Annotated in this window: 99 protein-coding genes and 2 pseudogenes (1 of these 101 running past the window's edge); 43 read left to right on the top strand and 58 right to left on the bottom strand. The window is 64.6% G+C overall.

From position 1 onward, the window contains the following. A protein-coding gene (locus tag QQL28_RS19665) for an MFS transporter (RefSeq protein WP_284267898.1) crosses the window boundary here: on the top strand, window positions 1–1062 show its 3' portion. It extends 270 nt beyond the left edge of the window; the window shows 1062 of its 1332 coding nt (coding positions 271–1332); its start codon lies off the left edge, out of view; it ends in the stop codon at window positions 1060–1062. A 106-nt stretch (window positions 1063–1168) separates the two neighbouring features. Here the strand turns inward: QQL28_RS19665 and QQL28_RS19660 are convergent, their stop codons facing one another. Genes QQL28_RS19660 through QQL28_RS19650 form a run of 3 tightly spaced genes read right to left on the bottom strand, consistent with a single transcriptional unit; the run spans window position 1169 to window position 3773 of the window. Continuing rightward, complete coding sequence (locus tag QQL28_RS19660; protein ID WP_284267897.1) at window positions 1169–1582, bottom strand: Rieske (2Fe-2S) protein; 414 nt, start codon at window positions 1580–1582, stop codon at window positions 1169–1171. Further along, complete coding sequence (locus QQL28_RS19655; RefSeq protein WP_284267896.1) at window positions 1582–2691, bottom strand: amidohydrolase family protein; 1110 nt, start codon at window positions 2689–2691, stop codon at window positions 1582–1584. The genes QQL28_RS19660 and QQL28_RS19655 overlap by 1 nt, the downstream gene beginning before the upstream one ends. Window positions 2692–2714: 23 nt before the next feature. Further along, a complete protein-coding gene (locus QQL28_RS19650) occupies window positions 2715–3773 on the bottom strand; it encodes an amidohydrolase family protein (RefSeq protein ID WP_284267895.1) in 1059 nt (352 codons plus the stop codon). A gap of 141 nt (window positions 3774–3914) precedes the next feature. Between QQL28_RS19650 and QQL28_RS19645 the strand changes: the two genes are divergently transcribed. Then, a complete protein-coding gene (locus tag QQL28_RS19645) occupies window positions 3915–4397 on the top strand; it encodes a CinA family protein (RefSeq protein ID WP_284267894.1) in 483 nt (160 codons plus the stop codon). 166 nt (window positions 4398–4563) lie between these two features. On the opposite strand, the gene QQL28_RS19640 is transcribed toward QQL28_RS19645, so the two are convergent. The 13 genes from QQL28_RS19640 to QQL28_RS19580 form a co-directional block, all read right to left on the bottom strand. Then, entirely contained in the window at window positions 4564–4839 is a 276-nt protein-coding gene (locus tag QQL28_RS19640) for a DUF1488 family protein (RefSeq protein ID WP_284267893.1), read from the bottom strand. 180 nt (window positions 4840–5019) lie between these two features. Next, window positions 5020–5655 carry a tetratricopeptide repeat protein gene (locus QQL28_RS19635; protein ID WP_284267892.1) on the bottom strand — a complete coding sequence of 212 codons (636 nt, stop codon included), beginning with the start codon at window positions 5653–5655 and terminating at the stop codon, window positions 5020–5022. A 155-nt stretch (window positions 5656–5810) separates the two neighbouring features. Further along, on the bottom strand, window positions 5811–7301 hold the full coding sequence (locus tag QQL28_RS19630) for an AMP nucleosidase (protein WP_284267891.1): 1491 nt from the start codon (window positions 7299–7301) through the stop codon (window positions 5811–5813). A gap of 265 nt (window positions 7302–7566) precedes the next feature. Beyond that, entirely contained in the window at window positions 7567–8901 is a 1335-nt protein-coding gene (locus QQL28_RS19625; RefSeq protein WP_284267890.1) for an HlyD family type I secretion periplasmic adaptor subunit, read from the bottom strand. After that, entirely contained in the window at window positions 8898–10649 is a 1752-nt protein-coding gene (locus tag QQL28_RS19620; protein WP_284267888.1) for a type I secretion system permease/ATPase, read from the bottom strand. Before QQL28_RS19620 ends, QQL28_RS19625 begins: the two co-directional genes overlap by 4 nt. A gap of 236 nt (window positions 10650–10885) precedes the next feature. Beyond that, window positions 10886–11155, bottom strand: coding sequence for a GlsB/YeaQ/YmgE family stress response membrane protein (locus QQL28_RS19615; protein WP_254102821.1), 270 nt, complete (start codon window positions 11153–11155; stop codon window positions 10886–10888). A gap of 365 nt (window positions 11156–11520) precedes the next feature. Then, window positions 11521–12498 (bottom strand): ABC transporter ATP-binding protein, encoded by a 978-nt coding sequence (locus QQL28_RS19610; RefSeq protein WP_284267883.1) that lies wholly within the window; start codon window positions 12496–12498, stop codon window positions 11521–11523. Further along, a complete protein-coding gene (locus QQL28_RS19605) occupies window positions 12495–13910 on the bottom strand; it encodes an amidase (RefSeq protein WP_284267881.1) in 1416 nt (471 codons plus the stop codon). The genes QQL28_RS19610 and QQL28_RS19605 overlap by 4 nt, the downstream gene beginning before the upstream one ends. After that, complete coding sequence (locus tag QQL28_RS19600) at window positions 13907–14104, bottom strand: hypothetical protein (RefSeq protein WP_284267879.1); 198 nt, start codon at window positions 14102–14104, stop codon at window positions 13907–13909. Before QQL28_RS19600 ends, QQL28_RS19605 begins: the two co-directional genes overlap by 4 nt. Next, entirely contained in the window at window positions 14101–15162 is a 1062-nt protein-coding gene (locus QQL28_RS19595) for an ABC transporter ATP-binding protein (protein ID WP_284267877.1), read from the bottom strand. The genes QQL28_RS19600 and QQL28_RS19595 overlap by 4 nt, the downstream gene beginning before the upstream one ends. Window positions 15163–15165: 3 nt before the next feature. Beyond that, complete coding sequence (locus QQL28_RS19590) at window positions 15166–16068, bottom strand: ABC transporter permease (RefSeq protein ID WP_284267870.1); 903 nt, start codon at window positions 16066–16068, stop codon at window positions 15166–15168. Window positions 16069–16284: 216 nt separating this feature from the next. Next, window positions 16285–17238, bottom strand: a complete 954-nt coding sequence (locus QQL28_RS19585; protein ID WP_027521379.1) for an ABC transporter permease — start codon at window positions 17236–17238, stop codon at window positions 16285–16287. Between the two features lie 251 nt (window positions 17239–17489). Continuing rightward, the gene (locus QQL28_RS19580) at window positions 17490–19148 is read right to left on the bottom strand and encodes an ABC transporter substrate-binding protein (protein WP_284267867.1); all 1659 of its coding nucleotides are present in this window, start codon (window positions 19146–19148) and stop codon (window positions 17490–17492) included. A gap of 201 nt (window positions 19149–19349) precedes the next feature. Between QQL28_RS19580 and QQL28_RS19575 the strand changes: the two genes are divergently transcribed. After that, window positions 19350–20945: an ABC transporter substrate-binding protein gene (locus tag QQL28_RS19575; RefSeq protein ID WP_284267865.1), complete on the top strand. Its 1596-nt coding sequence runs from the start codon at window positions 19350–19352 to the stop codon at window positions 20943–20945. 95 nt (window positions 20946–21040) lie between these two features. On the opposite strand, the gene QQL28_RS19570 is transcribed toward QQL28_RS19575, so the two are convergent. Further along, complete coding sequence (locus QQL28_RS19570) at window positions 21041–23269, bottom strand: CHASE2 domain-containing protein (protein ID WP_284267862.1); 2229 nt, start codon at window positions 23267–23269, stop codon at window positions 21041–21043. Between the two features lie 125 nt (window positions 23270–23394). Then, window positions 23395–32388: a FecR domain-containing protein gene (locus QQL28_RS19565; RefSeq protein WP_284267860.1), complete on the bottom strand. Its 8994-nt coding sequence runs from the start codon at window positions 32386–32388 to the stop codon at window positions 23395–23397. Between the two features lie 659 nt (window positions 32389–33047). On the opposite strand from QQL28_RS19565, the gene QQL28_RS19560 reads away from it, so the two are divergent. Together QQL28_RS19560 and QQL28_RS19555 are read left to right on the top strand one after the other, a co-directional pair. Continuing rightward, complete coding sequence (locus QQL28_RS19560) at window positions 33048–33797, top strand: transglutaminase-like cysteine peptidase (protein WP_284267859.1); 750 nt, start codon at window positions 33048–33050, stop codon at window positions 33795–33797. Between the two features lie 675 nt (window positions 33798–34472). Further along, window positions 34473–35099 carry a hypothetical protein gene (locus QQL28_RS19555; protein WP_284267857.1) on the top strand — a complete coding sequence of 209 codons (627 nt, stop codon included), beginning with the start codon at window positions 34473–34475 and terminating at the stop codon, window positions 35097–35099. Window positions 35100–35338: 239 nt separating this feature from the next. Here QQL28_RS19555 and QQL28_RS19550 read toward each other — a convergent pair whose 3' ends face one another. The 6 genes from QQL28_RS19550 to QQL28_RS19525 all read right to left on the bottom strand — a co-directional run bounded on the left by QQL28_RS19550 (window position 35339) and on the right by QQL28_RS19525 (window position 42144). Then, a complete protein-coding gene (locus QQL28_RS19550) occupies window positions 35339–36538 on the bottom strand; it encodes an ABC transporter substrate-binding protein (protein WP_284267855.1) in 1200 nt (399 codons plus the stop codon). A 108-nt stretch (window positions 36539–36646) separates the two neighbouring features. Further along, complete coding sequence (locus QQL28_RS19545; RefSeq protein ID WP_284267853.1) at window positions 36647–38485, bottom strand: AMP-dependent synthetase/ligase; 1839 nt, start codon at window positions 38483–38485, stop codon at window positions 36647–36649. A gap of 78 nt (window positions 38486–38563) precedes the next feature. Further along, on the bottom strand, window positions 38564–39352 hold the full coding sequence (locus tag QQL28_RS19540; RefSeq protein WP_284267851.1) for an ABC transporter ATP-binding protein: 789 nt from the start codon (window positions 39350–39352) through the stop codon (window positions 38564–38566). A 4-nt stretch (window positions 39353–39356) separates the two neighbouring features. Further along, window positions 39357–40115 (bottom strand): ABC transporter ATP-binding protein, encoded by a 759-nt coding sequence (locus QQL28_RS19535; protein ID WP_284267848.1) that lies wholly within the window; start codon window positions 40113–40115, stop codon window positions 39357–39359. Then, the gene (locus tag QQL28_RS19530; protein ID WP_284267847.1) at window positions 40112–41263 is read right to left on the bottom strand and encodes a branched-chain amino acid ABC transporter permease; all 1152 of its coding nucleotides are present in this window, start codon (window positions 41261–41263) and stop codon (window positions 40112–40114) included. The genes QQL28_RS19535 and QQL28_RS19530 overlap by 4 nt, the downstream gene beginning before the upstream one ends. Window positions 41264–41268: 5 nt before the next feature. Next, window positions 41269–42144, bottom strand: coding sequence for a branched-chain amino acid ABC transporter permease (locus tag QQL28_RS19525; protein WP_284267845.1), 876 nt, complete (start codon window positions 42142–42144; stop codon window positions 41269–41271). Between the two features lie 263 nt (window positions 42145–42407). Between QQL28_RS19525 and QQL28_RS19520 the strand changes: the two genes are divergently transcribed. From QQL28_RS19520 to QQL28_RS19490, 7 genes are all read left to right on the top strand, one after another. Continuing rightward, a complete protein-coding gene (locus tag QQL28_RS19520; protein WP_284268092.1) occupies window positions 42408–43160 on the top strand; it encodes an ABC transporter ATP-binding protein in 753 nt (250 codons plus the stop codon). Beyond that, window positions 43157–44680: a permease gene (locus tag QQL28_RS19515; protein WP_284267843.1), complete on the top strand. Its 1524-nt coding sequence runs from the start codon at window positions 43157–43159 to the stop codon at window positions 44678–44680. Before QQL28_RS19520 ends, QQL28_RS19515 begins: the two co-directional genes overlap by 4 nt. 80 nt (window positions 44681–44760) lie before the next feature. Continuing rightward, on the top strand, window positions 44761–45015 hold the full coding sequence (locus QQL28_RS19510; RefSeq protein WP_284267841.1) for an AbrB/MazE/SpoVT family DNA-binding domain-containing protein: 255 nt from the start codon (window positions 44761–44763) through the stop codon (window positions 45013–45015). Continuing rightward, complete coding sequence (locus QQL28_RS19505) at window positions 45012–45416, top strand: type II toxin-antitoxin system VapC family toxin (protein ID WP_284267839.1); 405 nt, start codon at window positions 45012–45014, stop codon at window positions 45414–45416. Before QQL28_RS19510 ends, QQL28_RS19505 begins: the two co-directional genes overlap by 4 nt. Window positions 45417–45475: 59 nt before the next feature. Beyond that, window positions 45476–46291 carry an MBL fold metallo-hydrolase gene (locus QQL28_RS19500; RefSeq protein WP_284267838.1) on the top strand — a complete coding sequence of 272 codons (816 nt, stop codon included), beginning with the start codon at window positions 45476–45478 and terminating at the stop codon, window positions 46289–46291. A gap of 75 nt (window positions 46292–46366) precedes the next feature. Beyond that, window positions 46367–46888, top strand: coding sequence for a hypothetical protein (locus QQL28_RS19495; RefSeq protein ID WP_284267836.1), 522 nt, complete (start codon window positions 46367–46369; stop codon window positions 46886–46888). Window positions 46889–47001: 113 nt separating this feature from the next. Next, entirely contained in the window at window positions 47002–48057 is a 1056-nt protein-coding gene (locus tag QQL28_RS19490) for an amidohydrolase family protein (RefSeq protein WP_284267834.1), read from the top strand. Window positions 48058–48136: 79 nt separating this feature from the next. On the opposite strand, the gene QQL28_RS19485 is transcribed toward QQL28_RS19490, so the two are convergent. Then, window positions 48137–48592: a cupin domain-containing protein gene (locus QQL28_RS19485; RefSeq protein ID WP_284267832.1), complete on the bottom strand. Its 456-nt coding sequence runs from the start codon at window positions 48590–48592 to the stop codon at window positions 48137–48139. Window positions 48593–48831: 239 nt separating this feature from the next. Here QQL28_RS19485 and QQL28_RS19480 point away from each other — a divergent pair, with 239 nt between their 5' ends. Beyond that, window positions 48832–49392, top strand: coding sequence for a hypothetical protein (locus tag QQL28_RS19480; RefSeq protein WP_284267831.1), 561 nt, complete (start codon window positions 48832–48834; stop codon window positions 49390–49392). Window positions 49393–49402: 10 nt separating this feature from the next. Here the strand turns inward: QQL28_RS19480 and QQL28_RS19475 are convergent, their stop codons facing one another. Further along, a complete protein-coding gene (locus QQL28_RS19475; RefSeq protein WP_284267829.1) occupies window positions 49403–50659 on the bottom strand; it encodes an aminopeptidase in 1257 nt (418 codons plus the stop codon). 518 nt (window positions 50660–51177) lie between these two features. On the opposite strand from QQL28_RS19475, the pseudogene QQL28_RS45915 reads away from it, so the two are divergent. Together QQL28_RS45915 and QQL28_RS19470 are read left to right on the top strand one after the other, a co-directional pair. After that, window positions 51178–51222: pseudogene (locus tag QQL28_RS45915) on the top strand (BA14K family protein); the annotation flags it as partial. Window positions 51223–51447: 225 nt separating this feature from the next. Next, window positions 51448–53010 carry a winged helix-turn-helix domain-containing tetratricopeptide repeat protein gene (locus tag QQL28_RS19470; RefSeq protein ID WP_284267827.1) on the top strand — a complete coding sequence of 521 codons (1563 nt, stop codon included), beginning with the start codon at window positions 51448–51450 and terminating at the stop codon, window positions 53008–53010. Between the two features lie 45 nt (window positions 53011–53055). On the opposite strand, the gene QQL28_RS19465 is transcribed toward QQL28_RS19470, so the two are convergent. Beyond that, window positions 53056–53478 (bottom strand): GFA family protein, encoded by a 423-nt coding sequence (locus tag QQL28_RS19465; RefSeq protein WP_284267825.1) that lies wholly within the window; start codon window positions 53476–53478, stop codon window positions 53056–53058. Between the two features lie 44 nt (window positions 53479–53522). Next, window positions 53523–54311, bottom strand: a complete 789-nt coding sequence (mddA, locus tag QQL28_RS19460; protein ID WP_284267823.1) for a methanethiol S-methyltransferase — start codon at window positions 54309–54311, stop codon at window positions 53523–53525. Window positions 54312–54444: 133 nt separating this feature from the next. Between mddA and QQL28_RS19455 the strand changes: the two genes are divergently transcribed. Continuing rightward, on the top strand, window positions 54445–55986 hold the full coding sequence (locus QQL28_RS19455) for a winged helix-turn-helix domain-containing tetratricopeptide repeat protein (RefSeq protein ID WP_284267821.1): 1542 nt from the start codon (window positions 54445–54447) through the stop codon (window positions 55984–55986). A 51-nt stretch (window positions 55987–56037) separates the two neighbouring features. On the opposite strand, the gene QQL28_RS19450 is transcribed toward QQL28_RS19455, so the two are convergent. From QQL28_RS19450 to QQL28_RS19435, 4 genes are all read right to left on the bottom strand, one after another. Further along, complete coding sequence (locus tag QQL28_RS19450) at window positions 56038–56877, bottom strand: alpha/beta fold hydrolase (protein ID WP_284267819.1); 840 nt, start codon at window positions 56875–56877, stop codon at window positions 56038–56040. 103 nt (window positions 56878–56980) lie between these two features. Next, window positions 56981–57550, bottom strand: a complete 570-nt coding sequence (locus tag QQL28_RS19445) for a DUF2147 domain-containing protein (protein ID WP_284267817.1) — start codon at window positions 57548–57550, stop codon at window positions 56981–56983. Window positions 57551–57568: 18 nt separating this feature from the next. Continuing rightward, a complete protein-coding gene (locus tag QQL28_RS19440; protein WP_284267815.1) occupies window positions 57569–58231 on the bottom strand; it encodes a DUF3313 domain-containing protein in 663 nt (220 codons plus the stop codon). A 263-nt stretch (window positions 58232–58494) separates the two neighbouring features. After that, window positions 58495–59133 carry a TetR/AcrR family transcriptional regulator gene (locus QQL28_RS19435; protein WP_284267813.1) on the bottom strand — a complete coding sequence of 213 codons (639 nt, stop codon included), beginning with the start codon at window positions 59131–59133 and terminating at the stop codon, window positions 58495–58497. Window positions 59134–59347: 214 nt separating this feature from the next. Here QQL28_RS19435 and QQL28_RS19430 point away from each other — a divergent pair, with 214 nt between their 5' ends. The 4 genes from QQL28_RS19430 (at window position 59348) to QQL28_RS19415 (ending at window position 64522) form a co-directional block, all read left to right on the top strand. After that, window positions 59348–60898 (top strand): ABC transporter substrate-binding protein, encoded by a 1551-nt coding sequence (locus tag QQL28_RS19430; RefSeq protein ID WP_284267812.1) that lies wholly within the window; start codon window positions 59348–59350, stop codon window positions 60896–60898. Window positions 60899–61092: 194 nt separating this feature from the next. Beyond that, window positions 61093–62064, top strand: a complete 972-nt coding sequence (locus tag QQL28_RS19425; protein ID WP_284267811.1) for an ABC transporter permease — start codon at window positions 61093–61095, stop codon at window positions 62062–62064. After that, window positions 62061–62900, top strand: coding sequence for an ABC transporter permease (locus QQL28_RS19420; RefSeq protein WP_284267810.1), 840 nt, complete (start codon window positions 62061–62063; stop codon window positions 62898–62900). Before QQL28_RS19425 ends, QQL28_RS19420 begins: the two co-directional genes overlap by 4 nt. Before the next feature lie 2 nt (window positions 62901–62902). Next, window positions 62903–64522, top strand: a complete 1620-nt coding sequence (locus tag QQL28_RS19415) for an ABC transporter ATP-binding protein (RefSeq protein WP_284268090.1) — start codon at window positions 62903–62905, stop codon at window positions 64520–64522. Here the strand turns inward: QQL28_RS19415 and QQL28_RS19410 are convergent, their stop codons facing one another. Continuing rightward, window positions 64523–64861 (bottom strand): hypothetical protein, encoded by a 339-nt coding sequence (locus QQL28_RS19410; RefSeq protein ID WP_284267809.1) that lies wholly within the window; start codon window positions 64859–64861, stop codon window positions 64523–64525. 121 nt (window positions 64862–64982) lie between these two features. Between QQL28_RS19410 and QQL28_RS19405 the strand changes: the two genes are divergently transcribed. The 7 genes from QQL28_RS19405 to QQL28_RS19375 all read left to right on the top strand — a co-directional run bounded on the left by QQL28_RS19405 (window position 64983) and on the right by QQL28_RS19375 (window position 75192). Further along, on the top strand, window positions 64983–65303 hold the full coding sequence (locus QQL28_RS19405) for a hypothetical protein (RefSeq protein WP_284267808.1): 321 nt from the start codon (window positions 64983–64985) through the stop codon (window positions 65301–65303). 225 nt (window positions 65304–65528) lie between these two features. Beyond that, on the top strand, window positions 65529–66260 hold the full coding sequence (locus tag QQL28_RS19400; RefSeq protein ID WP_284267806.1) for an outer membrane protein: 732 nt from the start codon (window positions 65529–65531) through the stop codon (window positions 66258–66260). A gap of 155 nt (window positions 66261–66415) precedes the next feature. Next, on the top strand, window positions 66416–68554 hold the full coding sequence (locus tag QQL28_RS19395) for a methyl-accepting chemotaxis protein (protein WP_284267804.1): 2139 nt from the start codon (window positions 66416–66418) through the stop codon (window positions 68552–68554). Window positions 68555–68758: 204 nt separating this feature from the next. After that, window positions 68759–69820, top strand: coding sequence for an MBL fold metallo-hydrolase (locus tag QQL28_RS19390; RefSeq protein ID WP_284267802.1), 1062 nt, complete (start codon window positions 68759–68761; stop codon window positions 69818–69820). Window positions 69821–69894: 74 nt separating this feature from the next. Continuing rightward, window positions 69895–70041 carry a hypothetical protein gene (locus tag QQL28_RS19385; protein ID WP_284267800.1) on the top strand — a complete coding sequence of 49 codons (147 nt, stop codon included), beginning with the start codon at window positions 69895–69897 and terminating at the stop codon, window positions 70039–70041. 45 nt (window positions 70042–70086) lie between these two features. Further along, entirely contained in the window at window positions 70087–71316 is a 1230-nt protein-coding gene (gene hemA, locus QQL28_RS19380) for a 5-aminolevulinate synthase (protein ID WP_284267798.1), read from the top strand. 363 nt (window positions 71317–71679) lie between these two features. Further along, window positions 71680–75192 (top strand): PAS domain-containing hybrid sensor histidine kinase/response regulator, encoded by a 3513-nt coding sequence (locus QQL28_RS19375; protein WP_284267796.1) that lies wholly within the window; start codon window positions 71680–71682, stop codon window positions 75190–75192. 169 nt (window positions 75193–75361) lie between these two features. Here QQL28_RS19375 and QQL28_RS19370 read toward each other — a convergent pair whose 3' ends face one another. After that, entirely contained in the window at window positions 75362–76033 is a 672-nt protein-coding gene (locus QQL28_RS19370) for a response regulator (protein ID WP_284267794.1), read from the bottom strand. Window positions 76034–76378: 345 nt separating this feature from the next. On the opposite strand from QQL28_RS19370, the gene QQL28_RS19365 reads away from it, so the two are divergent. Next, window positions 76379–78004 (top strand): MFS transporter, encoded by a 1626-nt coding sequence (locus tag QQL28_RS19365; protein WP_284268088.1) that lies wholly within the window; start codon window positions 76379–76381, stop codon window positions 78002–78004. Window positions 78005–78300: 296 nt separating this feature from the next. On the opposite strand, the gene QQL28_RS19360 is transcribed toward QQL28_RS19365, so the two are convergent. Together QQL28_RS19360 and QQL28_RS19355 are read right to left on the bottom strand one after the other, a co-directional pair. Continuing rightward, window positions 78301–78765 (bottom strand): secondary thiamine-phosphate synthase enzyme YjbQ, encoded by a 465-nt coding sequence (locus QQL28_RS19360; protein ID WP_284267793.1) that lies wholly within the window; start codon window positions 78763–78765, stop codon window positions 78301–78303. A 64-nt stretch (window positions 78766–78829) separates the two neighbouring features. After that, entirely contained in the window at window positions 78830–79345 is a 516-nt protein-coding gene (locus tag QQL28_RS19355; protein WP_284267791.1) for a hypothetical protein, read from the bottom strand. Between the two features lie 347 nt (window positions 79346–79692). On the opposite strand from QQL28_RS19355, the gene QQL28_RS19350 reads away from it, so the two are divergent. The 5 genes from QQL28_RS19350 to QQL28_RS19330 all read left to right on the top strand — a co-directional run bounded on the left by QQL28_RS19350 (window position 79693) and on the right by QQL28_RS19330 (window position 82322). Continuing rightward, the gene (locus tag QQL28_RS19350; RefSeq protein ID WP_284267789.1) at window positions 79693–80067 is read left to right on the top strand and encodes an AtpZ/AtpI family protein; all 375 of its coding nucleotides are present in this window, start codon (window positions 79693–79695) and stop codon (window positions 80065–80067) included. Window positions 80068–80172: 105 nt separating this feature from the next. Beyond that, window positions 80173–80922: a F0F1 ATP synthase subunit A gene (locus QQL28_RS19345; protein ID WP_284267787.1), complete on the top strand. Its 750-nt coding sequence runs from the start codon at window positions 80173–80175 to the stop codon at window positions 80920–80922. Between the two features lie 53 nt (window positions 80923–80975). Further along, on the top strand, window positions 80976–81203 hold the full coding sequence (locus QQL28_RS19340; protein ID WP_018643436.1) for a F0F1 ATP synthase subunit C: 228 nt from the start codon (window positions 80976–80978) through the stop codon (window positions 81201–81203). 60 nt (window positions 81204–81263) lie between these two features. After that, the gene (locus tag QQL28_RS19335) at window positions 81264–81830 is read left to right on the top strand and encodes a F0F1 ATP synthase subunit B (RefSeq protein ID WP_284267766.1); all 567 of its coding nucleotides are present in this window, start codon (window positions 81264–81266) and stop codon (window positions 81828–81830) included. Window positions 81831–81836: 6 nt separating this feature from the next. After that, complete coding sequence (locus QQL28_RS19330; RefSeq protein ID WP_284267764.1) at window positions 81837–82322, top strand: F0F1 ATP synthase subunit B family protein; 486 nt, start codon at window positions 81837–81839, stop codon at window positions 82320–82322. 222 nt (window positions 82323–82544) lie between these two features. On the opposite strand, the gene QQL28_RS19325 is transcribed toward QQL28_RS19330, so the two are convergent. The 14 genes from QQL28_RS19325 to coxB form a co-directional block, all read right to left on the bottom strand. Beyond that, window positions 82545–83225 carry a hypothetical protein gene (locus QQL28_RS19325; RefSeq protein WP_284267762.1) on the bottom strand — a complete coding sequence of 227 codons (681 nt, stop codon included), beginning with the start codon at window positions 83223–83225 and terminating at the stop codon, window positions 82545–82547. A 104-nt stretch (window positions 83226–83329) separates the two neighbouring features. After that, the gene (locus QQL28_RS19320) at window positions 83330–83917 is read right to left on the bottom strand and encodes a GNAT family N-acetyltransferase (protein WP_027521429.1); all 588 of its coding nucleotides are present in this window, start codon (window positions 83915–83917) and stop codon (window positions 83330–83332) included. Between the two features lie 44 nt (window positions 83918–83961). Beyond that, window positions 83962–85251: a M16 family metallopeptidase gene (locus tag QQL28_RS19315; protein WP_284267758.1), complete on the bottom strand. Its 1290-nt coding sequence runs from the start codon at window positions 85249–85251 to the stop codon at window positions 83962–83964. Further along, window positions 85248–86666: a threonine synthase gene (thrC, locus tag QQL28_RS19310; RefSeq protein WP_284267756.1), complete on the bottom strand. Its 1419-nt coding sequence runs from the start codon at window positions 86664–86666 to the stop codon at window positions 85248–85250. The genes QQL28_RS19315 and thrC overlap by 4 nt, the downstream gene beginning before the upstream one ends. A gap of 458 nt (window positions 86667–87124) precedes the next feature. Beyond that, window positions 87125–87769, bottom strand: coding sequence for a response regulator transcription factor (locus QQL28_RS19305; protein WP_284267753.1), 645 nt, complete (start codon window positions 87767–87769; stop codon window positions 87125–87127). Between the two features lie 273 nt (window positions 87770–88042). Then, window positions 88043–88408, bottom strand: a complete 366-nt coding sequence (locus tag QQL28_RS19300; RefSeq protein WP_284267751.1) for a nuclear transport factor 2 family protein — start codon at window positions 88406–88408, stop codon at window positions 88043–88045. Window positions 88409–88527: 119 nt separating this feature from the next. Continuing rightward, complete coding sequence (locus QQL28_RS19295) at window positions 88528–89283, bottom strand: SURF1 family protein (RefSeq protein ID WP_284267749.1); 756 nt, start codon at window positions 89281–89283, stop codon at window positions 88528–88530. Beyond that, window positions 89280–89666 carry a DUF983 domain-containing protein gene (locus QQL28_RS19290; protein ID WP_284267747.1) on the bottom strand — a complete coding sequence of 129 codons (387 nt, stop codon included), beginning with the start codon at window positions 89664–89666 and terminating at the stop codon, window positions 89280–89282. Before QQL28_RS19290 ends, QQL28_RS19295 begins: the two co-directional genes overlap by 4 nt. 81 nt (window positions 89667–89747) lie before the next feature. Beyond that, complete coding sequence (locus tag QQL28_RS19285) at window positions 89748–90644, bottom strand: cytochrome c oxidase subunit 3 (RefSeq protein ID WP_284267745.1); 897 nt, start codon at window positions 90642–90644, stop codon at window positions 89748–89750. Between the two features lie 77 nt (window positions 90645–90721). Further along, window positions 90722–91372, bottom strand: a complete 651-nt coding sequence (locus QQL28_RS19280; protein ID WP_284267744.1) for a cytochrome c oxidase assembly protein — start codon at window positions 91370–91372, stop codon at window positions 90722–90724. Window positions 91373–91377: 5 nt separating this feature from the next. Then, the gene (locus tag QQL28_RS19275; RefSeq protein ID WP_284267743.1) at window positions 91378–91542 is read right to left on the bottom strand and encodes a CoxF protein; all 165 of its coding nucleotides are present in this window, start codon (window positions 91540–91542) and stop codon (window positions 91378–91380) included. A 7-nt stretch (window positions 91543–91549) separates the two neighbouring features. Then, the gene (locus tag QQL28_RS19270; RefSeq protein ID WP_284267742.1) at window positions 91550–92488 is read right to left on the bottom strand and encodes a heme o synthase; all 939 of its coding nucleotides are present in this window, start codon (window positions 92486–92488) and stop codon (window positions 91550–91552) included. A gap of 63 nt (window positions 92489–92551) precedes the next feature. Next, window positions 92552–94177 (bottom strand): cytochrome c oxidase subunit I, encoded by a 1626-nt coding sequence (gene ctaD / locus QQL28_RS19265; RefSeq protein WP_284267741.1) that lies wholly within the window; start codon window positions 94175–94177, stop codon window positions 92552–92554. 69 nt (window positions 94178–94246) lie between these two features. Then, window positions 94247–95086 (bottom strand): cytochrome c oxidase subunit II, encoded by an 840-nt coding sequence (gene coxB, locus QQL28_RS19260; RefSeq protein WP_284267738.1) that lies wholly within the window; start codon window positions 95084–95086, stop codon window positions 94247–94249. Window positions 95087–95539: 453 nt separating this feature from the next. Between coxB and QQL28_RS19255 the strand changes: the two genes are divergently transcribed. After that, complete coding sequence (locus QQL28_RS19255) at window positions 95540–96076, top strand: invasion associated locus B family protein (RefSeq protein ID WP_284267737.1); 537 nt, start codon at window positions 95540–95542, stop codon at window positions 96074–96076. 252 nt (window positions 96077–96328) lie between these two features. Here QQL28_RS19255 and QQL28_RS19250 read toward each other — a convergent pair whose 3' ends face one another. Next, a complete protein-coding gene (locus tag QQL28_RS19250) occupies window positions 96329–96616 on the bottom strand; it encodes a hypothetical protein (protein WP_284267735.1) in 288 nt (95 codons plus the stop codon). Between the two features lie 195 nt (window positions 96617–96811). Here QQL28_RS19250 and tldD point away from each other — a divergent pair, with 195 nt between their 5' ends. The 4 genes from tldD to QQL28_RS19230 are packed head-to-tail and all read left to right on the top strand — an operon-like array spanning window position 96812 to window position 99953. Further along, window positions 96812–98239: a metalloprotease TldD gene (gene tldD / locus QQL28_RS19245; protein WP_284267733.1), complete on the top strand. Its 1428-nt coding sequence runs from the start codon at window positions 96812–96814 to the stop codon at window positions 98237–98239. Next, complete coding sequence (gene lepB, locus QQL28_RS19240) at window positions 98236–99030, top strand: signal peptidase I (RefSeq protein ID WP_284267731.1); 795 nt, start codon at window positions 98236–98238, stop codon at window positions 99028–99030. Before tldD ends, lepB begins: the two co-directional genes overlap by 4 nt. A 9-nt stretch (window positions 99031–99039) precedes the next feature. Next, window positions 99040–99381 carry an MmcQ/YjbR family DNA-binding protein gene (locus QQL28_RS19235; protein ID WP_284267728.1) on the top strand — a complete coding sequence of 114 codons (342 nt, stop codon included), beginning with the start codon at window positions 99040–99042 and terminating at the stop codon, window positions 99379–99381. A gap of 5 nt (window positions 99382–99386) precedes the next feature. Then, window positions 99387–99953 (top strand): nucleotidyltransferase family protein, encoded by a 567-nt coding sequence (locus QQL28_RS19230; protein ID WP_284268086.1) that lies wholly within the window; start codon window positions 99387–99389, stop codon window positions 99951–99953. 109 nt (window positions 99954–100062) lie between these two features. Here the strand turns inward: QQL28_RS19230 and QQL28_RS19225 are convergent, their stop codons facing one another. The 3 genes from QQL28_RS19225 to QQL28_RS19215 form a co-directional block, all read right to left on the bottom strand. After that, a complete protein-coding gene (locus QQL28_RS19225) occupies window positions 100063–100611 on the bottom strand; it encodes a PAN domain-containing protein (RefSeq protein WP_431309621.1) in 549 nt (182 codons plus the stop codon). A 259-nt stretch (window positions 100612–100870) separates the two neighbouring features. Beyond that, window positions 100871–102241 carry a glutamate--cysteine ligase gene (locus QQL28_RS19220; protein WP_284267723.1) on the bottom strand — a complete coding sequence of 457 codons (1371 nt, stop codon included), beginning with the start codon at window positions 102239–102241 and terminating at the stop codon, window positions 100871–100873. A gap of 99 nt (window positions 102242–102340) precedes the next feature. Further along, window positions 102341–102829: a MarR family winged helix-turn-helix transcriptional regulator gene (locus tag QQL28_RS19215; protein WP_284267721.1), complete on the bottom strand. Its 489-nt coding sequence runs from the start codon at window positions 102827–102829 to the stop codon at window positions 102341–102343. A 125-nt stretch (window positions 102830–102954) separates the two neighbouring features. Between QQL28_RS19215 and gstA the strand changes: the two genes are divergently transcribed. From gstA to QQL28_RS19200, 3 genes are all read left to right on the top strand, one after another. Beyond that, window positions 102955–103569, top strand: coding sequence for a glutathione transferase GstA (gene gstA, locus QQL28_RS19210; protein ID WP_284267719.1), 615 nt, complete (start codon window positions 102955–102957; stop codon window positions 103567–103569). Between the two features lie 268 nt (window positions 103570–103837). Next, a complete protein-coding gene (locus QQL28_RS19205; protein ID WP_284267717.1) occupies window positions 103838–104164 on the top strand; it encodes a hypothetical protein in 327 nt (108 codons plus the stop codon). 429 nt (window positions 104165–104593) lie between these two features. Further along, a complete protein-coding gene (locus QQL28_RS19200) occupies window positions 104594–104938 on the top strand; it encodes a hypothetical protein (RefSeq protein WP_284267715.1) in 345 nt (114 codons plus the stop codon). Between the two features lie 159 nt (window positions 104939–105097). Here QQL28_RS19200 and QQL28_RS19195 read toward each other — a convergent pair whose 3' ends face one another. From QQL28_RS19195 to QQL28_RS19180, 4 genes are all read right to left on the bottom strand, one after another. Next, window positions 105098–107311 (bottom strand): FAD-dependent oxidoreductase, encoded by a 2214-nt coding sequence (locus QQL28_RS19195; RefSeq protein WP_284267713.1) that lies wholly within the window; start codon window positions 107309–107311, stop codon window positions 105098–105100. A gap of 155 nt (window positions 107312–107466) precedes the next feature. Then, window positions 107467–108675 (bottom strand): acetyl-CoA C-acetyltransferase, encoded by a 1209-nt coding sequence (locus QQL28_RS19190; RefSeq protein ID WP_284267711.1) that lies wholly within the window; start codon window positions 108673–108675, stop codon window positions 107467–107469. A gap of 56 nt (window positions 108676–108731) precedes the next feature. Then, complete coding sequence (locus QQL28_RS19185; RefSeq protein WP_284267709.1) at window positions 108732–110522, bottom strand: acyl-CoA dehydrogenase C-terminal domain-containing protein; 1791 nt, start codon at window positions 110520–110522, stop codon at window positions 108732–108734. Window positions 110523–110625: 103 nt separating this feature from the next. Then, on the bottom strand, window positions 110626–111021 hold the full coding sequence (locus tag QQL28_RS19180) for a nuclear transport factor 2 family protein (RefSeq protein ID WP_284267706.1): 396 nt from the start codon (window positions 111019–111021) through the stop codon (window positions 110626–110628). Between the two features lie 181 nt (window positions 111022–111202). Here QQL28_RS19180 and QQL28_RS19175 point away from each other — a divergent pair, with 181 nt between their 5' ends. Together QQL28_RS19175 and QQL28_RS19170 are read left to right on the top strand one after the other, a co-directional pair. Next, complete coding sequence (locus QQL28_RS19175) at window positions 111203–111793, top strand: PadR family transcriptional regulator (protein ID WP_284267704.1); 591 nt, start codon at window positions 111203–111205, stop codon at window positions 111791–111793. A 327-nt stretch (window positions 111794–112120) separates the two neighbouring features. After that, a pseudogene (locus tag QQL28_RS19170) lies at window positions 112121–114113 on the top strand (hypothetical protein); the annotation flags it as partial.

Here is a 114113-nt window from a genome sequence, read left to right as displayed (position 1 = left end):
GGCCTGATCGTTACGCTCGCGATCATGGCGGCCGGCACCGTGGTGATCGCGTTCTGCCCGAGCTACGCGACGATCGGCATCGCGGCGCCGATCATCGTGCTGCTCGGCCGCCTGCTCCAGGGCTTCTCCGCCGGCGTCGAGCTCGGCGGCGTCTCGGTTTATCTCGCGGAGATCTCGACACCGGGTAATCGCGGCTTTTACACCTCGTTCCAGTCGTCAAGCCAGCAGGTCGCGATCTTCGTGGCGTCGATCCTCGGCTTTATTCTCTCCGAGCTGATGCCGGCCGATACCGTCGCCGACTGGGGCTGGCGCATTCCCTTCTTCGTCGGCTGCCTGATCATCCCCTTGATCTTCTTCCTTAGACGGACGCTCCAGGAGACGCCGGAGTTTCTGGCGATGAAGAAACACCCGACCGCCGCGCAGGTATTCTCGTCGGCGCTTGCCAACTGGCGCATCGTCATCCTCGGCATGATGATCGCGATCCTCACCACCACGACGTTCTATTTCGTCACGGTCTACACGCCGACCTTCGGCAAGAACGTGCTGAAGCTGTCGACGCAGGATGCGCTGCTGGTCACGCTGCTCGTCGCGGTGACCAACTTCATCTGGAATCCGGTCGGCGGCGCGCTGTCGGACCGCATCGGTCGCAAGCCGGTGCTGCTGACCATCGCCTGCCTGTCGCTGGTCACCGCCTATCCGGCGCTGCATTGGCTGGTGGCCGCGCCGACCTTCGGCAAGCTGCTCGCCGTCGAGATGATGTTCTCGTTCTATTTCGGCGTCTATAGCGGCACCATGCTCGGCGCGCTCGTCGAGATCGTGCCGGCGCATGTGCGCACCACCTGCTTCTCGCTCGCCTTTGCGCTCGCGGCCGCTTTGTTCGGCACCTTCACGCCGTTCGCCTCGACCTGGCTGATTGAGCGAACCGGCGACAAGGCCTCGCCCGGCTTCTGGCTGATGTTCGCCGCCGTGCTCGGCATCATCGCGGCCTCGACCGTCTATCGCGGTGGCGGCAAGGCGGTCGCGACGTATGATCCGGTGGCGGAGCCGGTCGCTGGCCATTAGCCCCATCGTCATTCCGGGGCGCGCGAAGCGCGAACCCGGAATCTCGCGCTACAACCTCTGGATTCCGGGCTCGGTTCTGCGGACCGCCCCGGAATGACGGCGGGAGTTACAGCTCCACCACCACGTAGTCGCTCTCGACCCGCACCGGAATCGTCTCCGCGACATACGGGCCCTTCACAACGCTTGTGCCCGGCTCGACATGAGCCGGATACGCTTTCACCCGAAAGCGGCGCGGGTCGCAATAGGATTGGCCGGTGCGCACGTCGAATTCCCAGCCGTGCCAGGGGCAGCGGATGATCTCCCCCTGCCTAGTGTATTCGATCTCGCCGGGATCTTTTGACTGCGCGAGCCCGATCAAGGGACCCTCGCACAACGCCGCGCCCTGATGCGGACAGCGATTGAGCAGGCCGAAATACTCGCCCTTGATGTTGAAGACCGCGATCGGCCGTCCGTCGATCTCCAGAAATTTTCGCGTGCCCGGCGGAAGCTCATCCACTGGCGCAATGACGTGTCGCGCCATCAATTGATCCCGTACAGCTTCCGCGCATTGCCGAGATAAAACGCCTCGCGGTCGGTGTCGTTGACGCCGGGCGGCAGCACGCGCGACGGCTCGTCATAATCCCAATGCGGATAGTCGGTCGCGAACAACAACCGGTCCCAGCCGATCCATTTGATCACGTCGAACAGGTCCTCGCGCCGCTCAGGATCCTCCATCGGCTGCGTCGTCCACCACACCTGCTCGCGGATATATTCCGACGGCGGCCGCCGCACATGCGGCACCTCGCTGCGCAGCCGCTGCCAGACCTTGTCAAGCCGCCAGGCGAGCGACGGCGCCCAGCCGAAGCCGGCCTCGATCATCACCATCTTCAATTTCGGGAAGCGCTCGAGCACACCTTCGAGCACCAGGCTTGCGAGCGCCGATTGCTGGCACTGCGAATGCCCCACCATCTCTTCGATGTAATAGCTCGGCCAGCCCGACGGCGTGATCGGATTGCCGCCGAAGCCGAAGGCGTGCACGCCGACCGGAAGGCCGGCCTCTTCCGCGGCCTGGTAGATCGGCCAGTAACGGCGCTGGCCGAGCGGCTCGACGTTGCGGCTCAGCAGCAGCACCTGAACGAAGTTCTTGTCGCCGGCACGCTCGCGGATTTCGGCGGCCGCCGTCATAGCATCCTCATTGCCGACGACGATCGAGGCCTTCAGCCGCTTGTCCTTGCTGGTCCATTTGTCGATCTGCCAATCGTTGATCGCCGAGCACAGCGCCGCCGAGAGCTCGTGATTGCGGATACCCTGCCCGGTGCCGAGCGGATTGAGTACACCCAGCTGCACGTTGTTGGGATCGAGATGCTGCTGCTGCATGAAGGAGAGCGAAGCGCCCTGCGGGCCGCCTTCCGGCGGATAGGCATCGCGGCGCGAGGCGTTGGGCTGGGCCTTCGGATAGGGAGGGCCTTCCATCATGCCCTGATAGGCATGCACGCCGTAGACGTCGAGATGATGCTGCCAGCGTTTGGCGAGATAGGGATAGAGCTCGGTTCGTGTCGCCCGCGCCGGATGGATATCGCAGTCCGCGATTGCGGTCTTGTTTGTGAGAGGGGAAGCGGACTCGGTCGTTTCGCGGAACTGGATATTCATCGCCTTGCCTCCTTTGGCAGCGGCTAAATCAGGCGGGGATAGGCTGCGTGCGGATTGTCGATCATGATCTTGCGCACGAGATCGGGGGTGAGACCTTCGGGCAGCGCATCCTGGCCGTCGAACTGCCAGTGCGGATAGTCGGTGGAGAATAGGACTAATTCGTCGGACTGCATATGCTCAAACAGGCGAATTAATGTCGTCGGTTCCGGTGGCGCGTCAAACGGCTGTAACGAGAAGCGAATGTTGCTGCGCACAATCTCCAGTGGTGCGCGATCGACCCAGGGCGTCTCCATCCGCACCCCGCGCCAGAACTTGTGCAGGCGCCAGAGATAGGGCGCGATCCACGAGATGCCGGATTCGAGCATCACCATCTTCAGTCGCGGATGGCGGACGAACACGCCCTCGACGATCAGGCTGGTGAGCTGGGTCTGGAACGCCTGCGCCTGCCCGACATAATCCTCGATGTGATACGAGCCCCATCCGACCGAGGTCGGAGGATTGTGATAGGCGGAACCAGCGTGGATTCCGATGGCGAGATCCAGCCGTTCCGCCGCCGCGTAGATTGGCCACAGCGCGCGCTTGCCGAGCGGGATGTCGCCCATGACAAGCATCAGCACCTGCACGAAGCGCTTGTCCGCGGCGCAGCGCTCGATCTCGGCCACCGACTTCTCGATATTTTGAAGGGGAATGACGATCGAGCCGCGCAGCCGCGGTTCCCGGTCGAGCCATTCCTTCGCCAGCCAGTCGTTCAGCGCGCGGCAGAAGGCGTTCTGCATGTCTTCGGAAAATACCATCTGCACGCCATAGAGCGGGTTGCAGATCGCGTAGCTGAGCGCGAAGGGATCGAGCACATGGCGCTGCATGTCAGCGAGATGAGATCCCGGCTTGCCGGTTTCGGGACGCCAATCGGGACGGGCCGTGATCGGCGAATTCTGCGGATAGGACTGCGAGACCAGATCGACCATGCCGCGCGTCGTCACCTGGTCGCGCCAGTAATCGTTCAGATACGGCAAAAGGCTCGTCAGATGCGGCACCGCCGGGTGCACGTCACAATCCACGCCGCCGGCGATCAGGGACGTCATGACGCTTCCTCTGCACGCGCGCTTTCGCCGCGCCGCTTGTTGACGCCATTCAAGCAGGCCTGCAAGCCGCCTGCAACTCGGCCAGCGCCACTGTCATATGCTAGAAGAGCGCAGCTAGGTTGCTCAGGAGTGAGACGCAAGATGAAAGAGCTCGTGGGGATTGCAGAACAGGTCGCGGCCAAATTGATCGCGCGCAAGGAGACCATTGCAGTGGCGGAATCCTCCGCCGGCGGCCTGATCGCCGCAAGCCTGCTCGCGGTACCCGGCGCGTCGGCCTACTTCCTTGGCGGCGCCGTCGTCTACACGCGCGATGCGCGGCGCGTGCTGATGGATATTTCGGATGACGGCATGAAGGGCTTTCGCTCCTCGTCCGAGCCTTACGCAAGACTGCTCGCCGAACGGATGCGCACGCGCTTCGGCTGCGACTGGGGCCTGTCCGAGACCGGCGCGGCGGGCCCCACCGGCAATCGCTACGGCGACGCCGCCGGCCATAGCTGCATGGCGGTCGCGGGACCCGCGGCGGAGGTGATGACGCTGGAGACCGGCAGCAACGATCGCTTCGCCAACATGCAGACGTTTGCAGAGACGGCGTTGCGATTGCTGCTGAAGAATTTGGAAGCGTGATTGTTGGGCGCGCACCACACCCTCAATGTCGTTCTGGCGAAGGCCAGGACCATAACCCCGACCGGAAGCTGTCGCGGTGACTCGTGGCCAAAATCTCTTCCAACAAAGCACGACGGTGGTAATGGCTCCTGGCTTTCGCCAGGACGACAGCGGAGTTGCGGCGGCACTACCTCCCCAGATGTTTCGTGAATATCCGCACCACATATCCCTTGAACCGCGGAGCTTCGTCGTAGAGCTCCGAGGCGATCCCTTCGATGGTCTCGCGCAGCGAGATGAATTGCGCCTGGCGTGCGCTGCTTTCTGTGCCCTGCATGCCCGCGAGCTCATCCATCGCTGCATCGCTGATCTGGCACGTCACGACGTCGCCATCATTGAGCATGGTGAAACGGAAGGCCAGCCGTTCGATGTCATGGCCAATGATCTTGTCGCGCGTCAGCGGCATCCACTCGTCCCGGTCGCGCCCCGGGCAGGACAATGCGGAAATTTTTGCGGCTTGTCACCGCTTTTGCTGGGTCGTGATTGATGCGGACGGCATCTTCAATGCCGCTAGAAAAAAGGTGGGTTGGCATCCGCCTTTGCTCTTGAAGTTTCGGCGGACAAGTCGTCAACCCACCATGCAACATCAATATACCAGCGCCGTGCCAGTCGGCTTGTCCAGCGCCGCCGCGAGCGACTTGTATTCCTCGCAACTCGTACCGCAGATCGCGGCGATCCGGTCCAGGTGATACATCGCCTGCTCGCGATTGCCCTGTTCGAGCTGCCACAGGCCGTAATACTGCCAGGTCAGCACGTGGTTCGGATCGATCGCCAGGGCGTGCTCGTACCAGACCTGCGACTGCTTGTAGTCGCCGAGCTTGCGATAGGAATAGCCGATGAGATTGGCGACGTTCGGATTGTCGTCGCGGCCGAGCGCCTTGAGCTGCGCGATCGCGGAGGCATAGTCGTTGCGGTCGTAGATGGTGTCGTAGGCGGCGCGATAGGCGGCCGCGAACGCGGGGTCACCGATGCTCGACTGGTTGTTGGGCTTCTTTCCCTTCTGGGTGGCCTTCGTGCCGGAACGATTCGGATAGGACGGCGCCGGCATCGTCTGGCCCGTGGACCTGCTTGCAAAGGGATCCATGCCGCCGGCACCTCCGCCGCCGCCTCCTCCGCCTCCCCCACCACCACCTCCGCCGCCTGCTGCAAAGACCGCCGGCGCCGCGAACAGCGCCACCGCAACGGTTCCCAGCACGACGTACCTGATCAGAGCATTGCACATGTCTGCCTCCTGTGGCCTTGGTCAAGGGGGCCCCGGACGACGTGTAAACCCTGCTCCAGCGGTGAATATTCCGGACGGCTTGTGTGTTCACGCAGACGTCAGTGCAGCGTATGGCAGTTTCGCTACCCTAATCGCGCGAGCATGAGACGCTGAAACTACTGAAACGCGACTTCGGCAAAGCTGCGCAGCTTGCGCGAATGCAGGCGTTCCGACTCCTGGTGCTTGAGCCGTTCGAGCGCCTTCAGGCCGATCTCGAGATGCTGGCTGACGCGCTGCCGGTAGAATGCACTCGCCATCCCTGCGAGCTTGATCTCGCCGTGCAGCGGCTTGTCCGAAACGCATAGCAAGGTGCCGTAGGGAACGCGGAAGCGATAGCCGTTGGCGGCGATCGCCGCCGATTCCATGTCGAGCGCGACGGCGCGGGATTGCGACAGGCGGCGAATGACCGCAGCGCCGCTGATCTCCCAGTTGCGGTTGTCGACGCTCGCGACCGTTCCGGTTCGCATCAGGCGCTTGAGCTCGAAGCCCGACAATCCCGTGACCTCCTCGACCGCCTCCTCGAGCGCGACCTGCACTTCCGCGAGCGCCGGAATCGGCACCCAGGGCGGCAGCTCCTGATCGAGCACGTGGTCCTCGCGGACGTAACCATGCGCCAGCACGTAATCGCCGAGCCGCTGCGTGTTGCGCAAGCCCGCGCAATGTCCGACCATCAGCCAGGCATGAGGCCGCAGCACCGCAACATGGTCGGTGACGTTCCGCGCATTGGAAGGGCCCGTGCCGATGTTGATCAGGGTGATGCCCTGATAGCCGGGCTCGACGAGATGGAAGGCCGGCATCTGCGGCGCGCGCTCGGGCGCAACGCCGCTCGTGCCGCCGCCAAGCCGCGCGTTGCGCGTGATTACGTTGCCGGGTGCGACGAAGGCATCGATGCCGTCCTCGCCTGAGGCGAGCCGCTGCTGGCAGAGCTGCACGAAGGCATCGACATAGAACTGGTAGTTGGTGAAGATCACGAAATTCTGGAAGTGCTCGGGATCGGTGCCGGTGTAGTGATAGAGCCGTCGCAGCGAATAGTCGACGCGCGCCGCGCGGAACAGGGCCAGCGGCTCCGGCGCTCCGGGCGCCAGCGCGAGCGTGCCGTCGGCGATCGCATCATCCATGGTGGCGAGATCCGGCGTGTCGAACACGTCGCGCATCAGCCGCGTGCCGCTGGTATCGCCCGTGGTGATCGCCGCCTCGATGTTGATGTCCCGCCGATAGGCAAAATGAATCGGGATCGGCTCGCCGGACTCGCCGATCTCGACCGACACGCCGTGATTCTTGATCAGCAGTCCGATCTGCTCGGTGAGATAGGTCCGGAACACGTCCGGCCGCGTCACGCTGGTCTCGTGCACGCCGGGGCCGGCAACGAAGCCATAGGCCAGGCGCGAATCAAGCCGCGCATGCGTCGCGGTGGTGATGCGGACGAACGGATAGAACGCGCGCACGCGCGTCGTCGGCGACGTCCCGCCCAGATAGGCCTCGAAGTGATCGCGCAGGAATTTCGTGTTGCGTTCGTAGATCTCTTCGAGGCGTGCGACCGCAAGGCCCGCATCGGTGAAGGCTTCGGTGGCGATGGCCGGCGGGGTCTGGATCGGGGCGTGATGCATGGTGCGGGATGCCGTTTCGTGCTGACTGCGCTGTTCGGAGTGAGAGTATAGCCACAACGGCGCCGCCTATTCCAACTCGTCATTCCGGGGCGCGACGAAGTCGCGAGCCCGGAATCCATATCCACCAGCCGGGGTTATGGATTCCGGGCCTGCGTGCTGCGCACGCATCCCCGTTGCGCAACTGCGCAACGTGGAATGACGGCGGAGAATGCGGAGCGCCGCTACATCGATAGCGTCATTGCGCGCCCCGGGATGACCCTGCGGGTCACTTCTCCCGGAACGCCCGCATCAGCTGGTCGTGCAGCGGCTTCATCAGGTAGGACAGCATGGTACGGTCGCCGGTCTGCACGAAGGCCTCGACCGGCATGCCGGGGATCAGCTTGACCTCGCCGAGGCGGGCGACCTCTTCCGGCGGCATCGAGACGCGGATGGTGTAATAGCTCTGGCCGGTGCGCTGGTCGGTGGTGACATCGGGCGAAACGCGACTTACGACGCCGTTGAGCTCCGGCGTGGTGCGCTGGTTGAAGGCGGACAGGCGCAGCAGTGTCTTCTGGCCGACCTGGAGCTTGTCGATGTCGGTCGGATTGACCTTGGCCTCGACCTGGAGGTCGTCCTGCTGCGGCACGATCAGCATGAGGGTGTCGCCGGCGGTGACGACACCACCGACGGTGTGCACGGTCGATTGCAGCACCATGCCGTCCTGCGGCGCGCGGATGTCGACGCGGCGGAGCTGATCCTCGGCGGTGACCTTGCGCTCGATCAGCTCGCCGATCTTGTCGTTTGTCTCGCGCAAATCCTTGGAGACCTCGCTCACCATGTCCTTGTCGACCTGGATGATCTGGAGCTCGGTCTCGGTGATCTTGCCCTTGGCCTGGGCACGCGAGGCGATGTACTGCGCGCGCTCGCCGTTGAGGCGGGCCGAGTCGCGCTCCAGCGTGGTCAGGCGCGAGAGCTGCACCAAGTGCTTCTCGTAGAGGTCGCGGACGCCGGTGAGCTCCTGCTGCACCAGCACGATCTCCCTGTCCTTGGCGGTCTCCTGCGCCTTCAGGCCCTCGATTTCCTCGTTCAGCTGCTGAATGCGCTCGCGAAGCTGCGCCTTCTGTCCGGCGCGGCCATTGACGCGGACGTCGAACAATTTGCCTTCACTGGCGAGCAGCGTCGCCACGTCGGGATCGCTTGCGCGATCGAGCAGCGCCTGCGGGAATTCGATCTTTGCAAGCCCGCGCTGCTCGGCCTGAAGCCGCGCCGCGCGCGCCTGACCGGCGTCGAGGTTCTTGGTGACGATGGCGAGGTTCGCCTTGGTGACGGTGTCGTCGAGCCGCACCACGATATCCCCGGCCTTGACCAGGTCGCCGTCGCGGGCACGCAATTCGCCGACCACGCCGCCGGTCGGATGCTGCACCTTCTTGACGTTGGATTCGACGACGATCTGGCCCGGCGCGATCAGCGCGCCGGAGATCAGCACGGTCGAGGCCCAGCCGCCGAGCCCGCCGGCGAGCAGCAGCACGATCCCGAGGCCGAGCAGCAGGTGAAACCTGATCGACTGCCGCACGCTCCTCTTTGCCGCGGGCTTGGCGCCCGCCATCGTCATCGAGCTCATGGTTTGGCCACTCCGCCTTCGCTGACGATCTTGATCGGCGGCGCCGGCGGGGCGACGCGCGGCTGGAGCACCTGCGCGAGCACCTGCTCCTTCGGGCCGAAGGCCTGCATGCGGCCGTCGCGCAGCACCAGGATCTGGTCGACCGCCTCGACGCCGATCGGCCGATGCGCCACGACGACGACGATGGCCCCGCGCTCGCGCGCGGCGCGGATCGCGCGGGTCAAGGCCTCGTCGCCCTCGGTGTCGAGGTTGGAGTTGGGCTCGTCGAGCACGATCAGGAACGGATTGCCGTAGAGCGCGCGCGCCAGCGCCACGCGCTGCGCCTGGCCGGCGGACAACGCCGTGCCCTGCTCCCCGACCTGGGTGTTGTAACCCTCGCGCATCTTGATGATCATCTCATGCACGCCGGCCTCTTTCGCCGCGGCGATGATGGCATCGGAGGCCGCATCGGGATCAAACCGGCTGATATTCTGCGCGATGCTGCCGCCGAACAGCTCGACGTCCTGCGGCAAATAGCCAATGTGGCGGCCGAGCACGTCGGAGGACCATTGATCGAGCGCCGCACCGTCGAGCCGCACCTTGCCGCGCACCGGCTGCCAGACGCCGACCAGCGCGCGAATCAGCGACGATTTGCCCGAACCGCTCGGACCGATCACGCCGAGGCCCATGCCGGCAGTGAGCGCGAATGTCACGTCCTGCACGATGACGCGCTGATCGCCCGGCGGCACGATGCTGACGCCTTCGACCGCGAGGCGGCTCGAGGGCGCCTGCAACTGGGTCGGCATCACCTGGGCCGGAATCTGCTCCATCAGGCGGCTGAGCCGCTGCCAGCTCTGCCGCGCGGCGACGAAGGACTTCCAATGCGCGATGGCGAGATCGACCGGCGCGAGCGCGCGCGCCGAGAGGATCGAGCCCGCGATGATGATGCCGGCGGTCGCCTCCTGATGAATGACGAGATAGGCGCCGACCGCGAGCACGGCCGATTGCAGCATCATGCGCAGAACTTTTGCGATGGCACCGAGACCGCCGGCGACGTCGCTGGCGTGCTGATTGCCGGCGAGATATTTTTCGTTGGCCTCGCTCCAGCGCTGGTTGAACCGGCCGGCCATGCCCATCGCGACCAGCACCTCGGCATTGCGGCGGCTGGAGGCGGCGAGATCGTTACGCTGTGCGGCGAGGCTCGTCGCCTCGCGCGCGGGCCGGCGGGACATCAACTCCGTCACCAGCGTGAGGCCGACCAGGATGATCGCACCGACCAAAGCGGTGATGCCGATCATGACGTGGAAGGCGAAGCAGATGCCGAGATAGAGCGGCAGCCAGGGCAGGTCGAAGAACGCGCTCGGCCCCATGCCGCCGAGGAAGGAACGGACGTTGTCGAGGTCGCGCAGGGGCTGGAGGCCTTCGTTGCGGTTGCCGACCAGAAGCGGCAGGCGCACGATGGTGTCGAACACGCGCTTGTTCAGGGCCTCGTCGAGCGCAGTGCCGATACGGCCGAGGATGCGGCTGCGAATCAGGTCCAGAACGCCTTGCGTGATGTAGAGACCGCCGGCGAGGATGATCAGGCCGACCAGCGTCGGGATGCTGCGGCTGGGCAGCACCCGGTCGTAGACCTCCAGCATGAAGATCGACCCGGTCAGATAGAGCAGGTTGATCATGCAGCTCATCAGGCCGACACCGAGGAACACAGCGCGGCAGGCGCGCAAGGCGTCACCGAGCTCGGAACGGCGTAAGCCGGGAACCGCTGCCATCAGTCGCTTCTCATCGGGTGAGGGGTAAAACCCCTGATTTCACGAGCTAAATTTCGGGTACTCGACCCGGATTAATATCGCGTTTGTGGCGATCGTCCAATGCACGACAGTCGATCAACAATCTGGTTCAAAAGCTCTAGCGCAGCCGCACTGCGGCGCAAATCCGGAATTCCACAGTTTTCGCGGCTGCCGCGATGAATTTGACATCGCGGCAGCCGGTTTCTCGCAACGAACCGCTAGAGCCGCCCGCCGCCACGCACCAGGCGAACCACCAGAAGCAGAATGATGGCGCCGATCGCGGAGTAGATGATCTCCGAGATCAGCCCGACGCCGAGATGGATGCCGAGCCGCGGGAACAGGAAGCTCGCGACAAATGCGCCGGCGATGCCGATCACGATGTCGCCGATGATGCCGAATCCGCTTCCGCGTACCACCTTGCCCGCGAGCCAGCCGGCAACCAGGCCGACGAACAGGATGACGATGAGGCTTTGGCCAGAAATATACATACGTTGAAGTCCCTCTCCGTGAACGGGGGGCATGGAACGGGAACCGGGATGAACGGGAACTGAATACTCTTGGCGCCCCCAGCGGCCTCGCGCCGACAAAAATATCGAAAACAACCCCATGCAAAGGAGAACGGGCCCGACCAGGATGCGCCCGGCGGATCGCGGCAACTCGGTCCTGATGCTTGAGATTTCCGAGGCCAGGAGCGCACCGCCCTCTCATTCCCTCCCCCCTTGCGGGGGAGGGGCAGGGAGGGGGGTGCCACGAACTCTGACCTCACCCGGGGCTACCCCCTCCCCGGCCCTCCCCCGCAAGGGGGAGGGAGCGCAGCCGACTCGTGGCTTGCACTGACTTCACAACCAACAGGCTACGAAGCGGCCGTCGTCGCCTCCGCCAGCACGCACCGCGCCGCCCTGCCGGGTCCGACCGCCACATTCGCAGGCAGTTGCGCCAGGCACTGCGGCTGGGCAACGGCGCAGCGGGGGGCGAAGGAGCAGTTGTGGGGCATTTCGGCCAGCGAGGGCGGCGTGCCGGGGATGGTCTCGAGCCGCTGTCCCCGCTTGGCGCCGTGAATGGTCGAGGCAAGCAAGCCCTTGGCGTAGGGATGCACCGGCGCGCGCACGATGTCGCGCAAGCTCCCCTGCTCCACGATCTGGCCGGCATACATCACCGCGACGCGGTCGCAGATCTCGATCGCGACCCCGATGTCATGGGTGACGAAGATGACCGACATGCCGAACTCGCGCTGCAGTTCGCGCAGCAGCAACAGGATCTGGATCTGCACGGTGGCATCGAGCGCGGTGGTCGGCTCGTCCGCGAGCAGAATTTTTGGCCGGCAGGCGAGCGCAAGCGCGATCATCGCGCGCTGGCGCATGCCGCCGGACATTTCGTGCGGATAGGCATCCAACCGGCGCTTTGCCGAGGGGATACGGACGACCTCGAGCATCTCCAGCGCGCGCGCCCGCGCCTCCGCATAGCTCTTGCCTTCGTGACGCACCACGCTCTCGGCGATCTGCGCGCCGATGGTGTAGACCGGATCGAGCGCCAGCGCCGGCTCCTGGAAGATCATCGACACCGTCTGGCCACGGAACGCGGAGAGCTCCTCCTCGCCCATGGCGAGCACGTCGCGGCCCATGGCGTTGACGGTGCCCGAGATCTGCGTGCGCTTCTTCGGCAGGAGCCGCATCAGGGCACGCAGCGTCACGCTCTTGCCCGAGCCGGACTCGCCGAGCAGGCCCAGCACCTCACCGTCACCAAGCGAGAGATCGAGATCGTTCACGGCAAAAACCGTGCGCTCGCCGGTGAAGCGGATGTTGAGGCCTGAGATCTCGACGAGCTTGGTCATGACGGCAGCTTCGGCACCTTGGCGTGATAGTCGGTCGCGCGCTGGAACGCGGCGCCGATGGTGAGCAGGGTCGCTTCGTCGAACGCGCGCCCGATGAGCTGCATGCCGACCGGCAGGCCGCTTCCAGTGAAGCCCGACGGCACGACCAGCGACGGCAGGCCGAGATAGTTCACCGGACGCGTGAACAGCGTCAGCCGCTGCAACACCGCCGGCGCATTCGCATTCCCGCCGACATCGCTCTCGGCAATCGTCGGCGGCGGCACCGGCGAGACCGGCGCGATCACCGCATCGACGCCGGCGGTGGCGGCATGATGGGCCGCCAGCGCAGGCCCCCGCCAGCGCATCGCTTCGAGATAGGTGATGGCGGGGACCGCGAGCCCGTTCTGGAGCCGCATCAACACCTGCGCGCCATAATCCTGCGGACGCTCGATCAGCCAGCGCTTGTGGAAGGCGGCCGCCTCGACCGCCAGCACGAGCTGGCTCGCGGCCTGCAATTGCCGCTGGTCCGGCAGCTCGACCTTGACGATGTCGGCACCCTCGCGCTTGAGCACGGCAATGGTCTCGTCGAGCACGCGCGCGACTTCGCTGTCGAGATCATCGACATAGAAGGTTGCGGGCACGCCGATCTTGAGACCCTTCAGCGAGCCTTTTGTCGCGGCAACATAATCCGCCACAGGCTCGGCGCTCGCGGTCGGATCCTCGGGGTCGGGGCCTGCCATCAGCGCGAGCAGCAGCGCGCAGTCCTCCGCGGTCTGCGCCAACGGGCCAACGGTATCGAGCGATTGCGACAGCGGCATCGCGCCGGCGCGGCTGATGCGGCCCCAGGTCACCTTCAGGCCGGTGACGCCGCAGAAATTCGCGGGCATGCGGATCGAGCCGCCGGTATCGGAGCCGAGCGCGGCGAAGGTCAGCCGCGCGGCGACCGCCGAGCCCGAGCCCGACGACGAGCCGCCGGTGATATGCGCAACGTTCCAGGGATTGCGCACCGGACCATAATGGCTGTTGTGACCGGTCGGACCATAGGCGAACTCGGCCATGTGCAACGCGCCGAGCCGCACCTGGCCGGCATCCTTCAGGCGCTGGAGCGCCGTCGACGTCGTGGTGGCGACGTAGTCGCGGCGGATCAGCGAGCCGCAAGTGACGACCTTGCCCGCGTCGTAGTACATGTCCTTGTGCGCGAGCGGAACGCCGTGCAGCGGCCCGCGCACCTCGCCCGCCGCAAGCGCAGCGTCGGCTTGCTCCGCGGCCTTCAGCGCAGCCTCGGCCTCGATCGCCATGAAGCCGTTGAGATGCGGCTGCCACTGCGCGATGCGATGCAACAGCGCGCGCGTCACCTCGTGCGAGGACACCTGCTTCATCGCGATCGCGCGTGCGACCTCGGTCAGCGTCATCAAGGCGGGCTCGGTGCTCATGCGGGAACCTTGGTGGTTTGCGCGAGCACATAAAGAGACGGCTCCAGATCCATCGGCAGCGTGCCGGCGATGGTCGCAAAGCCGTCGAACACTGGGCCCATGGAATTGGCGATGCGGGTCGCAGTCTCCTCGTCCACGGGGACACCCGCCGTATCGGCCATGGCCTTGATGTCTTTGGCAGTCGGGCTTGTCATGCTGCTCCCTCTTGCGGCGCGCGGCTGTGGCCCGATCCCGGTACGGCCATATAGCAGGCGGCCTCATGGCCCATTGTACCGAGCGCAGTGAGCTTCGGTGTAGCATTTGCGCAGAGCGGCTCCGCGAACGGACAGCGGGTGTGGAAACGGCAGCCGGAGGGCGGATCGATCGGGTTGGGCGGGTCGCCCGAGATCGGCGGCGTCTCGGTGCGCTTGTCGGGGTCGGAGGACGGCATCGCTGCCAGCAGCGCGCGCGTATAGGGATGAGCGGGCGCGTCCCAGACCGCATCGACCGGGCCGAGCTCGACGACCTCGCCGAGATACATCACCAGCACGCGATCGCTGATGTAACGGACCACGTTGAGGTCGTGGCTGATGAAGAGATAGGTCAGGCCGAATTCGCGCTTGAGATCGGCGAGCAGATTGAGCACCTGCGCCTCGACCGACTTGTCGAGCGCCGAGACGGCTTCATCGAGGATCACGAGCCGCGGCGACAGCGCCAGTGCCCGCGCGATGTTGACGCGCTGGCGCTGGCCGCCGGAGATCTCGTGCGGGTAGCGGTTGGCAAAATTTTCCGGACGCAAGCCGACCTTGCCGAGCAGCTCGCGCGCGAGCGCGCGGGCTGCGCTATCCGCCATACCGTGAACTCTGGGACCGAAGGCGATCGATTCCTCGATCGTCAGGCGCGGATTGAGCGAAGCATAGGAATCCTGGAACACCATCTGCATGCCGCGGCGCAGTTCGCGCAGGCTGAGCGCCTGGCCGACGGTCATGCCGTCATAGATGATGTCGCCGGCATCGCGCGGCATCAGATGCATGAGGAGCCGCGCAGTGGTCGACTTGCCACAGCCGGATTCGCCGACGATGCCGACGGTCTCGCCCTTGGCGACCGAGAAGGTCACGTTGTCGACGGCGCGCACGGTGCGCTTCGCACTGAACAGCTCGCCGCGCACGGGGAAATGCTTGGTCAGGCCGTTGACCCTTAGCAGCGGCTGCGCGACGCCACCGCGGTCCTCGACCGGGGCAAGCGTCTCGACGGAAAGGTTCGCCTCGCTCATGTCCTAGTTCCTGATGTCCATGGCGCTGCGCAGGCCATCCGAGAGCAGGTTGAAGCAGATCGAGACTGCGAAGATCATCGCACCCGGAAGGGCTGCGACCCAGGGGTTGACGTAGATCGCGGTGCGCAGCGTGTTCAGCATCAACCCCCATTCCGGCTCCGGCGGTTTCGTGCCGAGCCCGAGGAAGGAGAGGCCGGCGGCCAGGATCATCGAGACCGAGATCAGGCTGGTCGCATAGACGAAGATCGCGCCGAGCACGTTGCCGAGGATGTGCACGCGCATGATGGTGAAGGGCCCCGCACCGGACGCCCGCGCAGCCTCCACGAAATCCATGTTGCGCACGCCGGTGGTGACGCTTTCGGCGACGCGGGTGATCTGCGGCACGAACACGATGGTGAGCGCCACGATGGAGTTGAGGATGCCGGCCCCGAGCGCGCCGGAGATCGCAATGGCGAGCAGCACGGAGGGGAAGGCGTAGAACACGTCGACCGTGCGCATGATCGCGGTGTTGAGCTTGCCGCCGACATAGCCTGCGACGAGGCCGAGCGAGGTGCCGATGCCAAAGGCAAGGATCACGGGCAGAATGCCGACGACGAGTGACAGCCGCCCGCCATAGATCAGCCGGGCCAGCATGTCGCGGCCGAGCTCGTCGGTGCCGAGCGGATAACCCGTCGTGCCGATGTGGCGCAGGCGGCGGATCATCGAGCCCTTGTAGGGGTCCTCGAGGCCAAGCCACGGCGCAAGAATAGCGGATACGAAGATCAGGATCAGCACCAGCGCGCAGGCCATGCTGACCTTGTCGCGCAGGATACGGCGGCCGACCGTCGCCCAATAGCCGCGCGCTTTCGTCACGGGTGCGGCCTGAAGCGCGGCGTCGCTGGTGGCAGATAGCGGAAGCTCGCTCATCGGCCGACTCCCGGCAGGCATTTTTGCAATCGGTGCACGCCCCGGGCTCGCTCGACCTCTCCCGCTTGCGGGAGAGGTCGCGCCCAAGGCGCGGGTGAGGGCTCTCTCCTCTTGGGGGTTCTCGATTGTGGACACACCCTCTCCCCAACCCTCCCCCGCAAGCGGGGGAGGGAGCGCACTGCCTTCGCGGCCATAGCTGGGCTCAAACTCATCCCGCTAGCCCCGCTTGATGCGTGGATCGATTGCGGCCTGCGCGATGTCGACCAGCAGATTGAGGAAGACGAAGAACAGCGCCAGCACCAGGATCGTGCCTTGCAACAGCGGCAGGTCGCGCTGGAAGATCGCTGAATTCAGCAGGAAGCCCGAGCCCGGCCAGGAGAACACGGTTTCGATCAGGATCGAGCCGCCGAGCATGTAGCCGAGCTGGAGGCCCATCACGGCAAGCGCGGTCGGCGCGGCATTCTTGATGACGTGGCGGAACACGCCGGTTTCGCGCAGGCCCTTTGCGCGCAAGGCCTCGACGAAATCCTGGCTGAGGATGTCGCCGGTGAGCGCGCGCACGGTGCGGGTGACGATGCCCATGGGAATCACCGACGTCGTGATCGCCGGCAGCACGAGGTATTGCAGATGCGCCCAGTCCCACGCCCATGCGCCGGAGCCGCCGGGGCCGGCACCGACCGCGGGCAGCCAGTTCAGCTCGACCGAGAAGATGATGACGAGCAGCATGCCGAGCCAGTAATGCGGCACCGAGACGCCGGCGATGGCAAAGGATGTCGCGAGCTTGTCGATCCAGGTCTCGCGGAAATAGCCGGCAATCAGGCCAAGCAGGATCCCCATCGTGAAGCCGATGATGGCGGCGGCAATCGCCAGCGTCACGGTGTTGCCGACCGCGCGCATGACCTCCGCAAGCACGGGGCGTCCCGTCGCGATGGAGTTGCCGAGATCGCCGTGCAGCGCGCGGAGCAGCCAGAGGCCGAACTGCACCGGCAGCGGCCGGTCAAAGCCGTAGGCCGCGCGGAGCTGCGCCGCGAGCTCCTGCGACGCATCGGCCGGCAACACGGCGACGAGCGGATCGCCCGGCGTGATGTGCACCAGCAGGAAGCACACCAGCGCCACGCTGATGACGATCGGGATGACGTAGACGATGCGTCTGGCGATATAGGCGAGCACTGAACTACCTAACGTGACGTCGCACGATTGGGCGCGCGGGCTACAGTGAGGGACGCACGATGCGAGGGTTCCCTCCCCAACGCAACCGGAGTTTACCCCGGTTGCGCATCATCAATGCGCAAGTCGGGCAGGCCCGACTTGCGACGGGGAGGGCTAGGGAGAGGGGTGGCCACACAGGGACCGCCCGTGTGAACCCCCTTTCCCCAGCCCCTCCCCGCAAGGGGGAGGGGAGCCCTATCAGCCTGCTCGCCTCACTGGACCATCGACACCGGCGAGAAATCGACGAACCAGCTCTTGGGCTGCACGAAGCCTTTCACCTTCGGGCTCATGGCGCGTGGGGCGACGTCGTGGGCGACGTAGAGGAAGGCTGCGTCGTCGACGGATGCGGCGTGCAGCTCGGCAAGCGCCGTGTCGCGCGCGGCGGGATCGAACGTCTGCCGCGCCTTCTTCACGAGCTCATCGAATTTGGGATTGTTGATGAAACCCCAATTGTTCGAGACCGGCGGCGCCATGCCCGATTGCAGGAAGCGCACCAGCGCGAAGAACGGATCCATCGCCGCATAGGTGACGTTGGTCGCATTCGAGCCGTTGGCGCTGGGATCCTTGACGCCGCGCCGCCAGTTCGTGAACAGCGTATTCCACTCGATCACGTCGAGCTGCACGTCGAAATAGCATTCGGCGAGCGCCTGCTGGAGATATTCGTTCATCGGCAGCGGCAGCATCTGGCCCGAGCCGGACGCCGAGGTCTGCACCTTCACGGTGAGCTTCTTGTTCGGACCGTAACCGGCTTCCTGCATCAGCTTCTGCGCAGCCGGCTTGTCGTACTTGATCTGGAAGCTCGGATTGCCGCGCCAGGGATGGCCGGGCTCGAAGGTGCCGCTCGCCGGCACCATCAGACCCGCGAGCAATCCATCCTTCAGGCCTTCGCGATCGACGCAGAGATTTGCGGCCTTGCGCACGCGGATGTCGTTCCACGGCGAGCCCTCGACGCGCGAGAACTGCCAGGGCCAGACATGCGGCTCTTCATTGGTGTAGAGCACGAAGCCGCGCTGCTTGATCTCGGGCAGCGCATCCGGCGCCGGCGCCTCGACCCAGTCGACCTGGCCGGACAAGAGCGCCGCGGTGCGCGCATTGGCTTCCGGCATCGGCAGCAGCACCATCTTGTCGACCTTGGGCACGCGGGCCTTGTCCCAATAGCTCGCGTTCCGGGCGAGCTCGAGCCGCTCGCGCGGCGTGAAGCTCGACATCTTCCACGGGCCGGTGCCCGAAGCGTCCTTGGCGAACGCCGCCCAGGCTGCTTGCGATTTCGCCTTGGCATCGGCGCCTTCGGCCTTGTCATACAAGGCCTGCCACTTCGCCGAGCTCGCCATGAAGAGATTGGTGAGGTTGATCGGCAGGAAGCTGTCGGGCTCCTTGGTCGTCAGCTCCACCGTCATGTCGTCGATCTTCTTCGCGGAGGCCAGCGTCGGCATGCGCGAGGCGGTGACGCCGACCTGGCTGGCATCGAACTGCGGCGCGTCCTGCTTCAAGACTTTCTCGACGTTCCAAATCACGGCATCGGCGTTGAACGGCGAGCCGTCATGGAAGGTGACGCCGGGGCGCAGCTTGAAGGTCCATTTGGTCTTGTCGGCGTCGTCGACCTTCCACTCGGTCGCAAGCCCCGGGATCACCACGCTCGGCTTGTCGGCCGAGGATAGGTCCCACATGGTCAGCGCGTCGTACATGGTGAGGCCGGTGAAGCGGTTGCCTTCGAACCCCTGATCGGGCTGGCCCAGCGTGCGCGGAATATCGGCCGCGGTCATGCCGATGCGCAGCACGGTTTCCGCACTGGCCGCACGCGGCCAGGCCGCCGCGGTCGCGAGCGCCAGCGCCGCAATCAATGCAGCGCGGGTGGTTTTTTCGATAAGCATCGCCTCAATCCTTTTCCGGCTTTCGATGATTATTTTTGATGCAAACGTATGCAATGGCTATGCCAGCGGGGAAACTTATTCTGCAAATTGCACCTGCGACGACAAGTCCTTGTGATGCTGCGCCGGCGAACGTGTTGCGCTGCCTATTCTGGCATCAAGATTGCACGTTCGGCTCCAGATTTTTCGTTGGGAGTCTTGGTCATGCGCAATCGAATCTTGAGCTGTCTCGCCGTCCTTGCGCTGGCGTTCTCAGCAATCCCGGCGGACGCCGAAACCGTGGTGCGTTACGGAATCTCCATGGCGGACATTCCGCTGACCACCGGCCAGCCCGATCGCGGCGCCGGCGCCTATCAGTTCACGGCCTACACGATCTACGATCCACTGGTTGCGTGGGAGATGGACGTCGCGGACCGACCGGGCAAGCTGGTGCCGGGGCTCGCCACCGAATGGAAGGTCAATGAGTCAGACAAGACCAAATGGCGCTTCACCTTGCGCAAGGGCGTGAAGTTTCACGACGGCAGCGACTTCAACGCCGATGCGGTGATCTGGAATCTCGACAAGGTGCTCAACGACAAGGCGCCGCAGTTCGACAAGCGGCAGAGCGCACAGGTAAAGACCCGCCTGCCTTCGGTCGCGAGCTACGCCAAGATCGACGACGATACGATCGAGATCACCACCAAGACGGTGGATTCCTTCTTCCCTTATCAGATGCTCTGGTTCCTGGTGTCGAGCCCGGCGCAATATGAGAAGCTCGGCAAAGACTGGGACAAGTTCGCAAGCCAGCCCTCCGGCACCGGCCCGTTCAAGTTGACGAAGCTGGTGCCGCGCGAACTCGCCGAGCTAGCCAAGAATCCGGACTATTGGAACAAGAAGCGGATTCCGAAGGTCGACAAGCTCGTGCTGGTGCCGATGCCGGAAGCGCTGACGCGCACCAACGCGCTGCTGGCCGGACAAGTCGATTTGATCGAGACGCCCGCCCCCGATGCCGTGCCGCAGCTGAAAGCGGCCGGCATGAAGATCGTCGACAACGTCACGCCGCATGTGTGGAATTATCATTTGAGCGTGCTGCCGGGCTCGCCCTGGACCGACATCCGCCTGCGCAAGGCGCTCAATCTCGCGATCGACCGCGACGCCGTCGTCGGGTTGATGAACGGGCTTGCAAAGCCTGCGAAGGGCCAGGTCGACCCGTCGAGCCCGTGGTTCGGCAAGCCGACCTTTGAATTGAAGTACGACCTCGCCGCCGCGAAGAAGCTGGTCGAGGAGGCCGGCTACAGCAAGGACAAGCCGCTCAAGACCACCTTCATCATCGCGCAGGGCGGCACCGGCCAGATGCTGTCACTGCCGATGAACGAATTCCTGCAGCAGAGTTTCAAGGAAATCGGCATCGACGTTGACTTCAAGGTCGTCGAGCTCGAGACGCTCTACACCCACTGGCGCAAGGGCGCGGCCGACGAGATGAACACCGGCATCACCGCCAACAACATCGCCTACGTCACCTCCGACCCGCTCTATGCCATCGTGCGCTTCTTCCACTCGGGCCAGATCGCGCCGGTCGGCGTCAACTGGGGCGGCTACAAGAATCCGAAGGTCGATGCGCTGATCGACGAAGCCAAGCAGACATTCGACACCGCCAGACAGGACGAGCTGCTGGCGCAGGCGCATGCAGAGATCGTCGACGATGCCGTGCTGGTCTGGGTCGTCCACGACACCAACCCGCATGCGCTGTCGCCCAAGATCAAGCAGTTCGTGCAGGCGCAGCACTGGTTCCAGGATCTGACGACGATCGGGGTGGAGTGAGGGGACCGACCTCGCCAATCACTGCGCCGTCGTCCTGGCGAAAGCCAGGACAACACCAAGTTTGAGGCGCCAGCAAACCACTTCTACATGCACCACTACTTCGTCAGCAGCGCGTAGGCGCCGTTCCAGTCGTCCGGCGGCGGGTTGGCCTGGTAGTTCCTGATGCGCGCCTCGTAGAGACGGAACAGCTTCTCCAGCGTGTCGGCGTCCTCGCTCCTGCGGCCGCGCTCGATCGCGTCCAGCGCGCCCTGCCAGTCGCGGCTGCGGTAGCAGGCGAGCATCTCGATGGTGATATTGCGCAGGCGCTGGAAGGCTCCCGAATGCATCACGTCCTCGCGGCCGGCGACCGCATAGATCACCTCCGGCTCGGTCTTCCCTTTCACCATGATGAAGTCGAGCTCGAGGATGGCGAACTTGTCCTTGGCAGCGAGCGCGGTCTTCGAGCCGACAATGATCGGAAAACCGTACTCCTTGGTCTGCCCTTCCAGGCGCGAGGCCAGGTTGACGCTGTCGCCGAGCACCGAATAGTTGAACTTGAGGTCCGAGCCCATATTGCCGACCACGCCAACACCGGTGTTGAGGCCGATGCCGACATTGAGCGGAATGTAGACGTGGCCGCCCTCGGCGGCCTCTTCCTCGCGCTCCTTGTTCACCTCGTCGATCTTCTCCAGCATGTCGATCGCCGCCTCGCAGGCGTTGATCTCGTGCTGCTTGTCGTCGAGCGGCGCGTTCCAGAACGCCATGATGGCGTCGCCCATGTACTTGTCGACATAGCCCTTGCGCGCGAGGATGGCATTGGTGAGTGGCGTCAGGAAGCGGTTCATCAGCGCGGTCAGCCCTTGCGGATCGTGCTTGTAGCTCTCCGAGATCGTGGTGAAGCCGCGCACGTCGGAGAACATGATCGTCATCTGGCGCTCCTCGCCACCGAGCACCACCTTTTCCGGAGACTGCGCCATCTGCTCGACCAGAACGGGCGACAAGTATTGCGCGAAATGGCCGCGGATCTGTTTGCGCTGCTGCTGCTCGCGGACGAAGCTTGCGAAGATCAGCGTCAAATAGATCGCGGTGGTCGAGAGCAGCGGATAGGTGGGATCGATCAAGAGGCGATAGCGCACATAATAGTACCAGGAGAAGCCGATCAGCACTGAAGCGAACAGCGCGCCGACGCCGACCAGCGTGACGGGCCCGAACTTCGGCGCAAAGATGATCACGAGGACGCCCATGATCATTGCGGCGAAGAACTCGAGCGCGATGCCGTAGTTCGGCTGCGAGATGATCGAGCCGGTCAGCGCGCTTTCCAGCACCTGGGCGTGGATCTCGACGCCGGGCATGGCGGGATCAACCGGCGTCGTCTTGATGTCATTCAGCCCTGCTGCCGAGGTGCCAATCAGCACCAGCCGCTGCGCGACCCTGTCCGAAGCAACCCGCCCTTCCAGCACGTCAACCGCCGGCACGTAGATCGAGGGATCCTGCGGGGCGAAATGCACCCAGAGCTGACCGTTCTTGTCGGTCGGGATCGAAAAACCCTTCACGCCGACGCTGCGAATGCCTTCGCGATCGGTCTTGACCAGCATGGTGTCGGAGCCGGACACCACGCGCAGCATTTCGAGACTCAGCGATGGCAGGATCACATCCTGGGCCTGCGTGATCATCGGCGCCCGCCGGACGATGCCGTCGCGCTCGGGCTTGATGGTCAGCAGACCGCGGCCGGCGGAGGCCGCCTCAAGAACGGGGATGTTTCGCAGCAGGCCGGGAAATTCGAACAGGAAACGATGCGGCTCCTCACCCAAGGTCGCGAGGCCAGTCTGCGGAAGCTTCTTGTCGAGCTCCGAGTTGCTGACCGGAAGGCCGGTCTCGCCGAGCACGACGCGGGAACGCTTCATCGCCTCGGCGAACATCTGGTCGTTGCTCGGCAGCGCCTTCAGCTTGTCGCGCGTCGCCTCGTCCAGGTTACGGAAGGTTTCGACCGCGATGTCGGGATTGAGCCGATCGGGCTCCGGGAACATCACGTCGAAGGCGATGGCGGCGGCACCGAGCCGCGTCAGGTTCGTGACGAGGTCGGCAAGCTTGGTTCGCGGCCACGGCCACTGGCCGACCGCCTTCAGCGTCCGATCGTCGATATCGACGATGACGACGGGCCTTGCGGTCTTCTTGCGGGAGTCCCAGACCTGGTAATGGTCGAAGGTGCGGACGCGAAGCTCCTCGACCAGGCTCGGATCGGCGATGCGCAGGGCGGCGAAGCCGACGAGCAGCGCAAGGCAGACCAGCCGCGCATAGCCGAACCTGCGCGCGAACCACCGCCGCCATATCTTGAGCCGCTTCATGCCCGTTGGACTTCCCGGTACCCGATCGGGCTCGATCTTGGATCGTCAGGAGGCAAATGGCCATGGCCGCAAGCGACGACTTCAGGTTTTTTTGCCGCACCTACAGCGGGAGAATGAGGCCCGTGCTACGTCGTGCCGTGGTTCGTGACGATGAAATCGCCGGCGTGCAGGTTACCTGCGGCCACGTTCTTGAGCAGGATCGTCTCGTGATCGTCCAGCGTGATCAGCGTATCGGCGTTCTGCTGGGTGATGGTGAGGTCGGCGACCGAATTGATGGTATCGAACTGCCGCAGGTCGATCTTGTCCTGGGTCGTATCGAAGCCATAGACGGTGTGCTGGACGGCGTCCGTCGTTGATGCCGGGCCGAACACGAACTGGTCCTGCCCGCCGCCGCTGATCAACGTGTCGCTGTGGTCGGTGGCGAAGATGACGTCCTTGCCGCTGGTGCCGGTCAGCGTGACCGGGTCCGAACCGCCTTCGTCGAAGATGAAGTTGACGGTGTCGCTGGCGCCGAGGCTGTCGGTCACCTTGAAGGTGATCATGTCGGTATCGGGCGGGGTGGCGCCCGGATCGTAGGTCACGCTGTGGAGAGCCGTGTTGACCTGGTCGAGCGAAACGCCGTCGAGGGAGGACGGCGTCACGCCGGAGCCTTCCTTCGCGCCCTCGGTCTCCGCGGTCACCGTGTAGGTTTCGGTCGACGACCCCGAGACCGACAGGCCCATGACCGTGTCGGTATTCGTCGCCTCGTCGTGCACATGGGTGAAATGCGTGGTGTCGATCACCGGCGACTGGTGGCTCCAGACGAGCTCCGTGCCGCCGCTGCCGTCGCTGGTCTGGCTGAAGCCCGCTTCATCGTATTCGCCGGTGATGGTGAAGTAGTCGCCGTCACCGCTGCCGTAATGGACCTGGAGCCCGCTGTCGGTCGAGACCAGCGAGACGTTCTTGGGGTCGATGCCGGCAAGATCGATATTGTCGCCATAGCTGAAGCCGGTCACCGTGCCCGTGAAGTGCGACGTCGAGTCCAGATGCAGCGTGCCGACACTGGTGCCGACGAACTCGATCGCTGAATCGGAGGAGCCGCCGAGCTCGAGGCTCGCGCTCATGATCTGAACGATGCCGGAGCCGGTGAGATCGCCGAGGATCGTCGTCGCGCCGGTGTCGGCGACGAGAACGCCGTGGTTGGCGACCGAGCCGGTGTCGTTGATGGTGCCCTCGAGGACGAGCTTGCCGCTGACGTCGATATGGATGTCGCCGTCGACCGACATGGCGCTGGCGGAGCCGTTGAAAGTCGTGGTGCCCAGCACCTCGAAATAGGAGCTTGCGTCGGCGGTCAGCGTCGTGCCGTTGACGATCGAGGCGCGCAGCAGGGCAACCGAATCCTCTCCGACGAGGTCGATCGCGCCGCCGTTGATCGTGTTGTAGAAGAAGCTGATATGCCCGCCATCGTCGGCCTCCAGCGTGCCGCCGGCGTTGTCGATGACGCTGCCGGGCAGGTTGCCGAAGTTCACGGTCGCATAGTGCCCGTCGGCGTCGATGGTGCCGGTGTTGACGACGTGCTGTGAGGCGGTGAGATAGGCGTCGGCGACGTCGATATAGCCGTGATTGACGAGGGCGCCGTTCACCAACAGATAGCTGTCGACGCTTTCGTATTCGGGGTTGTAGCCGGCGCCGGTGATGTCGAGCTCGGTCACGGCGGAGAGCGACAGCCCGCCGATCGCGGTGCCATTGTGGTCGAGCGTCAGATAGACGGTGCTGTCGGTATCGACCGATGCGGTCTCGGCCGCGGTGGGCACGTGACCCAGCGACCAGTTGCCGTCATTGTTCCAGCTCTGGTCGACGTTGCCCGTCCAGACATCGACGTTCGAGCTCGACGGCACCGTCACCTCGGTGCCGATGGAGGCGGCGAGGTCCGACGCCGGCGAGGAGCCACCGTGACCGATGCCGGCAGCGGTGATGTCGATCGAGACCGGGCTCGCGCCGGTGATGTCGCCGACATAGGTGTCGTCGAGGGCGTGGACGTCGAGCGTGCCCGGCGTGCCGCTATAGCCGTCGGCCGGCACGAAGCGGATCAGCGTGTCCGGGCTCAGCACCAGCGCGTTGCTGTCGCTGACGCCGGCGATGTCCACCCACTGGTCGGTGCCCGCAACCTCGTACTGCCAGGTCCCCTGGCTTTCCGTGGCGTTGTCCGCCGTGATCGCGATGGCCTTGAGGCTCGCACCATGGTCGACGTCGTGGAATTTTCCGGCGAAGAGATCGCTCACGGTCGCCCCGCCCGGATCCGTGTCGCCGCCGCCGACCGATGCCAGCGTCGCCGCATCCAGCGTCGGCGCGTCGTTCTTGCCTGATATCGTGACGGTCACCTGGGCCGTGTCGGTGCCGCCATGCTGGTCGTTCAGCGTGACGGTCGACACCACGGTCACGGTCTGGCCCTGGCCGAGGAAATCCAGCGTGCCGTCGGGGATGGAATAGGTCCAGCCGATCGCGCCGTTGTTGTGGTTGCCGGCCTGCTGCAGCGTCAGCGCCTGTTCGAGCGCGGTCGTCTCGTCCGCCGTCAGCGTCAGGTGCGTGGTCTGATCGGTGTCGAGCCATGTCACGGTCTGATCCGTGATCGTGGCCTGCGGACGGTCAGTCAAGTCGACGTCGGTGAAATGGATCGTGCCGATCGCCGCCGGCGCGGGATCGGTGGTCGTGCTCGGCGCGCCGGTCGTGTCGGCAAGCTCGCTGAAGCTTGTGCTCTGCGAGGTCTCGGCGGCCTTGAAGCTCGGCGCGTCATTAGCAGCGTTCAGCGTGATCAGCGTGTGGCCGGTCCCGTCGTCGCTGCCGGCGAAATGCGCGTTGCTGTAGTCGCCGACCAGCTTCACCGTGATGCTGTGACCATAGGCATCGCTGACGACGAGGTTGCCGGTCTCCGCGTCGTAGGTCGCGGTGGTGCCGCCGTCGAAGGTGATCGTCGACAGGTCCAGTTTGTCGGTCGCCGCGAAGCCCGCGACTGAACCGCCGAAACTCCCGGTATCGATCTGAAGCTCGGCGCCGCCGCCCGAGAAGGTGATGGTCTGCGCGACCGTGCCCTTGACGTCGAGCGTCGCATTGGCGTCGATGGTGACGGAGCCGGCGCCGGACAGCGAGCCGAACAGCGTCATGGTGCCGCTGTCGATTTCGATGCTGCCGGTGTTGGTGATGGCACCGCTGATGGAGGTCGTGCCCCAGCTCTCGATCGCGCTGGAGTTGGTGATTGCGAAGGCCGCACCATCAGCGCCGGAGATCGACGCGCCGTCGTGCAGATCGATCTCGCCGGCATTGCTGAACGTGGACAGGGTGCCGAAGAAGCTCGATCCGGACACCGTCCAGGTGCCACCGGCCTCGTTGTTGAAGGTCGCGCTGGCGACCGAGATATTGCCGTCGATGTCGCCGGTGTTGTCGATCGTGACGTGGCCGCCGGTCTCCACGATGGCATAGGTCGTGGAGGTCACGGCACCCGCATCATCGGGCCCGATGGTGCCGGAATTGTCGATCAGCGCGGTGCCGGTGGCGTTCTGCTGGACGAAGATCGCGGCATGACCGGTTGCGCCCACGACCGAGCCGGTGTTGGTGATGTGCGTCGAGCCCGTCCCGCCCACGCTGTTTGTGACGATGCCGACCGTGCTCGTGCCCGTGAGGTCGCCGTCATTGACGATGGTGATGTCACCGGCGCCCGCGGCCAGCGCGGACAGGCCGACCGCACCGGTGGCGGAGCCCTCATTGGTGACGCTGACGTCGCCGCCGCCATGGTCGAACGCGCCGATCGCGGTGCCGGCAGCCGTGATCGACGACGTCTCGCCGGTCGTCACCGTGACGTCGCCGATACCCCAGGTGAAAGCCTCGATGCCGAAGCCCGCATCCGCCGTGATCGTGGCGTCACTCTCGACCGTGACGTCGCCGTTGACCAGGCTAGAGAAGGTGGAATCGCCGTCGGGCTTGTAGCCGGCAATGATCGCGCCCGGCGTGGTGTCGTCGTTGTTCAGCGTCTTGCCAGAGTGGATCGTGCCGTGCGCCTCGACAGTAATCGTGCTGCCCACGGCGCTCGCAACGGCGTGCGCATAGTTGACTGCCACGATACCGGAGCTGCCCGACGTCAGGACGTCGCCGGAGGACAGCGACACGTCGATGTCGCCGGCGTCGATGCTGTAGGCGAGGATGGCGTAGCCCGACGTTCCCGTGACATGCGCATTGGCGCCGACGGTGACCTCGACATCGCCGGTGCCGCCGCTCAAGGCCTGCGCCCGGATGCCCTGCACAGCGCCCGTGACCGTGGTGCCGGCGCCATCGCTCACCGTGACGTCACCATTGCCGTAGTTGTAGGCGTGGATGGCATGGCCGCCGGAGGTGATGTTGGCGTAGTTGTTGATCGTGACCGAGCCGTTGACGTCCGTGTTGGCCACGCTGCTCGTGGTGTCTCCGGTGTAGCCGGCCTGGATACCGGCCGGCGTATTGCCGCTCTGGTTCAGGCTGCTGCCGGAGTTGATGGTGCCGTAGGCATTGACGGTGATCGTGCTGTCCGCGGACGCATCCAGCGAGGTCGCCCGGTTGACCGCGACGATGCCGGAGCTGCCCGAAGTGATGACGCTGTCCGCATCGGTGGTGACGGTCTCACTGCCTGCACCATAGCTGCGCGCGCGAATGCCGTAGACCGAGCTTCCGGTGACGGCACTGCCGGCCTCGATGCCGATGTCGCCATCGCCATGGGTCGTGGCGTCGATGCCGTAGGCGCCGCCCTCGGCGCCGCCGAGCTGCTTGATCGTGATATCGCCGTCGTTTGCGGCGTTGAGGTTCTCGACCAGCACGCCCTCGGAGCCCGCGCCTGTGCCCTTCGCCTTGCCGGTGAGATTGGTCACGGTGATGTCGCCGGACCCGGTCGCGCTATCGCGCAGCCAGATGCCGTTGCCGTTCAAGCCCGTGATGTCCTTGGTCGCCGTCAGCGAGATGTCGCCGACGCCGTTCTCGGTGACGAAGATGCCGTTGGCCGCGCCCGTCAGGCTACCTGTCGGCGTGAGCAGGATGTCGGCCGGCGCGGCGATCGTGCCGCCGCTCGCTGTGAAGTCGAGCGCATCGCCGCTTGCCGTCGTGATGTTGCCCGCGCCCGTGACGGTGAAGGTGCCGCCGGCCGAGGACTGGCCGGCGATGGTGCCGGTAAAGCTCTGGCCCGCGACATTGTCGAGCTGCAGCGTATCGGTGCCGCCGGCAAAGGTGACGGTTTGCGCGGTGGCACCAGCAAGCTCGAGCGTCGCGCCATTGTCGATGATCAGCGCGCCGGCGCCGCTGAGGCCGCCGGCGAGGTCGAGCGCGCCGTCCTGCACCTCGATGGTGCCGGTGTTGGTGACCCCTGCGGTGACGGTGTTGCTGCCCTTAACGCTGTAGAGATGACCGGCATTGCCGAGATGGCCGCCGTCGATCTCGACGCCGGACAGATAGAGCTTCGAGGTGCCGTCGACCGTCACCGTGCCGCCTGTATTGGTGACCTTGACGGTGTCGAGCTTCAGGACGCCGCCGTTGATCGCCTCGAGCGTGCCGGTATTGATGATCAGATCGCCGGTGATGTCGAGCTCGCCACCATTCGCCTCGATGAGGCCTTGATTGGTGATGGTGTGCTGCACCACAGGATCGATCGTCAGCGTCCCGCCGGTGACGTCGATCGTGCCGGTGTTGGTGATGTCGGCGCTGTCGATGGCGCTGATGCCGGTCGAGACCAGCGTGCCGGACAGCGTCAGCGTGCCGCCGTCGATGGTCGCACCGACGAGATCGAGCGTCGAGCCCGCGTCCACCGAGACCGTGGCGCCGGTGTTGGTGACCGTCGTCGAGATCAGCTTCAGCGTGCCGTCGTTGATCGCCGCCAGCGTTCCGGTGTTGGTGACCGCCTCGCCATTGACGTCGAGCTCGCCGCCGTTGGCCTGCAACGTGCCGGCATTGGTGATGGTGGCCGAAGTCGTCGCGACGAGAACGAGCACGCCGCCGATCGCCTCGATCACATTGTTGTTGGTGATGAAGCTGTTGGTGATCGTGCTGGCGCCGCTGGACGAGAGCGTACCTGATACGTTGAGCTTGCCGCCGGCAATGCTCGCACCGTTCAGCGTCAGCGTCTTGCCGCTACCGACCTTCAGGATGCCGTTGTCGGTAATCGCCGTACCCGACACCGTCACATCGTCGAGCGTCAGCGTGACATCGCTCTCGACCGTGACAGTACCCTTGTTGAGCGTAGCGCCGCCGTCGATGCTGCTGTCGCCGGTGACGTCGATGGTGCCGCCGACCGTGCTGCTGAAATTGTTGATGGTTCCGCCGGTGATCTCGGCCTGATCGAGGACCAGCACGCCATGGTCGTCGACGGTGATGGTGCCGGACGAATTGTCGACCGTGGTCCCCTGGTCCAGCGTCAGCGTCGCATCGGCCTGGATTTCGATGGTCTGGTGGTTGTCGACGGTCTCCTTGTCGAAAGCGACGGCCCCCGTGACGGTGACGGCACCGGAATTGTCCAGCTCGCCATGGGTCAGGAGGCTCGTGCCCTCCAGCACCAACGTGCCGCCGATGGTCAGCTTGCCGCTGTCGATGGTCCCACCGTCGACGTCCAGCGTCGCACCGGCATCGACCGTGAGCGTGCCGCCGGCATTGTGGAGCTCGGCCAGCATATTGAGCGTGCCGCCGGTGAGCTCGATCGTGCCGGCATTGGTGATCGAGGCACCGACGGCGAAGTCGCCGCCGCCCGCGAGCGTCAGTGTGCCGGAATTGGTCAGCACGCTGATGTCCAGGATTTCCGCCTTGCCGCCGACGGAAATCGTGGCGCCCACGGAATTGGTCAGGATCGAGTCGGCGCTGAGATTGAGCGCTCCGGCGATCGTCAGCGTGCTCTGGTTGATGACCTCGGGCGGCGGACCGCCGAAATCGTTCATGGTCAGCGATTTGGCGAACGCCGCCTCGTCGATCGTGACCGGATAAGACGGCATCAGCCCGTGCAGCTGATCGGTGATGACGATGACGTCGTCAGAGATCGTCGGCACGGTGCCGGTTTCCCAGTTCGCGGCGTCCTTCCAGAAGCCGCCGGGCGGAGAGCCGGCCTCGGCCGTCGCGACCCACACCACCGCGGGGCTGTCAGTCCCCTTGATGGTGACGGTGATGGTTTGGGTCGTGGTCGCACCTTGCGAATCCGTGATCGTCACGGTGTAGGTCAGCGTCAGGACCTCGCCCTTCGGAATGAAGTCGGCGAGGTAGACGGGCAGATCGGCGAGCGACCAGTCGATGATGCCGTCGCCCGTCCCGGTGCTGTCGGTATCGATCGCAACCGACATCGCCTTTTCGAAGGCCGCCAGCGGTCCCGGGGGCACGGTGCTGCCGTCCGGCAGGGTCGCGCCGGTCAGCTTCACCGACACCTTGTGGGTGTCGGTCAGGTCGACGTCGGTGAAGGTCAGCGTTCCCGAGGTCGGCACCTCTGAGGTGAGCGGACCGCCGGGCACGCTGGTGCCGCCCTCGAAGGTGATGGTCGGAACGCTCGAGGTGATCACCGGCGTGTCGTTGGTGCCGGTGACCGTGATGGTGATGTCGATGAAGGCGGTTTCGTTGAGGTCGGCAAAATTGTTGTCGACGCGGACCCGATAGGTCAGCGTCAGCGTTTCGCCGGCGGCCAGGAAATCGAAGGCGTTGTCCGGAACGCTGTAGGTCCAGGTCGCCGAGCCCGCATTGTTGTTGTCGGAGGCGGCAACGACGGCGATCTTGGCCTCGGTCGCCAAGATGTCGGCCTTTTGCAGGTCCGACAATCCCGCGGTGACGTCGTCGTGCTGGGCGTTGTGGTAGGCGAAGGACGCGAAGTTCACCTTCACCGTCGGCCTGTCACCGAGATTGAAGTCGAAGAACGTGATCTTGGCGCTGATCACATCGAGATCGGCGGTATCACCCGTCTTGTTGTCCAGCTCGGTCAGCGTGAACGCCGTCTTCACGTTGCCGTTGAGGTCGAGGCTGCGTGCGTCGGGCGCGCCGGGAATGCGGCTGTAGGTCGTCGGCTTGTCGGGAGTGTTCGTTGGCTGCCCGTTGCCGGTATTGACCGTGTTGACGAAAGTCGCCTGCGCGGTCGCGCCGCTCGCCGTCTTGATCAGCAGCAGGTTGCCGTCCTGCGTGATCGAATCGGTCGAGTTGTTCGTCAGCTTGGTGTTGGTGTTGTTGTCCGTGAACTTCAGCGAGAACACGTCCGTGATCAGCTTCTGCACGTCCGGCGACAGCAGCGCGTTGGTGACCGAGACGTTGCCACCGCTGATCTGGATCATCTGCCCCGCCTGGTTGACGGTGGCGATCGGCAGCAGCGTGACCTTGTCGAACAGGATGTAGGAGCCGGTGGTGCCATCCGGCTCGACCAGCACCTGGAAATTCGCCTGCGGCTGCGGATCGCCGCCGCCCGACGGAATCGAGAAGCTGATTTCCGTCAGCACGGCGGTGCCGCGGATGCCCATGGTGGCGACCGGCGTGTCGATCTTCATGTCGCCGTGCTTGGCCGTCTCGCCAGCGACGAAGGTGATGGTGCCCGCGACCAGGCTCAGCAGCGAGGAGTTGCTCGACCCGTTGGGGTCGTAGACCATCTCGTTCAGCACCATCCGCGCGTTGGAGGAGAGGCCGAAGACGGTGCCGTCGATGAAGGTGACGCCGAGGGTCGAGTCCGCCCCGGTCGAGAGCACGTCGCCCTTCTCGACGTTGTCGCCGTTGTTCAGGATGATCGAGACGCCGTTGCGGACCGCGGTCGCGCTGCCGGTCAGCTTGGTGATATGGCCGATGACCTGCGCGGCGGCGGCGCCGGACGCCGCCTGCGCATACTGGACGTTGCCGGCCAGCGCGTTGACGATGTCGCCGGTGAGATGGGCTCCGTCGGGCGAGGCGATCGCGGCGCGCTTCTCGCCCTTGAAGTAATCGTGAATGACGAAGTCGTGTCCGTCATTCGACAGCACGAGATCGACGCCTGCGCGCTTGAAGTCGCCATGGAACAGGAGATTGGGATCGGGAACCACGAACGCGCCCTGCGGCAGGTTCCCATGACCCGAGACGGAAAACGAATCGACATGGCCATTGGCGGGCGAGTGAAAGGCGGGCGAGTGAAGGCCCTGGCCGTCCAAGGAAAGCGCGGCGTCAAATTTGCCAGCGTAATTCAACGGGGGAAACACCGGGAAAAGAGTTAATATTTAAAGAAGTATCGGCTGCCTATGCTTGCATATCATTACCAAGTCCTTAGCGAAACCGTCTATTTCTTGCGCGAATCGAGACGACGCCTCACTATAGCCGGCAGCAGGCGACGGAGGAGCAAAGCAGCAAAGGTAATTTCTGGAATATTTGCAGGTATATTTCCACCGAATTGACGATCTATCCCATCGTCACAAGTATTTCGACGTATAAATTCATGCACAAATACTTATGTCATCTATCCTTTGCAGTGCCCCGCAGCATACTGCGGCAAATACGGAGTTTTAACCGTGAGCCGGCCAACAGAACTTGCGCGATAAGCCCGTCATTAGTCATACACAGCGGATTCGGCCATTGACTCAAGCTGAGCCCGCAATTGGTTCCATTTCGCGGCAGACCCGCCTTCCCGGGCTCGACGCGTAAAATTTTACCCAAACCGGCGAGACCGGTTTCAGCCTGTTCGGCGGTTTTGGACCCTCCTGCCCGGCGCGTTAAGCAGAACAAAACGGCCCTCCCCTCACCATCCCCGCACCAGAAACAAAGCCGGCACGCGTGGGTCAGGGGTGTCCCGCCGATGCTGGACAGGGGAAGTCAGATGGAGACCGTTGCTCACTCGCGCGCCTGGCGCGCAGTCCTGCTCTTGTGCGGATTGATCCTGCTCGGATCGGCCGCCGACCTTCGCGCCGGCACGCTGCTGTCGCCTGGGCCCGCCGTTCTCGTGCGGAAATCTGCCGAGCCGTTCGGCGTGTTCGCCTTCGCGATCTCCGCAGGTCGCGTCCGCGACAAGTGGTTTCATCTGAAGGACAAGCTCGACGACGAGATGGTGCAGCTCGCGCTGTGCGACGGCGACCGCGACAACTGCGTCTCGCCCGCCGCATTGAAGCTGCTTGCCATCGTCGACCAGGCGCGTAGCCGCGAAGGCCGCGCCCGCCTCGGCGAAGCCAACCGCGCCATCAATCTCGCGATCAAGGCGGCCAACGACGGCGCCGACGACGTCTGGAGCTCGCCGCTCGCCACTTTCCAGCGCGGCGCCGGCGATTGCGAGGACTATGCGATCGCAAAGCTCGCCGCGCTTCGCCTCGCGGGCATTCCCCCGGAGGATCTGCGCATCGTCTTCGTGCGCGACACGCAAGTCGGCGAGGAGCATGCGGTCGCGGCCGCCAGGCTCGACGGCCACTGGCTGATGCTCGACAACCGCCGCATGGCCATGGTCGAGGATGAGGCGGCGCGGATCTATCAGCCGCTGTTCGTGCTCTATCAGTCCGCGGTGCTGAAATATGTCGACGAGCCGGCGTTCGTCGCGGCGCCTGACAGCAGCCGCCCGGCGGTGATCGCGGCGCGCTAAAGCGCGATGAGATTGGGATGAATCGCGCTTTAGATTATTGTTTAAGCATGATCTTTTCGGAAAACCGCTTCACACTTTTCCGGATCATGCTCTAATCCCCCGAACAGCTCCACATTCACGGTTCCGTCGCGCCGCGCGGGAAGCTAGCATGGCGTGTCATGCGGGCTTCGGGGACAAGCGGAATGCGGGCGTTTGTGCTGGCGATCATTGCGGTGTCACTGATGTCGCCTGCCCGCGCGCAGGCGGCCAATCCGGATCCAGCGATCGCCGACAAGCTGCCGCTGTTCGTCAAGAACCGTTGCGAGCTGCAGAGCGATCCCGCGGGCCAGCTGTTTTGCGGCGACGGCGAGCTTGCCACAGCGACCGACAAACTCAGCGCGGCCATCGAGGCGCGGCTCTCCCGTCTGCCGGATCGTCTGCCGGCGATCGAGGAGAACGCGCTATGGGTGCGGCAGCGCAATCTGAGCTGCGGCATCTTCGGCCAGACCGCCGTCCCTACCCGCGACATCGACCGCGTCAGGACCTGCCTGCTCAGAGAGACCGAGGAGCGCGCCGCGATCCTGCGCGACCCCGATTTCGATTGCCTCGCGGCCAACACGGCGGCCGGCGCACTGATCTGTAGCGACCCGGAATCTGGCGCTGGCGGAGGAGGAGCTCAACGGCCGGGTCCTCGGCTTGATCGGCAAGCTGAACCCGACCGAAGCGCGCTTTGCCTTCGCCGAATACGGCCGCTGGACAAGGGAGCGCGATCGCAAATGCGACCTCGTCGGCAAGGAGAACGTGCCGCTGGCCGAGCTGTCATCCGCGCAAGGCTGTCTCGCCGAATATCTGAGCCGGAAGACGGCCGATATCCTTGGTGCCAAGGGCGATCCGAAGCGGGTGTTCGGCCGCCAGATCGCTGCAAGGCTGCCTGATACCGATGCCGCCGACTTCTGCGTCGCCAAGATCCATGCGGCCAATTCCTGCGGCGACTTCGTCCGCATCAGCCGCGTGTCCGCCACCGGCAGCGACGTCGGGGAGCAGGAGGCGAAGGTCACCGCCGATATCGACATGGTCGTGCTGTCGCCCTTCACCACTTGCAGCCCGGTCGCATCGACCTGCACCGGCACCTGCTGGGACCCCAGGTCAGGCAAGGCGCAACCGGCCACGGCTCCCAAGCAAAACGCCCGGGAAAGCTTCAATGTGACGCGCCGGCTCAGGATCCAGCGAACCTTCGCCTTCCAGAAAGCCGCCGATGGCTGGCGCTGCCGGGAAGACGAGCTGGCGCCGGTGGAGTCCGGCGTCGCGGGTGGCGGATCGTAGGTGTGATTCCTTCTCTCCGTGTGGGAGAAGGTGGCAAAGGCGGCCTTTGGCCGCCGTTCCTAAGAGAACGCCGATGCTTCGCATCGGCTATGGCGCCGGATGAGGGGTCGCTTCCGCGAACTCGACTACAATAGACTCACGTGCGGAGAGAATGGCTCACCCGGCTTCGATGCTTCACATCGAAGCCCCCTCTCCCACAACAATGGGAGAGGGTGCGCCACCCGCGCGGGAAGCAAAGATCAGAACATCAGATTGTCCTTCACGAGCACCCAGCGGCCGCCCTTGACCTGCTGCACCTGGGTGATGGTGTTGGCGAGGTGATTGGTCTTGGAGAACGTGGTCGGCGGCGAGTTGAAGATGTCGAGGAATTTGTCGCCGGACTCCAGCGCGTCGAGCATCTTCTGACCGGTCAAATCTTTGCCGGCCTTATCGGCATAGAAGGCGAACGTCATCATCGCGTTGTAGCCGATGATCGCCTGCGTGTTGGCATCGATGCCGAATATCTTCTTGTAGTTGGCGAGCCATTCCTTGACCTTGCCCTTCGCCGAGTCTTCGTAAGGGATTTCGAAGATCGAGGCGGCGTAGAGTCCTTCGACGGCTTCCTTGCCCAGCGCCGGCACTTCGAGCACGTTGGTCGGGGTGGCACCGAGGAAGGTGACGTCCCAGCCGAGCTTCCTGGCCTCGCTCATCGCGCCGATGGTCTCGCGGATCACGGTGCCGAGCACGACGAGATCGCAGCCGTCGGATTTCATCTTGGCGACCTGCGCGCTGAAATCGGAGACGCCGCGCTTGTAGCTCGTGATCGAGGCCGGCTGCACTTTCATCGCTTCGAGCTGCTGGTTGAAGCCGTCCAGCACGTTTTTGCCGTACTCATCGTCCTGATACATGATGCAGGGCTTCGTAAAATTCTTGGTCTCCTTCATGTACTTGAGCGCGGCGCGCGTGCTCTCGACATAGGGCAGGAGATTGCTGAATTTCAGCCGCTCCTGCGGCTTGCTCGGGTCGAACTTGAAGGTGAATTCGGCCGAACTCAGGGGAAACAGCTGCAGCACGCCGGCGTCGAACAGGATGTCCTGCGCGGCAAGCACTGTCGGCGAGCCCATCGGGCCGACCATGGCAAATATCTTGTCGCGCTCGACCAGCTTCTGCGACGCCAACACGGCCTTCTTCGGATCGTATCCACTATCCTCGACCACCAGTCGAATCTTGCGGCCGTTGATGCCGCCCGCCGTGTTGATCTCCTCCAACGCCATCTTCATGCCGTTGGAGACGGGAACCCCCCACCCCTTGATCGGGCCCGACAGATCCTGGTGGGTGCCGATGACGATCTCGTTTGCCGAGATGCCTTCATTGGTGACCTTGGTCTGCGCCGCGGCCGGCAGACAGGTGAGCACCATCGCACCTGCCGCCAGGCCGAACGCCAAAAACGATTTCGACATCGACGTCTCCTCTCTCTTCAAGGCTCCTGTTTGCGCGAAGGGCGTGGCCATCGCTCCTTCGCTCTTTTTCTATGCATGCCCCTTGTCGGGAAAACCGGGGCATGCACCTCAAGCCACAGCGCGCTCGCGATACATCGCGTCGATCTCGGCGGCGTAGCGCTTGTTCACGAAGCTGCGCTTCAGCTTCATGGTCGGCGTCAGCTCCTCGTCCTCCGGCGTGAGCTGGCGTTCGATCAGGTGGAATTTCTTGATGGTCTCGACGCGAGCGAAACTGCCGTTCACCGTCTTGATTTCGCGCCAGATCAGGTCCTGGATCTCCGACGCCCGGCACAGGCTCGCATAGTTGGTGAAGGGGATGTCGTGGTCCTGAGCGAACTTCTCGACGTTCTCCTGGTCGATCATGACGAGGCAGGTGAGATACGGCCGCCTGTCGCCGATCACCACCGCGTCGGAAATATAAGGTGAGAATTTGAGCTGGTTCTCGATCTCCGACGGCGTGATGTTCTTGCCACCGGAGGTGATGATGATGTCCTTCATCCGGTCGGTGATCTTGACGAAGCCTTCGTTATCGATGGTGCCGACGTCGCCGGTGTGCAGCCAGCCGTCCTGGTCGATGGTCTCGGCGGTCTTCGCCGGCTGATTCAAATAGCCCATGAACAGGAAGTCGCCCTTGATCAGGATCTCGCCGTCGGCCGAGAGACTGACCTCACCCCAGGGTACCGCCTTGCCGACCGAGCCGAGCTTGATGCGCTCGGACGGCATCATGGTCGCAACCCCGCAATTCTCGGTCTGGCCGTAGACCTCGTGCATGTCGATGCCGAGCGCAAGGTACCAGCGGATGAGGTCCGGCGAGATCGGCGCAGCACCGGTGAACGCGATGCGGCAACGATCGAGGCCGATCATGCGGCGGATGTTGCGAAACACCAGCCGATAGGCGAGGCGATTGGCGAGATTGAGCGCCAGCGACGGTGCTTCGCCCTCGAGCCGGGAATCGGTTACGCGAAAGCCGATATCGATGGCGCGGCGGTAGACCCATTGCTGGAACGGTGTCGCATCCTTCAGCGCGATGGTGATTACGGAATAGAACTTTTCCCAGATGCGTGGCACCGCGAGGAATACGGTCGGCTGCACCTCACGCAGATTGTCGGGCACGGTTTCCGGGCTCTCGGCAAAATTCATCACCGAGCCGAGCGCGACCGAAATGTAGTAGCCACCGACCCGCTCGGCGACATGGCACAGCGGCAAGAAGATCAAGCGCTGATCGTCTTCCCTCGCCGGGATGAAATCATTGGCGTACCGCATCTGGTGCGTCACGCTGCGGTTGGAGTGCATGGCGCCCTTGGGTGGACCCGTCGTACCCGAGGTGTAGACGAGAATCGCGAGATCGTTTGCGCTGCGGCTGTCGACCATCTCCTGCCAGAGCTGCTCACGGCCGACCATGTGATTGCGCCCGAGCGCGCGGAATTCATCGAACGACATCACCATGTCGTCGACAAAGCCGCCGAGGCCTTCCATGTCGAACACCACGATCTTCTCGAGCGTCGGGCAGCGTGCGCGGCAGGCGAGCACCTTATCGAGCTGCTCTTCATCCTCGGCAAAGATCACCCGCGTCGCTGAATCGTTGACGAGATACTCGACCTGGGACGAGGAATCGGTGGGATAGATCCCTGATGAAACACCGCCGGCGCACAAGATGCCCATGTCGGCATAGACCCATTCCGGCACGGCGTTGGCGATGATTGAAGCGACATGACCGGGCTTGAACCCGGAGGCATTGAGTGCGTAAGCGATCTCCCGGGAAATCTCGAGCCATTCGCGCCAGCTCGTCGGCTGCCAGATGCCGAACTTCTTCTCGCGGATCGCGGGTCTCTCCCCGCGCGTCTCCACCGCGCGCAGAAAACTCTTTGCGATCGTGTCGGTGACTGTCAGCACCGCCGCTCGGGCCATGCCCTTCCCTCCTTGTCGCTATCCCTTCCGCTGCCTGCCTTGCCGGCGGTCTGTTCGTTGACGAAGGGACGTCCGCATTTAACGCCACGTTTTCTTCTTTTTCCAGCGCCGTTCGCCCCTGGCGCCGGCTTCCTTGGCGCCAAGGTAAAATTCCTGGATGTCCTGGGAATGCATCAAGCGGTCGCAGGTGTCGTTCATCACGACGCGGCCGATCTCCAGCACGTAGCCGTAATGCGCCGTTTCCAGCGCCACCTTGGCATTCTGCTCGACCAGCAAGATCGACATGCCCTGCTCCTCGTTGACGCGGCGGATGATCGTGAAGATCTCCTTCACCAGGATCGGCGAGAGCCCCAGCGACGGCTCGTCCAGTAGCAGCAGTGTCGGCCGGTTCATCAGCGCGCGGCCGATGGCGAGCATCTGCTGCTCGCCGCCGGAGAGCTGGCCGGCCGGCTGGTTGATGCGCTCCTTCAGCCGCGGGAAATAGCCGTAGACCCGTTCCAGATCCTCCGCGACGCCGCCGCGGTCGTGTCGCGGATAGGCGCCCATCATCAGGTTCTCGCGCACGGAGAGGAACGGAAACACCTCGCGCCCTTCCGGCACGTGGCTGAGGCCGAGCCGGACGATCTTGTCGGCCTCCATGCGCTGGATCGGCTTGCCCATGAACTCGATGGTGCCCTTCTGCGGATCGAGAATGCCGGAGATGGTCTTCAGCACCGTGGTCTTGCCCGCGCCATTGGCTCCCAGCAGCGTGACGATGCGGCCGCGCGGCACTTCGAGCGAGATGCCGCGGATCGCCATGATCGGGCCGTAATAGCTCTCGATATTGGAAAGCCTCAGGATGATGTCGGGCGAAACGGCGGCGTCCATCGCGTCAGGCTCCGAGATAGGCGGCGACGACGTCGGGATGTTGCTGCACCTCGGCGGGCGAGCCCATCGCCAGCACCCGGCCGTAGTTCAGCGCGATCACGCGGTCGGAGACGCGGTTGACCAGCGACATGTCGTGCTCGACCATCAGCACGGTGATGCCGAGCTCGCTCTTCATGTCGCGGATCCAGAACGACATGTCGTCGGTCTCCTCGACATTCAGCCCCGATGACGGCTCGTCGAGCAGGATCAGTTTTGGTTCGGAGCAGAGCGCGCGGGCCAGCTCGATCACCTTGCGCACGCCGTAAGGCAGGCCCGAGATCAGCTTGTCGCGATAGGGCTCGAGATCGAGGAACTCGATCACCTGCTCGACGCGGCGGCGGTGCAGCTTCTCGTTCGCGCGTACGCTCGGCAGGAACAGCAATTCCTGCCAGAGCTGCGTGGTCGAATGACGGTGTCGCCCGACCAAGAGGTTCGCGAGCACGGTCGCATTCTCGAACAGCTCGATGTTCTGGAAGGTGCGGGCGATGCCGAGCCTCGCAATGTCGTAAGGCGGCTCCTCCGTGATGTCCTGGTCCTCGAAGAAGATGCGGCCCGAGGTCGGCCGATAGATCCGCGAGATCAGGTTGAAGATCGAGCTTTTCCCCGCGCCGTTCGGCCCGATGATCGAGAGGATCTCGCCCTTCTCGACCGCGAACGAGACCGCGTCGACCGCCTTGAGGCCACCGAAATGCAACGACAGGTTCTCGGCGCGGAAATAGCTCATCTGTTCCGTTCCGACTTCACGTAGATCTTCTGGCGCTTGAAGGTCGCGCGCTTGTAGAGCGGGAAGAGCTGGAAGAACAGTTTGATCTTCAGCCAGCGCCCGTAGAGCCCGAGCGGCTCGAACAGCACGAACAGCACGATGATGACGCCGTAGATCGCGCCCTTCAGGCCGTTGAGCGAGGCGAAGGCTGCGACCTTCGCCTGGACGTTCGCCGCAGCTTCGGCGCCCGCGCCGAAGGTCGCGGCAACGCCGGCAATGATGCCGGGCATATCGTCCTTCAGATAGGTCAGGAACGGATCGATCATCACGATGAAGATCGCGCCGAGCACCGCACCGTGCAGGCTGAACGTGCCGCCGATCAGGATCACGATGATGAACTCGATCGAGAGCTGGAGCGTGAACATCTCTGGCGAGATGAAGGAGAGCTTGTGCGCGAACAATACGCCGGCAAAGCCGGTGATCGCCGCCGAGATCGCGAACGACTTCACCTTGTAGAGCGCGACATTGACCCCCATGCTGCGCGCCGCCGTCTCGGAGTCGCGGATCGCGACGAAGGCCCGCCCCGTCGGCGAGCGCAGCAGATTGAGCGTGCCGACGATGGTCAGGACCAGAACGGCCAGGCAAAGGAAATAGAACGCCGGACTGTCGCGCGGCACGGCGACGCCGAGCAGCGACAGCGTCTTGATGCGCATGCCCTCATTGCCGTTGGTGACGCTTTCCCAGCGCGCCAGAATCTCCTCGACGATGAAGGCGAAGGAGATCGTGGCGATGACGAGATAGATGCCCTGGAGGCGCAGCGCGGGGAAGCCGACCAGCGCGCCGATCAGTCCGGTCAGGAGCCCTGCGGCGAGGAAGTAGACCGGAAACGGCACGTTGTACTTCTGCAAATAGGCCGCAGTATAGGCCCCGATCGCCAGGAACGCAGCATGCCCGAGCGAGGCCTGCCCCGTAAAACCGGTGAGGATCAGGAGCGCCACGCCGACCGTCGCATAGATGCAGACGAAGACGAGCTGGCTCATCAGATAGCTGGAGAGCACGTAAGGCGCGATCAAGAGCACCGCGATCAGGAGCCCATAGGAGACCACGTAGCCCGAATGCGGGAACAGCCGGATGTCGTCGTCATAGTCGGTCTTGAACAGGAAGCGCATGGCGTTCAGACCTTCTTGCGGACGTGAAGGCCGAACAGGCCTTCGGGCTTGAGCAGCAGCACCGCCAGCAGCACGACGTAGGGCGCGACGTCCTTCCAGCCCTCCGGCAGATAGAAGCCGGCCATGCTCTCGATCACGCCGATTAACACGCCGCCGACGACCGCGCCCGGGATCGAGCCGAAGCCGCCGAGCACGGCGGCGGGAAAGGCTTTCAGCCCGAGCACGAGCCCGACATTGGAATGAATGAAGGTGATCGGCGCCAACAGCACGCCGGCGCAGGTCGCGACCGCCGCGCTGATGGCCCAGACGATCGACACGACGCGCTTCACGGGAATTCCCATGTAGTAGGCCGCGAGCATGTTCTCGGAGCTGGCGCGCATCGCGGTGCCGAGCGTGGTCTTGTTGAAGAACAGATAGAACAGCGTGCAGAGGATGACGGTTGCCGCGATCACCGAGAGCTTGTCATAGGCGAGCACCAGCGCGCCGATGCGCAGCACGCCTTGGCTGAACGGCGTCTCGATCTTCAAGTCGTCGGTGCCCCAGATCATACCGGCGACCGAGCGCAGGAAGTAGCCGAGCCCGATGGTTGCCATGATGATAGAGAATTGCGGATAGCCGAGGATCGGCCGCACCACGATGCGTTCGGCAAGCATGCCGAACAGCGCCATGGCCGCAACCGCGCCGGCGAAGCCGACCCAGTAGTTGAGGCCCATCATGCCGATGAAAGTGAAGGCGAAGAAGCCGCCGAGCATCATCAGATCGCCCTGGGCGAAGTTGACGACCTCGGTTGCCTTGTAAACGAGCACGAAGCCAAGTGCGATCAGGCCGTAGACGCAGCCCAGTGCAATGCCACTGACCAGCTGCTGAACGAAGTCCAGCATCGTCGAGCGTCCTCCCCGATGCTTCTTGCGGCTCTTCGCGGCCGTCTCGACGCATCTTGTTCCAAGTCGCTACGCGATCTCTCAAGTCGCGGAAAGCGCCATTTGCCCGGCGCAATTCAGCCTGAACCGCCAAGCGCTGTCAATAAAACGAGAGGCGGATGCATCCGTGCCGGATGACGGAATTTGTGGCAGGATGATTCACCGTGCCGAAACATCTTCAGATCAAGGTCGCAAGCGATGCGAAACCGTATGGTGTGGCCGTCATGAAACCGGACAGCTCGGCGCTGAGCGTACGAGGGTTAACGAAGAGTTTTGACCGTTTGGCGGTCAATTCCCTCGATCTCACCATTCACGCCGGTGAATTCTACGCGCTGGTCGGCCCCAACGGCGCCGGCAAGACCACCACCTTGCGCATGGTCGCAGGGCTGCTGCGGCCCGATGCCGGCGCGGTGTCGATCTTCGGCGTCGATGCCCTTGCCGATCCCGTCGCCGCCAAGCAGGTGATGGCCTGGGTGTCGGACGAGCCCATGATTTATGACAAGCTGACGCCGCTCGAATATCTGGAATTCGTCGCCGGCCTCTGGGGCATCGCCCCCGCCGTCTCCGAACCGTCCGCGCAGGAACTGCTGGGCTCCCTCGGCCTTGCGCCGCACCGGCACGAGCGCTGCGAGGGATTTTCCAAGGGCATGCGCCAGAAGGTGGCGCTTGCCGGCGCGCTGGTTCACGCCCCCCGCCTCATCATTCTCGACGAGCCGCTGACCGGCCTTGATGCCGTCTCCGCCCGCCATGTGAAGGGCCTGTTGGCCGAGCGCGTCCGCGCCGGCTGCACCGTGATCATGACCACGCATATTCTCGAGGTCGCCGAGCGCATGGCCGACCGCATCGGCGTGATCGCGGCGGGCAGCCTCGTTGCCGAAGGCACGCTCGCAGAGTTGCGCCAGCAGAACGGCCACACCGACACCAGCCTCGAGGATCTCTTCATCGCGCTGGTCACGCTTGAGGCTGCCGCGGCATGAGCTCGGCGACCGCGCTCTCCTGGTTTGCCCGCCACGAGCTCCGCCTCGCCTGGCGCGAATGGCTCGCGATGATGACGGGCCAGCGCAAGCGAAAGCGCGCCGCCGTGATCGGCCTGATCGCCTTTGCCGCACTCCTGCATCTTCCGGCCTGGGCCGTGATCGGCCGCTTCGCCGGACTTCGATTGCCGCTCGACAAATCGTCGCTGATCGTGATCACGGCAACGATCGCGCTCGCCTGGTCGCTGATGCTGTCGCAAGCGATCGAATCGGTGACGCGGGTGTTTTACGCCCGCGCCGATCTCGACCTCATCATGTCGTCACCGGCAAGGCTTACCAACCTGTTCTCGGTGCGCATCGCCGCGATTGCGCTCGCGATCACGGCGATGGCGCTGTTGTTCTCGACGCCCTTCATCGATGTGCTGGTGATCGGCGGCGGGCCGCGATGGCTCGCCGCCTTCGGCGTGGTCGTCGCCATGGGGCTGTCGGCCGCCGCCGTTGCGATCGCGATCACGATCCTGCTGTTTCGCCTGATCGGCCCGGCGCGGACCCGCTTCATCGCGCAGATCCTGGCCGCAGTCATCGGCGCCGGCTTCGTCATCGCGCTCCAGATCGCCGCGATCATCTCCTACGGCACGCTGTCGCGTTTCGCAGTGCTGACCTCGGATACCACGGCCGCCTATGCGCCAGATGTCGACAACCTCGTCTGGTGGCCTGCGCGGGCGGTGATGGGCGACAGCGAGGCGCTGGCGCTGCTGCTCGCGCTCGGCCTCGTCATGCTGGGCGGCGTGATGGCGCTGTTCTCGGGCCGCTTCGCCGACACCGCCATCGACGCCGCGGCTCAGGGGACATCCAGCCGCCGGACCGCGCGCGAACGGAAATTTCGCACAGGCACCCGGCCACAGGCGCTGCGGCGCAAGGAGTTCATGCTGCTCTGGCGCGATCCCTGGCTGATCTCGCAAACCCTGATGCAACTGCTCTATCTGGTGCCGCCGGCGCTGCTGCTGTGGCGGAGCTTTGCCGACAGCTCGGCGGCGCTGGTGCTGATCACACCCGTCATCGTGATGGCTGCGGGACAGCTTGCCGGCGGTCTCGCCTGGCTGACGATTTCGGGCGAGGACGCCCCCGATCTCGTCGCAACCGCGCCGCTGTCGGCCTCGCGCGTCATCCGCGCCAAGATCGAGGTCGTGCTGATCGCGATCGCCGCGATCTTCGCTCCGCTGGTCGCAACACTTGGCTTTGCCTCGCCGCTCCAGGCGGCGATCACGGCGGGCGCGATCGTTGTCAGCGCAGCGTCCGCCACTGCGATCCAACTCTGGTTCCGCGTGCAGGCGCGGCGCAGCCAGTTCCGCCGCCGCCAGACTTCGTCACGGCTTGCGACTTTCGCGGAGGCCTTTTCCTCGATCGGCTGGGCGGCCACCGCCGCCCTGCTGCTCGCGATACCCGTCGCCGGCGTCATCAGCGGCCTGATCACCGCAGGCCTCGTCGCCGCCACCTGGAAGTTCAGCCCGCGGCGGGGGTGAGAAGCCTCGCATCGGCCTGCCCCCGCTTGAAAGTAAGGCTAAATTGCCTTACTTATCAAATATGAAGCATTGAGGATCGCATGGGCACGCTTACCGTCACGGCAAAGGGGCAGGTTACGTTGCGGAAGGATCTCCTGGAGCACCTCGGTGTGCATCCCGGCGACAAGATCTCGATAGAAAAGCTGCCTGGGGGTCGAGTTGAGGTGAAGGCAGCTCGGCCCACCGGAAAGATTTCGGATGCCTTCGGCTTCCTGAAAGGAAAAACGAAGGGCCGATCGCTGTCGATCGAGGAGATGAACGAGATCATTGCCGACGGCTGGGCCGGCAAGCGATGAAGATAACACCCGACACCAACGTCTTGGTACGGGTTCTGATCGGAGATGATGCCGAACAGAGCAAAGCGGCCGAAGCTCTTCTCAAGAAGGCAGACGTAATAGCTATTTCGATCCCTGCATTGTGCGAGTTGGCTTGGGTCCTCTCACGCGGCTATAAAACTTCTGCTGAGAATATCGCGGCTTCCATCCGGCATTTTGTCAATGCCTCCAATGTGGTCGTCAACCGTCCCGTGGCCGAGGCTGGGTTGGCGCTCCTCGATGCTGGCGGCGATTTCGCCGACGGCGTCATCGCCCACGAAGGCAACTGGCTTGGAGCCGATATCTTCGTATCGTTCGACAAAAAGGCTGTGAAACTGATCGAGGCGAGCGGCGGAATGGCGCGGCTGGCCAGCACCACATGACGCGAGGATAATTCGTAGATACACTCATCAGATCGTCGATAAGCGACGGACGGTTCTTCATGTCTCGACTATTGCTGACGGTCCTTGCGTTTCTCGGCTGGCTGGCAACACCTGCCCTCGCCCAACAGCCACCACAGCGCAGCGAGTGCCTGGCGATGGCCAACGCGGCGCCGCGCGCACTGCCGGTCGCCTTTCGGCAGGCGGCGAATGCGGCCGAGGTCGAGATCACCTATGCCGGCCATTCCACCTATTTCATCGACACGCCCGGCGGCTTGCGCATCGCCACCGATTATAGCGGCGCCTACCAGGTCGGCCGGCTGCCCGATGTCGTCACCATGAACCGGGCCCACAGCACGCATTACTCTTTATATCCCGACAAGCGCATCCCCCATGTGCTGCATGGCTGGGGCGAGGACGGCAAGCCGGCGCTGATCTCCGAGCGCATCGGCGACACCTTCATCCGCAACGTCACCACCGACATCCGCCGTTACTTCGGCGACGATGCCGGCATCGACATGATCCGCGACGGCAACTCGATCTTCATCTTCGAGGTCGCGGGCCTCTGCATCGGCCACCTCGGCCATCTCCACCACAAGCTCGACGACAGCCATTTTGCCCAGATCGGCCGGCTCGACATCGTCATGGTGCCGATCGACGGCACCTACACCATGTCGCTGGACGGCATCTCGGAGATCACGAAACGCCTGCGAGCGTCCGTCGTGCTGCCGATGCACCGCTTCGCCACCCCGCTCGACGACTTCATGCGCCGGATCGGTCGCGACTTCGAGATCGACCGGCGCCTGGAACGCTCCTTGCGGATCTCGCGGGATTCGCTGCCGGGCACGCCGACGGTGATCATCCTCGACGGCGTGTAAAGCGCCCCCGCGCAATTTTCTCCAAGCCGGCTGCTGTCTGCGCGTGATGGTCTCTCCGCAGCAATGGAGAGCGACATGACAGACTTTGCCAGATTTCTGCACGCCGACGGGCCCAACCGCGAACATGCGCAGGCGCTGAGGCTTTACGGCCAGTTCATCGGCGATTGGGATGCCGAGATCATCGCGCACGCGCCTAACGGCGCCACCCATCGCGCGGCCGGCGAGATCCATTTCGGCTGGGTGCTGGAGGGCCGCGCCGTCCAGGATGTCTGGATGATCCCTCGCCCCGCCGGCGCACCGCCGTTCCCGATCGCCGGCAACTGGTACGGCACGACGTTGCGCGTGTACGATCCGACCATCGACGCCTGGCGGATTTCCTGGTTCGATCCCGGCCGCAGCCTGTTCCGTCAGCAGATCGGCCGCCCGCGCGGCGCCGACATCGTGCAGGAAGGCGGAACCGACAGCGGCGACCTGTCACGCTGGAGCTTTACCGAAATCACCGAGACTACGTTCCACTGGCTCGGCGAGGCCAAGCCTGCAACGGCAGCGGACTGGCGGCTGGTGGTGGAGGTGAAGGCGCGACGCCGCCAAGCCTGACCAGGCCGCCTGATGCGCTCTCGCCGAAGGGCGCGGTTGCGCAACACGCGCTGCCGCGCATCGTCCCCGGATGTTAGCTTCATCGGCAACGACAATCAGGGGAGCGAATGCCGATGGCCGCGAGCAGCATGCCCGCCAACAAGAGCGGACTCTTTGCCGATCCGCGCGAGGACTGGCTCGCGCTGCACCGGGAGGAGATTATCGATCCCTCGCAGCCGATCGTCGATCCTCATCACCACCTCTGGGATCGCGGCGGACAGCGCTATTTGATCGAGGAGATGGCGGCCGACATCGCCTCCGGCCACAATGTCATTGCAACCGTCTATGTCGACTGCCGCTCGATGTACCGCGCGCATGGACCCGAGGCCTTCCGCCCCGTCGGGGAGGTCGAGTTCGCGAGCGGCGTCGCCGCGATGAGCGCGAGCGGCGGCTATGGCAAGGCCGCGATCTGCGCGGGCATCGTCAGCCACGTCAATCTCATGCTTGGCGATGCGGCAAAGCCGGTGCTGGAAGCGGAGATCACGGCCGGCAACGGCCGCTTTCGCGGCATCCGGCATTCCTCCGCCTGGGACGAGGACCCGGTGGTCGCGGGCATGTATGCGAACCGGCCGAAGGGGTTGCTGGCGGACGCGACCTTCCGCAAGGGCTTTGCCTGCCTCGCGCCGCTGGGCCTGAGCTTCGACGCCTGGCTGTTTCATCCACAGATCGGCGAGTTGACCGAATTGGCGCGCGCCTTTCCCGACACCAAAATCGTGCTCGATCATTGCGGCGGGCCGGCCGGCACCGGCCGGTTCGCGGGCCGGCGCGAGGAGGTGTTTCCGGTGTGGCGCGCGGCGATCCAGGAGATCGCGAGATGCGAGAACGTCGTGGTCAAGCTCGGCGGACTTGCGATGTGCCTGCTCGGCTATGACTTCCATCTGCGCGAGAGGCCGCCGTCGTCGGAGGAGCTTGCGGCGGCGTGGCGGCCTTATGTCGAGACCTGCATCGAGGCCTTCGGGGCGAAGCGCGCGATGTTCGAAAGCAACTTTCCGCCGGACAAGGGCCAGTGCAGCTACCAGGTGATCTTCAATGCCTTCAAGCGCATCGCGGCGCCGCTGAGCGAAGCCGAGAAGACGGCTCTGTTCTTGCAGACGGCGACCAATGTCTACCGGCTCGAACTGCCGTCATGACGTGAGAAGGGGGCCGGGACGTCAGTCCCGACCCCTTTCGACGCCATTCGCTGGGAAGCGCCTTGGTAGAACCTGGGGATCAGCGGGCGCCCATGAGCGTCGCGGGACGACGCTCGCCGGGCGAGAGAAACATCCGCTTCAGCTTATTGACGACACGGACCATGAAGCCGATGAGCGCCGGATTGGTCTTGCGGCAGAAGGCGATCTTCTTGACGTGGCCCTCGACGTGCCATTTGGCATGTGCACCGTCGCGGAAGAAGATCACGTCGCCGACGCCGTAGCGCTTCGGCGGCATGCCTTCGCTCTCGAGCACGATCGATCCTTCCAGGATCATGATCGTCTCGTCGAAATCGTAGTACCAGTTGAAGCGGCCCTCCGTGCAGGACCAGATGATGGTCGATGCGGTGCCGTCGGTGCTGGTCGACAGGATGTGCGAGCGCGACACCGGATTGCCTTCGATGATCCAGGACGGCTCGATCGGCCGCAGTTCCAGATCGACGGCACAGCTTCCGGTTTCAATCAACGCGCGCGACATCGGCTTCCTCTGGGGATAGAATATGAATGGTTGGCCCAGGCCCCGGGCCGTTTCAAACAGTGCGTGTGACGCTAGTAGCCGTTTTTTAATTCTTCCTTACGCGGGCCCGGACAATCAGCCGCAAGTTGCATGTGCGGCGCGGCTAACGCGCCGATTTGCAGCGGATTCCGCGCATATGAACCCGTTTCTCGCGGGGTGCGACAAATTGCGCGGAATTCAATCAGGAAGGAGCCTGTCCGATGCCCCTCTTCCCCGAGGCCGTCAGCGCCAATAGCGAGGTTGCCGAGCAGCTCGCGGCCCTCGACGTCTCCCTTGAAGCGGACGATCGGCCGCCCGACTGGTTCTCCATCGATGGCATCGAGGCGCCCCGGCAACTCGGCATCGACGGCGCGGGTGGCGCGTTCGTGCTGCTGCCGTCAAACCATGTGCTGTACGCGTCATCGGAGGGCCGTGCCGGGATCATCGCGGCGACGTTCGAGGACTTCATCCAGATCGTCGTCGCCTGCCCCTATTGGCTCGAGATCCTCAAATTCTCCGCCGGCGGCGACCTCGAGCAGATGCGGCGGGCGGCGGGCGCGCTGGAGGCGACGCTCGATCATGAGGACGACATCAACGACGCCCGCGACGCGATCCGTGACGCGCTCGACCTTCCCGCCTTGGAGGATCCCGTCGGCGCGCTCTATGAAGCGGTCGCCGCGTCCGACGCCATCGTGCGCGCGACCGACGGCAGTCCGTTCACGACACTGTTCAACCGCTTCACGATCGACCGCAATCCGATGCTGCGCAACGCAGCGGCGTGAGGTTGGCCAGCTACTTCACCCACTCGCCCTTGCGGAACACCGGCTCCTTGCTGCCGTCGGCCAAAATGCCGTCGATGTCGGTCTCGGCCGAGCCGATCATCCAGTCGATGTGGATCAGGCTCTGGTTGCCGCCCTGCGCCACGATCTGTTGCGGCGTCAGCTTGGCGCCGTTGATGAAGCACTTCGAATAGCACTGGCCGAGCGCGATGTGCGAGGCCGCGTTCTCGTCGAACAGCGTGTTGAAGAACAACAGCCCGCTCTGCGAGATCGGCGAGGAATGCGGTACCAGCGCCACCTCGCCGAGCCGGCGCGCGCCCTCGTCGGTGTCGAGCACCTTGTTCAGCACCTCCGCGCCGCGCGAGGCCTTTGCGTCGACGATCTTGCCGTCCTCGAAGCGCACGGCGATGTTGTCGATCAGCGTGCCCTGATACGACAACGGCTTCGAGCTGACGACGTGGCCGTAGACGCGCCGGCAGTGCGGCGTGGTGAAGACTTCCTCGGTCGGGATGTTGGCGTTGCAGCTGATGCCGTTCTTCGAGAGCGAGGCGCCGCCTTCCCATTCATGACCATCGGCAAGGCCAATGGTCAGATCGGTGCCGGGGCCGGAGTATTGCAGCGCGCGGAAACGCTTGCCGTTCAGCCAGTTCGTGCGCTCGCGCAGCACCGCATTGTGCTGCGCCCAGTTCGCCATCGCATCCTCGCGGTCGACGCGGGACGCGGCGAAGATCGCTTCCGCAAGCTTGCCGATCGCGATCTCCTCGGGATCGTCGGGAAATACCTGCTTCGCCCAGGACGGGCTCGGATAGGCGATGATGTTCCAGTTGGTGTCGAAATTGACGATTTTCTCCAGCGCAGGCTGATACGCCATCGAATTGGCCTTGCTGGCGCGCGCCACCTTGGCGGGATCCTCGCCCGACAGCAACATCGGATTGTCGCCGACGATGGCCAGCCGCGCGGTATTCTCCGAGAACGCCTTCGCCATGCCCTCGTAGAGCCAGCCGGCGGCGCGATCGAAACTGTCGTCGTGACCGTGGCGGTAGCGTGCCAGCGTCATCTCTTCATCGGAGAGGATCGGCGTGACGATGCCCGCGCCGGCCTTGTAGGCATGCACGGCGATCCGCCGCACCAGGGGCAGCGCGATCGCCGGTGCGGTCAGCAGCAGATCCTGGCCCGGCCGCAAGCCCAGGCCCACCTTCACCGCCACCTCGGCCAGCCGGTCGAGCTTTGCGGGATCGATGGGAGTGGAGGTGATGCGTTGATCGGTCATGCCGGGTCCTCTGCTGACGGGCTCTGTTCCATCTAAGTCTAGCATCGCACGGCGCAAGTGCGCGAGCCAATTGCGCACCGCGCGCCGAGATACGCAGTTTCACGCATCTTGGTTTTCAACACGTTGCCACGACGGCGGCCCGATTTGAGCAACCCCAAGGCCATATTTCGATGAAGCCGGCGCCGCGATCGTGGCGCGGCTGCTTCAGCGAAATCGCTGCGAGCCGTCATCCTGTCGAAACTTTAATCCGTCGCTGCCGCGGGTTGCTCGATCATCACCCGCGAGGCGTCGATCGCATTTCGCATGGCGAGGAGACCTGATGTTGAAATCGCTTCGTTCTGTTGCCGCAGCCGTGCTGCTTGCAAGCCTCGCGGCGGGCGCGCTGTCGCCGGCGTCCGCCGCGGCTTATTATTATGGTCCCGGCTATCCGCTCCCACCCCCACCTACTACGGAGCACCGCCCAGTGACGACGCGGTCGCCTATCGCAGGCGCGCTACCCGTCCTACGATCCGAACAGCGGCACCTTCCTCGGCAACGACGGCCGCCGTCATCCGTGTCCGTGACCACCCGGCCATAAAGCGTAGGGCGGGCGGTGACGACGGCGTGAAATCGCCCGGTTCCATCGCCCGCGCCGCCCATCGGCGACATAGCTGACATCTGTCCAGTTCAGAGCAACCGCCGCGATTGCGATGAACCAGGAATGGGCCTCGATGGACTCATAGAATCCAGACCCAATTCATATTGCCGTTTCAGATGCTTGATTTTGTCGTGAGGCCAGAGTCGTCGCAGTGCAGTTTCTGTTTAGCGATCACCTACTTGACACCGACAGGCGGGAGCTGAGCCGGGATCAGGTTCCCGTCGCGGTCGAGCCGCAGGTGTTCGACCTCGTCGTTCACCTGATGAGGAATCGCGACCGCGTGGTGACCAAGGACGAGTTGATCGACAAGATCTGGCTTGGGCGCTCGGTCTCGGAATCGACCCTGACCAGCCGGATCAATGCCGCGCGCAAGGCGATCGGCGATTCCGGCGCGAGCCAGGCGCTGATCCGCACCGTCGCGCGCAAAGGCTTTCGCTTCGTCGGCGACGTCGAGATGCGAAACGGCCATGGCAGCCCGGCGGAGCATGCCGGCCAGGCCAGGGAAGCCCCGGCCGCGCTGCCGTTGCCCGACCGCCCAGCAATCGCCGTGCTGCCCTTCACCAACATGAGCGGCGACCGCGAGCAGGATTATTTTTCCGACGGGATCAGCGAGGACATCATCACCGCGCTGTCGAAGCTGCGCTGGTTCTTCGTCATCGCGCGCAACTCCTCCTTCGTCTACAAGGGCCGCGCGGTGCACCTCAGTGAGATCTCCCGCGAGCTCGGCGTGCGCTACGTCGTCGAGGGCAGCGTGCGGCGGAGTGGCGACCGGGTGCGCATCTCCGCGCAGCTCAACGACGCCACGACCGGAAGCCATCTGTGGGCCGAGCGCTACGACCGCAGCATCGCCGACGTCTTCGCCGTGCAGGACGAGATCACCGACGCCATCGTCGCCGCGATCGAGCCGCAGCTCTACGCCGCCGAAAGCTTTCGCGCCCAGCAGAAGCCGCCGGGAAGCCTGGATGCCTGGGATCTGGTAATGCGCGCGCTGTCGCATTACTGGCGGATCACGCGAGGCGACAATGCCGCGGCCCAGGGACTGCTCGATAAGGCGATCGCGATCGACCCCGCCTACGGCAAGGCGCTCGGCCTGCTCGCGACCAGCCATATGTTCGGCGCCCATATGGGGTGGGCCGACATGGCGGCCACGCTGCCGGTCGCGGAACGCGCCGCATTCGCCGCGGTCGAGGCCGATCGCGACGATGCCTGGGCCCATCACGGGCTCGGCTACACCTATCTGTTCCGGCGGCGCTTCGACGACGCCATCGCGGCATTCGAGCTGGCGCTGCGGCTCAATCCCAGTTTTGCCATGACGCATGCCTTCTACGGCGTGACACTGTGCTATGCGGGCCGCTGGGAAGATGGCGATGCGGCCGCGCGCCGCGCGCTGCGGCTGAGCCCGCGCGATCCCTTCTCGGCGATCTATTGCGGGGTCGCCGCCTATGCGCAGTTCATCGGCCATCGCTACGAGGACGCAATCCAGTTCGCGCGCGAGTCGCTTCGTCAGCGCAGCGATTTCGTCGGCGCGCATCGCGCGCTGACGGCCGCCGCCGGCATGCTCGGCAATCGCGAGCTGGCAGCCTCCGCGCTCGAGGGCCTGCGTCGCGCCCAGCCCAACGTCTCGCTCGCCTGGATCACCAGCGAGCTGCCGATGCAGCGCGTGGAGGACCGGGAGCATTATCTCGAGGGCTTGCGACGGGCGGGATTGAGGTAGCTCCCTCCCTCTCCCCGCAGGGGCGGGGAGAGGCGAAGTCTCCAGCTACTCCTTCATCATCTCGCCGCTGCCGCCGAACTCTGCCGGGAAATCCTTCAGCTTCGGCAGGCCGTCGTGCATCGGCAGCACGGTGTCGGCGTAGTTGACGTGGACGGCCGGCGTGAACGCCAGCGTCGGGATGGCGGCCGTGAAGACGTCGATCAGGCCGAGCGGCGGATGGCTGGTCATCAGGTGACCGCCGCATTTGCGGCAATATTTCCGCTGGCTGAGCGGCGTCTTGGCATAGGTCGCGATGTGATCGGCGCCGTCAGTGATGCGCACGGCCTCCGGCTTCCACAGGCTGAACGCATTGACCGGCCCGCCCGACCACGAGCGGCAGGAGCGGCAATGGCAGTAGCCCATCGCCTCCGGCGCGCCCGTCACTTCGATCGCGACCGCGCCGCAGAAGCAGTTTCCGACGTGTTTCATTTCAGTCTCCTTGGATGACGATGAAGATCTGGTTGAGACGAAGATCAAACCGAGCGGCGCCAGGGAATAAGCATCGATACGCGCTGTTTGTATTGCCGGTACTCGTCGCCAAACAGCGCGACGAGATCGCGCTCCTCGAGCATGATGCCGAGCAGGATGTAGAGCGTGATCACGGATGCAAACAGCAGGTGGCCCACGGTCATGGTCGGCGCGGCCCAGATTGCGATGATGAAGCCGAGATACAGCGGATGCCGGACGAATTTGTAGAACAGCGGCGTCCTGAACCGCGGCGGCGAGGCCTGTTTGTCGACGAGTTGCTGGGTGACCTGCTGCAGACCGAACAACTCGAAGTGATTGATGAGGAAGGTCGAGGTGAAGACCAGCACCCAGCCGGCGAAGGATAGCGTGACGATCGTCACGGCGACATCCGGGTCCTGGACCTCCCATATAATCGCCGGCAGCGGCCGCCACTGCCAGAACAGCAGCAGCAGCGACAGGCTCGCCAGCAGCACATAGGTGCTGCGCTCGACGGGCTTTGGCACAAACTGCGTCCACCACGCCTTGAACTGCTGCCGTGCCATCACGCTGTGTTGAACGGCAAATAGCGCCATGAGGAGCAGATTGATGGTGACGGCCTCGATCGCCGAGGAATCGGTTCCGGTGTCGATGCTCTTGGGCACCACCATGCCCATGATGAAGCCTATGGCGTAGAGGATGGTGACGAGAAACATGAGATAGGCCGCAATTCCGTACAGAAAGGAGATGAACCTGAAGACTTTGGTGCCCGCGACATCCGGGCTGATGGAATGAACTTGGTGATCCAGTTGGGTCATAGACAGCTCCGTTGTGCCGAAAGACCGGCACTCATTGGGTCGCTGCACCCTGCCGGATCGGACGTGCCGAGGCTTTTGCGGACGATTGATTTTCGCCTGAGACGACGCTGATTTTTGCTTGAGATCACGAGACGTGCGATTTCGCTTTGAAAATCATGTGCTGGACTGCGACCTGCGCGAGTTGACGCGTGACGGCGCTCCGGTTCCATTGCAGCCGCAGGTCTTCGACCTGCTCGTGCACCTCGTCACGCAGCGCGGCCGCGTCGTCACCAAGGACGACCTGATCAGCCAGGTCTGGGACAACCGCATCGTTTCGGACTCTGCGCTGAATAGTCGCATCAACGCGGCACGAAAGGCGCTCGGCGATGACGGCGCGGCGCAGCGGCTGATCAAGACCATCCCGCGCAAGGGCTTTCGCTTCGTCGGCGAGGTGCTGGAGCAGACGTCGGCACCGCCTGCGGCCGAGGCGCCCCGCCTGCGGGGCGCGCCGGAGCGCCCGGCTATCGCGGTGCTGGCGTTCGAGAACATGAGCGACGACCCCGAGCAGGAGTATTTTTGCGACGGGATCGCCGAGGACATCCTCACCGCGCTGTCGAAGGTGCGCTGGTTCCTGGTGATCGCCCGCAACTCGTCCTTCACCTACAAGGGACGTGCCGTGCATATCAGGGAGATCGCCGACGAGCTCGGCGTCGGCTACGTCGTCGAAGGCAGCGTGCGCAAGGCCGGCGGCCGCGTGCGGATCACCGCGCAGCTCAACGACGCCGTCACCGGCAGCCACATCTGGGCCGAGCATTACGATCGCGAGCTCGGCGACGTCTTTGCCGTGCAGGACGAGATCACCAACGCGATCGTCGCGGCGATCGAGCCGCAGATCTATGCGGCGGAGAATTTTCACGCCCGGCGCAAGCAGCCGGCGAGCCTGGACGCCTGGGACCTCCTGATGCGAGGGCTCTCGCACTATTGGCGCGTGACGCGGCAGGATCACCTGATGGCGCAGGCGCTGCTGGCGCAGGCCATCACGATCGATCCCGGTTACGGCCAGGCCCAGTCGCTGCTGGCGGCAAGCCACATGTTCGGCGTGCATCTCGGCTGGGCGGAGCTTGCGACCGCGGCACCCGTCGCCGAAGCCGCCGCGCTCGCGGCGGTCAAATGCGACCATGAGGATGCCTGGGCGCATACCGCGCTCGGCAGCGTCTATTTCTCGACGCGGCGGCTCGACGATGCGCTGTCGGAGTTCGAGCAGGCGCTCAGGCTCAACCCGAATTTCTCGCTGGCGCAGGGCTATTACGCGCTGGCGCTGTCCTATATCGGCCGGTCCAGCGACTCATTCGAGGCGGCGCAAAAGGTGATCCGCCTCAGCCCGCGCGATCCGTCGCTCGCGATCTATTACGGGATCGCCGGCTATGCCCGCTTCACCGAACGCCGCTATGGCGAAGCGATCGCACTTGCCCGGGAGGCGATCCGCCACCGCGGCGATCTCACCGGGGCCTATCGCGTGCTCGCGGTCTCGGCCGGAATGGCGGGCGATCAGGAGCTCGCCGCAACCGCCTTGCAGGAGCTGCGCCGGACCCAGCCCAACATCTCGCTCGCCTGGATCACGACGCAACTGCCCTGGCGCAGCGACGCGGATCGCGAACACTATCTGGAAGGGTTTCGAAGGGCGGGGTTGGCGTAGAGCGCGGCCACGAGGCGGCGCGTCGCCGCATCCTGGAATGACGGCGCGCCATCAAACGCTCGATGCGAATGCGTCGAGCACCTTGTTGAAGGCCTCCGCCCTCTCCCATTGCGGCGCATGGCCGGCGCCGTCGATCACCTGCACCTCGCCGCGCCACAGCGTCGGCGCCGGCAGCCGCTGGAGATAGCCGAGATCGACGATCTGCTCCTCCCGGCCGTGGACGATCGCAAGCGGAATCTTGAGATTGCGGACGATCTCGGCCTCGTCGGAGATGCGGCCGGCCTGAACGTTGGCGCCGAGATAGCCGCGCGCGTTGCCGTCCGTGTTGCGGAAGTCCGCGACGACGAAATCGGGAATCGGCGCATAGCCCGGTGCGAAGGCCGATTTCATCCACTCCTCGATCTCCGCCTCGCTCGGTTGCGGCGTGAATACCGTGGTCGACAGGCTCTTGAAGCCGGAAAAGCCGCCCGGCGCCATGCTGACCGGCGGCGTGCCGAAGATCATCAGGCCGGCGGCCATCGGCAACGCTGCCGCCGCATTGAGCACGGCATGGCCGCCGAGGCTCCAGCCGACCACCACGGCGTTCTCTAGATCGAGCTCACGTGCGAGCGCGGCGATCACCGACGCATAGCCGCCACCTGAATAGTCGGCTTCCGGGTTGGGCGGCGGCGACGACGCGCCGTGGCCAGGCAGGTCGATCGCGATGACGCGGAATTTTGCCCCTGGCGGCCCCTGCAATTGCTTCTGCCAGATCCGGGACGAGGACGAGTTACCGTGGATCAGAAGGATCGGCCGTCCGGTGCCTGTGCTCTCGAAGCCCGCGATTTTCTGGGCGCCAATCTGCAAGCGTAGCGGGCGCAGGGCGGGGCCGGGAAAAGGCTGATCATTCATGATCCACCGATCTGGTTGTTGAAACTGTTTTTTGCGATCGAAGGCATCTTGGCACGCGGCGCGGCGTGGCGGAAGGCGCTGGCGGCCGCATAGGTAACCGCCCCTACTTCCCCTCCACCTGGGTCGGCTTCGTCGGCGAGGTGGCGGCCCATTCCTTGTCGGCACGGGGACCGTTGACGTCGCCGGTCAGGCCGACGAGCTGGCCGGGCTGGACGTCGAGGGTCTGCTGCCAGGCCCGGGTCTGGCACAAGAACCTGATCAGGCAGCCCTTGAGTTTCAATTTGTCGGCGGCCTCGCGCCACAGCGAGACGGAATAACGCTTGCCGTCCTCGGCGTTGTAGATCTCGCCTGCAAAGCGGCCTTCCGGTGTCGCCTCGAGGCCCATGATGAGCTGATGGCCGAGCAGCGCGCGGGCGCGCTTGTCGGGATCGGGATTTTCGCTGTCGCGGAGCGGCTGGCCGCGCGGATCCAGCGGGGTCTTCATCCAGACGATGAAACCGCAGATGCGGTCGCGGCCCACGCCGCAGCGCTCGAGCCGGATGCGGGCCCGGCCATCCTCGGTGAGCCAGGTGCCGGTGGGCTCGGTGGGGCTCATCGCGTTGGCGCGGCCGTCGAAGACCATCAGCGCGACAGTGATCGCGACGCGGACGACGAAGCGAAGAAGGATGTTCATCTTGCTGCGCCTCTCGCTTCAGTTCAGTTGCGCCATGAAGGCGTCGGCGCCCTTATCGATGCCGGCCGTGGCGGCGGCGAGCGAGCCGACGCTCGCCTTGATGTCGTAGGCGCCGGGATATTGCTTGGTGACGTAGGCGCTGAGCAGGCGCGAGGTCGAGGCGTCGAAGATCTCGACGCCGTAGATGACCGAGCCGGTCAGCGTACCCTCGCCGTCGCGCGCAGCCTGCACGCCGTTATAGACGGCGCCCGCGACATCGAAGCGCGACAGCGTGCCGAGCACCGGCGTGTTGGTGACCGCGCCGGTCAGGGTCAGCCGCACCCGCAGCGTGTTCGGGCCGCGGGCAGTCACCAGTGCAAAGCGGCTGCGCAGCTTGTCGGCGAAGCGGTTCTGCATGTAGGCCGCGAGCGTCGCCTTGTCCTTGTCGGACATGTCGCCGAACTGATGATCCTTGCCGCGATAGATCACGACGGGATCGAGAATGACTTTATTGTAGCTGCGCCAGTCCGCTGAGGTGGAGTAGCGGTACGGCACGCGGCCGGACGTGTCGGAGGCATCCGGCGCCATGTAGGCCGACGAGGCCATCTCCGAATAAGGCACCGGCGTCACGGATGCGCAGCCGACGACGACGGCGCAAAGCGCGAGCGTTCCCAGACCGCGCATGGCGATCGAGCGATCCATTCCACACTCCTTTGATGGCTGGACAGAAGGCAATGGTCCTGATGTGGGCCGCAACCGCGTACGGGACAGAACGCGGCTGCGGCTTTCACCATTGCCGACCCAAGGCCTCTTGCGGGGCCATGATCCGACGCCCTGGGTCAGCTCTCAGTGTCGCCATCTATAAAACCGACCAGACGGTTTGTAAAGTGCCGAAATGAAAGCCTGGAACATTTGGCCGCAGGCGAACCTTTGTGCAGCGATCGGTTCGAGCTTGTCACGACGAATCAGGCGCGCTTGCGCGCCGTGCCGGCCTTCGCCGCGGATGCAGAGGCAGCCTTGATGGCGCGGGGCTTGGCCGACTTCTCGAGCGGACGCCACTGATCGTCGTCGAGCAGACGCGCGAACAGCCGCTGGTGCTCGTCCTTGCTGAGCGGCGACATGCCGAACAGCGAGCTCAACAGCAATCCGCGTGCCGCCGCCCAGCGCAACAGTGCGAGCTCGGGATCGGCGGCCTCCGCCTTGATGGCCGCCACCCTTTTCATCTCGCGCTCGCGCGGCAGCACCATCAGGCCGGGATTCTCGACCATGGCCGCGACGAGCGCGAGCGCGGCGGAGTTCGGTGACGTGGCCGCTTCCCGTACGGTAGCGAGCTGGGTTGCCAGATTGGGATTCACCGAGGTTGCACTCACCTTCGCCATGTAGCGAGTCGAGAACTCCTCGAAATGCTCCATCTGCCGCTCCAGCAGCGCCTTCAGCACGGCTTCCTTGGTGCGGAACTGGTGCATCACGCCGCCCTTGCTCAAACCGCTCTCACGCGCGATCGCATCGAGCGTCAGTCGGCCGGGCCCGTCGCGCGCAATGATCCTGGTCGCCGCATCGAGCGCAGCGTTGCGGGATCGTTCGGAGCGCGTGGCATTGTCCATGGCGGACTTGTCTCCGTGACAGGGAGATGAATCAAGTGAAAACAGAACGCGCTGTACATTTTTTGTGCGATCGCTGTCGAGACTTTCATCTTGCGACGCGGAACGGGACCTGTGAGCCTCGACGATGGATGGGGACTTGGATGGGCCGGCCGCAGTTTCGCGCGGAACGATGGCGCGTGAGCGCGCGTCCGGTGCCGCTTGAGAAAGATACGATATGTCGAAACGAGTGTTGCTTGGTCTCCTCCTGAGCATCAGTGTTGCGGCCGCGGCGGCGGCGCAGGAGCCCAAGACGGGCGGCGTGATCAACGCGGTGATCCAGCCCGAGCCCCCCGGCCTCATGCTTGCGATGGTCCAGAACGGCCCGGTCCAGATGGTATCGGGCAATATTTTCGAGGGCCTGCTGCGCTACAGCCCCAAGCTCGAGCCGCAGCCGGAGCTCGCCGAGAGCTGGACGGTCAGCGAAGACGCCAAGACCTACACCTTCAAGCTCAAGAAGGGCGTCACCTGGCATGATGGCAAGCCCTTTACCTCCGCCGACGTGCTGTTCTCGGTCGAGATGCTGAAGCAGACCCACGCGCGCGCCCGCAGCAATCTGATGCAGGTCGACAAGGTCGAGGCGCCGGACGACACCACCGTCGTCTTCACGCTGAAACAGCCATTCGGCCCCTTCCTCGGCATCTTCGAGGTCGGCTCGATGCCGATGGTGCCCAAGCATCTCTATGACGGCACCGACTGGAAGACCAACGCCTACAACAACGCCCCGATTGGCACCGGCCCTTTCATGTTCAAGGAATGGCAGAAGGGCTCGTTCATTCGGCTGGTGAAGAATCCGAACTACCACGAGAAGGGCAAGCCCTATCTCGACGAGATCTACTGGCAGATCATCCCCGACGCTGCCGCGCGCTCGGTGGCGTTCGAGACCGGCAAGGTCGACGTGCTGCCTGGCGGCTCCGTCGAAAACTTCGACGTGCCGCGCTTGTCCAAGCTGAAGGACACCTGCGTTACCGGTGCGGGCTGGGAGTTCTTCTCGCCGCTCGCCTGGCTCTGGCTGAACAACCGCCAGGGTCCGACCGCGAACAAGAAGGTGCGCCAGGCGATCATGTACGCGATCGACCGCGATTTCGCCAAGGACGTGATCTGGAACGGTCTCGGCAAGGTCGCAACCGGGCCGTCGGCTTCGAGCATCAAGTTCTACACCGACGACGTGCCAAAGTACCCCTACGATCCGGCCAAGGCCAAGGCGCTGCTCAAGGAAGCCGGCTACAACGGCGAGAAGGTCCGCCTGTTGCCGCTCGCCTATGGCGAGACCTGGCAGCGCTGGGGCGAGGCCGTGAAGCAGAACCTCCAGGACGTCGGCATGAACATCGAGACGATCTCGACCGATGTCGCCGGCGGCAACCAGAAGATCTCCGACTGGGACTACGACATCGCCTTCACCTATCTTTATCAGTACGGCGATCCCGCGCTCGGGGTGGGGCGCAACTACGTCTCCAGCGCGATTGCCAAGGGCCAGGTGTTCAATAATGTCGAGGGCTACTCCAATCCGGAGATCGACAAGCTGTTCGCCGACGGCGCGGTGGCAACCCCGGACTCCAAGCGCAAGGAGATCTACGAGAAGGCGCAGAAGATCCTGGTCGAGGACGTGCCGGTGGCCTGGCAGCTCGAGCTGCAATTCCCGACCATCACCCGCTGCAAGGTCAAGGACCTGATCACCACCGCGATCGGCGTCAACGACGGCTTCAAGGACGCATGGCTCGACAAGTGAGAACAGCTCCTTCACCTCTCCCCGCCTGCGGGGAGAGGTCGACGCGCTCGCAGAGCGCGGCGGGTGAGGGGAAGTCTCCGCGAGACCAACTACTACCGCCCTCGCGGAGAGTCCCCCTCACCCCAACCCTCTCCCCGCAAGCGGGGCGAGGGAGCGCACCTTCTCCGTGGCCGTCATCAAGATAGCGCTCAACAATGCTCTCCTTCATCGCTCAGCGTGTCGTGAAGGGCGTGATCGTGCTGCTTGCGATCGTCGTCCTCAATTTCTTCCTGATCCGGCTTGCGCCCGGCGATCCCGCCATCGTGATGGCGGGCGAGGCCGGGGCTAGCGACCAGGTCTTCGTCAAACAGCTCCGCGAGAAGTTCGGTCTCGACAAGCCGCTGCCCGAGCAGCTCCTGATCTACGTCAAGGGCGTCGCGACCTTGGATCTCGGCTTCTCCTTCCGCCAGCAGGCGCCGGTCGCGAAGCTGATCATGGAGCGGCTGCCGGCAACGCTGCTGCTGACGCTGACGGCCTTCGCGATCTCGCTTGCGCTCGGCATCCTCTTTGGCACCCTCGCCGCGCGTTTCGCCGGAACCTGGCTCGATACATCAGTCACGGTGTTCGCGCTGATCTTCTACGCCACGCCGATCTTCTGGGTGGCGCTGATGGGCATCCTCTTGTTCTCGGTCACCGTCGACTGGCTGCCGAGCTTCGGCTACGAGACCGTCGGCGGCAACTACCGGGGCTTTGCCCATGTCCTCGACGTCGCCGCGCATCTGATCATGCCGGCGATGACGCTCGGCCTGTTCTTCATGGCGACCTATACCCGCATGACGCGCGCCTCGATGCTGGAGGTGAAGCGCCTCGACTTCGTCAAGACCGCGCGCGCCAAGGGCCTCTCCGATGGAGTGATCCAGCGCCGCCACGTGCTGCGCAACGCGCTGCTCCCGGTCGTCACGCTCGCAGGCGTGCACTCCGGCACGCTGATCGGCGGCGCCGTGATCACCGAGACCGTGTTCGCCTGGCCCGGTATCGGACGCCTGATGTACGACGCGCTGCTACAGCGGGACTACAACCTTCTGCTCGGCGTTTTCGTGATCTGCTCGGCCATGGTGCTGATCTTCAATCTCATCACCGACCTCGTCTATCGCCTGGTCGATCCGCGCATCGAGTTCGCCGCATGAAGCAGTTCTGGACGTCGATGTTGCGCAACCCGAGCGGGCTGATCGGCCTCATCATCCTGCTGCTCGCGATCGCGGTTGCCGTGTTCGGCCCGCTGCTGTTCCCGAACTCGCCGTGGCGCATGGTGCAGCGGCCGTTCCTGCCGCCCTTCACGCTCTCGACCGTGCCGCTCGGGACCGACGCGCTCGGGCGCGACGTCTTCGCCGGCTTGATCTTCGGCGCGCGCGTGTCGCTGCTGGTCGGCCTCGTCTCGACGCTGGTCGCGCTGATCGTCGGTGTGCCGATCGGCGCCATCGCCGGCTATTTCGGCGGCAAGGTCGACGATGCCCTGATGCGCTTCACAGAATTCTTCCAGACCATTCCGAGCTTTGCGCTCGCGATCGTGCTGGTCGCGATCCTCCAGCCGTCGATCTACTCGATCGTGGCCTCGATCGCGGTGGTGAGCTGGCCGCCGGTCGCGCGCCTGGTGCGCGGCGAGGTGCTGTCGCTGCGCACGCGCGAGTATGTCCAGGCCGCTATTGTCACCGGACAGTCGCATGGCTGGATCATCTGGCGCGAGATCCTGCCCAACGCACTGTCGCCGGTGATCGTGCTGGCCTCGCTGATGGTCGCAACCGCGATCCTGCTGGAATCCTCGCTGTCGTTCCTGGGCCTCGGCGATCCCAATTTGATCTCCTGGGGCTACATGGTCGGCGCCGGCCGCACCGTGATCCGGCAGGCCTGGTGGATCACCGTGTTTCCCGGCATCGCGATCCTGATCTCGGTGCTCGGGCTCAATCTCATTGGCGAAGGCCTCAACGACGCGCTCAACCCGCGGCTCTCGCGCGAGGGGCGATGATGATGACCGCCCCGCCCGTCGTCTCGATCAAGAATTTGCGGATCGCGCTGCCCAAGGGCGCCGAGCGGCCCTTCGCGGTCGATGGCGTCTCGCTGGATTTGAGGCCCGGCAAGATCGTCTGCGTCGTCGGAGAATCCGGCTCCGGCAAATCCATGTGTGCGCATGCGCTCATGGGATTGCTGCCCGACACAGTCGACGTCGCATCCGGTGAGATTCAGTTTGAAGGTCGCGACCTCCTGAAGCTCGACGACGACGGCTGGCGCGATTTGCGCGGCCGACGCCTGGCGATGATCTTCCAGGAGCCGATGACCGCGCTCAATCCGTTGATGCGCATCGGCGACCAGATGGCGGAGATGTTCGAGGCGCATGATCTGCTGACGCCGAAGCAGCGCCGCGCCAAGGCGCTGTCGCTGGCGCGCGAGGTCGGCCTGCCCGACCCCGAGCGCATCGTGCGCGCCTATCCGCATCAGCTCTCCGGCGGCCAGCGCCAGCGCGCCATGATCGCGATGGCGCTGGCGCTCGAGCCTGCGGTGCTGGTCGCGGACGAGCCGACCACCGCGCTCGACGTCACCACGCAGGCGCAGATCCTGAAGCTGATCCGCAACCTCCAGCGCAACCGCAACATGGCGGTGATGTTCATCACCCATGATTTCGGCGTGGTCGCGGATATTGCGGATCAGGTCGTGGTGCTCCGCCATGGCAAGGTGGTGGAGGAAGGCCCGGCTGCGGCCGTCTTCACCTCGCCGCAGCATGACTACACCAAGGCGCTGCTCGCAGCAGTGCCCTCGATGGATCCGCCGACGCGCGCGCCGCTCGATGATCAGCTCAAGGCCGTCGAGGTGATCGGGCTGGACAAGACCTATGTCACCTCGGGCGGCTGGTTTCGCGACGACCGCAAGGTGGACGCGGCGCGCGAGGTCAATTTCAGCATTCTCAAAGGCGAGACGCTGGGTCTCGTCGGTGAATCCGGCTCCGGCAAATCATCCGTGGCGCGGCTCGTGATGCGGCTGATCGAGCCGGATCGCGGCACGGTGCGGATCGGCGAGACCGATCTGACATCACTTGCCGGCAAGGCGCTTCGCGCCGAGCGCCATCGCATCCAGATGATTTTCCAGGACCCGTTCGCCTCGCTCAACCCGCGGCGCAAGATCGGCCACATCATCGCCGACGGCCCGATCGCCGCCGGCGTCGCGCCGAAAGTGGCGTTCGACCGCGCCCGCGACCTCCTTGGGATGGTCGGTCTCGACGCCGGTGCGCTCGACCGCTATCCGCACGAGTTCTCCGGCGGCCAGCGCCAGCGCGTCGGCATCGCGCGGGCGCTCGCGCTCGAGCCCGAGATCATCGTCGCCGACGAGGCGGTCTCCGCGCTCGACGTCTCCGTGCAAGCGCAGGTCTTGCGGCTGCTGGAGGATCTCAAGGCCCGCCTCGGCCTCTCAATGCTGTTCATCACCCACGATCTGCGTGTCGCCGCCCAGATCTGCGACCGCATCGCGGTGATGCAGCGCGGCGCCATCGTCGAGCTGAAGCCGACGGCACAGCTCTTCGCATCACCCGACCACAGCTACACCCGCGAGCTGCTCGCCGCCGTGCCCGGGCGAAAAGAGCGCGCGCCGGCGGCGTGATCAGTCGCGCGGACGGCGCGCCTCGCGACCATGGCCCTTCTTCACCTTGGCCACTGCATGCAGCATCGTCTTGAAGTCCTTGATCGCCTGGTCGCGCTTGAGCGTCCCATCTGAGTCGGCCTCCAGATGCTCGATGACCACGAGCAGTGCGTCCGCAATCTGGCCGATCTGCCTGCCATAGCTACCTACATCCGACAGCACGTCCCGCTCGACCTCGGGCGCCGAGGATTGCCCGACCGTGATGTTCACGAGCCCGAACTGGCTGCCGGTCGGGCTGAAGAACGACGGATAGATGGACTGCACGACATCCCCCGACAGGGGCAGCTTGAACATAGGCATGCGATTTCCCCTCGCTGACGCTCGACCGGCAAGGGGAAGACTAGCACGATCATGCCCGCCTTCGGATGGACCCGAATCAGCGCTAGTGCATTCAGCCAGCGACTGCGTGGATTGGAGTGACATGACCGGCCCCGAACTGAAGCAATTGCGCGCCGACCTGTCCGAGGCGATCGGCCGGGAGCTCACGGTCGCGGACATGGCGAAGCTGTGCGGCCTGCCGGCCGCGAGCGGGACCGTGACGATCCGGCGATGGGAGGTGCGCGGCCCGACCGCGTCGGCGGCCAAGGTGCTCGGCGTGCTCGCGATGGCGAGCGAGCACTATCCGATCCTCGACAAGTTCGACATCTTCGATCGCCACACCATCGCCGAGAAGGATCGGCCCGCGCAGCGCGAAAAATTTCGCGAACAGATGCGCGAGGAAGTGCGCAGGCGCCTGGCTTGACGAAGAGCGGCGGATGTCGTCCGCAAAGGCACCGCGTTAAGCCTTCCTTCACCGTTTCTTAAGCCGCCGTTAAGCACGAAAAGCATTTGCCGGCCAGTACGTTGGGTTGGCGACGACTGTGCCACGCATGTGACAGCATTTTAGTCAAAAGCCCTCTATCTGCGAAAGCAACGACGGCGCGACGAAGCGCGCCTGCCGGGAATGAAGTGTTGGAGTAAGAAGACGATGAAGAAGATTCTGTTCGCGACCGTTGCACTGCTCTCCGTGAGCGCGGCCGCGCCCGCCGTCGGTGCCGATCTCGGCGCCCGCCCCTATTATAACAAGGCGCCTCAACCGGCTTATGTCGCGCCGATCTACAACTGGACCGGCTTCTATCTCGGTGCGCATCTCGGCGGCGCGTTCTCGAGCGACAACAATTTCAACGGCCTCTCCACCGGCAACAGCGGCAACGGTCGCTTCCTCGGCGGTCTCCAGGTCGGCGCGGACTGGCAGTTCCACCCGAACTTCGTGGTCGGCGTCGAAGGCCAGTACTCCTGGCTCTCCGGCAGCGTCGGCGCGGTGTTCCCGAGCGGCTACGCCTACACCAACGACCAGCGCGGGCTCGGCTCGATCACCGGCCGCGTCGGCTACACCTGGGGCCCGGGCCTGCTCTACGTGAAGGGCGGCTACGCCTATTCGGACAACAACGAGACTGTGACGCTCGGCGGCGCGCCGGTCGCATTCGCGATCTCGGGCGATCATCGCAATGGCTACACCGTCGGCGCGGGTCTCGAATACATGTTCGCCCCGAACTGGTCGGCCAAGGCCGAGTACCAGTACTACAATTTCGGCAGCGCCACCTTCACCGCTCCGGCCGCGCTGGTGCCGGCCGGCAGCTTCACCACCGACGATCACACCATGAAGGCGGGCGTCAACTACCGCTTCAACTGGGCCGGCCCGGTGGCCGCGCGTTACTGATCGCTAACCACAATCGATCTTGCGGAGGGGCCGGCAGTCATGCCGGCCTCTCTTTTTTGCCGAGTGGAAAGAGCGCAAGCAATTGCAGCGCTTGCGATTTTTTAACTCGCTACCCCGATACTGCCGCCGCAAAGTAACGGCGTGGGGGAATTGTGATGGCGATCCGTGTGGGCCTCGGCAGATTCAGGCCTCGTTTCTCGTTGCCGAAGTGGGGCGTGCGCGGCAGACTGTTCGCCGCCTTCGCGGTGATCGCGGCCATGGGCCTGGTGATCTCGGCCGGCGCCGGCTTCGTGTTCAAGCATCTCGGCACTACCATGATGGACCTGAGCGGCCGCGACATTCCGCGCCTTGCCGCCAGTCTCCAGCTCGCCTCCCAAAGCGCAACACTTGCGGCGCAAGGCCCGGGCCTGCTGGCCTCGCCTACCGAGGAGGCGCTGAACGAGCGCACCAAGAACGTTCAGGAGATTCAGCGGCTCGCCATGGGCAAGCTCGGCGAGATCATCGAGCTCGGCGCCGACAAGCAGACCGCAAGTGCTCTCGGCCTGACCGTGAGCATCGACGAGGCCATGAAGAGTCTGGTCTCCGCCGCGCGCGAGCGGCTCGAGACGGCGGCTCTGCATGAGAAGCAATATGAGGCGCTGCGCAAGGCGCAGCAATCCTTTGTCGACGCCGCCAATCCGGCGATGCTGGACGCGCAGACGCGACTGAACGCAATCCTGGGCTCTAACGAAGTCTCGGCCGATGACGCCACCGAGGCAGCGCGCACCGTCGCGCAGATCTCTACGGTGTCCGCCAACGGCAATTTGATGGCCGCCGACATGATGGCGGCGCTCTCGGCCAACTCCAGCCGCACGCTGGAGGCGATCGAAAAGGAATTCAAGACACTCCGCACTCGCGTGCAGTCGAACCTCGAGGATCTGCCCAACAACACCTCAATCACCGGGATGCGCGAGGCCATGCAGAAGCTGCTCGCGTTCGGTGAGGGCAAGACCGGCGTGTTCAAAGTCCGCCAGCAGGAGCTCGACGCCATCGACTACGGCCAGACCATTCTGGACGAGACACGCAAGCTCAATGCCGGCTTGGGCATCAACGTGCAGCAGATCGTCGATGGCGTGCACGAGGCGACCAATGCGTCGACCTTCCAGGCCCGCCAGGAGATTTCGCTCGCCACCACCAGCATGCTTGGGCTGGGCGGATTGACGCTGATCGGATCGGCGCTGTTCGTCTGGCTCTATGTCGGACGCAACATCCTGCGGCGCATCGGCGGCTTGCAGCGCGCGATGCAGCTGCTCTCGGCCGGCGATCTCGATACCGAGGTCGTCCGCACCAAACACAATGACGAGATCGGCGCCATGACCGATACGCTTCAGGTGTTCCGCCAGAGCATGATCGAAGCCCGGGCACTCTCCAGCGAGCAGGACAAGGACCGCGCCACCAAGGCCGAGCGCGCCGCGCGCATGGAAGCGCAGATCGGATCGTTCGAAGGCACCATGCGCACGGCCCTCGACAGCCTCGCCCAATCGGCCAATTCGATGCAGACGACCGCGCAGAGCATGTCGTCGACGGCCGACCAGTCGAATGCGCTGGTCAACGCCGTGGCGTCGGCCGCCGAGGAGACCTCGGTCAACGTGCAGACGGTGTCGGCCGGCACCGAGCAATTGTCGTCGTCGATTGCCGAGATCAGTCGCCAGGTGGTCACCTCGGCCGAGATCGCCAAGAAGGCGGTCCACGAGGCCGGAGCGACCGACGCGACCGTGCAGGGCCTCGCCGACAGCGCGAGCCGCATCAGCGTGGTCGTCGATCTCATCCAGACCATCGCCTCGCAGACCAATCTGCTCGCGCTCAACGCCACGATCGAAGCGGCGCGCGCCGGCGAAGCCGGCCGCGGCTTCGCCGTGGTCGCCTCCGAAGTGAAGAGCCTCGCCAGCCAGACCGCGAAGGCCACGGAGGAGATCCGCACCCAGATCGCCAGCATGCAGCAGGTCACGACCTCTGCGGTCGGCGCGATCAGGGGCATCGGCCAGATCATCGGCGAGATCAACGACGTCACCACGGCAATCGCCGCCGCCGTCGAGGAACAGGGTGCCGCAACGCGCGAGATCGCCCGCAACATCCAGCATGCCGCGGGGGGCACCAGCGAGGTCTCCAGCAATATCGTCGGCGTCTCCACCGCCTCGGCCGAAGCAGGCGCTGCGGCGACGGAAGTGCTGAGCGCCTCCGATGCGCTGCGCCGCGAAGCCGACGTGCTCCGCGGGGAGATCGACACCTTCCTCAGCAATATTCGGGCGGCGTAAGAATTCTCCGTCATTCCGGGATGGTCCGAAGGACCAGACCCGGAATCTCGCGCCACAACCTCCAGATGGCGGGCTCGCGCTATCGCGCGCCCCGGAATGACGGTGATAGCTCGCCATTCGCGCTCCGGAATGACCGGTATGCGGCGGCCACCCCACGTGGTTTTTCGGCTGGCGTCCCGCCCGATGTGCGGGTACCGATAGTCCATGCATTCGAAGAGCGACAGCGTGCAGCCCTCGGCCGAGGCCCTGCGCTACCCCTGGGAACAGCATCCCGGCCCCGAAGAGGTCGTGGAGGTGCGGCCCGGCGTGTTGTGGGTGCGGCTCAAGCTGCCGTTCCGCCTCAACCATGTGAACATCTACCTGCTCGCCGACGGCGACGGCTATGCGATGATCGACTCCGGCTTCGGCAATGAGGAGACGATCGAGGCCTGGACGAAACTGTTCGATGGGCCGCTGAAGGGCGTCCATATCACGCGCCTGATCGTCACCCATTCGCACCCCGACCATGTCGGGCTCGCGGGCTGGATCGTCGAACGGTTCAACTGTCCGCTCGAGATGTCGCAGGTCGAATATCTGCAATCGGTCTATCACCAGAACCGCGGCACCGAGGAGCGGCGCAACGCGCAGCGGCTGTTCTTCCGCCGCCACGGCATGGACGAGACGCTGACCGACAAGCTGCTCGGCCGCGGCCAGGAATATCTGAAGCGCGTCTCGGTGCTCCCCGCCTCCTATCGGCGCATCTCGCATGGCGACGAGGTCGTGATCGGCACACGCCGCTTCAAGGTAATCACCGGCGGCGGTCATGCGCTCGACCAGGTGATGCTGTATTGCGCCGACGACAAGCTGTTCCTCTCCGCCGACCAGGTGCTGAGCAAGATCTCGCCGAACGTCAGCGTCTGGGCGGTCGAGCCCGATCAGAACTCGCTCGGCGAATATCTGGCCTCGCTGGCGAGCCTGACGACGACGCTGCCCTATGACGTGCTGGTGCTGCCCGGCCACGGCGTGCCGTTCTACGGCTTGAAGACCCGCATCAAGCAGCTTGCCGATCACCATGAAGAACGCTGCCGGATGATCGCGGACGCGTGCCGCGAGGTGCCGCAGACCTCGTCCCAGCTCGTGCCTGTCGTGTTCCACAAGCACGTGCTCGATCCTCACCAGATGGGCTTCGCCGCGGGCGAGCTGATCGCCCACGTCAACTACATGCTGGTCGAGGGGCGGCTGACCGCCGAACAGAAGGACGGCGTGCTTCAGTTCAGGACGACGTGAACGTAAAGCCTCGGCCAATATTGCGATCGTGAACGGCGACGCGGCGCGGACAAAATGTCCAAGCGGCCCCTTCGATGCACCGCACACGTCGTCTCGCCGGCGGCGCCAGCCGGTTGATCCAAATCAACTTTTTCTGCCACGGGTCGGTTATCGAGAAGGCCACGCTCGCCGCGCAGCCCGATACGGCGGGCGCATGGACATTAGAGCTGGAAAAGCTCTAAGAAGATGAGCCGCTTGGGCCCTCAAGTTCCGCCGCAGGTCTGCCGATGGATTACAGCCAGTACTTCTCCTCCGCCCTCGACCGCCTCCACGCCGAACGGCGTTATCGCGTGTTCGCGGATCTCGAGCGCATGGCCGGCAGGTTTCCGCATGCGGTGTGGCACTCGCCCAAGGGCAAGCGCGACGTCGTGATCTGGTGCTCCAACGACTATCTCGGCATGGGCCAGCACCCGAAGGTGGTCGGCGCCATGGTCGAGACCGCGACCCGGGTCGGCACCGGCGCCGGCGGCACCCGCAACATTGCCGGCACCCATCATCCGCTGGTCCAGCTCGAGGCCGAGCTCGCCGATCTCCACGGCAAGGAAGCGGCGCTGCTGTTCACCTCGGGCTATGTTTCGAACCAGACGGGTATTGCGACCATCGCAAAGCTCATCCCGAACTGTCTGATCCTGTCGGACGAGCTCAACCACAATTCGATGATCGAGGGCATCCGCCAGTCCGGCTGCGAACGGGTCGTATTCCGCCACAACGATCTCGCCGATCTCGAAGCGCTCCTGAAGGCTGCGGGTGCGAACCGGCCGAAGCTGATCGCCTGCGAGAGTCTCTATTCGATGGACGGCGACGTCGCCCCGCTCGCAAAAATCTGCGATCTCGCCGAGAAATACGGCGCGATGACCTATGTAGATGAAGTCCACGCGGTCGGCATGTACGGCCCGCGCGGCGGAGGCATCGCCGAGCGCGACGGCGTGATGCACCGCATCGACATCCTGGAAGGCACGCTGGCGAAGGCCTTCGGCTGCCTCGGCGGCTACATCGCGGCCAACGGCCAGATCATCGACGCCGTGCGCTCCTATGCGCCGGGCTTCATCTTCACCACCGCGCTGCCGCCGGCGATCTGCTCGGCCGCAACCGCCGCGATCAAGCATTTGAAGACCTCGAGCTGGGAGCGCGAGCGCCACCAGGACCGCGCCGCCCGCGTCAAGGCGATCCTCGATGCCGCCGGCCTGCCGGTGATGTCGAGCGACACCCACATCGTGCCGCTGTTCGTCGGCGATCCCGAGAAGTGCAAGCAGGCCTCCGACCTGCTTTTGGAAGAGCACGGCATCTACATCCAGCCGATCAACTATCCGACCGTTGCCAAGGGCACCGAGCGGCTGCGCATCACGCCCTCGCCCTATCACGACGACGGCCTGATCGATCAGCTCGCCGAAGCCCTCCTCCAGGTCTGGGACCGCCTCGGCCTGCCCCTGCGCCAGAAGTCGCTGGCGGCGGAGTAAACAAGGCATTGGCCGTCGTCCTGGCGAAAGCCAGGACCATTACCCCGACCGTGAATTGCTGCAGCAGGCTGCGGCCGTCAGTGTGCCCATACCCACTCCCTGTGGTGATGGGTCCAGGCCTTCGCCAGGACGACGTTGGGAGGTGCTGCGCTTCCCAACTGCCACCGCCCCCCGGGGAGAGCCCCCTCACCCCAGAAGCGGGGCGAGGGAGGTCCACTACACCGCGCGGCTTAACGACGATGATAGTTCCTAAACTTCCCGGAAAAATGGCTGTCGCTTGCGGCAAGCTTAAGCGCTAGATTTTCTTCGGAAAATGAGATCGAACGCGGCTGTCGCCGCGATGCAAGGGAGAGGCCCCCAGCAATGCTGCACGACTGGGGCGTGATCGCAGCCGCCTTCGGCTATATCGGCTTCTTGTTCCTGGTGGCGAGCCATGGCGACCGCCGCTCCCAGGCGCGAGCCGGTCGTGCCTCCGGCCTGATCTACCCACTCTCGCTCGCGATCTACTGCACCTCCTGGACCTTCTTCGGCTCGGTCGGCTTCGCGACCCGCACCTCGACCGACTTCCTCGCGATCTATGTCGGCCCGGTCCTGATGATCGGGTTCGGCACCGGCATCCTGCGCCGCGTGATCCAGCTCGCCAAGGCGCAGAACATCACCTCGATCGCCGACTTCATCGGCGCGCGCTACGGCAAGAGCCAGGCGGTGGCAGCAACGGTCGCGCTGATCGCGATCATCGGCTCGGTGCCCTATATCGCCCTGCAACTGAAGGCCGTCGCCTCCTCGCTCGAAACCATCCTGAGCGAGGACCAGGCCTTCTCCCACATCCCGATCCTCGGCGACATGGCGCTGATGGTGACGCTGACGATGGCGGCCTTCGCCGTGCTGTTCGGCACGCGCCAGACCGACGCCACCGAGCACCAGCACGGATTGATGCTTGCGGTCGCGACCGAATCCATCGTCAAGCTGGTGGCGTTCCTCGCTGCCGGCGCCTTCGTCACCTTCTGGATGTTCTCGCCCCACGAACTGATCGAGCGTGCGATGAGGACGCCGGAGGCGGTGCGCGCCATCAACTATTCGCCCTCGGTCGGCAACTTCCTGACCATGACGCTGCTGTCGTTCTGCGCGGTCATGCTGCTGCCGCGCCAGTTCCACGTCAGCGTGGTGGAGAACTCGTCCGATGCCGAGGTCGGTCGCGCCCGCTGGCTGTTCCCGCTCTATCTCGTCGCCATCAACGTGTTCGTGATCCCGATCGCGCTCGCCGGCCTCGTGACCTTCCCGTTCGGCGCGGTCGACCCCGACATGTACGTGCTGGCGCTGCCGATGGAGGGCGGCAGCGACCTGCTCAGCGTGGCCATCTTCGTCGGCGGATTGTCGGCGGCGACCGCGATGGTGATCGTGGAATGCGTCGCGCTCTCCATCATGGTCTCCAACGACCTCGTGGTGCCGCTGGTGCTGAAGCGGCGGCCTGAGGGCCGCACGGGGGCGACGGATTTCATCGACTTCCTGCTGCGCTCGCGACGGCTCGCGATCTTCGCCATCATGGTGATGGCCTATTTCTATTATCGCGCGCTCGGCAACACGCAGCTCGCGGCGATCGGTCTTCTGTCCTTTGCCGCCATCGCCCAGCTTGCGCCCAGCTTCTTCGGCGGTCTGTTGTGGCGGCGCGCCACCGCGCGCGGCGCCATCGGCGGCATGCTGATCGGCTTCGCGGTGTGGGTCTACACGCTGTTCCTGCCGAGCTTCCTCGACTCCTCGACGTCAGGCATCCTGCTCCTCCAGCACGGTCCGTTCGGCATCGAGGCGTTGCGGCCGCAGGCGCTGTTCGGCGCCGACCTGCCGCCGCTGCTGCACGGCGTCGCCTGGTCGCTGTCGCTCAACATCCTCACCTACGTCCTGCTCTCGCTGGCGCGCCAGCCGAGCTCGATCGAGCTCGTGCAGGGCGACCTGTTCGTTCCCAATACGCTCGCGCCGATCGCGCCGAATTTCCGCCGCTGGCGCACCACCGTCACCGTGCAGGACATCCAGAGCACGGTCGCGCAATATCTCGGGCCCGATCGCGCGCGGCATTCCTTCGAGGCCTTTGCGGCACGGCGCAATGTGCGGCTCGAAGCCGGCGCACCGGCCGATTTCGAGCTGCTGCAGCATGCCGAACACATGATCGCCTCCTCGATCGGAGCGGCCTCCTCGCGGCTCGTGATGTCGCTGCTGCTGCGCAAGCGAACGGTTTCCGCAAAAGCCGCGCTAAAACTGCTCGACGATTCCCATGCGGCGCTGCATTTCAACCGCGAGATCCTCCAGACCGCGCTGAACCATGTGCGCCAGGGCATCGCCGTATTCGACGAGGACCTCCAGCTCATTTGCTCGAACCGGCAGTTCGGCGATTTGTTGAGCGTGCCGCCCCACTTCATTCAGTTCGGCACGCCGCTGCGGGAGATCCTGGAATTCATGGGCGCCGGCAATCCGGCGGAAGTCGATGACCAGGAGGCGATGCTGGCGCGGCGGCTCGTCGCCTATACGACCGACAGCGCGCCCTATCTGGAGCGTCTTCCCGACCGCCACATGGTCATCGAGGTCCTGACCAATCGCATGCCCGGCGGCGGCTTCGTCATCACCTTCACCGACGTCACGCCGTCCTTCGAGGCAGCGGAGGCGCTGGAGCGCGCCAATGCCACGCTGGAGAAGCGGGTGCGCGACCGCACCGAGGAGCTGACCCGGCTGAACTCGGAGCTGGCGCAGGCGAAGAGCACTGCCGAAGACGCCAACATTTCCAAGACACGCTTCCTCGCGGCGGCGAGCCACGACATCCTCCAGCCGCTGAACGCCGCGCGGCTCTACGCGACGAGCCTTGTCGAGCGCCAGCATGGCGGTGAGGAGACGCGGCTGGTCGAGAACATCGACGAATCGCTCCAGGCGATCGAGGAGATCCTGGGCGCGCTGCTCGACATTTCGCGGCTGGATGCCGGCGCCATGACGACCTCGATCTCGAGCTTCAAGATCGGCGACCTGATGCGGTCGCTGGAGATCGAGTTCGCGCCGATCGCGCGCGCCAAGGGCTTGCGGCTGACTTTCATGCCCTGCTCGCTGGCGGTCAAATCGGACCGGCTGCTGCTACGACGCCTGCTCCAGAACCTGATCTCCAACGCGATCAAATATACGCCGCGCGGACGCGTCCTGGTCGGCTGCCACCGCCAGGGACAATCGCTGAAAGTCTGCGTCTACGACACGGGCGTCGGCATCCCCACCGTGAAGCGCGGCGAGATCTTCAAGGAATTCCATCGCCTCGAACAGGGCGCGCGGATCGCGCGCGGCCTGGGACTGGGCCTGTCGATCGTCGAGCGCCTGGCCCGCGTGCTCAAGCACGGCATCGCCATCGATGCCAATGCAAGCGGCGGCTCGATGTTCTCGGTGACGGTGCCGACCGCGAAGGCGGTGACCCATACCGCGGCGGTGACCAGCGCCACGCCGCTCGCGCGCGCACCGATTGCCGGCGCGCTGATCGTGTGCATCGAGAACGACGCGGCGATCCTCGACGGCATGCGCACGCTGCTGAAAGCCTGGGACGCCGAGGTCATCGCGGTCGCCGATCCCGAAGGCGCGATCAGCGCGATCGAAGCGGCCGGCCGCAACGTGACGGGCCTGCTCGTCGACTATCATCTCGACCGTGGCAACGGCATCGCCGCCATCCGCGACATCCGCCGCCGCTTCGGCGACAATCTACCGGCGATCCTGATCACCGCCGACCGCAGCCCGGCCGTGCAGCTCGCCGCGCGCGAGGAAAAGATCGCCGTGCTGAACAAGCCGGTGAAGCCGGCGTCGCTCCGCGCCCTGCTCGGACAATGGCGCACGCAGCAGATGGTGGCGGCAGCGGAGTAGCGCGAGACAACGATCGTGGCCTGCTTATAGAAGATCCGTCATCCTGAGGTGCCGGAGCGTAGCGGAGGCCTCGAAGGTTGAGCGGCCCGGCTGCTTCCGCGGCCGTTCATCCTTCGAGGCTCGCTACGCGAGCACCTCAGGATGACAGATCTGACATACGCGAGTTGCGTTACCCCGTCGGCGTGCCCTGCTTCCACTGGCCGCCGGCGATCTTGGCGGCGGCGATCACGGCCTGGGTGCGGCTTTCGACGCCGAGCTTTTGCAGGATCGCGGAGACGTGGGCCTTGATGGTCGCCTCGGAGACGCCGAGCTCATAGGCGATCTGCTTGTTCAAAAGACCTTCCGACAGCATCATCAGCACCCGCACCTGCTGCGGCGTCAGCGTCACCAGCCGGTCGCGCAGGCGCATCATGTCGGGATCGGCGGCAGCGCTGAGGTCGGTATCCGGCGGCACCCAGACGTCGCCGGCCATCACCTTGAGGATGGCGTCCCGCAGGGTCTCGACGCCGAACCGCTTGGGAATGAAGCCGGAGGCGCCGAAGTCGAGGGAGCGGCGGATCGTGGCGCTGTCGTCGGACGCCGAGACGATGACCACCGGGATCGCCGGATATTGCGCACGCAGATAGATCAGGCCGGAAAAGCCGGAGATTCCCGGCATCGACAGGTCGAGCAGGACCAGGTCGACGTCGGAGTCCTGTTCCAGGAGCTTGGTGAGGTCTTCGAACGATCCGGCCTCGTCGACCCGCGCCGAGGTCAGAACGCCGGCCACGGCCTGGCGCAGCGCATCGCGGAACAGGGGGTGATCGTCGGCGATGACGAGGCGGGTTACGGGAGCGTTCATCGATCTCTTGCAGTCGTTATGGTCGGGGCCAACAAGTCAGGGCACCGCCGGGGCAATTCTTCCCCGAGCGGCCGTGGCATGCAAGCACACATTATCCCTTTGCTGCAAAGGGGTTAATCCCGATCTTCCGGCCCCCGCGGCATTGCATGCCAGCGCCCGTCAGCCACGCGTCAGTGCGAAAGGCCGAAAGTCGTATTGGGGCCGGTTTCACGGCGATGTTACCTTGGGGGCAAGCCCAGAGGCTGTCCGGCTGCGTCCGGACATCCCGGGGGAGCGAGGAAACGATTTTCGGGGAGCGAGTTCACGATGTCCACAATGGCTGCAACGTCGGTACGATCGACCGGCATGACGAAGGATGAGCGTTTCGTCATCCTCGCGTCGTCGCTCGGCACCGTCTTCGAATGGTACGATTTCTACCTCTACGGTTCGCTCGCCGGCATCATCGGTGCGCAATTCTTCTCGGACTATCCGCCGGCGACCCGTGACATCTTCGCGTTGCTGGCCTTCGCGGCAGGCTTCCTGGTGCGCCCGTTCGGCGCCATCGTGTTCGGCCGCATCGGCGACATCGTCGGCCGCAAATACACCTTCCTCGTCACCATCCTGATCATGGGTCTGTCGACCTTCATCGTCGGCCTGTTGCCGAACGCCGCGACGATCGGGTTCGCCGCTCCGGTGATCCTGATCGCGCTGCGCCTCGCCCAAGGTCTCGCCCTCGGTGGCGAGTATGGCGGTGCAGCGACCTACGTCGCTGAGCACGCACCGAACGGCAAGCGCGGCTACTACACCTCCTTCATCCAGACCACCGCGACGCTCGGCCTGTTCCTGTCGCTGCTGGTGATCCTGTTCACCCGCACCGCAACCGGCGAAGCCGACTTCGCCAAATGGGGCTGGCGCATTCCGTTCCTGGTCTCGGTGCTCTTGCTTGGCGTCTCGGTCTGGATCCGGCTCCGCCTCAATGAATCGCCGATCTTCCAGAAGATGAAGGACGAAGGAAAGAGCTCGAAGGCGCCGCTGACGGAAGCCTTCGCCAACTGGCAGAACGGCAAGCTCGTGCTGCTCGCTCTGCTCGGCGGCACCATGGGCCAGGGCGTGGTCTGGTACACCGGCCAGTTCTATGCGCTGTTCTTTCTGCAATCGATCCTCAAGGTCGACGGCTACACCGCGAACCTGCTGATTGCCTGGTCGCTGCTGCTCGGCACCGGCTTCTTCATCGTGTTCGGCACGCTGTCCGACAAGATCGGCCGCAAGCCGATCATCCTCGGCGGCTGCCTGATCGCGGCGCTGACCTTCTTCCCGATCTTCAAGATGATCACCACCAACGCCAACCCGGCGCTGGAAAAAGCGATCGAATCGGGCAAGGTCGAGGTATGGGCAGATCCCGCGGGCTGCGGCGACCTGTTCAACCCGGTCGGCACCCGCGTCTTCACCGCGCCTTGCGACACCGCACGCGCCTTCCTGTCCCAGTCGTCGGTCAAGTACGCGACGATGCCCGGCGCGGCCGGCTCCGGCGTCAAGGTCGTCGTCAACGGCAAGGAAGTTCCTTACGCCAACGCCAAGGACAGCAACCCGGCGGTCCTCGCGGCGGTGCAGGCGGCCGGCTATCCCAAGGCAGGCGACGCCGGCATCGTGAAGATGTCGCATCCGTTCGACATCTTCCGTCCACAGGTGGCCGCGATCATCGGTCTGCTGTTCATCCTGGTGATCTTCGTCACCATGGTGTACGGGCCGATCGCGGCGATGCTGGTCGAACTGTTCCCGACCAAGATCCGCTACACCTCGATGTCGCTGCCCTACCACATCGGCAACGGCTGGTTCGGCGGCCTGCTGCCTGCGACCGCATTCGCGATCGTGGCCTCGACCGGCGATATCTATGCCGGCCTCTGGTACCCGATCACGTTCGCGGTGATCACCGCGGTGGTCGGCTTCCTGTTCCTGCCCGAGACCAAGGACGTCGACATCAAGGCGACCTGATCTCGGAGCTGCCGGCGGCCTGCCGCCGGCGCAAGCCCGAATGCAAACCGGCCGCGAAATCCGCGGCCGGTTTTGTTTTGTCAGCGTGTATCGGTTAAAGCGCGATGAGATTGGGATGAATCATCATCGCGCTTTAGGTTGTTGTTTGAGCATGATCCTTTCGGAAAACCGCTTCACACTTTTCCGGATCATGCTCTAAAGCGCGATGAGATTAGGATGAATCGTCATCGCGCTTTAGGTTGTTGTTTGCGCATGATCTTTTCGGAAAACCGCTTCACACTTTTCCGGATCATGCTTTAGTTCGCCTGGCCGGTGAACTGCAGCACGATTTCGCGCCGGTGCGGCCGCGCACGATGCTCGATCAGATAGATCGCCTGCCAGGTGCCGAGCGCGAGGGCGCCGTTCAGGACCGGTACCTGGAGCGATGTCCCGGTCAGCATGGTCTTGATGTGCGCCGGCATGTCGTCGGGGCCCTCGGTGTCATGCACCCAGCCGGCATTTTCCGGCGCGAGCCGCGACAACGCCGTGGCGAGATCGACGAGCACGGAGGGATCGGCATTTTCCTGGATCGTCAGCGACGCCGAGGTATGACGGATGAACAGCGTCAATGCGCCCTCGCGCGCGTGAAGTTCGCGCACGAATTTTGCCGCCTCGGCCGTGAGGTCGACGAAGCCGCGGCCCGACGTCTGCACCGTCAGCAACGATGATACGATGGTCGCGGCTTGCACCGTCGACGGTGCGGAGCGCGTGGTCGATGTCATGAACGACCTTCTTACGTTGTCCTGGCTTTCGCCGGGACGACATCGAGACAACGTCAACAGGGCATTAGATCTTCCCCGACACGTCCTTCTGCACGCGGTTGGCCATCTCGATCAACCGCCGCCAGGCGCGCTCCAGGAAGGATACCACGCGGTCGACGTCCTGATCGCTCGGCAGCGGGACCTCGATCTTGCGGTTGTTCTCGGCAATTTTCGGCTCGGCCTTCTTCAGCGAGTCCGATTTCGGCAGCGCGTCCTCGATCTTGCCGGAGACGGTCGGCGCGGCAGCCGACTGTGCCTTCAGCTTCTCGAGCTCGGCCTGCAGGCGGCCGATCTCGGCATCGAGCGCCGAGCGCTCGTCGGGCACGGCGTAGCAGGCCCAGCCCGCCCCGTTGTTCGAGCAGGTGGACACCACCCCGGTGCGCGTATCGAGCCGCAACACGCCGTCTGGGGTCGGCGTCATGGTGTAGCGGCCGTTCTCGCTCTCGGGCGCCGATTGCGCGGCAACGAGACCGCCGCCCGCCGTGACTGCCACCGCGATGACCGCCGCCGAAAACCATGTGGATGACGTCGCTGACCTCATGGCGCTGCTCCGTCGGAAAATCATCTGACCTGCCCCCAATCCTACACCCCGGGCGCGAAAAACGCGCCGGTGGGATGAGCGATTTCCGCACCTCGTTCGATACCCGTAGAGCGGCCAAATCCGGGCAACAGCCGCTGATTGCGACGCGAGCTGCTGCGGTGCGGCGTCACGCTGTGTGCGGCGCTGGGGAAGGCAGCGTTATCTCAAGCAATATCAAATAGATAAACGAAAACGACGCAATCGTGACTTGGCTTGACTTGATTATGTGCGGTCAGTATGGTCCGCGCGGCTTTCGAGGGTGGCGGGCGTAATTTCCATTCAACCGCGGCGTTTCGGGTCTTCGTTGCATGAATACAGGCACGGGGCACGGCGAGAATGGAAATGGCGATAAATCGCCCGAGGAGGCTGCGCTTTCCGCAAGGCTCGGAAGTCTTAATCAGCGGTTGTCCGAATTTCGCGACCGCAGGATCAAGACCGAGCAACCCGCAGGTGAAGGTGGAGACGGAGCGGCCAGAGCCTCGGCGATGGCGCTTGGTTTCCGGCTATCCTCCGAGTTGATCGCCGGGGTCATTGTCGGAGCGGGGATTGGCTGGGGTTTCGACCGTTTGCTGTCGACGTCGCCTTTCGGATTTATCGTGTTCACGCTGCTGGGCTTCGTGGCCGGCGTGGTGAACGTGGTGAGATCGGCGGGCGCGGGTTCAAGCAGGCGCGGCGGTTCGTAACCGGAGCCAAGAGGAATTTTCGCGCCGGCTTCGCCGGGGCGGGCCGGCCCGGCCGGCATACAGAGACCCGCCGGCTCGCCCGGCAGACCAAGAGATGCCGCGCCGATGAAAATCGATCCGATCCACCAGTTCAACATCGAGCCTCTCTTCACGATCGGCCATATCGGCAATCAAACGATCGCCTTCACCAATTCATCGCTCTACATGCTGATCGCCGTGGCGATCATCTCGCTCCTGATGCTGGCGAGCGGTACCCAGCTCGTTCCGGGACGCCTCCAGTCGGTCGCCGAAATCTCCTACGAGTTCGTCGCCTCGACGATCCGTTCGACCGCCGGCGCGGAAGGCATGAAGTTCTTCCCGCTGATCTTCTCGCTGTTCATGTTCATCTGCGTCTCGAACATGGTCGGCATCATCCCCTACACCTTCACGATCTCGAGCCATCTGATCGTCACCGTAGCGCTGGCGCTGCTGGTGTTCTTCACCGTGCTGATCTACGGCGTCTACAAGAACGGCCTGAAATTCTTCAGCATCTTCGTTCCTCACGGCGTCCCCGGCTACGTCCTGCCGCTGGTGATGTTCATCGAGGTCCTGTCGTTCTTCCTGCGGCCGGTTTCACACAGCATTCGTCTGTTCGCCAACATGCTGGCCGGCCACATCGCGCTGAAGGTGTTCGCGGGCTTCGTCGCCATGCTCGGCTTCTCGCTCGGCGCCATCGGCTGGGTGGGCGGCGTGCTGCCGCTGGCGCTCACCATCGCGCTGTACGCTCTCGAGATTCTGGTCGCGTTCCTGCAAGCCTATGTGTTTGCGATCCTGACCTGCATCTACCTCAACGACGCCATTCATCCGGGACACTGAGCGGTCCGGGGAATTTCCACCCACAACCCAATCTTTCTTCCAAGGAGTCTAAAATGGATCCGGCAGCAGCAAAACTTATCGGCGCGGGCATCGCGTGCATCGGCATGGGCGGTGCGGGCGTCGGCGTGGGCGTGATCTTCGGCAACTACCTCGCCGCAGCCGTCCGCAACCCCTCGGCCGCGCAGGGCCAGTTCGGCAACCTGATCTTCGGCTTCGCCGTGACCGAAGCGCTCGGCATCTTCTCGCTGCTGATCGCGCTGCTTCTGCTGTTCGTTTTCTGAGAACGACTTCTTTCGCGCCGCTTCATCCGAAGCGGCGCGTGACAGCAACAGGAGTACTCCATGGCCGAGAGTCATGGCGGGGCAAAAGGCCAGCCGGCCAACGCCCACACCGAAGCCGATGGCGGTCATCACGGCGGCGGCTTTCCGCCGTTCGAGAGCAGCACCTTCGCTTCGCAGCTGGTGTCGCTCGCGATCTTCTTTGTCATCCTTTACGTGATCGTGTCCAAGCTCGCCTTGCCGCGCGTCGGCGGCGCGATCGAGGCGCGTCAGAACAAGATCGAGGGTGACCTCGCCGAAGCGCAGAAGCTGAAGGACCAGTCCGACGCGGCGCTGAAGGCCTATGAGGGCGAGCTCGCTTCGGCGCGCTCGCGGGCGCAGGCGATCGGCAACGAATCCCGCGAGACGGCCAATGCCCAGGCGGAAGCCGAGCGCAAGGCCCTGGAAGAGCAATTGGCGAAGAAGCTCGCCGAGGCGGAGAAGACCATCGCCTCGACCCGTGCGGCCGCCATGAGCAACGTCCGCGGCATCGCGGCCGATGCGGCGGGCGCCATCGTGCAGCAGCTCACCGGTGTCGTTCCGGATGCGACGTCGGTCAATGCCGCTGTTGATGCATCCTTGAAGGGTTAGTCCGATATGTTCTTCGATCCTGAAACCTGGGTCGCCGTCGCCTTCGTGATCTTGATGGTCGTGTTCGGCTATCTCGGGGTCTTCAAGTCGGTGATGACGGCGCTCGACCATCGCGCCGAGCGCATCAAGGCCGAGCTAGACGACGCCCTGCGCCTCAAGCAGGAGGCGGCCAAGGTGCTCGCCGACTACAAGGCCCGCGGCGCCAGCGCCGAGCGTGAGGCCCAGGACATCATCGCCAACGCAAAGTCCGAAGCCCAGCGCATCGCGGCCGAAGCCAAGGCGAAGATGGAGGATTTCGTCGCCCGCAGAACGAAGACCGCGGAGAGCAAGATCGCGCTCGCCGAGGCCCAGGCACTCGCCGACGTCCGCGCCGCAGCCGCAGAGGCCGCCGTCCAGGCCGCCTCCACGATCCTGTCGCAGTCGGTCAAGGGCCAGGTCGCCGACGACCTGCTCGCCAAGGGCATCACCGAGGTTCGGCAGAAGCTGAACTGAGGCGAGTTTCCTCACAAATCAAAAAGCCGGCGCGATGAGCGCCGGCTTTTTCGTTGACTGACACGGTGTTGGTGGGGCTCGAATTGCTCTCGTGTCCCGGACGCGGTGCAGCGTGCAACGCAGAGCCGGGACCCAGCGCGATGGAAGCGTGGGCCCCGGCTCTGCAGCGCGTCACTGCGTGCCGCGCTGCGTCCGGGGCACGAGGGCGTTCGGTCTATGCCGCTATTTCTTCTTTTTCGGCGCCGCCTTTGAGCTGCCCGACAACGCCTGCGGGTCGAAGCCGACGTAGAAGATGTAGGAATCGGCGACCGCGGACGACGGCATCGGATAGACGATATCCTCGGCGACGAAGGTGAAGGGCGCGCTACCGTCCTCGGACATCGCCACCGTCGTGCGATAGGCCTTCGACCCGATCACCTTTTCGCCGATGCCACCCTGCACGACCGCGACGCGCAGCGGAATCTCGACCGACGACGGCGCACCGGCGGGGCCGGCGACGACGCGGCCCTGGATTCCGATCCGCGCGGTGATTTCGCTGCCATTGCGAACGCATTCGCGCGCCATCTTGGTGATCGAGGCCTGGTAGCGCACGTCGTTGCCGATCGCCTGCTTGCCGGGGGCGGCGACTGCGTAGGTGGATGCGCCCGCGCGCACCGTGACGGACGGGCAGTCGATCTCGGCCTGGGTGTCGGCCGGCTGGCCGGGCGCCGGGGTCGTGGTCTGGGCCGGCGGCTCGTCCGAGGACCCGCCGAACAGGCTCTTGAAGCGGTCAGTCAGCGACTGCGCAGCCGCCGGCGAGGCCGCCGCGAACGCCATCGACAACGCCAGCGCGATCACCGGACCTCGCCGCAGCGCGGCCTGCGAGGACCGAAGCTCTCTCACCTTCAAGGGACCATACTCCATGACAATGTCCCGGCGGATCGCCGGCCTGCTGCGCCTTATATCGCCAAAATCGGCGAACCCAAGGCACAGGATAGGGCAACACAACAAGGCAATTTTCGGCTTGGTTAGCCGCGGAAATCCTCGTGCAGCAGGCCGAACAGCAGATGGTCCTGCCAGACCCCGTTGATGCAGAGATAGCGGCGCGCCAGCCCTTCGCGGGAGAAGCCGCACTTCTCCAGCACCCGGATCGAGGGCGCATTGGTCGGGATGCAGGCGGCCTCCACCCGGTGCAGGTTGAGCTCGCCGAACAGGGTCGGCAGCAACACCCGCAGCGCCGCCGTCATATAGCCGCGGTGGGCGTAGGGCTGCCCGACCCAGTAGCCGATCGTGCCGGCCTGGACGATGCCACGGCGGACATTGGCGAGCGTAATGCCACCGACCATGGCGCTGTCGAGTTCCCGGAAGATCAGGAACGGATAGGACCGGTCCGCCGCGATGTCCTCGGCATAGCGGCGCAGGCGCCGGCGGAAGCCCGAGCGGGTGAGATCGTCGGACGGCCAGATCGGCTCCCAGGGCGTCAGGTAATCGCGGCTTCCCTCGCGCAGATGCGCCCATTGCAGGAAGTCGGACATCTGCGGCGCACGCAACAGCAGCCCGTTGCCGCGCGGGGCGAGGGCTGCAGGTCCACTGGATGGCAAGCGAAAGAGGGCCATGTGATGCTTCCCGGGGGCGCAACATGAGCCTTCCGGCACAGCTCCTAGTGGAGCCTCGCCTTAGCTCGCGCCCGGGTCAATCCTTCCGCAAAAGACACCGCCGTGTCCAGACCCCTGCCGCTGCCCAATGCAACAACCGCGGGGCGGCTCCGCGATAATAGCGCTCGTGCCGCATTTCGCGTCGATTCGACGCTGACGGCGTCGATTCGGGCGACCAGTTCCTGCACGGTCTGCGGCCGCCCATAGGCCAGCACGTGCCGCGCAAGCTGCTCGGCGCGCGAAGAGCAGCTCTCCAGCGCCATCAACAGGCCCGCCTTCATCTGTGCTTTCGCACGCGCGATCTCGGCCTCGGCCAGTGTCTCCACCGAATCATTGATGATGTCGACGACGACCTCCATCATCTCCGGCGCGTCCGCCGGATCGGTGCCGGTGTAGAGCCCGAAGAAACCGGTATCCGTATAGGGCGCGTGGAAACTGTAGATCGAGTAGCACAGCCCGCGCTTCTCCCGCACCTCCTGGAACAGCCGCGACGACATCCCGCCGCCGAGGATGTTGGTGAAGACCTGGAGCGAGAACAGCGACGGGTCGGTCTGCGGCACGCCTTCCAGCGCCAGCGTCAGATGCGCCTGCTCGAGCTCGCGATGCACCACCTTCGCGCCGCCCTTGCCGAACATCGCAGGCGCCGGCTTCGGTCCCGGCGTCGCCTCGAAACTTGCAAACCGCTTCTCGACCTCGTCCACGACCTGACGGTGATCGACCGCACCTGCGGCGGCCACCACCATGTCGGGGCCGCGATAATGCGTGGAGAGATAGCCGCGCAGCATGTCGCGGTTGAAGCCGCGTAGCGTCTTGGCGGTGCCGAGCAGCGAACGGCCCATCGGCTGGTCGGGATAGCAGAGCTCGTTGAGATGCTCGAACACGACGTCGTCGGGCGTGTCCTGCGCAGCACCGATCTCCTGCACGATGACGTTCTTCTCGCGCTCGAGCTCCTCCGGCTCGAAGGCGGGATTGGCGAGGATGTCGGCGAGCACGTCGAGCGCCAGCGGCACGTCGGCCTTCATCACCCGCGCGTAGTAGGACGTCGTCTCGGTCGAGGTGCCGGCATTGAGATCGCCGCCGACGGCCTCGATCTCCTCGACGATCTCGCGCGAGGAGCGCCGCGTCGTTCCCTTGAACGCCATGTGCTCGAGCAGGTGCGAGATGCCATGCTCGTTCGACTTCTCGTCGCGGCCGCCGACGCCGGCCCAGACGCCGAGCGCGGCGGTCTCGACATGGGACATATTGTCGGTGACGACGGTGAGGCCGGAGGCAAGCTTGGAGATCTCGACGCTCATCCGGCAACTCCCTGCTTGGCGGCGCGGCTGACCGACAACACGAACCGCTCTACCTCGGCCTGATCGTTCTTCATCACCTTCATGTGTTCGGATTTGGTCATCAACCCGTCGAGCCAGGCCGGCAATTGCGGCCGCATGCCGCAGGCGGCCTCGACCGCGTCGGGGAATTTGGCGGGATGCGCAGTGGACAGCACGATGTTGGGCACCGTCGTGTCCGTGGTGTCGCGATCGGCCACTGCGAGGGCCACCGCAGTATGGGGATCGACGAGCTCGCCGGCCTCGCGCCAGGCGGCCCGGATCGCAGCCGAGGTTTCAGTCTCGTCCGCGCGGCCGGCGTCGAACTCCTCGCGGATCGCGGCGAGCGTGGCGTCGGGCAGCACGAAACGTCCCGACTGCTTCAGCGAGTCCATCAGCCGGCGCACGCCGGCCGCATCGCGCCGGCCGGCCTCGAACATCAGCCGCTCGAAATTCGAGGAGATCTGGATGTCCATCGACGGCGATGCGGTGGCGTGCACCTCGCGCACCTCGTAGATGCCGGTCTTGAGCGTGCGCGCCAGGATGTCGTTGACGTTGGCGGCGATGCGAAGGCACCGCACCGGAAGCCCCATGCGCTTGGCGACGTAGCCTGCAAAGATGTCTCCGAAATTGCCGGTCGGCACGGTGAAATCGACCTGCCGCGCCGGCGCGCCGACCGCGACCGCCGAGGTGAAATAGTAGACCACCTGCGCCACGATGCGCGCCCAGTTGATGGAGTTGACGCCGGACAGCGCGACCGTGTCGCGGAAGCGGTGATGGTTGAACATCCCCTTCACCAGCGCCTGGCAGTCGTCGAACGTGCCTTCGATCGCGAGCGCATGCACGTTGGCAGCGCCCGTCGTCGTCATCATGCGCTGCTGCACGTTGGAGACGCGGTTGTGCGGAAACAGCACGATGAGGTCGACATTCTCCAGGCCCGCGAAGGCTTCGACGGCAGCGCCGCCGGTGTCGCCGGAGGTCGCGACCGCGATGGTGGTGCGCTGGCCGCGCTTGGCGAGCACATGATCCATCAGCCGCGAGATCAGCTGCATCGCGACGTCCTTGAAGGCGAGCGTCGGACCGTGAAACAGCTCGAGCACGAATTGATGCGGCGACATCTGGCGCAGCGGCACCACGGCCGGATGGCGGAAGGTGGCGTAGGCCTCGTTCGCCATGCGGCCGAGATCGGCATCCGAGATCTCACCGCCGGTGAAGGGACGGATCACGTCGACCGCAACCTCCCAATAGGGCCGGCCGAAGAAGCTTGCGATCGTCCCTGGCGAGAGCTGCGGCCAGACGAGGGGCACATAGAGCCCGCCATCGCGGGCAAGCCCGGTCAGCATCACGTCGCAGAAGCCAAGCTCGGGGGCCTCGCCCCGGGTGGAGATATATCGAGTCAAACCGCCCTCCAAAGGCCGGCCGATCGCCTAAACCTTTGATTTAAATGATGTTACTTTGTTTTGCCGTAGCAAGCTGGGGGCACCATAAAGCGTTTTGCAGCATCGGGAAACCGCTTCCCGTGCCGACTCCGGCTTAATGCGTCGCAAGAAAAAGGGCTGCGGCGATGCCGCAGCCCTCTCCTGGAAGGGTCTGTCGTTACGTGTGCAGACCTGTTTTATCCGCGTTCGGACGCCGGTTCGAAAACCAGGGCCCCGTCAAATCGTTCGCCGTGAGCTTTTGGTCGGGTGTCATCTCATCGTCAAGGGCAAAAACGGTTTGCGCCGGAAAACGTTCCAGCTTTTCCCGATCGTATCAAAGCGATGATCGCGGATCGCACCACGGTTTGAAGCTCGGCGCGACGCGCCTGCTGTCTTTTCCTGCTGCTGGAAGCGTATCCGTTCGGTGCGGACGACCGAGCTCAGTTCATCCCGATCGCCACCGCGATCCTGATCAGGTCGGAGTGGTTTTTCGCGCCAAGCTTCTGCTTCAACAGCGACGTGGTGTTGGCGACGGTCTTGTAGGAGATACCGAGCGCTTCTGCGACCTCGACGATCTTGTCGCCGCGCCCCAGCAGCCGCAGGATCTCCAATTCGCGCGACGTCATCTGCGAGGCTGGGTTCGCCTTGATCGCCGCGCCGGAAAAGGTCACGGCCTCCGCGAGCTGCGGCGAGATGAAATTGTCGCCGGCCGCGACCTTGCGCACGGCCTTGACCAGGATCTTGGTGTCGTCGGCCTTGGAGACATAGCCCTGCGCGCCCATCTCGACCGCCCGGACCACGAACGCAGGATCGTCGTTGGTGCTGAGCATGATGATCTTGGCGTCCGGATCGTCCTTGCGGATGCGGCGCATCAATTCGAAACCGGAGACGTCGGGCAGGCTGATGTCGATGAGGGTGACGTCGGGACGCTTGCTGACGAAGGCGCGGTGACCGGACTTTGCGTCACTGGCCTCGTCGATCCGGACCGAGTGATCCGACGCGAACAGCGACCTGCAACCAAATACGACGACCGGATGGTCGTCGACGATCAATATCCGCGTGGCCGGCTTGACGATGTCTTGCATTGTTCTGGCTCGCTTTCCTCAACAGATAAGCCAGCGGGAACAAATGGAAAGAGTGAAAATACGACCTGCGTTAGAATTTAACTAAATGGGGAAGACCTCTGCGTGCGTCCAGCTGCGCCCGTCTGCATATTTGGCGGCGCGGGGGCCGTGCCCCGCTAAAGTGCTGACGATAAGTTGAATTTTCGCCGCGCGTTAGCTCTTTGTTGGCGCACGACCTTTTCGGAAAACCGCTGGCCGTTTTGCGTTAACGCGGCCCTGGTCCCGGATCGTGCGTCAGCAGGCCGAGCAGTCCATTGGATTCTGCCGCGCCGGCGCGCAGGTGGTCCGGGAAATCTTGCCATCGACGCTGAAGCCGAAGCTGGCGCGGATGCGCAACGAGCCGGCGATCGAATATTCGAGCTCGACGCCCTGCGGCGCGGGGCTGATCTCCTCGAGTCCGAATCCGGCAGACGAGAGCGCACCGAGCCGCGATCCCCAATAAGCTTCGAGCTCGCTGCGACCGCGATAGAGGTGCGTGCACCCGCATTGACATTCGAGACTGGCATCGTCGGTATAGAGATCGATCAGCGACCTGAGGTCGCCCTTGCGACAGGCGTCCAGCCAGTCGACGACAATGCCCATCTGATCGAAGTCACTCACGCGTCCATCCCGATTTACTCACGCGAATTCGTTTCGCGGCTTGTGGCTACAGTCGTGAATGGACGCCGAATGGTAAAGCCCGGAAGATTCCGGATTCCGTCTCGGAATACCGCAGTGCATCAATTCCGCCGCCGTCCCCTCACCCACACGCCGAATGCGATCAGCACCGCGCCTGCGAGCGTGAACCAGGTGATGGCGTATTGCAGGTGGTCGTCCTTCAGATGCACGTCGAGCGGTCCGGGACGCGGGATGCCGTTCTCTGGCGCGGGCTGTTCCAGATCGATGTAGAACGGCGCGACCGCGCCCCAGCCGAGCGCACTCGCCATCAGATGATGATCGCGCACGAACCACAGCCGCTTGGTGCGATTCTCCGCGGGCGTGAGCCAGCCCGCTTCCTCCGGAAAACGCAGATAGCCGGTGAGCGCGACCTGCCTGCCGCTGACGAGCTTCGTCACGGCACGATCCTCGACGGACCGATCCTGCATCGTGTTCTCGACGAAGCCGGCATCGATCACGATCATCTCGCCGGTCGGCAGTCGTGCCGGCAGGAAGGCCCAGGTGCCGGGACCGGAGGCATCCTTGCGCACGGCCGAGCCGGAGCTGTAGACCATGGCGTCGGGAAGCGGCGCGTAGGTCGCCGTGAAGCTGACGCGGCGAAACTCGTCATTGGCCGCATTCAGCGTGCTCCACTGTGCGGGCGGCGGCAGCGCGACGGGCGACGCCGCAAGGCGCTCGGCCAGCGCCGCGATCAATTCGTGCTTGGCGACACGGCGCTGCAATTGCCAGACACCGAGCGCAATGAAGGCTGCGATCAGGGCGAGCGTGAACAGGGCAAATCCCGCCACGCCGCGGCGGCGCGTCGCGGTCCCGTTCATTTCGCGCGATCGACCAGCCGGCCCGGCGCCGCCTTGTGATGGAATTGCAGCGCGATCAACAGCGACTTCATCGACCGCAGCGGCAACAGCGTGGTGACCAGGATCAGCGGCAGCCACAACGCCGCATGCAGCCAGAACGGCGGCTGGTACTTGACCTCGACGATCAGCGCACAGGCCACCACGATGGCGCCGGCCAGCATGATGATGAAGATCGCCGGCCCGTCGCCGGAGTCGATGAAGGCGTAATCGAGGCCGCAGATCTCACATGACGGAGCGAGCGTGAGGAAGCCCGCATAGAGCTTGCCCTGTCCGCAGCGCGGGCATTTGCAGGCAAGCCCGCGCATCGCGCTCTGAAGAACGGTCGCGGGAGGATACTCGGTCATGCACTTTCCTTCCCCTCTCCAAACCTTAAGCAAAAGGGGCGGCCGATGAGGCCGCCCCCTTATATCACGATCGATCGGGCTCTAATGCGCGCCGTGGGCCATGGTCTCGGCGCCGCGTCCCCAGACGTAGATGCAGATGAACAGGAACAGCCAGACCACGTCGACGAAGTGCCAGTACCAGGCGGCGAACTCGAAGCCGAGATGCTGCTTCGGCGTGAAGTGACCGGCATAGGCGCGCGCCAGGCACACCAGCAGGAACACGGTGCCGACCAGCACGTGGAAACCGTGGAAACCGGTCGCCATGAAGAAGGTCGCGCCGTAGATGTTGCCCGCAAAGGAGAACGCGGCGTGGCTGTACTCATAGGCCTGCACGCAGGTGAAGGCCGCGCCGAGCAGCACGGTGAGGATCAGACCGTATTTGAGGCCCTGGCGGTCGTTCTCCAGCAGCGCGTGGTGCGCCCAGGTCGCGGTGGTGCCGGAGGTCAGGAGGATCAGCGTGTTCAGCAGCGGCAGGTGCCAGGGATCGAAGCTCTCGATGCCGTGCGGCGGCCAGGTGCCGGGCACGCTGCACGCACCCATCTGGGTGCCAAGGCCGCAGCCGAAGACGGCGTCACGGGTGGCCTGGACGGCGAAGTCGGGGAACAGCGCCGAGTTGAAGAACGCCCAGAACCAGGCGACGAAGAACATCACCTCGGAGGCGATGAACAGGATCATGCCGTAGCGGTGGTGCAGCTGCACGACGCGGGTGTGGTCGCCCTTGTACTGGGCTTCCTTGATCACGTCGCTCCACCAGCTCACCATGGTGTAGAGCACGCCGATGGTGCCGGCACCGAAGATGATCGGCGCGGCCGCGAACATGTGGTGCATCCAGGCGATGGCGCCGAATGCCATGACGAAGGCCGAGACCGAGCCGACGGCCGGCCACGGAGACGGATCGACCAGGTGATAGTCGTGATGCTTGCCTTGCGCGGTCGCCATTTCCGTCTCTCTCCTTAGCCCGTGCCTGTCAGGCACTTGTCCCCTTTAATTCCAATCCCCGGATGTGAGCCCGGCGATCAAAGATTGCCTTTGCGCTTGTCGTCCTCGCCGGCTGCGAGCGGCTTCACCGCCGGCTCGCGCACCGGATAGAACGTATAGGACAGCGTGATCGTGCCCAGCCCGTCATTGTCGTGGTCGTCGATGATCGACGGATCGACATAGAACACCACGGGCATCTCCCGCTTCTCGCCGGGCGCCATGGTCTGCTCGGTGAAGCAGAAGCAGTTGATCTTCTGGAAATAGGACCCGACCGTCAGCGGCGCGACGTTGTAGGCCGCTTGCCCTGCGGTGGTGCGCGCGGCCTGGTTGGTCACGGTGTAGTAGACGGTCGTGACCTGGCCGACATTGACCTCGATCTCGGTCTGCTCCGGCTCGAACTTCCAGGGCAGGCCCGGTGCGACGTTGGAATCGAAGCGCACCGCGATCTTGCGCGCGATGGGACCGGTCGCCGGCGCGGCGGTCGCGACCTGCGTCGTGCCGTTGAAGCCGGTGGCGCGACAGAACCAGTTGTAGAACGGCACGGCAGCATAGGAGGCACCGACCATCAGCGCGACCACGCCGCCGCAGATCGAAGCGACCAGCGCGTCGCGGCCGAGACCATTGAAGAGACCGCGCCCCTTCGTGGCCCTCCGGCTCTCATCCCGCGATATGGTCGGCTTCTGATTCATCTTTCCTACAATGGCCGAACTAGCACCGCCGGTCCCTTGACCATGGTGACCGCGAAAAACAGCACCACGAGCACGCCGAGCGCGAGCGCGATCGCAATCGAGCGATGACGGCGGCTCTTCTTCTGCGCCTCGGTGAGGACGATTCCATCTGGCTCGGATTTGTCGGGCATGCCAGCGTCATGCGCCCCCTACCATCGGAGCCAGGGCGCGGAACACGACCTCGGCAAGCAGGGTCGCAAACAGCGCGAACAGATAAAGAATGGAGAAAGCAAACAATTTGCGCGTCGCGCGCAGCGACTGGCTGCGTTCGCGCCGCACATAGACGTTGATGGCGAGCACCAGCATGCCGGCGCCGAGCACCAGCGAGGTGATGCCGTAGATCCAGTCGAAATAACCGAGCGCCCAGGGCGCCGCAGCCACCGCGATCAGCACGACGGTGTAGAGCAGGATCTGCAGCCGCGTCGCATCGGGGCCGGCGACGTTGGGCAGCATCGGGATGCCGGCGCGGGCATAATCGTCGGAGCGGAACAGCGCCAGCGCCCAGAAGTGCGGCGGGGTCCAGAAGAAGATGATGAGGAACAGGAGCAGCGGCTCGACATCGACCGTGCCGGTCACTGCGGCCCAGGCCACCACCGGCGGCAGCGCGCCGGCGGCGCCGCCGATCACGATGTTCTGCGCGGTCCAGCGCTTCAGCCACATCGTGTAGATCACGACGTAGAAGAAGATGGTGAAGGCTAGCAGCGCACCCGCGATCCAGTTGACGAGGATGCCGAGCGTCATCACCGAGAAGAAGGCGAGCGTCATGCCGAACGTCATCGCCTCGGGCCTGGTGATACGGCCGCGCGGGATCGGGCGGTTGGCGGTGCGCGACATCTTGGCGTCGATGTCGCCTTCGAGCGCCATGTTCAGCGCACCGGAGGCGCCGGCGCCGACCGCGATGCAGAGCAGCGAGGTGATCGCGAGCACGGGATGGAAATGCCCGGGCGCCATCATCAGCCCGACCAGCGCGGTGAAGATCACGAGCGACATCACCCGCGGCTTCAACAGCGCAATGTAGTCGCCGACCTCCGCCTCGGAGATCCTGATATCGATGGCGTTTTGATCGAGGACCGACACTTAAACCTACTCGCTTCGTGATCGAGCCGCGGCGCCCATGAGAGGCGCCGCGGCTAAGGTTGCTTACTGCACGCGGGGCAGCACTTCGAACTGGTGGAAGGGCGGCGGCGAGGACAGCGTCCATTCCAGCGTGGTTGCGCCGGCACCCCACGGATTGTCGGCGGCGGGCACCTTGCGGGCGAACGCGTCGAACACGCAGTAGAGGAAGATGAGCACGCCGAAGCCCGAGATGTAGGAGCCGATCGACGAGACGTAGTTCCAGCCCGCGAACGCATCGGGATAGTCGACATAGCGGCGGGGCATGCCGGACAGACCGAGGAAGTGCTGCGGGAAGAACACCAGATTGACGCCGACGAAGGTGACCCAGAAGTGCAACTTCGCGAGTGCCTCGTTGTACATGTAGCCCGTCATCTTCGGGAACCAGTAGTACCAGCCGGCGAAGATCGCGAACACCGCGCCGAGCGACAGCACGTAGTGGAAGTGCGCGACGACGTAGTAGGTCTCCTGCAGCACGCGGTCGACGCCGGCATTGGCCAGCACGACGCCGGTGACGCCGCCGACGGTGAACAGGAAGATGAAGCCCACCGCCCAAACCATCGGCGCGCGGAACTCGATCGAGCCGCCCCACATCGTGGCGATCCACGAGAAGATCTTCACGCCCGTCGGCACCGCGATCACCATGGTCGCGGCGACGAAATAGGCCTGCGTCGCCGAGGACATGCCGACCGTGTACATGTGGTGCGCCCACACCACGAAGCCGATGCCGCCGATCGCGACCATGGCGTAGGCCATGCCGAGATAGCCGAACACGGGCTTGCGCGAGAAGGTCGACACGATCTGGCTGATCATGCCGAAGCCGGGCAGGATCAGGATGTACACCTCGGGATGGCCGAAGAACCAGAACAGGTGCTGGAACAGCACGGGATCGCCGCCACCGTCCGGCGAGAAGAAGGTGGTGCCGAAGTTGCGGTCGGTGAGCAGCATGGTGATCGCACCGGCGAGCACCGGCAGCGACAGCAGCAGCAGGAACACCGTCACCAGGATCGACCAGACGAACAGCGGCATCTTGTGCAGGGTCATGCCCGGCGCGCGCATGTTGAAGATCGTGGTGATGAAGTTGATCGCGCCCAGGATCGACGAGGCGCCCGCAAGGTGCAGCGACAGGATCGCGAAGTCGACAGCCGGGCCAGGATGGCCGGTGGTCGACAGCGGCGCGTAGATGGTCCAGCCCGCGCCGACGCCGTTGGCACCCGGCTCGCCCTCGACGAAGGTGGAGCAGAGGAGCAGCGCGAAGGAGGCGGGCAAGAGCCAGAACGAGATGTTGTTCATGCGCGGGAACGCCATGTCCGGCGCGCCGATCATCAGCGGCACGAACCAGTTGCCGAAGCCGCCGATCATCGCCGGCATGACCATGAAGAAGATCATGATCAGGCCGTGGCTGGTCACGAACACATTGTAAGTGTGGGTCTCGTGGAAGATCTGCACGCCCGGATACATCAGCTCGGCGCGGATCGCGACCGACATCGCGGCACCGATGATGCCGGCGATGACCGCGAAGATCAGGTACATCGTGCCGATGTCCTTGTGGTTGGTCGAATAGACGTAGCGCCGCCATCCGGTCGGATGGGCGTGATCGTCATGCCCATGGTCCTGGGCGTGATCGCCGTGTGTCGCTGCACTCGTTGCCATTTTCAAATCCTGCCTTGCGTCCCGTTCGGACCCCGAGAGGTCCCGCCCTTTCGTCCCCTGAACCGGCGCTTACTGCGCCGGGCCGGCCGCGGAGGCGTAAGTGCTCGTGCCGCCGCTCGCATATTTCTTCTTCGCCGCATCAACCCAGGAGGCGAACTCCTGGTCGTTCACGACACGAATCGCGATCGGCATGAAGGCGTGGTCCTTGCCGCAGAGTTCCGAGCACTGGCCGTAATACATGCCGGTCTTGGTGGCCTTGAACCAGGTCTCGTTCAGCCGGCCCGGAATCGCGTCGATCTTGACGCCGAAGGCCGGCAGCGCGAAGGCGTGGATGACGTCGGCGCCAGTGACCTGAACGCGAATCACCTTGTTGACCGGCACCACCATCTCGTTGTCGACACCGAGCAGGCGGGGCTGCTTGTCCTGGGCCATCAGCGAGTCGAACTCGAACTTGCCGTTGTCGGGATAGGCGTAGGACCAGTACCACTGCTTGCCGGTGGCCTTGATGGTCAGGTCCGCCTTCGGCACGTCGAGCTCGAGGAACAGGAGGCGGAACGACGGCACCGCAATGCCGACCAGGATCAGCACCGGCACCAGGGTCCAGGCCACCTCGATCAGCGTGTTGTGCGTGGTCCGCGACGGCACCGGATTGGCCCGCGCGTTGAACTTCACGACCACGATCACCAGAAGCGCGAGCACGAACAGCGTGATCACCGTGATGAGAACCGCCAGGAAATCGTGGAACCAGACGATGTTGTCCATCACCGGCGAGCCGGATTCCTGGAGCTTCCACTCCCACGGCGCCGGCTGCCCCAGCTCGGCAAATGCCGCGCCACTGGTGGCCAGCGTCAGGCCAACCACGGCCAATCCCAGCAAGTGCCGGCCCATCCGGCCCATCGACATCCTCATGCCGCTCGCGCTCCCCTTACGAAATCACCCCAATGCACTCCCCTATTTTTGGGGAACGCTTATTCGATCCGCCCGTCCGACAAACCGCCGCGCAAGAATCCCTCTAAGAGGTCGTGGGGCCAGATCGCTAGAACGCCGAAATCAAGCCTCTCAAACCATAATTCTTGATCTATCGCAATGCAGTCTTGAGCCCTGCCTGCCTGCCATCACCCGCAAGATATTTCAGACAAAAATACCATTCCCGGGAGTGTCGCGGCTTGACAGCAGGATTGCCCGCTGTAGGCACTGACCGGCGGCCCCGCAGGAGTCTGATTCGCGCGGGCAAAGGCGACCGGCGCGGCGCGGGATTTGCTTGTTGGCTGCTTGAGATCCGCCTTCAAGCCGCCGTCATTTCCGTATCCTGAGTGGAAACGAAGCCGCCCAAGCAGGTTGCGAACAGAGGGATCGACCCCGATGGGGCTTTCGACACGCATGGCGAAACCCGCTCCTGACCGCCGACTTGGCGTGTTGGCCGGCCTTCTGATGGCCGCCGTCCTCCTCCTGCCCGGCCTTGCATACGCGCAAGGTGCGGTGCGCTCGGTCCATGGCGACTGGCAGATCCGCTGCGACACCCCGCCGGGCGCCCAGGCCGAGCAGTGCGCCCTGATCCAGAGCGTCGTCGCCGAAGACCGCTCCAATGCCGGCCTGACCGTGATCGTGCTGAAGACCGCCGACCAGAAGAGCCGGCTGATGCGGGTGGTCGCCCCCCTGGGCGTGCTGCTGCCCTCCGGCCTCGGCCTGAAGCTCGACAACCAGGACGTCGGCCGCGCCGGCTTCGTCCGCTGCCTGCCCAACGGCTGCGTCGCCGAGGTCGTCATGGACGACAAGCTGCTCGGCCAACTCCGCTCAGCCAAGACCGCAACCTTCATCATCTTCGAAACCCCCGAGGAAGGCATCGGCTTCCCGCTCAGCTTGAACGGGCTCGGCGAGGGGTATGACAAGTTGCCCTAGGGCCTTGGCCCGGGTTGCCTGCCAAAATCTCCGCTCTCGTCCTGGCGAAAGCCAAGACCCATTCAGCGTGATCTACCGAGAGGGACACGGGGGCAGTCCCACGCACCAAACCTGATCCTGGGCTAATGGATCCTGGATCGCGCTCACTCTGGACAACGCTTCGCGTTGCCAGGAGTTCGCTTGTCCGGGACGACATCGTTCCAAAATTACGAATTATGTGTCTTTGGAATTACCCGGCCGCTCGACCGCGCCTCACGCCCTGTCGATGCGATAAAGCTCCGTATCGCACCAGGTGCACCGATAGATGCGGCCTGAGCTGGCGACGGCCATTCCGGCGGCCTTCTGCCGGCATTTGGCGCAGACGATGCCGCCCGCCGTCGCGGAGCCGGGATGGGCTGCGAGGTATTGTTCGCGCGTGGGATAGGATTTCCAGCCGCGGCGGTAGATGAGCTGGTTGACGAACAGGACCAATGCCAATGCGGCAAAGCCGATGATCAGGCCGTGATACTGATCCCAGAACCCGAGCAGCGAATTCCACATGTCTTGGCCGGCGCCTCACACAGGGGGTGCGCGGATATAGGCCGAAAATCTTCAAAACCGGCTTAAGACGAGGGCAACCGAATGGCCGGCTCCCTGATCCCGACCATGTCGTTTCGGTAATGTGACGGCAGGCCCCCTCGCCGAACGCTTTTGAAACCATTATCTTGCCCCACATCTCCCGATAATGGATCGCCAATGACCAACCCTGCCACAGCCTCCCTGCTCGACCGCGCCAATCTCGACCGCGACCAGGTTCGCCACGAAGTCGCGCGCGGGCTTTCGGGCGCCGACGACGGCGAATTGTTTCTGGAATACAGCCAGACCGAAGCGCTGATGTTCGACAATGGGCGGCTGAAGCAGGCGACCTATGACACCTCGCAGGGCTTTGGCCTGCGCGCCGTGAAGGACGACGCGGTCGGCTACGCGCATTCCTCCGACGTCTCGCTGCCGGCGCTGATCCGCGCGGCCGATGCGGTCGCAGCCGTCCGCGGCGGCTATTCGGGAAGCTTTGCAGCGCCGCCGCCGCATACCAATGTGCGGCTCTATGGCGACGACAATCCGCTGGACGCGCCGGGGTTCGAGGCCAAGGTCAAGCTGCTCGCGGAGATCGACGCGTATTTGCGCGACAAGGATCCGCGCGTGCGGCAGGTCAGCGTCAGCTTAGGGGCGACCTGGCAGGTGGTTGAAATCCTCCGCCCCGATGGCGAGAGCTATCGCGACATCCGCCCGTTGGTGCGCGTGAACGTTTCCGTCGTCGCCGGCCAGGGCGATCGTCAGGAAAGCGGCAGCAAGGGCTATGGCGGCCGCGCCGGCTATGCCGAATTCATCGAGACCAGGAACTGGCGCGACGCGGCTGACGGCGCGCTGCGCGAGGCGCTGGTGAATCTGGAATCCGTGCCGGCGCCCGCCGGCGAGATGGACGTGGTGCTTGGCGCCGGCTGGCCCGGCGTGATGCTGCATGAGGCGGTCGGCCACGGCCTGGAGGGAGACTTCAACCGCAAGAAGACCTCGGCGTTTGCCGGCCTGATGGGCCAGCAGGTGGCGGCCAAGGGCGTCACCGTGGTCGACGACGGCACCATTGCCTCGCGGCGCGGCTCGCTCTCGATCGACGATGAGGGCACGCCGACCAACCGCACGGTGCTGATCGATGACGGCATCCTGGTCGGCTACATGCAGGACCGCCAGAACGCGCGTCTGATGAACATGAAGCCGACCGGCAACGGCCGCCGCCAGGGCTACGCCCATGTGCCGATGCCGCGCATGACCAACACCTACATGCTCGCGGGCGACCGCGAGCATGGCGAGATCCTCGCCTCGGTGAAGAACGGCGTGTTCGCCGCGAATTTCGGCGGCGGCCAGGTCGACATCACCTCGGGCAAGTACGTCTTCCAGTGCACCGAGGCCTACAAGATCGAGAACGGCAAGCTGGGCGCGCCCTTGAAGGGCGCCATGCTGATCGGCAACGGGCCGACCGACCTGCATCGCATCCGCGCCATCGGCAACGATCTCGCGCTCGATTCCGGCATCGGCACCTGCGGCAAGAACGGCCAGGGCGTGCCGGTCGGCGTCGGCCAGCCGACGCTTCTGATGGAACGGATTACGGTGGGTGGTACGGGCGCATGAGCGTTGAGAAAATGACTGCACCAACAAAGCCCAAGAGTAGTGGCAAGACCAAGAGCAGCACCTGGCGCGGACAGCTCGTGCAGCTTGCCGGCATCGTCGCCGCCGTGTTCATCGCCAAGGGTGCGCTGGCCGAGCCGTTCTACGTGCCGTCGGGCTCGATGGAGCCGACCTTGCTGATCGGCGACGCGCTGCTCGCCTCGAAATTCCCCTATGGCTACGGCACCTCTTCGCTGCCGATCCAGATCAACCTGCCCGAGACCGGCCGCGTCTTCGCCGAGACGCCGAAGCAGGGCGACGTCGTCGTATTCCGCTGGCCCGGCGACCGCTCGCAGGCCTGGGTCAAGCGCGTGGTCGGTCTGCCCGGCGACCGCATCCAGATGCGGCAGGGCCAGCTCTTCATCAACGACCGTCCCGCCGAGCTGAAGCCGGATGGCGTGGGACAGGCCGAGGACGACAGCGGGAGCAGCGAGCCTGCCTACCGCTATGTCGAGACGCTGCCGAATGGCGTCTCGCATCTCATTTTCAAGATGCGCGACAACGGCCCGCTCGACAACACGCCGGAGGTCAAGGTGCCGGCCGGGCATCTCTTCGTGCTCGGCGACAACAGGGACAACTCCGCCGACAGCCGCGTGCCCCTGCGCTCCGGCGGCGTCGGGCTGTTGCCGATCGACAATCTCGTCGGCCGCGCCGATGCCGTGCTCGGCTCCTGGGATCTCGGCATGCGCAGCCAGCCGGTGTGGACCTGGCTGTCGGGCTTCCGGATGGCCCGGTTCTTCACTGCCGTGCACTAAGCACGCCCCATGACCTTCGACGACGTCAGAAAATTTGTGCTGACGTGGCCGGAGGTCGAGGACGGCACCTCCTACGGCACGCCCGCCCTGAAGGTGCGCAAGAAGATGCTGGCGCGCCTGAAAGAGGACGGCGACAGCCTGGTGCTGCCGGACGTGCCGACCGACGAGCGGGCGATGCTGGTCGAGAGCCGGCCAATGCTGTTCTATTTCACCGACCACTATGCCGACTATCCGATGGTGCTGATCCGCCTGTCGAAGGCGAAGCGCGCCGACGTCGAGCCGTTCTTGCGACGGCGCTGGCGCATCCTCGCGTCCAAATCGGCGCGCGCGCAATATGACGCGGGTGAATGATCGCGATGGACCGCGACGCGTTTCTCGCCCTCGCCCTGAAAAATCCGGTCAACGTTGCGATCACCGACGCGCTCGCGCAGCTCGCGCTGCCGGATGCCTGGCTGGTGTCGGGATGCCTGGTGCAGACGGCGTGGAACGTGATCACGGGGCGCGCGATCGATCACGGCATCGCCGACTACGACGTGTTCTATTTCGACCTTGATACCTCGTGGGAGGCGGAAGACGCGGTGATCCGCAAGCTGGGGGCCAGCCTTGCGTATCTCGGCGTTAGGATCGAAGCGCGCAACCAGGCGCGCGTGCATCTGTGGTACCCCGACAAGCACGGCCTGCCCTATCCGCCGCTGACCTGTTCGACCGATGGCATCGACCGCTTCCTGACGCAGAACACGCAGATCGGCATCCGGCGTGCAGGCGAGGGCTACGACGTCTATGCGCCGCATGGATTTGGCGATGTCGCCGGGTTGATCGCGCGCCCCAATCCGGGCCCGAATTTTTCCGCGGGGAATTATGCGGCGAAGGCCGCGCGGTGGAAGTCATCGTGGCCGGAGCTCACGGTGATCGCGGCGGAATGAGACGCCGTAGGGTGGGTTAGCCGTAGGCGTAACCCATCTCTCTCTCTTCGTGGAACGTAAAAGAGGTGGGTTACGCCTTCGGCCAACCCACCCTACGCAGCCAGGCGCCTCACCGCACCACGCCCGACGTAAACCCCGCCTTCCTGCGCGGCGGCTTGATTTCCTTCTTCAGGAAGCAGCGCGCTTCGCGGCCCGTGTAGCCGGGACGGGCGAAGGTGAAGGCGCGGCATTTGTTGTCGGCGGTGCAGGCGGCTTTGCAGGCCTCCTCGCCTTCGTCGGCCTTCAGTTCGAAATTGCGCAAATCACCGCCGGGGCGGTCGATCGACGTCTCGACGCCCTCGACGCGCGGCTCGATCACGCCCGCGCCGCGGACGCCCGAGATGCAGCAATTCGCCGGAGTGCGCGGCGGCACGGTGTTCTTCAGCCAGCACACCGCGGGCGCGCCCTCGACGTCGGGATAGCTGAAGCTCCAGGACCGGCAGCGCCGGTCGCGCTCGCACAAGAGCGCGCAGTCCTCGGGATCGCCTGACGCCACGGGCGTGTTGAAATAATCGCCGCCGGGCCGGTCGAATGCGGTCTGGGCGCTCGCCGGCACGATGGCAAGCAGGACCGCCAGCAGCATGACCCACGCCACACCCTGTGCCACGACCCTCGTCATGGCTCTTGCCATGACCCTTGCCATCAAGGCCCCAGGCAGGCCCTTCCCCATACGAACAGCTTTCGAGTTATTGAACGCGCTCAGTTTTTTCAGCCGGCCATTTGATCGCCGCAAACCTGTACGGGCGATGAACGGCGCGCGGCGCGCTGGCTCGCGGGGCTAAAGCATGATCCGGAAAAGTGAGAAGCGGTTTTCCGGAAAGATCATGCGTAAACAACAACCTAAAGCGCGATGACGATTCACCCAATCTCATCGCGCTTTAGAACGCGTAGTCCTCGTAGGCCGGTTCCACGGATTCCTTCCAGGCGCCGTGAAATTTCCCCAGCATCTCCTCGGCCGGCGTCCGCCCGCAATCGATGATGCGGTCCAACGGCTCCAGATGGCGGGTTTCGTCGCGGCCGAGCTGGTCGATCCGGCCGCGGCGCCGCAGGCCGGCATGGGCCAGCACCATGCATTCCCTGGCGATCTCGAAGAGGTAGCGGTCCTTGATCCGGGCCTTGAAGCCGAAGCGCGGCACATCGTCGCGCAACGCCTGGCGCTCATGCGCGCTCCAATGCTTCACAAGATCCCAGGCGGCATCGAGCGAGGTGTTGTCATAGAGCAGCCCGACCCAGAACGCCGGCAGCGCCGGCAGCCGGCCCCAGGGACCACCGTCGGACCCGCGCATCTCGAGGTAGCGCTTCAGCCGCACCTCCGGGAAGATGGTCGAGAGATGATTGGCCCAGTCCGACAGCGTCGGACGCTCACCGGGCAGGTTGTTGTTGCGGCCGTCGAAGAAGGCGCGGAAGGAGGAGCCCGACACGTCGATGTAGTCATCGCCGCGCTTGACGAAATACATGGGCACGTCGAGCGCATAGTCGACATAGCGCTCAAAGCCCATGCCGTCCTCGAAGGCGAAAGGAATCATGCCGGAGCGTGCATTGTCGGTGTCGCGCCAGATCTCCGAGCGAAACGACAGGAAGCCGTTGGGCTTGCCTTCGGTGAACGGCGAATTGGCAAACAAGGCGGTTGCGACCGGCTGCAGCGCGAGCGAGACGCGCAGCTTCTTGACCATGTCGGCTTCGGAGGAGAAGTCGAGATTGGTCTGCACCGTACAGGTGCGGTACATCATGTCGAGGCCGTATTTACCGACCTTCGGCATGTAGTTGCTCATGATCTTGTAGCGGCCCTTCGGCATCACCGGAATGTCGGCGCGCGACCAGGACGGAGTCATGCCGAGGCCAAGGAAGCCGATGCCGAGCGGGGTCGCGATCTCCCGCACCTGCGCCAGGTGCGCCATCAGCTCGCTCTGCGTCTGGTGCACGGTCTCGACTGGCGCACCGGACAATTCGAACTGCCCGCCCGGTTCGAGCGAGATCGCGCCGCCGCCGGTAACGTCGTAGAGGCCGATGATGTTGCCCTTCTCCATGATCGGCTCCCAGCCGAGCAGGAGCTTCATGCCTTCGAGCAGCGCGCCGATGCCGCGTGCGCCCTCGTAAGGCACCGGGCGGCGGCCTTCGAGCGTGAACGGCGTCTTCTCATGCTCGGTGCCGATGCGGAAGTCGTCCACCGGCTTGCAGCCGGCCTCGAACCACGTGACGAGCTCGTCGCGCGATTGCAGCGGCGTCATATCGATCTGGTCTCGCGCCATATCAAACTCTAATCAAAAGCGCTTCGACCGAACGCGCGCGGGTGACAGGGATGGTCCGCGAACCGACCGGTTGCGCGGACATGTTGGTTTGCTGCGGGATCATCGCAACGGTGTGCTTTCGCTGGTGACCGGCAGCTTCATCTCGCCGCAGGAGCAACCGAGACGGTCGAGCAGACCGCTGAGCTTGACGGCGTCCGCATCGGACAGTTTTGAGCCGACATACTTCTCGATTGCGGCGGAATAGGCACCCCACATCCGCTTCTGCAACTCGCGACCGGCTTCGGTGATCTCGACGAACTGGCCGCGCTTGTCGATCTTGCACTCGCGGCGCAACGCGAGGCCCTCGTCGACCAGGCGGTCGATCAGCCGCGAGGTCGAGTATTGCGGGATCAGCATCTGGCGCTCGAGCTCCACTGGGCGCAGCTCGCCCGATGGGGCGCGCGACAGCTCGAGAAGCGCATCGTACCAGGCGAGCGGCGGAAAGCCGGCCTTCTTCAGGTCCTGCTCCACGCAGTCGAGCACGCGGCTCTGCACCCGCATCAGGCGGATCCAGGCGGACGTCGCCTCGGTCGATGGTTTGCGTTTCATGGTCCCGCTCAAGCTAGTAGCCTGTTCTTAGCGCACTTGATGCACCTGCATCAATCTTGACTATTCCATGCAGATGCATGTAGGCGTTCTTTCGCCCCAACCAACCATCGGCAGGAGAAAATTCCATGAAACTCTACTACTCGCCCGGAGCGTGCTCGTTGTCCCCCCACATCGCCCTCCTCGAAGCCGACCTGCCCTACGAACTCGTCAAGGTCGATATCCGCGCCAAGAAGCTCGAAAACGGTGAGGATTTTCTGAAGGTCAACCCGAAGGGCCAGGTGCCGGCGCTCGGCCTCGATAGCGGTGAGATCGTGACCGAAGGCCCGGTCATTGTCCAGATGATCGCCGATCAGGCCTCGGCCAAGGGCCTGGCGCCGGCGCGCGACAGTTCCGAGCGTTACAAGCTGCTGGAGTGGCTGAACTTCCTCACCTCGGAGGTGCACAAGAGCTTTGGCCCGCTGTTCTCGCCGGTGCTGGCCGACGATGCCAAGGCGTTCTTCAAGGACCGCGTGATGGGCAAGCTGAAATACATCGACGGCCAGCTCGCCGGTCGCGACTACCTGATGGGCAAGCAGTTCAGCGTCGCCGACGGGTATCTCTTCACCATGCTGAACTGGGCCGAGCGGTTGAAGTTCGACCTCTCCGCCCTCACGAACCTGCTCGCCTACAAGGCCCGCGTCGCCGCGCGGCCGAAGGTGCAGGAAGCGCTGAAGCGCGAAGGGCTCGCGCAGACGGCCTGAGAGCTCCACTACGCCACGTAGAGAGCCGGATGATCAATCCGGCTCTTTTTTCGTGGTGCCGCACGCTTGGCCGCGGCATTCGTGACGCCGCCGAACTCTACGCCAGTACCGTTTCACACGGCACGGACGTCATGAACGCCCCATCTTTGCCCGCGCGCGGCGCAGATTCACCAGCCGATCAACCAGTGTAAGCAACACTGCCTTGTTACTGCCAAGGAACGGGGCAAAACTTCGACCGTTACTTGATGCGTTCTCATTGGAGTTGAAGTTGGCGAATATTCTCATCCTGCTTGTGCTGAGCACGATGATGGGAATAGCGACCGGCCTGACGTTCAAGGTTCAAGGTCTGATCCCGGTCTCGGTTTTGATCGCGATCTCAACGGCGGTCGTTCTTCGTTCCGCCGGCTTTGGGCCCGTCGCAGGCGTGTCGGCTATTGCTGCCTGCCTTGTTGTTGCCCAGCTCGCCTATCTGGCTGCGACCTTCTTCCTGTGCAAACGCGCGTTGTTACTTCACGACGAAATCGACGGCGATCCAGGCAAGCCAGGCAAGCAGAACATCAGCGGCCAGGACAAGCAGCGCCAAGCCCGCCCATAGCGGTCCCCTGCGACGCAGACGCGCCATCATTCGACGCGACAGCGAGCGGCTCAGCGAGGCCATGAAAGAGTATTTCGCGGTCGGGCCGTGACCAACCGCTCTTCTCTCGTAGGGTAGTGAGTTCATTCAGGAAGACCTTCATTGCAAATCGTCGTCTTGCCGGATGGACTGGCAAAACGTGCAATAACTTTCAAAAGCAAGAGAAGTGCCGAGGTCGGCACGCAAAAACTCGTATGCCCCTTACGCAACGTAAGCCCACCCGGGATTATGGCATCTTCCCGTCAGAGATGTGTGGGAATCGCGCCACAAGTCGGCAAAAACTTGAGTTGTGGCCGGGCTGTTGGCCCTTGGTTGACACTTGGCGACCTGAACCATTTGGACTGCGACTGCGTCGAAGTGTGGTCGTCCTCGCAGTGAAAGCAGCCATCAATGAACCTGATCGTGTTCATGACCGCCGCCGGGTCCTATCTCGCCATGCTCGGCCTTTCGGATCCGGTCGCGCCACAGCGCCACTGCATCTTCATCATTCACCCGCTGATCAACAAGGCCGCGTTCCAGAGCAAGGAGGGCCGGATCGTGTTTCCTGACCGGCCCACCGAATATCCCTGCGCATACACCGAACGGAAGGATGGCGCGACGATCGCCTTCACCAACCAGAATGACTGGCATTTCGAGGTGCGTGTTGCGCGCGGCAACCAGGGCAGCTGGACGGCCAGCAAGGGCGACGAGCGCGTCTCCGGCCGTGCGCTCTATCCCGAGAACTGCGTGGAATAGACGCGTCACGCACGAAGCAAAAAGTCGGATCGGGCTCTCTTGTTTGGGTAGAAGCGTAGCCCGGAAGGAGCGTAGCGCAATCCGGGGATCTTCACATGCGGGCAAGCCTGTCCCGGATTTCGCTTCGCTCCATCCGGGCTACAGGTGCCGCTCTTGCTGCTAGGCCGCCGACTTCTTCGGCGCGAAGCGGCCGTAGAAGGTCTCGCCCTTCGCCGCCATCTCCTCGAGCAGTTTTGGCGGAGTGAAGCGGGAGCCGTATTTGGCTTCGAGCTTGTGGCAGAGCTCGACGAATTTCTTCGTGCCCATGAAGTCGACATAGGACAGCGTGCCGCCGGTGAACGGCGCAAAGCCGAAGCCGAGGATCGAGCCGACGTCCGCTTCGCGCGGATCGGTGATGACGTGATCCTCCACCGTGCGCGCGGCTTCCACCGCCTGCACCACCAGGAAGCGCTGCTTCAGCTCCTCGACGTCGAGCGTGTCGGGGTCGAGCTGCTTGGGCTGGAGTGCTGACAGCCCCGGCCACAGGCTCTTCTGGCCCTTGCCCTTCTCCGGATAGTCGTAGAAGCCCTTGCTGTTCTTGCGCCCGAGACGGCCCTGCTTCTCGACCATCTCCACCATCAGTTTCTTCTGGTCGGGGTTGACCGCGTTGGGGCCGAGGTCGACCTCGGTCGCTTTCATCACCTTGAGCCCGAGGTCGAGCGCGACTTCATCCGACAGCGAGAGCGGTCCAACCGGCATGCCGGCCATCTTGGCGCAGTTCTCGATCATCGCCGGCGGCACACCTTCGAGGAACATCTCATTGCCTTCGGCGATATAACGGCCGACGCAGCGATTGGCATAGAAGCCGCGACTGTCGTTCACGACGATCGGCGTCTTGCCGATCTGGCGGACATAGTCCAGCGCGGTCGCGAGTGCGACGTCGCCGGTGTTCTTGCCGAGGATGATCTCGACCAGCATCATCTTCTCGACCGGCGAGAAGAAGTGGATGCCGACGAACTTGCCCTGGTCCTTGAAGGATTCAGCAAGAGAAGTGATCGGCAGCGTCGAGGTGTTCGATGCGAAGACCACGTCCGGCTTCAGATATTCCTGCGCCTTCGCAAACGTATCCGCCTTGACCTTGCGGTCCTCGAACACGGCCTCGATGACGAGGTCGACGTCCTTCAGAGCGGCATAGTCGGCAGTCGGCGTAATGCGCGCGAGCAGCGCTTCGGCGTCCGTGGGCTTGGCGCGCCCCTTCTTGATCTGCTCCTCGATCACCTTCTGCGCATGCGCCTTGCCCTTGTCGGCGCTCTCCTGGTCGCGATCGATCAGGACGACGTCGAGACCGGCGCGGGCCGAGACGTAGCCGACGCTCGCGCCCATGAAGCCGGCGCCGATCACGGCGATCTTCTTCACCTTGGTCGCGGGCACGTCCTTCGGACGGCGCGCACCCTTGTTGAGCTCCTGCATCGACAGGAACAGGCTGCGGATCATCGCGGCCGCTTCCTTCGAACGCAGCACCGAGGTGAAGTAGCGCGACTCGACGCGCAGCGCGGCGTCGATCGGTAGCTGGAGCCCTTCATAGACGCAGCTCATGATCGCGCGCGCGGCCGGGTAGTTGTCGTAGGTCTCGCGGCGGTAGATGGCGTTGCCCGCCGGGAACATCATCATGCCGGCCTTGGAGAACACCGGACCGCCCGGCAGCTTGAAACCCTTCTCGTCCCAGGGCGCGACGGCCTTGCCGCCGCCCTTGATCCAGTCCTTCGCCGCCTTGATGAGATCGGCCGCGGGAACGATGGCGTGAATCAGGTTGAGCTGCTTGGCCTTGTCCAGCGCGACGGGATCGCCCTTGAGGAGGATCGTCATGGCGTCCTGCGGCGGCACCAGGCGCGGCACGCGCTGCGTACCGCCGGCGCCGGGGAACAGGCCGACCTTGACCTCGGGCAGGCCGAGGCGCGTCTTGGGATTCTCCGCCGCCACACGGTAGTGGCAGCACAGGGTGATCTCGAAGCCGCCGCCGAGCGCCAGCCCGTTGATCGCGGCCGCCCACGGCTTGCCCGAGGTTTCGATGGAGCGCAGCACCTGCGAGAAGCGCCGGCTCTGGTCGAACAGCATCTGGTTCGCGGCCGTCTCGCCCTGCTCCTTGAAGACCTTGGCGTAGGCCTGGTTCATGCCCTCGAGCATCGACAGATCGGCGCCGGCGCAGAACGCCTCCTTGCTGGAGGTGATGACGACGCCCTTCACGGCGGCATCGGCCGTGGTTTCCTTGACGATCGCGTCGAGCTCGCTGGTCGAGGTCTCGTCGAGCACGTTCATCGAACGGCCCGGGATGTCCCAGGTGACGAGCGCGATGCCGTCGGCGTCGGTCTCAACCTTGAAGTTCTTGTAAGCCATGTTGGTTGCTCCTCGGTGCCGCAGCCGATCCCAGGCGCGGCGGTTGATGGTGATCTCGTAGGGTGGGTTAGCCGAAGGCGTAACCCACCACTGTCTTTCTCCGCGGAAACAGAAGAGGTGGGTTACGCTTCGCTAACCCACCCTACGGCAGCTCGTCAGACGCGCTCGATGATGGTCGCGGTGCCCATGCCGCCGCCGATGCACAGCGTCACAAGGGCGGTCGACTTGTTGGTGCGCTCGAGCTCGTCGAGCACGGTGCCGAGGATCATCGCGCCGGTGGCGCCGAGCGGATGGCCGAGCGCGATCGCGCCGCCATTGACGTTGATCCTGGCGTTGTCGATGTCGAAGGCCTGGATGTAGCGCAGCACGACGGAGGCGAAGGCCTCGTTGAGCTCGAACAGGTCGATGTCCGACTTCTTCATGCCGGAACGCGCAAACAGCTTTTCAGTGACGTCGACCGGGCCGGTCAGCATCATCGCCGGCTCCGAGCCGATGTTCGCAAACGCGCGGATCTTTGCCCGCGGCTTCATGCCATATTTCGCGCCCGCCTCCTTGCTGCCCAGCAGCACGGCGCCGGCACCGTCGACGATGCCGGAAGAGTTGCCGGCATGGTGCACGTAATTGACGCGCTCGATCTCGGGGTGCGACTGCACCGCGACGCCATCGAAGCCGCCCATTTGCGCCATCATCGTGAACGACGGCTGGAGCTGCGCCAGCGACTGCATCGTCGTCGAGGGACGCATATGCTCGTCCTTTGCGAGGATGGTGAGGCCGTTGATGTCCTTCACCGGCACGACCGACTTGTTGAAGCGGCCTTCGTCCCAGGCCTTGCCGGCACGCTGCTGGCTCTGCACGGCGTAGGCGTCGACGTCATCGCGGGAGAAGCCGTACTTCGTGGCGATCAGGTCGGCCGAGACGCCCTGCGGCATGAAATAGGCCGGCACCGCCATCGACGGATCCATCGGCCATGCACCGCCGGAGGCGCCGATGCCGACGCGGCTCATGGATTCGGCGCCGCCGCCGATCACCAGCTCGTGCTGGCCGCTCATGACCTGGGCGGCAGCGAAGTTCACGGCATCGAGGCCGGAGGCGCAGAAGCGGCTGATCTGCACGCCGGGCACGGCTTCGCCGAGGCCGGCTTTGAGTGCGGCGAAGCGCGCGATGTCGCTGCCGGCCTCGCCGACGGGATCGACGACGCCGAGCACGACGTCATCGACGGAGTCGACGGGCAGGTTGTTACGCTCCTTCAGCGCCTTGAGCGGCACGGTGGCGAGCGCCAGCGCGGTGACCTCGTGCAGCGCGCCGTCCGGCTTGCCGCGGCCGCGCGGCGTGCGAACGTGGTCGTAGATGAATGCCTCAGGCATGACGCCCTCCTGATGTGATGTCTAGATACGATTGGGACCTGGCGGCGGAAACGGGCTTAGAATGCTTCCGCCGGCAGTTCCATGACGGTGGCGCAACCGGCCTGGATGCGCGCGAGATTGGCTGCGGTTTCCGGCAGCATCCGCTCCATGAAGAAGCGGCCGGTGACGAGCTTGGTGGAGAGATAGGGCGTGGCCCCGGACTCGGCAATCTTCCCAAGCGTCACCTTGGCCATCCGCGCCCACATGTAGCCGAGCGCGACGAAGCCGAAGAGATGCAGGTAGTCGGTCGCGGCGGCACCGGCATTGTCCGGCTTCGCCATCGCGTTCTGCATCAGCCAGGTGGTGGCCTGCTGGAGATGGCCGAGCGCGGTCGAGAGCGGGGCGACGAACGGCTTCAAGGCTTCGTCGCCACCGTTCTCCTTGGCAAAGCCCATGACCTCGCCGAAGAACGCCATGATGGCGCGGCCGCCGTCGCGCGGCAGCTTGCGGCCGACGAGGTCGAGCGCCTGGATGCCATTGGCGCCTTCATAGATCATGGCGATGCGCGCATCGCGCACGAACTGCTCCATGCCCTGCTCGGCGATGTAGCCGTGGCCGCCATACATCTGCTGCGCCTGCACCGCGTTGGCAAAGCCGTAGTCGGTGAGGAAGCCTTTCAGCACCGGCGTCATCAGGCCCATGTGATCGTCGGCGGCCTGGCGGTCCTTCGGATCCTCGGAGCGGTGGGCGACGTCGCTCTTCAGAGCGGTCCACACCACGAAGGCGCGCGCGGCCTCATTGAAGGCGCGGATCGACAGCAGCGTGCGGCGCACGTCGGGATGCACGATGATCGGATCGGCCGCCTTGTCCGGCGCCTTCGCGCCGGTGAGCGCGCGGCCCTGAATGCGCTCGCGCGCATAGGCGACTGCATTCTGGTAGGCGACTTCCGACTGCGAGAGGCCTTGCACGGCGACGCCGAGGCGGGCCTCGTTCATCATCACGAACATGCCCTGCATGCCCTTGTTCTCTTCGCCGATCAGCCAGCCGGTGGCGTTGTCGTAGTTCATCACGCAGGTGGAATTGCCGTGGATGCCCATCTTGTGCTCGATCGAGCCGCACACCACGCCGTTGCGCTGCCCCACCGAGCCGTCGGCGTTGACCAGGAATTTGGGCACCACGAACAGCGAGACGCCCTTGATCCCGGCAGGCGCGCCTTCGATGCGCGCGAGCACGAGATGGATGATGTTGCCAGCGAGGTCATGCTCGCCGGCGGAGATGAAGATCTTGGTGCCCGTAATCTTGAAGCTGCCGTCGGCCTGGCGCACCGCCTTGGTGCGGAGCATGCCGAGATCGGTGCCGCAATGCGGCTCGGTCAAGTTCATGGTGCCGGTCCATTCGCCCGCCACCATCTTCGGCACGTAGGTCTGCTTCTGCTCCGGCGTACCGTGCACCAGCAGCGCCGCGGTCGCGCCCATGGTGAGGCCGCCATACATCGAGAACGCCATGTTGGCCGAACACTGGAATTCGTTGACCGCCTGGCTCAGCACGACCGGCAGGCCCTGGCCGCCATATTCGGTCGGCGCGGAGAGACCGAGCCAGCCGCCTTCGGCGACCTGCTTGAAGGCGTCCTTGAAGCCCTTCGGCGTGGTGACGCTGCCGTCATCGGCGCGCTTGCAGCCTTCGAGATCGCCGACGCGGTTGAGGGGCTGCAGCACCTCTTCCGAAAGCTTGGCGGCTTCGCCGAGGATCGCCTCGCGCACATCGCTCGATGCATCGGAGAAGCCAGGCAGATTGTCGTAGCGATCAATCTGGAAGACGTCGTTGAAGAGGAAGTTCACGTCTTCGACGGGGGCTTTATAGATCGGCATGGCGTTCTCCCGGCATGGGCCTTGAAGGGGTGGTGGTCTCTAGGAGTCCCCGCGACGCAGCGCTTGTTGCGAGCTTAGCGGGTTCTGCAATCTCAGGGCAGTGTCATGATTGTGCTGCGAGCTGCTCCGCCATCAGGCGGTGCAGCATGTTGATGGCCTTGAGCGGACGCACCATCACCTTGAAATGCGTGATGCGACCGTCGTTGTCGAAGGTGATGATGTCGACGCCGTTGAGCTCGATGCCGTCGATCTCGGTCTTGAATTCGAGCACGGCGCCGCTCGCGCTTGTCCACTCGCCGACATAGGTGAAGCCGGGACCGCCGAGCACCTTCTCGGCGCTCGACAGGTATTTGAAGGTGATGTCGCGCCCGCGCTGCGGCGTGTGCACGACGGGACTTTCGAAGACGGCGTCGGGATGCAGGAGGTCCCAGAGCGCGGCGCGGGCTTCAGCGCGGTCTTCAGACTTCATGTAGCCGTACCAGGAATCGAGGCCGGTCATTCTCAGCGTGCCTCCCTTGTTAAAAGGCCGTGGCAAAAATCTTGAAAACAACCCCATGCAAAGGAGCCCGAAGGCCGACGCCGGCGGGTCTTTGGCTGGCGCCATATGCACATTGACGCATATGCGCCGATGTGCATAAAGTCAAGTCAATTGGTCGGGTACGTTTTAAGGAGCCGGTGTCATGGCGCTGGGCGACGCAATTCTCGCATGCCTGACGGAACGTCCGATGACGGGCTACGAGCTCGCCAAGACGTTCGACTCCTCGATCGGCTTCTTCTGGAAGGCCGACCACCAGCAGATCTATCGCGAGCTCTCCAAGCTGCGCGACCGCGGCTACATCCAGGGCCGCGAGGTCGTGCAGACCGGCAAGCCCAACAAGCTGGTTTATACGCTCACCGAGGACGGACGAACAGCGCTGCGGCACTGGGCCGCGCGGCCGAGCACGCCGCCCTCGATCAAGGACGACCTCCTGGTACGGCTGCATGCGCTCGACAGCATCGACATCGAGCCCCTGCGCACCGATTTGATGGCCCGACTTGAACACCACCGCGATCGTCACACCAACTACGAGCGCATCCTGAAGAAGCGCTTTCCGGACGGAGAGGCATCTGGCGTGCTCGACCTCGGCAATCTGCTGCTGCTCCGCCTCGGCGCACGGCACGAGCAGATGGTGGCCGACTTCTGCGAGGAAGCGCTCGAGGCGCTGTCGGCGGTCAGCGGTCGCGGGACGGTGGTGCCGATCGACGAGGGCAAGCGCGAGGGGAAGGGCTGAGGTCGATCGCGCCTGACGCAAGGCGAGACCGCAGCCACCCACTCCGCCGCCATCGCCCGGCTTGACCGGGCGATCCAGTACGCCGAGACGGTCGTGATTGAATCGATAAGCCGCGGCCTTGGCGGTAGCCACGCGCCGCCCCCGGTTCCCGACGCCCAACTTTAAGACAGGGGCGACGGCTTCCTTAACCCGTTATTTACCGTAACAGAGAAAAGTCGGTTTTTGAGGCAGACGACCCGCGCCGAATGGAATTGTCTCTACAACTGGGACGCGCGGGAAAGCTGGAGGCATCGGGTGGGGTGCCGAAGTCGGAACCGGACAGAAGTCATGAATTCGCGCGTATCGTGGAGTGTTGACGGCATCGATCCATCCGTCAGGGAGCGGGCCGAAGCAGCTGCGCGCCGTGCCGGCATGTCACTCAACGATTGGCTGAACTCCACTCTCGGCGACACCACCCCGCCGAATTTCCGAGCGTCTTACGAGCAGCGGCCGCAAGCCCCGCAGGCACCGAGCCAGGAAAGCCGCGACGTCGCCGACATCCACCAGCGGCTCGACGCGATCACCCAACAGATCGAACGGATTTCAAAGCCCGCGCCGCGCCAGGACTCTTCGCGCCAACAGGACCTTTCGCGCGAACAGGGCGTCTCGCGCGAGCAGGGCGTTGCGCGCCAGCTCAACGATGCGATCTCTCGGCTGGATGCGCGACTGTCGCAGATCTCGCGGCCGCAGGCACAGGCACCGCGGCCTGCTCCGGTCGAGACCCGGCAGCGCCAGGCCGACATGGTCGAGCGCGCGGCAGCGCAGGTCTATCGCAACTCGCCGCCGCTCAGCCCCGCCTCGCTCGACGTTGCGGTGGCCGAGATCTCGGCGCGACAGAACGAGCTCGACAGCTTTGCGCCGCGGCAGATGCCACCGCGCGCGGCCCCCTCGATCGCCCCCGCCGCGCCCATCGCGCCTCCCATGGCTCCCGCCATGTCACCTCCGTTGGCGCCCCCTGCCCCCGCCTATGCGCCGCCGCCTCCGCAGCCGAGTCCCGACTTCTCCGCGCTGGAACGGCATCTCCTCAAGATCACCAGCCAGATCGAGTCGCTGCAGCGCCCCGATCACATCGAGCAGTCGATCAATGCATTCCGCAACGATCTTGCGGAAATCCGGCACGCGATCACCGAGGCGATGCCGCGCCGCGCGATCGAATCGATCGAGAACGAGATCCGCTCGCTGCATCGTCGCATCGACGAGACGCGCACCTCCAGCACCGACGGCCAGGCGCTTGCCGGCGTCGAGCGCGCGCTGTCCGAGATCAAGCAGGTTCTGCGCACGCTGACGCCGGCCGAGCAGCTCACCGGCTATGACGAGGCGATCCGCAATCTCGGCGCCAAGCTCGACCTGATCCTGCGCGCCAATGACGATCCCGGCACGGTGCAGCAGCTCGAAGGCGCGATCTCGGCGCTGCGCGGCATCGTCTCCAACGTCGCCTCCAACGAGGCGCTGGCACGGCTCTCCGAGGACGTGCAGCTGCTGTCGACCAAGGTCGACCAGATCACACGCGCCTCCGCCCCGAGCAGCGACAGCTTTGCGGTGCTGGAGCAGCGCATCGCGGCGCTCACGGCTGCGCTGGAGACGCGCGAGCGGCCGGCGCCGTCCGAAAGCACCGAGCATCTGGAGAGCGCGATCCGCGCGCTGTCCGATCGCTTCGACCGCATGCAGGTCGGCGGCGACTCCGCCTCCACCTTCGCGCATCTCGAGCAGCGCGTGTCGTATCTCCTGGAGCGGATCGAGGCCGCCTCCGATCCGCGCAACGGCAATTTGAGCCGCGTCGAAGATGGGCTGCATGACATCCTGCGGCATCTGGAACGGCAGCAGGCGACCTATGCCGCGCTCGCCGAGAGCCGCAGTTCGGCACCGCCAGCCGATTCCGGCGTGGTCGACCTCGTCAAGCGCGAGCTCTCCGACATCCGCTTCAGCCAGGCCGAGACCAACCGCCACACGCAGGACTCGCTCGAAGCCGTGCACAGCACGCTCGGCCATGTCGTCGATCGCCTGACGATGATCGAGGGCGATCTGCGCGCGGTGCGCAGCGCGCCACCTCAGGCCGCGCCGCAGGCCTTCGCAACACCGCCGATGCCGGCCGAACCGGTGCGCAGCGCGATGCCGCCGCGAGAGCCGCCCAAAGCCGACATCAAGCCCGATCTGCCCAATCCGGCCGCGGAGCAGGCGGCCTTCGTCGCCGCGCCGCGCGAATTCCACGCCGCAACGCCGGCTGCTCCGCCGCCGGTGCCGGCGGCTCCACCGGTTCCGCCGCGCGCGATCAGCGAAATCC

This window comes from Bradyrhizobium iriomotense (genome assembly GCF_030160715.1).
Lineage (GTDB): Bacteria > Pseudomonadota > Alphaproteobacteria > Rhizobiales > Xanthobacteraceae > Bradyrhizobium > Bradyrhizobium iriomotense.
Note: the sequence above shows the minus strand (reverse complement) of the source record. Positions and strands in the feature narration are given on the sequence as shown.

What these genes read in the sequence shown, in the direction of transcription:
- QQL28_RS19660 (WP_284267897.1), bottom strand. Translation starts at nt 1,582, where the DNA reads ATGGCGCGACACGTCATTGCGCCAGTGGATGAGCTTCCGCCGGGCACG.
- QQL28_RS19655 (WP_284267896.1), bottom strand. Translation starts at nt 2,691, where the DNA reads ATGAATATCCAGTTCCGCGAAACGACCGAGTCCGCTTCCCCTCTCACA.
- QQL28_RS19650 (WP_284267895.1), bottom strand. Translation starts at nt 3,773, where the DNA reads ATGACGTCCCTGATCGCCGGCGGCGTGGATTGTGACGTGCACCCGGCG.
- QQL28_RS19645 (WP_284267894.1), top strand. Translation starts at nt 3,915, where the DNA reads ATGAAAGAGCTCGTGGGGATTGCAGAACAGGTCGCGGCCAAATTGATC.
- QQL28_RS19640 (WP_284267893.1), bottom strand. Translation starts at nt 4,839, where the DNA reads ATGCCGCTGACGCGCGACAAGATCATTGGCCATGACATCGAACGGCTG.
- QQL28_RS19635 (WP_284267892.1), bottom strand. Translation starts at nt 5,655, where the DNA reads ATGTGCAATGCTCTGATCAGGTACGTCGTGCTGGGAACCGTTGCGGTG.
- QQL28_RS19630 (WP_284267891.1), bottom strand. Translation starts at nt 7,301, where the DNA reads ATGCATCACGCCCCGATCCAGACCCCGCCGGCCATCGCCACCGAAGCC.
- QQL28_RS19625 (WP_284267890.1), bottom strand. Translation starts at nt 8,901, where the DNA reads ATGAGCTCGATGACGATGGCGGGCGCCAAGCCCGCGGCAAAGAGGAGC.
- QQL28_RS19620 (WP_284267888.1), bottom strand. Translation starts at nt 10,649, where the DNA reads ATGGCAGCGGTTCCCGGCTTACGCCGTTCCGAGCTCGGTGACGCCTTG.
- QQL28_RS19615 (WP_254102821.1), bottom strand. Translation starts at nt 11,155, where the DNA reads ATGTATATTTCTGGCCAAAGCCTCATCGTCATCCTGTTCGTCGGCCTG.
- QQL28_RS19610 (WP_284267883.1), bottom strand. Translation starts at nt 12,498, where the DNA reads ATGACCAAGCTCGTCGAGATCTCAGGCCTCAACATCCGCTTCACCGGC.
- QQL28_RS19605 (WP_284267881.1), bottom strand. Translation starts at nt 13,910, where the DNA reads ATGAGCACCGAGCCCGCCTTGATGACGCTGACCGAGGTCGCACGCGCG.
- QQL28_RS19600 (WP_284267879.1), bottom strand. Translation starts at nt 14,104, where the DNA reads ATGACAAGCCCGACTGCCAAAGACATCAAGGCCATGGCCGATACGGCG.
- QQL28_RS19595 (WP_284267877.1), bottom strand. Translation starts at nt 15,162, where the DNA reads ATGAGCGAGGCGAACCTTTCCGTCGAGACGCTTGCCCCGGTCGAGGAC.
- QQL28_RS19590 (WP_284267870.1), bottom strand. Translation starts at nt 16,068, where the DNA reads ATGAGCGAGCTTCCGCTATCTGCCACCAGCGACGCCGCGCTTCAGGCC.
- QQL28_RS19580 (WP_284267867.1), bottom strand. Translation starts at nt 19,148, where the DNA reads ATGCTTATCGAAAAAACCACCCGCGCTGCATTGATTGCGGCGCTGGCG.
- QQL28_RS19575 (WP_284267865.1), top strand. Translation starts at nt 19,350, where the DNA reads ATGCGCAATCGAATCTTGAGCTGTCTCGCCGTCCTTGCGCTGGCGTTC.
- QQL28_RS19570 (WP_284267862.1), bottom strand. Translation starts at nt 23,269, where the DNA reads ATGAAGCGGCTCAAGATATGGCGGCGGTGGTTCGCGCGCAGGTTCGGC.
- QQL28_RS19560 (WP_284267859.1), top strand. Translation starts at nt 33,048, where the DNA reads ATGGAGACCGTTGCTCACTCGCGCGCCTGGCGCGCAGTCCTGCTCTTG.
- QQL28_RS19550 (WP_284267855.1), bottom strand. Translation starts at nt 36,538, where the DNA reads ATGTCGAAATCGTTTTTGGCGTTCGGCCTGGCGGCAGGTGCGATGGTG.
- QQL28_RS19545 (WP_284267853.1), bottom strand. Translation starts at nt 38,485, where the DNA reads ATGGCCCGAGCGGCGGTGCTGACAGTCACCGACACGATCGCAAAGAGT.
- QQL28_RS19540 (WP_284267851.1), bottom strand. Translation starts at nt 39,352, where the DNA reads ATGGACGCCGCCGTTTCGCCCGACATCATCCTGAGGCTTTCCAATATC.
- QQL28_RS19535 (WP_284267848.1), bottom strand. Translation starts at nt 40,115, where the DNA reads ATGAGCTATTTCCGCGCCGAGAACCTGTCGTTGCATTTCGGTGGCCTC.
- QQL28_RS19530 (WP_284267847.1), bottom strand. Translation starts at nt 41,263, where the DNA reads ATGCGCTTCCTGTTCAAGACCGACTATGACGACGACATCCGGCTGTTC.
- QQL28_RS19525 (WP_284267845.1), bottom strand. Translation starts at nt 42,144, where the DNA reads ATGCTGGACTTCGTTCAGCAGCTGGTCAGTGGCATTGCACTGGGCTGC.
- QQL28_RS19520 (WP_284268092.1), top strand. Translation starts at nt 42,408, where the DNA reads ATGAAACCGGACAGCTCGGCGCTGAGCGTACGAGGGTTAACGAAGAGT.
- QQL28_RS19515 (WP_284267843.1), top strand. Translation starts at nt 43,157, where the DNA reads ATGAGCTCGGCGACCGCGCTCTCCTGGTTTGCCCGCCACGAGCTCCGC.
- QQL28_RS19510 (WP_284267841.1), top strand. Translation starts at nt 44,761, where the DNA reads ATGGGCACGCTTACCGTCACGGCAAAGGGGCAGGTTACGTTGCGGAAG.
- QQL28_RS19505 (WP_284267839.1), top strand. Translation starts at nt 45,012, where the DNA reads ATGAAGATAACACCCGACACCAACGTCTTGGTACGGGTTCTGATCGGA.
- QQL28_RS19500 (WP_284267838.1), top strand. Translation starts at nt 45,476, where the DNA reads ATGTCTCGACTATTGCTGACGGTCCTTGCGTTTCTCGGCTGGCTGGCA.
- QQL28_RS19495 (WP_284267836.1), top strand. Translation starts at nt 46,367, where the DNA reads ATGACAGACTTTGCCAGATTTCTGCACGCCGACGGGCCCAACCGCGAA.
- QQL28_RS19490 (WP_284267834.1), top strand. Translation starts at nt 47,002, where the DNA reads ATGGCCGCGAGCAGCATGCCCGCCAACAAGAGCGGACTCTTTGCCGAT.
- QQL28_RS19485 (WP_284267832.1), bottom strand. Translation starts at nt 48,592, where the DNA reads ATGTCGCGCGCGTTGATTGAAACCGGAAGCTGTGCCGTCGATCTGGAA.
- QQL28_RS19480 (WP_284267831.1), top strand. Translation starts at nt 48,832, where the DNA reads ATGCCCCTCTTCCCCGAGGCCGTCAGCGCCAATAGCGAGGTTGCCGAG.
- QQL28_RS19475 (WP_284267829.1), bottom strand. Translation starts at nt 50,659, where the DNA reads ATGACCGATCAACGCATCACCTCCACTCCCATCGATCCCGCAAAGCTC.
- QQL28_RS19465 (WP_284267825.1), bottom strand. Translation starts at nt 53,478, where the DNA reads ATGAAACACGTCGGAAACTGCTTCTGCGGCGCGGTCGCGATCGAAGTG.
- mddA (WP_284267823.1), bottom strand. Translation starts at nt 54,311, where the DNA reads ATGACCCAACTGGATCACCAAGTTCATTCCATCAGCCCGGATGTCGCG.
- QQL28_RS19450 (WP_284267819.1), bottom strand. Translation starts at nt 56,877, where the DNA reads ATGAATGATCAGCCTTTTCCCGGCCCCGCCCTGCGCCCGCTACGCTTG.
- QQL28_RS19445 (WP_284267817.1), bottom strand. Translation starts at nt 57,550, where the DNA reads ATGAACATCCTTCTTCGCTTCGTCGTCCGCGTCGCGATCACTGTCGCG.
- QQL28_RS19440 (WP_284267815.1), bottom strand. Translation starts at nt 58,231, where the DNA reads ATGGATCGCTCGATCGCCATGCGCGGTCTGGGAACGCTCGCGCTTTGC.
- QQL28_RS19435 (WP_284267813.1), bottom strand. Translation starts at nt 59,133, where the DNA reads ATGGACAATGCCACGCGCTCCGAACGATCCCGCAACGCTGCGCTCGAT.
- QQL28_RS19430 (WP_284267812.1), top strand. Translation starts at nt 59,348, where the DNA reads ATGTCGAAACGAGTGTTGCTTGGTCTCCTCCTGAGCATCAGTGTTGCG.
- QQL28_RS19425 (WP_284267811.1), top strand. Translation starts at nt 61,093, where the DNA reads ATGCTCTCCTTCATCGCTCAGCGTGTCGTGAAGGGCGTGATCGTGCTG.
- QQL28_RS19420 (WP_284267810.1), top strand. Translation starts at nt 62,061, where the DNA reads ATGAAGCAGTTCTGGACGTCGATGTTGCGCAACCCGAGCGGGCTGATC.
- QQL28_RS19415 (WP_284268090.1), top strand. Translation starts at nt 62,903, where the DNA reads ATGACCGCCCCGCCCGTCGTCTCGATCAAGAATTTGCGGATCGCGCTG.
- QQL28_RS19410 (WP_284267809.1), bottom strand. Translation starts at nt 64,861, where the DNA reads ATGCCTATGTTCAAGCTGCCCCTGTCGGGGGATGTCGTGCAGTCCATC.
- QQL28_RS19405 (WP_284267808.1), top strand. Translation starts at nt 64,983, where the DNA reads ATGACCGGCCCCGAACTGAAGCAATTGCGCGCCGACCTGTCCGAGGCG.
- QQL28_RS19400 (WP_284267806.1), top strand. Translation starts at nt 65,529, where the DNA reads ATGAAGAAGATTCTGTTCGCGACCGTTGCACTGCTCTCCGTGAGCGCG.
- QQL28_RS19395 (WP_284267804.1), top strand. Translation starts at nt 66,416, where the DNA reads ATGGCGATCCGTGTGGGCCTCGGCAGATTCAGGCCTCGTTTCTCGTTG.
- QQL28_RS19390 (WP_284267802.1), top strand. Translation starts at nt 68,759, where the DNA reads ATGCATTCGAAGAGCGACAGCGTGCAGCCCTCGGCCGAGGCCCTGCGC.
- QQL28_RS19385 (WP_284267800.1), top strand. Translation starts at nt 69,895, where the DNA reads ATGCACCGCACACGTCGTCTCGCCGGCGGCGCCAGCCGGTTGATCCAA.
- hemA (WP_284267798.1), top strand. Translation starts at nt 70,087, where the DNA reads ATGGATTACAGCCAGTACTTCTCCTCCGCCCTCGACCGCCTCCACGCC.
- QQL28_RS19375 (WP_284267796.1), top strand. Translation starts at nt 71,680, where the DNA reads ATGCTGCACGACTGGGGCGTGATCGCAGCCGCCTTCGGCTATATCGGC.
- QQL28_RS19370 (WP_284267794.1), bottom strand. Translation starts at nt 76,033, where the DNA reads ATGAACGCTCCCGTAACCCGCCTCGTCATCGCCGACGATCACCCCCTG.
- QQL28_RS19365 (WP_284268088.1), top strand. Translation starts at nt 76,379, where the DNA reads ATGACGAAGGATGAGCGTTTCGTCATCCTCGCGTCGTCGCTCGGCACC.
- QQL28_RS19360 (WP_284267793.1), bottom strand. Translation starts at nt 78,765, where the DNA reads ATGACATCGACCACGCGCTCCGCACCGTCGACGGTGCAAGCCGCGACC.
- QQL28_RS19355 (WP_284267791.1), bottom strand. Translation starts at nt 79,345, where the DNA reads ATGAGGTCAGCGACGTCATCCACATGGTTTTCGGCGGCGGTCATCGCG.
- QQL28_RS19350 (WP_284267789.1), top strand. Translation starts at nt 79,693, where the DNA reads ATGAATACAGGCACGGGGCACGGCGAGAATGGAAATGGCGATAAATCG.
- QQL28_RS19345 (WP_284267787.1), top strand. Translation starts at nt 80,173, where the DNA reads ATGAAAATCGATCCGATCCACCAGTTCAACATCGAGCCTCTCTTCACG.
- QQL28_RS19340 (WP_018643436.1), top strand. Translation starts at nt 80,976, where the DNA reads ATGGATCCGGCAGCAGCAAAACTTATCGGCGCGGGCATCGCGTGCATC.
- QQL28_RS19335 (WP_284267766.1), top strand. Translation starts at nt 81,264, where the DNA reads ATGGCCGAGAGTCATGGCGGGGCAAAAGGCCAGCCGGCCAACGCCCAC.
- QQL28_RS19330 (WP_284267764.1), top strand. Translation starts at nt 81,837, where the DNA reads ATGTTCTTCGATCCTGAAACCTGGGTCGCCGTCGCCTTCGTGATCTTG.
- QQL28_RS19325 (WP_284267762.1), bottom strand. Translation starts at nt 83,225, where the DNA reads ATGGAGTATGGTCCCTTGAAGGTGAGAGAGCTTCGGTCCTCGCAGGCC.
- QQL28_RS19320 (WP_027521429.1), bottom strand. Translation starts at nt 83,917, where the DNA reads ATGGCCCTCTTTCGCTTGCCATCCAGTGGACCTGCAGCCCTCGCCCCG.
- QQL28_RS19315 (WP_284267758.1), bottom strand. Translation starts at nt 85,251, where the DNA reads ATGAGCGTCGAGATCTCCAAGCTTGCCTCCGGCCTCACCGTCGTCACC.
- QQL28_RS19305 (WP_284267753.1), bottom strand. Translation starts at nt 87,769, where the DNA reads ATGCAAGACATCGTCAAGCCGGCCACGCGGATATTGATCGTCGACGAC.
- QQL28_RS19295 (WP_284267749.1), bottom strand. Translation starts at nt 89,283, where the DNA reads ATGAACGGGACCGCGACGCGCCGCCGCGGCGTGGCGGGATTTGCCCTG.
- QQL28_RS19290 (WP_284267747.1), bottom strand. Translation starts at nt 89,666, where the DNA reads ATGACCGAGTATCCTCCCGCGACCGTTCTTCAGAGCGCGATGCGCGGG.
- QQL28_RS19285 (WP_284267745.1), bottom strand. Translation starts at nt 90,644, where the DNA reads ATGGCGACCGCGCAAGGCAAGCATCACGACTATCACCTGGTCGATCCG.
- QQL28_RS19280 (WP_284267744.1), bottom strand. Translation starts at nt 91,372, where the DNA reads ATGAATCAGAAGCCGACCATATCGCGGGATGAGAGCCGGAGGGCCACG.
- QQL28_RS19275 (WP_284267743.1), bottom strand. Translation starts at nt 91,542, where the DNA reads ATGCCCGACAAATCCGAGCCAGATGGAATCGTCCTCACCGAGGCGCAG.
- ctaD (WP_284267741.1), bottom strand. Translation starts at nt 94,177, where the DNA reads ATGGCAACGAGTGCAGCGACACACGGCGATCACGCCCAGGACCATGGG.
- coxB (WP_284267738.1), bottom strand. Translation starts at nt 95,086, where the DNA reads ATGAGGATGTCGATGGGCCGGATGGGCCGGCACTTGCTGGGATTGGCC.
- QQL28_RS19255 (WP_284267737.1), top strand. Translation starts at nt 95,540, where the DNA reads ATGGGGCTTTCGACACGCATGGCGAAACCCGCTCCTGACCGCCGACTT.
- QQL28_RS19250 (WP_284267735.1), bottom strand. Translation starts at nt 96,616, where the DNA reads ATGTGGAATTCGCTGCTCGGGTTCTGGGATCAGTATCACGGCCTGATC.
- tldD (WP_284267733.1), top strand. Translation starts at nt 96,812, where the DNA reads ATGACCAACCCTGCCACAGCCTCCCTGCTCGACCGCGCCAATCTCGAC.
- lepB (WP_284267731.1), top strand. Translation starts at nt 98,236, where the DNA reads ATGAGCGTTGAGAAAATGACTGCACCAACAAAGCCCAAGAGTAGTGGC.
- QQL28_RS19235 (WP_284267728.1), top strand. Translation starts at nt 99,040, where the DNA reads ATGACCTTCGACGACGTCAGAAAATTTGTGCTGACGTGGCCGGAGGTC.
- QQL28_RS19230 (WP_284268086.1), top strand. Translation starts at nt 99,387, where the DNA reads ATGGACCGCGACGCGTTTCTCGCCCTCGCCCTGAAAAATCCGGTCAAC.
- QQL28_RS19225 (WP_431309621.1), bottom strand. Translation starts at nt 100,611, where the DNA reads ATGACGAGGGTCGTGGCACAGGGTGTGGCGTGGGTCATGCTGCTGGCG.
- QQL28_RS19220 (WP_284267723.1), bottom strand. Translation starts at nt 102,241, where the DNA reads ATGGCGCGAGACCAGATCGATATGACGCCGCTGCAATCGCGCGACGAG.
- QQL28_RS19215 (WP_284267721.1), bottom strand. Translation starts at nt 102,829, where the DNA reads ATGAAACGCAAACCATCGACCGAGGCGACGTCCGCCTGGATCCGCCTG.
- gstA (WP_284267719.1), top strand. Translation starts at nt 102,955, where the DNA reads ATGAAACTCTACTACTCGCCCGGAGCGTGCTCGTTGTCCCCCCACATC.
- QQL28_RS19200 (WP_284267715.1), top strand. Translation starts at nt 104,594, where the DNA reads ATGAACCTGATCGTGTTCATGACCGCCGCCGGGTCCTATCTCGCCATG.
- QQL28_RS19195 (WP_284267713.1), bottom strand. Translation starts at nt 107,311, where the DNA reads ATGGCTTACAAGAACTTCAAGGTTGAGACCGACGCCGACGGCATCGCG.
- QQL28_RS19190 (WP_284267711.1), bottom strand. Translation starts at nt 108,675, where the DNA reads ATGCCTGAGGCATTCATCTACGACCACGTTCGCACGCCGCGCGGCCGC.
- QQL28_RS19185 (WP_284267709.1), bottom strand. Translation starts at nt 110,522, where the DNA reads ATGCCGATCTATAAAGCCCCCGTCGAAGACGTGAACTTCCTCTTCAAC.
- QQL28_RS19180 (WP_284267706.1), bottom strand. Translation starts at nt 111,021, where the DNA reads ATGACCGGCCTCGATTCCTGGTACGGCTACATGAAGTCTGAAGACCGC.
- QQL28_RS19175 (WP_284267704.1), top strand. Translation starts at nt 111,203, where the DNA reads ATGGCGCTGGGCGACGCAATTCTCGCATGCCTGACGGAACGTCCGATG.